100 protein-coding genes, 1 tRNA gene, 7 pseudogenes and 1 riboswitch are annotated in these 98,337 nt (G+C 49.0%); of the genes and pseudogenes, 67 read left to right on the plus strand and 41 right to left on the minus strand.

All coding sequences use genetic code 11. The features are described from left to right. Positions 1–231: 231 nt before the first annotated feature. Positions 232–357 (minus strand): hypothetical protein, encoded by a 126-nt coding sequence (locus tag IPL71_RS19800; protein ID WP_345324624.1) that lies wholly within the window; start codon positions 355–357, stop codon positions 232–234. Between the two features lie 764 nt (positions 358–1,121). Here IPL71_RS19800 and IPL71_RS19805 point away from each other — a divergent pair. From IPL71_RS19805 to IPL71_RS19815, 3 genes are all read left to right on the plus strand, one after another. Further along, positions 1,122–1,505, plus strand: a complete 384-nt coding sequence (locus IPL71_RS19805) for a hypothetical protein (RefSeq protein WP_345324625.1) — start codon at positions 1,122–1,124, stop codon at positions 1,503–1,505. Between the two features lie 12 nt (positions 1,506–1,517). After that, positions 1,518–3,371: a TolB family protein gene (locus IPL71_RS19810; protein WP_345324626.1), complete on the plus strand. Its 1,854-nt coding sequence runs from the start codon at positions 1,518–1,520 to the stop codon at positions 3,369–3,371. A 609-nt stretch (positions 3,372–3,980) separates the two neighbouring features. Next, a complete protein-coding gene (locus tag IPL71_RS19815; protein ID WP_345324627.1) occupies positions 3,981–5,045 on the plus strand; it encodes a M23 family metallopeptidase in 1,065 nt (354 codons plus the stop codon). 65 nt (positions 5,046–5,110) lie between these two features. Here IPL71_RS19815 and IPL71_RS19820 read toward each other — a convergent pair whose 3' ends face one another. Continuing rightward, a complete protein-coding gene (locus tag IPL71_RS19820; protein WP_345324628.1) occupies positions 5,111–6,934 on the minus strand; it encodes a phosphoenolpyruvate carboxykinase (GTP) in 1,824 nt (607 codons plus the stop codon). A 353-nt stretch (positions 6,935–7,287) separates the two neighbouring features. Here IPL71_RS19820 and recA point away from each other — a divergent pair, with 353 nt between their 5' ends. The 3 genes from recA (at position 7,288) to IPL71_RS19835 (ending at position 9,360) form a co-directional block, all read left to right on the plus strand. Beyond that, positions 7,288–8,406, plus strand: coding sequence for a recombinase RecA (gene recA, locus IPL71_RS19825; protein ID WP_345324630.1), 1,119 nt, complete (start codon positions 7,288–7,290; stop codon positions 8,404–8,406). Between the two features lie 111 nt (positions 8,407–8,517). Further along, entirely contained in the window at positions 8,518–9,003 is a 486-nt protein-coding gene (locus IPL71_RS19830; protein WP_345324631.1) for an NBR1-Ig-like domain-containing protein, read from the plus strand. A 45-nt stretch (positions 9,004–9,048) separates the two neighbouring features. Then, positions 9,049–9,360, plus strand: coding sequence for a hypothetical protein (locus tag IPL71_RS19835; RefSeq protein WP_345324633.1), 312 nt, complete (start codon positions 9,049–9,051; stop codon positions 9,358–9,360). 68 nt (positions 9,361–9,428) lie between these two features. Here the strand turns inward: IPL71_RS19835 and IPL71_RS19840 are convergent, their stop codons facing one another. Then, positions 9,429–9,920 carry a CoA-binding protein gene (locus IPL71_RS19840; RefSeq protein ID WP_345324634.1) on the minus strand — a complete coding sequence of 164 codons (492 nt, stop codon included), beginning with the start codon at positions 9,918–9,920 and terminating at the stop codon, positions 9,429–9,431. A gap of 184 nt (positions 9,921–10,104) precedes the next feature. On the opposite strand from IPL71_RS19840, the gene IPL71_RS19845 reads away from it, so the two are divergent. Together IPL71_RS19845 and IPL71_RS19850 are read left to right on the plus strand one after the other, a co-directional pair. Then, the gene (locus IPL71_RS19845) at positions 10,105–11,205 is read left to right on the plus strand and encodes a hypothetical protein (RefSeq protein ID WP_345324635.1); all 1,101 of its coding nucleotides are present in this window, start codon (positions 10,105–10,107) and stop codon (positions 11,203–11,205) included. After that, positions 11,180–11,719 carry a hypothetical protein gene (locus IPL71_RS19850; RefSeq protein ID WP_345324637.1) on the plus strand — a complete coding sequence of 180 codons (540 nt, stop codon included), beginning with the start codon at positions 11,180–11,182 and terminating at the stop codon, positions 11,717–11,719. The genes IPL71_RS19845 and IPL71_RS19850 overlap by 26 nt, the downstream gene beginning before the upstream one ends. Positions 11,720–12,181: 462 nt before the next feature. Here IPL71_RS19850 and malZ read toward each other — a convergent pair whose 3' ends face one another. Next, a complete protein-coding gene (gene malZ, locus IPL71_RS19855) occupies positions 12,182–14,071 on the minus strand; it encodes a maltodextrin glucosidase (RefSeq protein ID WP_345324639.1) in 1,890 nt (629 codons plus the stop codon). Positions 14,072–14,287: 216 nt separating this feature from the next. Here malZ and IPL71_RS19860 point away from each other — a divergent pair, with 216 nt between their 5' ends. Then, positions 14,288–15,904 carry a peptide chain release factor 3 gene (locus IPL71_RS19860; RefSeq protein WP_345324641.1) on the plus strand — a complete coding sequence of 539 codons (1,617 nt, stop codon included), beginning with the start codon at positions 14,288–14,290 and terminating at the stop codon, positions 15,902–15,904. Positions 15,905–15,968: 64 nt separating this feature from the next. Here IPL71_RS19860 and IPL71_RS19865 read toward each other — a convergent pair whose 3' ends face one another. Beyond that, complete coding sequence (locus IPL71_RS19865; protein WP_345324643.1) at positions 15,969–16,970, minus strand: TolB family protein; 1,002 nt, start codon at positions 16,968–16,970, stop codon at positions 15,969–15,971. Positions 16,971–17,105: 135 nt separating this feature from the next. Next, a riboswitch (cyclic di-GMP riboswitch) is annotated at positions 17,106–17,197 on the plus strand. A 140-nt stretch (positions 17,198–17,337) separates the two neighbouring features. On the opposite strand from IPL71_RS19865, the gene IPL71_RS19870 reads away from it, so the two are divergent. The 8 genes and pseudogenes from IPL71_RS19870 (at position 17,338) to IPL71_RS19905 (ending at position 26,471) form a co-directional block, all read left to right on the plus strand. After that, on the plus strand, positions 17,338–17,478 hold the full coding sequence (locus tag IPL71_RS19870) for a hypothetical protein (RefSeq protein WP_345324645.1): 141 nt from the start codon (positions 17,338–17,340) through the stop codon (positions 17,476–17,478). Then, entirely contained in the window at positions 17,475–17,735 is a 261-nt protein-coding gene (locus tag IPL71_RS19875; protein ID WP_345324647.1) for a hypothetical protein, read from the plus strand. The genes IPL71_RS19870 and IPL71_RS19875 overlap by 4 nt, the downstream gene beginning before the upstream one ends. A gap of 112 nt (positions 17,736–17,847) precedes the next feature. Beyond that, on the plus strand, positions 17,848–19,683 hold the full coding sequence (locus tag IPL71_RS19880) for a signal peptidase I (RefSeq protein WP_345324649.1): 1,836 nt from the start codon (positions 17,848–17,850) through the stop codon (positions 19,681–19,683). 367 nt (positions 19,684–20,050) lie between these two features. Further along, entirely contained in the window at positions 20,051–21,913 is a 1,863-nt protein-coding gene (gene htpG / locus IPL71_RS19885; RefSeq protein ID WP_345324650.1) for a molecular chaperone HtpG, read from the plus strand. Between the two features lie 153 nt (positions 21,914–22,066). Continuing rightward, on the plus strand, positions 22,067–22,690 hold the full coding sequence (locus IPL71_RS19890; protein WP_345324652.1) for a class I SAM-dependent methyltransferase: 624 nt from the start codon (positions 22,067–22,069) through the stop codon (positions 22,688–22,690). Between the two features lie 340 nt (positions 22,691–23,030). Continuing rightward, positions 23,031–23,399 (plus strand): Na-translocating system protein MpsC family protein, encoded by a 369-nt coding sequence (locus IPL71_RS19895; RefSeq protein ID WP_345324653.1) that lies wholly within the window; start codon positions 23,031–23,033, stop codon positions 23,397–23,399. Between the two features lie 131 nt (positions 23,400–23,530). Continuing rightward, on the plus strand, positions 23,531–23,779 hold the full coding sequence (locus IPL71_RS19900) for a hypothetical protein (RefSeq protein WP_345324655.1): 249 nt from the start codon (positions 23,531–23,533) through the stop codon (positions 23,777–23,779). A gap of 4 nt (positions 23,780–23,783) precedes the next feature. Further along, positions 23,784–26,471 (plus strand): annotated as a pseudogene (locus IPL71_RS19905) (cation-translocating P-type ATPase). 90 nt (positions 26,472–26,561) lie between these two features. On the opposite strand, the gene IPL71_RS19910 reads toward IPL71_RS19905, so the two are convergent. The 5 genes from IPL71_RS19910 to IPL71_RS19930 form a co-directional block, all read right to left on the minus strand. Then, positions 26,562–26,936, minus strand: a complete 375-nt coding sequence (locus IPL71_RS19910; RefSeq protein WP_345324656.1) for an HsmA family protein — start codon at positions 26,934–26,936, stop codon at positions 26,562–26,564. A gap of 91 nt (positions 26,937–27,027) precedes the next feature. Further along, positions 27,028–27,276 carry a hypothetical protein gene (locus IPL71_RS19915; protein WP_345324658.1) on the minus strand — a complete coding sequence of 83 codons (249 nt, stop codon included), beginning with the start codon at positions 27,274–27,276 and terminating at the stop codon, positions 27,028–27,030. Positions 27,277–27,296: 20 nt separating this feature from the next. Next, a complete protein-coding gene (locus IPL71_RS19920; protein ID WP_345324659.1) occupies positions 27,297–27,611 on the minus strand; it encodes a hypothetical protein in 315 nt (104 codons plus the stop codon). A 493-nt stretch (positions 27,612–28,104) separates the two neighbouring features. Then, a complete protein-coding gene (locus IPL71_RS19925) occupies positions 28,105–28,470 on the minus strand; it encodes a hypothetical protein (RefSeq protein ID WP_345324660.1) in 366 nt (121 codons plus the stop codon). Between the two features lie 13 nt (positions 28,471–28,483). Continuing rightward, the gene (locus tag IPL71_RS19930) at positions 28,484–28,747 is read right to left on the minus strand and encodes an endonuclease domain-containing protein (RefSeq protein ID WP_345324662.1); all 264 of its coding nucleotides are present in this window, start codon (positions 28,745–28,747) and stop codon (positions 28,484–28,486) included. Positions 28,748–28,995: 248 nt separating this feature from the next. Between IPL71_RS19930 and IPL71_RS19935 the strand changes: the two genes are divergently transcribed. From IPL71_RS19935 to IPL71_RS19940, 3 genes are all read left to right on the plus strand, one after another. After that, entirely contained in the window at positions 28,996–29,490 is a 495-nt protein-coding gene (locus tag IPL71_RS19935) for a lamin tail domain-containing protein (RefSeq protein ID WP_345324664.1), read from the plus strand. Positions 29,491–29,723: 233 nt separating this feature from the next. Further along, positions 29,724–29,894: a double zinc ribbon domain-containing protein gene (locus IPL71_RS26160; RefSeq protein WP_514130827.1), complete on the plus strand. Its 171-nt coding sequence runs from the start codon at positions 29,724–29,726 to the stop codon at positions 29,892–29,894. 158 nt (positions 29,895–30,052) lie between these two features. Continuing rightward, on the plus strand, positions 30,053–30,253 hold the full coding sequence (locus IPL71_RS19940; RefSeq protein WP_514130823.1) for an amphi-Trp domain-containing protein: 201 nt from the start codon (positions 30,053–30,055) through the stop codon (positions 30,251–30,253). Positions 30,254–30,549: 296 nt separating this feature from the next. Here the strand turns inward: IPL71_RS19940 and IPL71_RS19945 are convergent, their stop codons facing one another. The 5 genes and pseudogenes from IPL71_RS19945 to IPL71_RS19965 form a co-directional block, all read right to left on the minus strand. Next, positions 30,550–30,885 carry a hypothetical protein gene (locus IPL71_RS19945; RefSeq protein ID WP_345324666.1) on the minus strand — a complete coding sequence of 112 codons (336 nt, stop codon included), beginning with the start codon at positions 30,883–30,885 and terminating at the stop codon, positions 30,550–30,552. 30 nt (positions 30,886–30,915) lie between these two features. Beyond that, positions 30,916–31,470: a DUF4435 domain-containing protein gene (locus IPL71_RS19950; protein WP_345324668.1), complete on the minus strand. Its 555-nt coding sequence runs from the start codon at positions 31,468–31,470 to the stop codon at positions 30,916–30,918. Positions 31,471–31,578: 108 nt separating this feature from the next. After that, positions 31,579–32,868, minus strand: a complete 1,290-nt coding sequence (locus IPL71_RS19955; RefSeq protein WP_345324670.1) for an ATP-binding cassette domain-containing protein — start codon at positions 32,866–32,868, stop codon at positions 31,579–31,581. Positions 32,869–33,056: 188 nt separating this feature from the next. Then, positions 33,057–34,611, minus strand: a pseudogene (locus tag IPL71_RS19960) (acyl-CoA mutase large subunit family protein). Positions 34,612–35,118: 507 nt separating this feature from the next. Further along, positions 35,119–35,536: pseudogene (locus tag IPL71_RS19965) on the minus strand (GxxExxY protein). Between the two features lie 205 nt (positions 35,537–35,741). On the opposite strand from IPL71_RS19965, the gene IPL71_RS19970 reads away from it, so the two are divergent. From IPL71_RS19970 to IPL71_RS20060, 19 genes are all read left to right on the plus strand, one after another. Beyond that, positions 35,742–36,062, plus strand: coding sequence for a hypothetical protein (locus IPL71_RS19970; protein WP_345324672.1), 321 nt, complete (start codon positions 35,742–35,744; stop codon positions 36,060–36,062). 129 nt (positions 36,063–36,191) lie between these two features. Then, on the plus strand, positions 36,192–37,832 hold the full coding sequence (locus tag IPL71_RS19975) for a hypothetical protein (RefSeq protein WP_345324673.1): 1,641 nt from the start codon (positions 36,192–36,194) through the stop codon (positions 37,830–37,832). Between the two features lie 41 nt (positions 37,833–37,873). Then, positions 37,874–38,407, plus strand: a complete 534-nt coding sequence (locus IPL71_RS19980; protein ID WP_345324675.1) for an REP-associated tyrosine transposase — start codon at positions 37,874–37,876, stop codon at positions 38,405–38,407. Between the two features lie 16 nt (positions 38,408–38,423). Continuing rightward, positions 38,424–39,803: a PqqD family peptide modification chaperone gene (locus tag IPL71_RS19985; RefSeq protein ID WP_345324676.1), complete on the plus strand. Its 1,380-nt coding sequence runs from the start codon at positions 38,424–38,426 to the stop codon at positions 39,801–39,803. A gap of 223 nt (positions 39,804–40,026) precedes the next feature. After that, positions 40,027–40,293 (plus strand): hypothetical protein, encoded by a 267-nt coding sequence (locus IPL71_RS19990; protein ID WP_345324678.1) that lies wholly within the window; start codon positions 40,027–40,029, stop codon positions 40,291–40,293. A 141-nt stretch (positions 40,294–40,434) separates the two neighbouring features. Next, entirely contained in the window at positions 40,435–41,442 is a 1,008-nt protein-coding gene (locus IPL71_RS19995; RefSeq protein WP_345324679.1) for a hypothetical protein, read from the plus strand. A 9-nt stretch (positions 41,443–41,451) separates the two neighbouring features. Beyond that, positions 41,452–42,099 carry a hypothetical protein gene (locus tag IPL71_RS20000; RefSeq protein ID WP_345324680.1) on the plus strand — a complete coding sequence of 216 codons (648 nt, stop codon included), beginning with the start codon at positions 41,452–41,454 and terminating at the stop codon, positions 42,097–42,099. A 27-nt stretch (positions 42,100–42,126) separates the two neighbouring features. After that, a complete protein-coding gene (locus IPL71_RS20005; RefSeq protein ID WP_345324682.1) occupies positions 42,127–42,591 on the plus strand; it encodes a hypothetical protein in 465 nt (154 codons plus the stop codon). Beyond that, positions 42,588–43,139: a protein-tyrosine phosphatase family protein gene (locus IPL71_RS20010; RefSeq protein ID WP_345324684.1), complete on the plus strand. Its 552-nt coding sequence runs from the start codon at positions 42,588–42,590 to the stop codon at positions 43,137–43,139. Before IPL71_RS20005 ends, IPL71_RS20010 begins: the two co-directional genes overlap by 4 nt. 88 nt (positions 43,140–43,227) lie before the next feature. After that, the gene (locus IPL71_RS20015) at positions 43,228–43,998 is read left to right on the plus strand and encodes a hypothetical protein (protein ID WP_345324686.1); all 771 of its coding nucleotides are present in this window, start codon (positions 43,228–43,230) and stop codon (positions 43,996–43,998) included. Beyond that, positions 43,931–44,290, plus strand: a complete 360-nt coding sequence (locus IPL71_RS20020; protein WP_345324687.1) for a hypothetical protein — start codon at positions 43,931–43,933, stop codon at positions 44,288–44,290. The genes IPL71_RS20015 and IPL71_RS20020 overlap by 68 nt, the downstream gene beginning before the upstream one ends. A gap of 143 nt (positions 44,291–44,433) precedes the next feature. Beyond that, a complete protein-coding gene (locus IPL71_RS20025) occupies positions 44,434–44,778 on the plus strand; it encodes a hypothetical protein (RefSeq protein ID WP_345324688.1) in 345 nt (114 codons plus the stop codon). A gap of 307 nt (positions 44,779–45,085) precedes the next feature. Continuing rightward, positions 45,086–45,367, plus strand: a complete 282-nt coding sequence (locus IPL71_RS20030; RefSeq protein WP_345324690.1) for a hypothetical protein — start codon at positions 45,086–45,088, stop codon at positions 45,365–45,367. 5 nt (positions 45,368–45,372) lie between these two features. After that, positions 45,373–46,092 (plus strand): class I SAM-dependent methyltransferase, encoded by a 720-nt coding sequence (locus IPL71_RS20035; protein ID WP_345324692.1) that lies wholly within the window; start codon positions 45,373–45,375, stop codon positions 46,090–46,092. 58 nt (positions 46,093–46,150) lie between these two features. After that, entirely contained in the window at positions 46,151–46,576 is a 426-nt protein-coding gene (gene lepB / locus IPL71_RS20040; RefSeq protein WP_345324694.1) for a signal peptidase I, read from the plus strand. Continuing rightward, positions 46,521–46,754 carry a signal peptidase I gene (gene lepB / locus IPL71_RS20045; protein WP_345324696.1) on the plus strand — a complete coding sequence of 78 codons (234 nt, stop codon included), beginning with the start codon at positions 46,521–46,523 and terminating at the stop codon, positions 46,752–46,754. Before lepB (IPL71_RS20040) ends, lepB (IPL71_RS20045) begins: the two co-directional genes overlap by 56 nt. 9 nt (positions 46,755–46,763) lie before the next feature. Beyond that, positions 46,764–47,066 carry a YgiT-type zinc finger protein gene (locus IPL71_RS20050; protein WP_345324698.1) on the plus strand — a complete coding sequence of 101 codons (303 nt, stop codon included), beginning with the start codon at positions 46,764–46,766 and terminating at the stop codon, positions 47,064–47,066. A 15-nt stretch (positions 47,067–47,081) separates the two neighbouring features. Then, a complete protein-coding gene (locus IPL71_RS20055) occupies positions 47,082–47,630 on the plus strand; it encodes a hypothetical protein (protein ID WP_345324700.1) in 549 nt (182 codons plus the stop codon). A gap of 157 nt (positions 47,631–47,787) precedes the next feature. Continuing rightward, positions 47,788–47,860 (plus strand) — tRNA-Glu (locus IPL71_RS20060). 110 nt (positions 47,861–47,970) lie between these two features. Here the strand turns inward: IPL71_RS20060 and IPL71_RS20065 are convergent. The 4 genes and pseudogenes from IPL71_RS20065 to IPL71_RS20075 form a co-directional block, all read right to left on the minus strand. Then, on the minus strand, positions 47,971–48,432 hold the full coding sequence (locus IPL71_RS20065) for a hypothetical protein (RefSeq protein ID WP_345324702.1): 462 nt from the start codon (positions 48,430–48,432) through the stop codon (positions 47,971–47,973). Next, positions 48,429–48,905 carry a membrane dipeptidase gene (locus IPL71_RS20070; protein ID WP_514130824.1) on the minus strand — a complete coding sequence of 159 codons (477 nt, stop codon included), beginning with the start codon at positions 48,903–48,905 and terminating at the stop codon, positions 48,429–48,431. Before IPL71_RS20070 ends, IPL71_RS20065 begins: the two co-directional genes overlap by 4 nt. Positions 48,906–48,955: 50 nt before the next feature. After that, positions 48,956–49,522: pseudogene (locus IPL71_RS26165) on the minus strand (membrane dipeptidase); the annotation flags it as partial. Between the two features lie 44 nt (positions 49,523–49,566). Continuing rightward, a complete protein-coding gene (locus tag IPL71_RS20075) occupies positions 49,567–50,826 on the minus strand; it encodes a 30S ribosomal protein S1 (RefSeq protein ID WP_345324704.1) in 1,260 nt (419 codons plus the stop codon). 152 nt (positions 50,827–50,978) lie between these two features. Here IPL71_RS20075 and IPL71_RS20080 point away from each other — a divergent pair, with 152 nt between their 5' ends. Continuing rightward, positions 50,979–52,079 (plus strand): magnesium chelatase ATPase subunit I, encoded by a 1,101-nt coding sequence (locus tag IPL71_RS20080; protein WP_345324706.1) that lies wholly within the window; start codon positions 50,979–50,981, stop codon positions 52,077–52,079. A gap of 50 nt (positions 52,080–52,129) precedes the next feature. Next, the gene (locus tag IPL71_RS20085) at positions 52,130–53,041 is read left to right on the plus strand and encodes a vWA domain-containing protein (protein WP_345324708.1); all 912 of its coding nucleotides are present in this window, start codon (positions 52,130–52,132) and stop codon (positions 53,039–53,041) included. Positions 53,042–53,210: 169 nt separating this feature from the next. Here the strand turns inward: IPL71_RS20085 and IPL71_RS20090 are convergent, their stop codons facing one another. Then, positions 53,211–54,632, minus strand: a complete 1,422-nt coding sequence (locus IPL71_RS20090) for an NAD(P)/FAD-dependent oxidoreductase (protein ID WP_345324709.1) — start codon at positions 54,630–54,632, stop codon at positions 53,211–53,213. Between the two features lie 223 nt (positions 54,633–54,855). Here IPL71_RS20090 and IPL71_RS20095 point away from each other — a divergent pair, with 223 nt between their 5' ends. Both IPL71_RS20095 and IPL71_RS20100 read left to right on the plus strand, forming a co-directional pair. Beyond that, complete coding sequence (locus tag IPL71_RS20095; protein ID WP_345324711.1) at positions 54,856–55,764, plus strand: hypothetical protein; 909 nt, start codon at positions 54,856–54,858, stop codon at positions 55,762–55,764. A 73-nt stretch (positions 55,765–55,837) separates the two neighbouring features. Next, positions 55,838–56,530, plus strand: coding sequence for a lytic transglycosylase domain-containing protein (locus tag IPL71_RS20100; protein WP_345324713.1), 693 nt, complete (start codon positions 55,838–55,840; stop codon positions 56,528–56,530). Positions 56,531–56,587: 57 nt separating this feature from the next. On the opposite strand, the gene IPL71_RS20105 is transcribed toward IPL71_RS20100, so the two are convergent. Together IPL71_RS20105 and IPL71_RS20110 are read right to left on the minus strand one after the other, a co-directional pair. Next, positions 56,588–57,913, minus strand: a complete 1,326-nt coding sequence (locus IPL71_RS20105; RefSeq protein ID WP_345324715.1) for a sensor histidine kinase — start codon at positions 57,911–57,913, stop codon at positions 56,588–56,590. 116 nt (positions 57,914–58,029) lie between these two features. Then, entirely contained in the window at positions 58,030–58,707 is a 678-nt protein-coding gene (locus IPL71_RS20110) for a response regulator transcription factor (protein ID WP_345324717.1), read from the minus strand. Positions 58,708–58,776: 69 nt separating this feature from the next. Here IPL71_RS20110 and IPL71_RS20115 point away from each other — a divergent pair, with 69 nt between their 5' ends. The 3 genes from IPL71_RS20115 (at position 58,777) to IPL71_RS20125 (ending at position 61,600) form a co-directional block, all read left to right on the plus strand. Continuing rightward, positions 58,777–59,433, plus strand: a complete 657-nt coding sequence (locus IPL71_RS20115; protein ID WP_345324719.1) for a sugar transferase — start codon at positions 58,777–58,779, stop codon at positions 59,431–59,433. 308 nt (positions 59,434–59,741) lie between these two features. Continuing rightward, positions 59,742–61,010 (plus strand): serine--tRNA ligase, encoded by a 1,269-nt coding sequence (serS, locus tag IPL71_RS20120; RefSeq protein WP_345324720.1) that lies wholly within the window; start codon positions 59,742–59,744, stop codon positions 61,008–61,010. Between the two features lie 74 nt (positions 61,011–61,084). Beyond that, positions 61,085–61,600, plus strand: coding sequence for a DUF456 family protein (locus IPL71_RS20125; protein ID WP_345324722.1), 516 nt, complete (start codon positions 61,085–61,087; stop codon positions 61,598–61,600). Between the two features lie 63 nt (positions 61,601–61,663). On the opposite strand, the gene IPL71_RS20130 is transcribed toward IPL71_RS20125, so the two are convergent. The 5 genes from IPL71_RS20130 to IPL71_RS20150 are packed head-to-tail and all read right to left on the minus strand — an operon-like array spanning position 61,664 to position 66,076. Further along, positions 61,664–62,665: a M42 family metallopeptidase gene (locus IPL71_RS20130; RefSeq protein WP_345324724.1), complete on the minus strand. Its 1,002-nt coding sequence runs from the start codon at positions 62,663–62,665 to the stop codon at positions 61,664–61,666. Between the two features lie 3 nt (positions 62,666–62,668). Beyond that, the gene (locus tag IPL71_RS20135; protein ID WP_345324726.1) at positions 62,669–63,391 is read right to left on the minus strand and encodes a Type 1 glutamine amidotransferase-like domain-containing protein; all 723 of its coding nucleotides are present in this window, start codon (positions 63,389–63,391) and stop codon (positions 62,669–62,671) included. Between the two features lie 3 nt (positions 63,392–63,394). Continuing rightward, positions 63,395–64,447 carry a M42 family metallopeptidase gene (locus IPL71_RS20140; RefSeq protein ID WP_345324728.1) on the minus strand — a complete coding sequence of 351 codons (1,053 nt, stop codon included), beginning with the start codon at positions 64,445–64,447 and terminating at the stop codon, positions 63,395–63,397. 5 nt (positions 64,448–64,452) lie between these two features. Beyond that, entirely contained in the window at positions 64,453–65,523 is a 1,071-nt protein-coding gene (locus tag IPL71_RS20145) for a M20/M25/M40 family metallo-hydrolase (protein WP_345324730.1), read from the minus strand. Positions 65,524–65,581: 58 nt separating this feature from the next. Then, complete coding sequence (locus tag IPL71_RS20150) at positions 65,582–66,076, minus strand: hypothetical protein (protein ID WP_345324732.1); 495 nt, start codon at positions 66,074–66,076, stop codon at positions 65,582–65,584. A gap of 85 nt (positions 66,077–66,161) precedes the next feature. Here IPL71_RS20150 and IPL71_RS20155 point away from each other — a divergent pair, with 85 nt between their 5' ends. The 9 genes and pseudogenes from IPL71_RS20155 to IPL71_RS20195 all read left to right on the plus strand — a co-directional run bounded on the left by IPL71_RS20155 (position 66,162) and on the right by IPL71_RS20195 (position 73,877). Then, positions 66,162–66,494 (plus strand): AAA family ATPase, encoded by a 333-nt coding sequence (locus IPL71_RS20155; protein ID WP_345324734.1) that lies wholly within the window; start codon positions 66,162–66,164, stop codon positions 66,492–66,494. Then, positions 66,484–68,775: an SbcC/MukB-like Walker B domain-containing protein gene (locus IPL71_RS20160; RefSeq protein WP_345324736.1), complete on the plus strand. Its 2,292-nt coding sequence runs from the start codon at positions 66,484–66,486 to the stop codon at positions 68,773–68,775. Before IPL71_RS20155 ends, IPL71_RS20160 begins: the two co-directional genes overlap by 11 nt. A 74-nt stretch (positions 68,776–68,849) precedes the next feature. Then, the gene (locus IPL71_RS20165; RefSeq protein WP_345324738.1) at positions 68,850–70,025 is read left to right on the plus strand and encodes a glycosyltransferase; all 1,176 of its coding nucleotides are present in this window, start codon (positions 68,850–68,852) and stop codon (positions 70,023–70,025) included. 77 nt (positions 70,026–70,102) lie between these two features. Then, positions 70,103–70,669: a DeoR family transcriptional regulator gene (locus IPL71_RS20170; RefSeq protein ID WP_345324740.1), complete on the plus strand. Its 567-nt coding sequence runs from the start codon at positions 70,103–70,105 to the stop codon at positions 70,667–70,669. Positions 70,670–70,704: 35 nt separating this feature from the next. Beyond that, positions 70,705–71,229 carry a copper chaperone PCu(A)C gene (locus IPL71_RS20175; protein WP_345324743.1) on the plus strand — a complete coding sequence of 175 codons (525 nt, stop codon included), beginning with the start codon at positions 70,705–70,707 and terminating at the stop codon, positions 71,227–71,229. A gap of 260 nt (positions 71,230–71,489) precedes the next feature. Further along, positions 71,490–71,978, plus strand: coding sequence for a cytochrome c nitrite reductase small subunit (nrfH, locus tag IPL71_RS20180; RefSeq protein WP_345324745.1), 489 nt, complete (start codon positions 71,490–71,492; stop codon positions 71,976–71,978). Between the two features lie 14 nt (positions 71,979–71,992). Then, positions 71,993–72,184, plus strand: a complete 192-nt coding sequence (locus IPL71_RS20185) for a hypothetical protein (RefSeq protein ID WP_345324747.1) — start codon at positions 71,993–71,995, stop codon at positions 72,182–72,184. Continuing rightward, positions 72,184–73,322: pseudogene (locus IPL71_RS20190) on the plus strand (ammonia-forming cytochrome c nitrite reductase subunit c552). Before IPL71_RS20185 ends, IPL71_RS20190 begins: the two are co-directional and overlap by 1 nt. A 102-nt stretch (positions 73,323–73,424) precedes the next feature. Further along, positions 73,425–73,877, plus strand: coding sequence for a DUF6174 domain-containing protein (locus IPL71_RS20195; protein ID WP_345324748.1), 453 nt, complete (start codon positions 73,425–73,427; stop codon positions 73,875–73,877). 50 nt (positions 73,878–73,927) lie between these two features. On the opposite strand, the gene IPL71_RS20200 is transcribed toward IPL71_RS20195, so the two are convergent. The 3 genes from IPL71_RS20200 to IPL71_RS20210 all read right to left on the minus strand — a co-directional run bounded on the left by IPL71_RS20200 (position 73,928) and on the right by IPL71_RS20210 (position 76,086). Continuing rightward, positions 73,928–74,605 carry a Crp/Fnr family transcriptional regulator gene (locus IPL71_RS20200; RefSeq protein WP_345324750.1) on the minus strand — a complete coding sequence of 226 codons (678 nt, stop codon included), beginning with the start codon at positions 74,603–74,605 and terminating at the stop codon, positions 73,928–73,930. A 9-nt stretch (positions 74,606–74,614) separates the two neighbouring features. After that, complete coding sequence (locus IPL71_RS20205; protein ID WP_345324752.1) at positions 74,615–75,124, minus strand: phosphoribosyltransferase; 510 nt, start codon at positions 75,122–75,124, stop codon at positions 74,615–74,617. A gap of 65 nt (positions 75,125–75,189) precedes the next feature. Further along, positions 75,190–76,086, minus strand: coding sequence for a hypothetical protein (locus IPL71_RS20210; RefSeq protein ID WP_345324754.1), 897 nt, complete (start codon positions 76,084–76,086; stop codon positions 75,190–75,192). A 339-nt stretch (positions 76,087–76,425) separates the two neighbouring features. On the opposite strand from IPL71_RS20210, the pseudogene IPL71_RS20215 reads away from it, so the two are divergent. The 12 genes and pseudogenes from IPL71_RS20215 to IPL71_RS20270 form a co-directional block, all read left to right on the plus strand. Next, positions 76,426–76,968: pseudogene (locus IPL71_RS20215) on the plus strand (DNA-3-methyladenine glycosylase); the annotation flags it as partial. A gap of 10 nt (positions 76,969–76,978) precedes the next feature. Next, complete coding sequence (locus tag IPL71_RS20220; RefSeq protein WP_345324756.1) at positions 76,979–77,776, plus strand: enoyl-ACP reductase FabI; 798 nt, start codon at positions 76,979–76,981, stop codon at positions 77,774–77,776. Between the two features lie 95 nt (positions 77,777–77,871). Then, a complete protein-coding gene (locus IPL71_RS20225) occupies positions 77,872–78,396 on the plus strand; it encodes a bactofilin family protein (protein WP_345324758.1) in 525 nt (174 codons plus the stop codon). A gap of 85 nt (positions 78,397–78,481) precedes the next feature. Continuing rightward, positions 78,482–78,835, plus strand: a complete 354-nt coding sequence (locus IPL71_RS20230; RefSeq protein ID WP_345324760.1) for a hypothetical protein — start codon at positions 78,482–78,484, stop codon at positions 78,833–78,835. Beyond that, complete coding sequence (locus IPL71_RS20235) at positions 78,745–79,683, plus strand: proline--tRNA ligase (RefSeq protein ID WP_345324787.1); 939 nt, start codon at positions 78,745–78,747, stop codon at positions 79,681–79,683. The genes IPL71_RS20230 and IPL71_RS20235 overlap by 91 nt, the downstream gene beginning before the upstream one ends. 2 nt (positions 79,684–79,685) lie before the next feature. Then, the gene (locus IPL71_RS20240; protein WP_345324762.1) at positions 79,686–79,961 is read left to right on the plus strand and encodes a hypothetical protein; all 276 of its coding nucleotides are present in this window, start codon (positions 79,686–79,688) and stop codon (positions 79,959–79,961) included. A 171-nt stretch (positions 79,962–80,132) separates the two neighbouring features. Continuing rightward, the gene (locus IPL71_RS20245) at positions 80,133–81,296 is read left to right on the plus strand and encodes a DegT/DnrJ/EryC1/StrS family aminotransferase (protein ID WP_345324764.1); all 1,164 of its coding nucleotides are present in this window, start codon (positions 80,133–80,135) and stop codon (positions 81,294–81,296) included. 106 nt (positions 81,297–81,402) lie between these two features. Next, the gene (locus tag IPL71_RS20250) at positions 81,403–82,353 is read left to right on the plus strand and encodes a PH domain-containing protein (protein WP_345324766.1); all 951 of its coding nucleotides are present in this window, start codon (positions 81,403–81,405) and stop codon (positions 82,351–82,353) included. Beyond that, the gene (locus IPL71_RS20255) at positions 82,284–83,003 is read left to right on the plus strand and encodes a DUF92 domain-containing protein (RefSeq protein WP_345324768.1); all 720 of its coding nucleotides are present in this window, start codon (positions 82,284–82,286) and stop codon (positions 83,001–83,003) included. Before IPL71_RS20250 ends, IPL71_RS20255 begins: the two co-directional genes overlap by 70 nt. Before the next feature lie 267 nt (positions 83,004–83,270). Beyond that, on the plus strand, positions 83,271–84,062 hold the full coding sequence (locus IPL71_RS20260; RefSeq protein WP_345324770.1) for an NAD-dependent epimerase/dehydratase family protein: 792 nt from the start codon (positions 83,271–83,273) through the stop codon (positions 84,060–84,062). Beyond that, on the plus strand, positions 84,044–84,235 hold the full coding sequence (locus IPL71_RS20265; RefSeq protein ID WP_345324772.1) for a hypothetical protein: 192 nt from the start codon (positions 84,044–84,046) through the stop codon (positions 84,233–84,235). The genes IPL71_RS20260 and IPL71_RS20265 overlap by 19 nt, the downstream gene beginning before the upstream one ends. Before the next feature lie 149 nt (positions 84,236–84,384). Beyond that, positions 84,385–85,383: an aldo/keto reductase gene (locus tag IPL71_RS20270; protein ID WP_345324774.1), complete on the plus strand. Its 999-nt coding sequence runs from the start codon at positions 84,385–84,387 to the stop codon at positions 85,381–85,383. 96 nt (positions 85,384–85,479) lie between these two features. On the opposite strand, the gene IPL71_RS20275 is transcribed toward IPL71_RS20270, so the two are convergent. From IPL71_RS20275 to IPL71_RS20320, 11 genes and pseudogenes are all read right to left on the minus strand, one after another. After that, positions 85,480–87,174 carry a nucleoside kinase gene (locus IPL71_RS20275; protein WP_345324776.1) on the minus strand — a complete coding sequence of 565 codons (1,695 nt, stop codon included), beginning with the start codon at positions 87,172–87,174 and terminating at the stop codon, positions 85,480–85,482. A 32-nt stretch (positions 87,175–87,206) separates the two neighbouring features. Beyond that, positions 87,207–88,319, minus strand: a complete 1,113-nt coding sequence (locus IPL71_RS20280) for a ketopantoate reductase family protein (RefSeq protein WP_345324777.1) — start codon at positions 88,317–88,319, stop codon at positions 87,207–87,209. A 120-nt stretch (positions 88,320–88,439) separates the two neighbouring features. After that, complete coding sequence (locus IPL71_RS20285) at positions 88,440–89,084, minus strand: histidine phosphatase family protein (protein WP_345324779.1); 645 nt, start codon at positions 89,082–89,084, stop codon at positions 88,440–88,442. Then, positions 89,077–90,027, minus strand: coding sequence for a glycosyltransferase family 2 protein (locus IPL71_RS20290; RefSeq protein ID WP_345324788.1), 951 nt, complete (start codon positions 90,025–90,027; stop codon positions 89,077–89,079). Before IPL71_RS20290 ends, IPL71_RS20285 begins: the two co-directional genes overlap by 8 nt. A 97-nt stretch (positions 90,028–90,124) precedes the next feature. Beyond that, positions 90,125–91,270: a dTDP-4-amino-4,6-dideoxygalactose transaminase gene (rffA, locus tag IPL71_RS20295; protein ID WP_345324781.1), complete on the minus strand. Its 1,146-nt coding sequence runs from the start codon at positions 91,268–91,270 to the stop codon at positions 90,125–90,127. A gap of 2 nt (positions 91,271–91,272) precedes the next feature. Beyond that, complete coding sequence (locus tag IPL71_RS20300) at positions 91,273–91,899, minus strand: class I SAM-dependent methyltransferase (RefSeq protein ID WP_345324783.1); 627 nt, start codon at positions 91,897–91,899, stop codon at positions 91,273–91,275. Between the two features lie 9 nt (positions 91,900–91,908). Continuing rightward, positions 91,909–93,498 carry a WbqC family protein gene (locus IPL71_RS20305; RefSeq protein WP_345324785.1) on the minus strand — a complete coding sequence of 530 codons (1,590 nt, stop codon included), beginning with the start codon at positions 93,496–93,498 and terminating at the stop codon, positions 91,909–91,911. Between the two features lie 36 nt (positions 93,499–93,534). After that, positions 93,535–95,049: a glycerol-3-phosphate dehydrogenase/oxidase gene (locus IPL71_RS20310; protein WP_345324790.1), complete on the minus strand. Its 1,515-nt coding sequence runs from the start codon at positions 95,047–95,049 to the stop codon at positions 93,535–93,537. Positions 95,050–95,476: 427 nt separating this feature from the next. After that, positions 95,477–96,993, minus strand: a pseudogene (gene glpK / locus IPL71_RS20315) (glycerol kinase GlpK). A 248-nt stretch (positions 96,994–97,241) separates the two neighbouring features. Continuing rightward, on the minus strand, positions 97,242–97,496 hold the full coding sequence (locus IPL71_RS26170) for a hypothetical protein (protein WP_514130825.1): 255 nt from the start codon (positions 97,494–97,496) through the stop codon (positions 97,242–97,244). Continuing rightward, on the minus strand, positions 97,468–98,337 hold an 870-nt coding region (locus IPL71_RS20320), incomplete at its 5' end, for a peroxidase family protein (protein ID WP_514130826.1). The genes IPL71_RS26170 and IPL71_RS20320, both read right to left, overlap by 29 nt.

Consider the following 98,337-nt stretch of genomic DNA (forward strand, 5'->3'; position numbering starts at 1 on the left):
TTGGAAACATATTGCCATAAACGTACAAAAATCCCGAGAAAGACTGTAGCAACCACTGCCCAACGCTGCCAAACCAGATTACGAATATCCATAATTTATCCCGATAAAAAATTTATGCTTGACTTGCAAGTCTCACAATATCCTGAGTCACAACTCTCGAATTCATAATGAAAGTATGCAGCACAGAAACAGTTTGTAAAGGAACCCCCGTCAAAATAGTCTCCTTCACCGTCAACAGGCCATCATTAAAATTCTCTCCAAAGGCGAATACCGTCCGCGCGGACCTGCGATGCCGGCGTAGATTTTGGTCGGCACATCGGGCAGAGGCAGAGATTGCATAAAGCGTTCATTGGTCAACACCCTCCCACATCTCCCATAAAGAGTTTAATCAAACGTTGATGCGCAAAAATGCGAGCCGCACCACACACCTGAGTTGGAGGTGCGAGAAAGAAACAGGCTTTCGGCTTGTACAACAAATCCGGTAAAACGGCGCGCGTCAAAACCGTCCCCAGAGAATGCCCCACGATAATATAATCGTTTACCTGAACGCGTTTCTCAATGAATTTTTTATACCGCCGGATACATTCATCCCATCTTTCAAAGGTAACAGAATAGCCAAAAAGATGAGGCCGTATATTCGACCTCCACAACCGCGCCGCCAACAAAGACACGCCGCCGGCGTACGTCCCATCCATGAATAAGGATCGCATCCACCCACACACCTCCTGCAACACATCAACACAACGTCTTCGCAAAAACAGGATCGATCGCCCATTCTATTCAAGACAAATTTTGATATTGGTCAAAACATAAATAATGTGCTCAAATGCCAAAAATACTTTAACACGAATGGCGCGAATTCCACGAATATTTTGGTTTTCGCGTCATTCGTGTCATTCGAGAAATTCGCGTTTAGGTTCATCTCTTCAACTTACCATTACTAATTTTTTTACCGTGTAACCAACATGGTACCAATTTTTGCAGTAAGAATAGTTGGTTGTACATTCGAGAAACACAAGCCAGATTTTCAAATTATAACCTTCTCCAAAACTAATGAAACTGTAATCCAAAACTTATCCCTCGCAAAGGCCCTCAACTTCTTTTATGGTTATAATACCCAAATGGACTTTTTCCTCCCCGAAGACAATCTCACCCGCGCTGTTCCCGAAGAAACAAAGATCAGCTCGCTTTCCGCCCAGCCATATCCCGATGGCCGCCGCCTGCGCGTCAACATCGAAATCACCCCCTTCCAACAACGCCCCTACATCGAAGTCATCCTTCACGACTCAACCGGCAGCGAGATCGCATCCACCAGCATCGTTGAACCCATGAGCTGGAAACTCGAATTCACCATGCACATCCGCGGCCAACTCAACAACCCCTACGCACTTCACGCCCGATTGTATTATCCCGAAGGACCATCCAAAGAACCGCTTATTTTTTCTTTTGATGTAGAACCGCCTTCGGCGACCGCATCTGACTCACCCGAAGCTGATCCCGCTTAATTGACATCCTTCATGCCTTCGCATATTGCCACCTCCCCCGCGAAAATATTATTTGCATTCACCATTACCAGCCTCCTGCTCTTTGGCTGTTCCCAATCTTTGGAAGCAACGCCTCCACCAGCAGCAATCACCACAGAAACACCCATTGCCACAAACACACCAGATACCATCCGCTATAGCGGCGAAGGCAATCTCATCTTCCTATCCATCGAAGAAAATGGGCACGCCCATCTCTTTGTCCAAAGCAACCGTCCTCAGGATCTGCCTCTCACCCGCATCACCAACGGCGAATGGAACGACATCGCCCCCGCCCTCAGCCCCGACCGCACACAACTCGCCTTCGCCTCAGACCGCAACGGCGGGTACTGGGATCTCTTCACCATGAACCTGCAAAGCGGAGATGTAACCCAGATCACCAACACCCCCGAATACGACTCCGCCCCCTCATGGTCACCCGATGGACAGTGGCTCGTCTTTGAAACCTACACAAACGAAAATCTTGAGATTTCCGTTGTCTCCGTCAATGACCGCACCCAACCCATCATCCCAGTCACGCAAGACTCTGCGTCAGATCACTCTCCCGTTTGGGCACCCGATGGCCGGCACATCGCCTTCATCTCCTTGCGCGGCGGCGAAAGTGACGATGTCTGGCTCGCCGATCTCGATCTGACCGGCGAGGACCGATACCAAAATTTAAGCAACACACCTTTTGCATCTGAAAACCATCCCGTCTGGAATTATGACGGCTCGCAATTATTATGGGCATCCATCTCTCAAACCGTCGGCTTTAGCGGACTGTATATCTGGGAAGCCAACGACCCCAACCGCACCGCCCGCTGGATCGGCGACGGCACCTGGGGCGCATGGAATGAAACTGCCGAACAGATCATCGCCATCACCAGCGGACCCAATCAACAATATATTTCATCGTATGATGTCCGCGGAAATTTATTGCTGCCGCCCACCCCCCTGCATGGCCGTGTGCGCGGCCTCGCCTGGGGACTTGCGCAAATCCCCACCCCCTTTCCAAACTCATTTAATCAGGCTGCAATCTTTACACCTGCAGCATTATGGTCACCGATCATCACCCCTGGCGCTGAAGTACCCAATCAACGCTGGTATGTTGTCGCATTGGATGATGTGCAGGCTCCCTTCCCGCAATTGCATGACCTGATCGATGATTCATTCAACGCGCTGCGTGACCGCATCATCCTTGAAACAGGCTGGGATGTGCTTGCAAGCATCGAAAACGCCTTCGTGCCGCTTACCACCAACCTCGAACCCGGCCTCGAAGAAGACTGGCTCTATACAGGCCGCGCTTTCGCCATCAACACCTTGATGACCGATGCCGGCTGGATGGTCGTCTTGCGTGAAGATGTTGGCGCACAAACCTATTGGCGCATCTATGTCCGCGCCAACACACAGGACGGTTCATTCGGCGAACCGATCCACAATGCACCCTGGAATTTAAGCGCACGCTACGAGCTTGATCCGCGTACCTATGAACAGGGTGGAAAATACGCACCGGTGCCTGCTGGTTACTGGGTCGATATCACTGCTCTCGCAGCAGCCTATAACTGGGAGCGTTTACCCGCGCTTCCCAATTGGCGCACTTATTACGCCGGCAGCCGCTTCACTGAATTCACACTCACCAACGGCCTGACCTGGTACGCAGCCATGCAGGAGCTATATCCAGCTGAAGCGCTTATCACGCCAACCCGCGTCCTACCGCCTACATTAACTCCAACACAGACTCCTTCGATCACTCCCACACCACGCCCTTCACGCACGCCGCGCCCAACCAGTACACCATCTTCGACGCGCACACCGTCTGTAACCCCAACCCCCTCCCCCCCCCAACATTAACCCCAACCCCGCCCACCATCATCCCGTAACCTGCTGCATAATGACTTCGCGATGATGAATTCAATATAATAATTCATCACAATAATTCGATACAATAATTCGCCACAATAATCTCTCTACAATAATTTCCCTATAATAATTTCACTCCTTCGGAGTTTCATACAGTTTTTATATGTGTTTATCAGCAGACAATCTTCTCTTAATAAGCGGATGTTATCCAGCAAACAATCCCGAAGGGACGGCAAGATTGTAGAAAACAAGAAAGCATCCAACGTAACCCCAAAGGTGTGTTGACGGTTCGTCTTATCGCTCACCGTGTCGAAACAGATAACATGATTTTAGAAAAAAAAACGTATTCGCCAAACCCGAAGGTGTCAGGGTTGTAGAAAATAAGAAAGCATCCGACACAACCCCAAAGGGGTGTGATGATTATAGAAATAAAAAAACGCATCCCAAATCCCGAAGGGGTGATATGGAATTAATGAACATAATCTAAAATAACAAGACACAAATTTTAAAAGCCGGTACAAACCTTTAAGAAACGATTTCTAACAATCACGCAAAACCTATCTGCCAAAAATTATCGTGCGTAAGGCAAACGAACAAACCATGAAACTCAAACGAACACTCCCCGCTTTATTATTGATCGTGATCCTCTCTGCCTGCGGACAAGAAATAGCACCGGCCAACCCAACGCCAGTAGTGGCCGAAGCGGCAGACCAGCTTCCGGTCCAGATGGATGCGGAAATTACTCCGTCACCGATGCCGTTTCAATTCGTCCTCCCCGCTCCGGGCGCAGAACCTATCTCGGGCTGGCGTCCGCCCCTGTATCCCATTCCATGGGCCTTATCACCCTATGATCATTTTTATTTTGCGCGCCCCATCGCCGCAGATCAGGTCAACTGGCCGATCCCTGATTATCGCTATGGCGGCATTTTCTTTGCGCCAAATATTGTGCATACCGGCGTAGACATTCCCACTCCCGAAGGCACGCCGATCATGGCCGCCGGCCCGGGGACTGTGGTCTGGGCGGGCTGGGGGTTATTTACAGAATCACCTTTAAATAAAGAAGACCCCTATGGTTTGGCAGTTGCCATTCGTCATGATTTTAGCTACAACAATCAACAGCTTTATACGGTTTATGCCCATATGAGCGAAGTGATCGCAATGGTCAGCCAACATGTTGAAACGGGCGAATTGATCGGGCTGGTCGGCTCAACCGGCGCAACGACCGGGCCACATGTACATTTTGAAGTGCGCTTCCCAACCAACTCATTTCAAAATACAGTCAATCCTGAGTTATGGATCTCGCCGCCGCAGGGCTGGGGCGTATTGGTGGGACGTGTGACTGACACAAAAGATAAAACTTTACAGCAAGTGGAAGTCACCGTCCGCTCGGAAGAAACAGATGAATCAAATATTGTCAAAAGTTACGGCGGCGGCGGAGCGATCAACGCGGACCCATACTACAATGAAAATCTTGTCCTCGGTGATTTGGCCGCGGGCATTTATAAAATTTCGCTTAAATATGATGGTAAAACCCGCCAAACATGGGTTGAGATTTTCCCCGGCCAGGTGACTTACTTTACATTTCAAGGTGATAATGGCTTTGGCACCGAACGCCCAGCTACGCCGAAACTTGATTCTTTACCCAAACTGACTCCCACTCCTTGAGATAAAAATAAAAGGCTTGCAAAGAAATTTTCCTTGCAAGCCTTTTATTTTTTATTCAGCGAAGTTTATGCTTGAGGGGCAAAGCCCAATCCGCTTTCAAATTTTGCACGGATGGCGGTCAATTCCAACGGAAGCTTGTCCTGCATTTTTTCAAACAATTGATCATGCTGTTGGAGTTCAGCCTGCCAATGCATTGGGTCAATGCTGACCAGGTCCTCAAAATGTTCGTTGAGAAAATGATCCATGCCTTCCCATGTTAGGTCTGCGTAGGCAGGAATCCACCCAAGCGGGCTTGGCACCGCCGCCGCGCGCCCGTTGACGCGTTCCACGATCCACTGTAATACGCGCATATTTTCGCCATAACCCGGCCAGAGGAAAACGCCGTCTCCATTGGTGCGGAACCAGTTCACCCCGAAGATGGGTATCGGGCTCGCAAGTGTTTGACCAAAATCGAGCCAATGTTGGAAGTAATCAGCCATATGATAACCACAGAAAGGCAGCATGGCAAACGGGTCACGGCGAACCAATCCGAGTGCACCGCTGGCAGCAGCTGTTGTCTCTGAGCCCATGGTAGCGGCTAGATAAACGCCATGTTTCCAATCACTGGATTGGAAAACAAGCGGGATGGTATTGCTGCGGCGTCCACCAAAGATAAAGGCTTTGACCGGCACACCACGCGGATTTTCCCAATCCGGGTCAATCGACGGGCACTGACTGGCCGGTGCTGTGAAACGTGCATTCGGATGGGCAGCTTTGCGGCCGCAGTCGGGCGTCCAGTGTTGGCCGGTCCAATCGATTAATTCAGCTGGAGGAGTCTTGGTCATTCCTTCCCACCAGACATCTCCATCGGGGGTCAGGGCTACGTTTGTAAAAATCGTATTCTTGTTACTTGCGGTCATCGCATTGGGATTTGTCTTTTCAGACGTCCCCGGCGCGACACCAAAATAACCGTTCTCAGGATTGATGGCGTAAAGCTGTCCATCTGAACCGGCTTTGAGCCAGGCAATATCATCGCCAACCGTTGTGACTTTCCAACCCTTAAAAGCCACCGGCGGAATCAACATGGCAAGGTTGGTCTTTCCGCAGGCGCTCGGAAAAGCCGCCGCAAGGTAAGTCTTTTCACCTACTGGTGATTCTATTCCGAGGATCAGCATATGCTCGGCCAACCAGCCTTCGTCACGCGCCATTTTGGATGCAATGCGCAAAGCCGGACATTTTTTGCCTAACAGAGCATTTCCACCATAGCCGCTGCCATAAGACCAGATGGCGCGCGTTTCAGGAAAATGCACGATATATTTTTGCTCTTTATTGCAAGGCCACGCCACGTCCTTTTGACCCGGCTCCAGCGGCGCTCCAACCGAATGCAGGCATGGCACAAACTCCCCATCCCCCAGCACATCCCACACCGCGGCGCCCATGCGCGTCATGATGCGCATGTTGACGGCGACGTAAGGCGAATCACTCAATTCAATACCGATCTGGGCAATGTCAGAACCAAGCGGCCCCATGCTAAATGGGATCACATACATGGTACGGCCGCGCATTGACCCCTCAAATAGTTTTTGCAGCGTCCCTTTCATTTCAAGCGGATCAACCCAGTTGTTAGTGGGGCCGGCATCCTCGGGCTTGACACTACAAATGAAAGTACGGTCTTCCACACGCGCCACATCGCCCTGATCAGAGCGGGCCAGGTAACTATTTGGGCGTTTGCTTTCATTGAGTTTGATAAAAGTACCGTTGCTGACAAGCAAGCTGCACAAATGATCATACTCAGCCTGGGAACCATCACACCAATGGACTTGTTCGGGTTTGCACAGCGCGGCAACTTCTTCGATCCATGCGCGAACTTTTGAATTTGTGACATATGCGGGAAAACGAATAGCGTTCATGATTTATTGATCCTTAATCCATGCCAGTATGTGTTTTGTATGTGCAAAATTTCACAACTAAATTCTGAGGATTATACTGGGTAACGGGTAATTACCCTATAAAAAAACCATTACCCATTTGGGTAATCTTTTTAACCTGACTCAACAAATGAAATCGCGTAAATTGATTTTGGAGTCCATCAACTTGCTGATGGCATTTCCATATTAAAAAAATGGTACGCTATTATGCTCTTGACGCACTGAACATCTGTGCTATACTCTCGCAACACATAACTTTATTAAACCTTTGTGACCTTCATATCCTTTGTGTTTAATATCCTTCAACCTTTACACTTATATTGGAGAACTAAACCATGGCAAGAAAATCATCCCGCACCACAGAAACACCCGCACAAACTCAAAACATCGATAACGCCAAACGCGCCGTTTTGGACAAGGCCGTTGGCGATATTTTAAAACGCTATGGTGACGGTTCCATCATGCGCCTTGGCGAAGCCCATGGCATGGTGACTGAGGTCATCCCCACCGGCTCACTCTCACTCGATATTGCGCTCGGCGTCGGCGGTATTCCACGCGGACGTGTGATCGAAATCTACGGTCCTGAATCTTCCGGTAAGACCACACTCTGCCAACACATTGTGGCAGAAGCACAACGCCTGGGCGGAACCGCTGCCTTCATTGATATGGAACATGCACTCGACCCAAGCTATGCGGCCAAAGTCGGCGTGGATATTGATAACCTGCTGGTCTCCCAACCAGACACCGGCGAACAAGCACTCGAAATCGCAGAGACTCTCGTCCGCTCCGGTGCAGTGGATGTGGTCGTCGTTGACTCAGTTGCCGCGCTCGTACCCCGCTCCGAAATTGAAGGCGACATGGGCGATGCCACCATGGGTGTGCAAGCCCGTCTCATGTCTCAGGCGCTGCGCAAACTTTCCGGCGCGATCAACCAGACCAAGACATCGGTCATTTTCACAAATCAACTTCGCCAGAAGATCGGCGTGATGTTTGGTAATCCTGAAACCACCACTGGTGGTCAGGCCCTTAAATTCTATGCATCGGTTCGTTTGGACGTGCGCCGTATCCAAGCCATCAAAGTTGGCGAAGAAGTCATCGGCAATCGCACCCGTGTCAAAGTGGTTAAGAACAAACTCGCGGCGCCTTTCCGTACCGCTGAATTTGACATCATGTTCAACGAAGGCATCTCGAAATCAGGTGACGTGCTTGATCTCGCCACCAAATTTGAAGTCCTCACCAAACGCGGCGCCTTCTTCTCTTATGGCGATATCCGCATCGGCCAGGGACGTGAGAACGCCAAAGAATATCTGCGCGGCAATCTCGACATGATGAACGAGATCGAAGGCATCATCCGCCAGAAAGCACTTAGCGGCGAGATCGCTCTTCCGCTCGATATGGGCAATGAAGGCGGCAACGCCATGGATGCCGGCGCAGCAGTCGAAGAAGAATTGTAAGTCACACGCTCAGATCATATTTAGACTTCGGAAGTCTTTCTTGTGGAACTCCAACCAGGGGATCTCGAAAAAGACTTCCGAAGTCTTTTTACTTTATGGTTTAATAAGGGTATGCTTCGTATCCGTATCATGCTCCGCCCATACCTGCTCGTTGTTCTATTAACATTGACCTTCGCTTCAGCTTGTGCGCCGCAAATCACCCCTACCCCATTCCGCCCGCCGACAAAACCTGCGGCCACGCAGATCCTTTCCACCACCACACCCATCCCCGCGCTTTACACGCCCGTTCCCACATCCACGGCTACAGCCACACCCACCGAAGGCCCATGCAGTAACAACCTTGAATTTTTACAGGATGTCACCATTCCAGATGGGACTTTCATCTCATTCGGCGCATCCATAGACAAGCAATGGCTGGTCAATAACAACGGCACCTGTGACTGGGATTCCACCTATCGCTTGAAATGGATCGGCGGCGATCCGCTCGGTGCAGCGCAGGAACAGATCCTCTACCCGGCACGGGCGGGTACACAAGTCACATTGCGCATTGTCTTCACCGCTCCCACAGCGGAGGGCAGATGGAAGCGCGTTTGGTGATCCCATCTTTATGAAGATCGTCGTATCCCAATAGGAATCCTCAATATGACCACTCAAACTCAATTTCCGCTTGTCTTTAAAAAACTAAAATCCATCCTTGAGCCATATTCATCAAAACTAATGACCAAAATAGACACAGCAGATGGATTCTCATTGGATGGTGCGCACAGCGCAAAGTGGGAAAAGGAACTTTTCTTTGGCGCGGCGCAAATAAAAAAGAATTACGTTTCTTTTCATCTGATGCCGGTTTACATGTACCCCGACCTGCTTAAGAATATTTCGCCTGAATTAAAAAAGCACATGCAGGGAAAATCATGCTTCAATTTTCAAAGAGATCGAAACATCCCTGTTCGATGAATTGTCTCAACTCACCAAACAGGGATTTGAACGTTTTATAAAAGAAGAGTATTCCTGAACTGACGGACTCAGCTTACCCGCATAAATCCAAACAGACTCCACAGTCCTCGCATAAATTTGTGACCGCCATCCGGGTCTAAGAATTGATTCGGGCACGAACCGGGGATCACCTCGATACCGTTTGCCTTGCACATCTCCACCGCTGATTGTGAAACGCTGGTCATGCTCTGCGCGAGACCGGGCTTGGTGCCCATCATGCAATGCATCCAGACATGCTTGATGCCCAGATCCACGCATTGCTGCACGATCTCTTCCGTTACTTTGGGGTTGGTCAACATAAAGACCGCATCCGGTTTTTCAGGAATGGACTTCAGGTCGGGATAGCACGGCGCGCCATCGTAGGTGGAAATACGCGGATTCACCGCATATACCTGATAGCCTGCATCCTTGAATTTTTTATAATTCAAATTACAGCCGGTCTCACGTTTATCCGACACTCCAACGACAGCGATCTTCTTCTGCGCCAGAAACCCCTTCACCAGTTCATCAATTTTTTTCATACAAGCTCTCCCATATCACATATTCTTTTTGGCACTTTGCTGGAAACCACTTCAACATACGTCCCAACGCACTTTTTGGTTCTGATTTACAGTATACAAAGAGCAATATCCAAAATATAGATGATGAAAATCACCCTGTTCAAAATCGCATACTGAGACCGAATGGAAATGGTATCATTGCCGCATGACCCCGACCCAAAAACGTATCTTCGCCATTCTGATCTTTATCAGCGCCGCCTATTTCGCTGTTTTTATCTTCCCCAACAACACCGGCGCAAAAGACCAGATGATGATCTCGCTCTTCGAGCCGGATGAGTTCGCACAGTATCCCGTTGTGCAAAACATGCTCACCGCCGGTGAGACATTCAAACAAACCGTTTACAACTTCATCACCTACGGACATTATTATTACGGCTCGCCTTTTTACTTTTCAAGCGCCCTGCTCCTGCTGCCGGTCAAACTCACCGACAGTCTGCGCGCATCGTCCCAGCTTAATATGCTCCTCCTGCGTCAGTTCATCAGCGTTTTACCCATGCTCGGTGCGCTCCTGCTTCTGACCTACACCCAAACCAAATTCAAATCCGCGGCCAAATCCATCGGCTTGTTTATTTTTCTGCTTTCGGTTTCCGCCGTTGTTGAAAATAATCTCTGGTGGCATGTGGATAGTCTTGCGGTCTTTTTTGTAGCCCTGACTTTATTCTTCCTCGACCGGGATGATCAGCGCTTCGGCATTAACTTTGCCCTCGCCGCCGCATCCACCGGACTGGCAACTGGCACCAAGGTAATCGGCCTCTTCTTCGTTTTGACCATTCCCACCTACCTGTTGATCGGGGTGCTCTCCAAAAAATTAACCTGGCGCAGCGCAGTTTTACAGGGCGTCTTATTCGTCGGCATCATGGCCGCGGCCATCGTCATCTCCAATCCATTTTTGCTGCTCTCGAGTCAGAGAGATCAAATGATCCTGACTCTCTCACGTCAATCCGGCTCCATGTCTGAAGGCTGGACTCTGGCTTATGATGTCGGCCCGGCTTCGTGGTTGAATATCATCACAAGACTATATGGTCAGTTGATCTTCATCACGCTGGCATTCATCGCCCTCGCCCTCGGCATCTGGCGCGGAGAAAATCGCACCCGTCATTTAATGATCGCGACCTGGGCCTTTCCGCTCGGGTTGTATGTTTTGTTTACGATCGCGATCAAACCCACCCATTTCTTTCTGCCTATTCTGCTCCCGGTTTACAGCAGTTTGATCGTCTTGTTTGAAGTTTCCGCCTTTCACCGATAAAAAATCGCGCACCCCCGTCTCCCTGCTTCTGGGCGGACTCGCACTTGTGATCATTGCCTATCAATTTGCGATCTACATTAACAAGGATGTGGAACTCTATCGCGAAGTGTTGACACGCGAAGAACATGAAGAGTCACTGGTCTTTTACAGCACCATCGAAAAAGACTACCTGCCCCTCATTCAAACAGATCAACAATTAACCATCTTCCGCGATGTGCGCATGTACTTCCCCGATAACGACAAGTGGAATGTCCGCACGTATTGGAACAGCAAATACAGCACCATCGAAAAGCTCAAACCCGATATCATCATCCTCTGGTCACAGCGCATTCTTGATTACACACAGGAAGGCGCCCTCGAAAGCGCCGTGGACCCGGTCGCATTTCAAGATACCTACACCTTCTTCGTCGATGCTGATAAAGACCAGATCCGCGGTTATCAGCTGGTCTATCGCGACGGCGAAGGATTAATGTTCGTCAGCGACGCAGTCTACGAGCAATACTTCCAAAAATAAAAAAATAATACTAGCCACCTGACTTTTTTTTGGACGCCCGCGAAGCAATCTGCGTCCTGTTTTAAAACTGTCGGGTGGTCAGGTCGATTATAGGTATGGTTTTATAGGATATGGGTGGATGTCCATTCTCTATCAATCCCGAAGGGATGAAATGATTGTAGCAAAAAACATATTGAAAACCAAACCCCGAAGGGGTGTCATGGATTTTTTCGATCTCTGACACCCCTTCGGGGTTGAATGCTGCGGTATCTATTTCCTATAATCATTTGACCCTTTCAGGGTCATAAGATTGGGTTATGAAACATGGTGACAAATTCACTTTACATGGTCGATTACCAGCCACCTGACCCTTTGTTTTTTTGGACGCCTGCAAAGTGATCTGCGTCCTGTTTTAAAACTGTCGGGTGGCTAGAACTAATACATGCACAGAGAAAAAACGACAAACTCTGTGCCTATATTATTTCATACGGTTTGCCAAATTTGCACACCCGCAGACAACTCAGGCAAAGGCAAATTTCCATTCATGACAGTACTGGTCTGGCCTGTAAATAATTCCTGAAAAATGGTTCCATTCGAAATTGCGCCGTGTTCAACAGAGAGTAAACCTGCCGGATGCGCGGCGGGTCCGCGGTTGCCAATGACGATGATCTGTTCTTCGTCCGTATCACGCAGATAGGCCAGTAGATTTTCTTCAGCCAGTAAAACCTGAAAACCGCCATCGATCAATGCCGGAGATGTTCGGCGCAATTTGATCAATGTTTGATAAAAAGCTCGCAGACTCGCATCCCATTGGGTGGAATCCCAGATCATGCAATTCCGTGCCTCAAGCGCATCCCTGCCGGTCATGCCGATCTCATCACCGTAATAAATACAAGGCACGCCCAAGTAGGTCAAAAGAAAGGCAACCGCCAGACGGTTACGCGCCTGGTCATGATCAAGAACATTAATGAAGCGCGGTGTATCGTGCGAGCCCAGCAGATTAAATTGCTGCCTTGCGATCACCCACGGAATGGCGGCGCGGCTGGCCTGCCATGAATCCACCAATGCCTGAGTAGACCATGTCACTTTTGATTTCACATTGCGCGGCTCGGCATGCTGATTCACCTCAAAGCAATTGAGCCAGTATCCGATCGGATTTGCAAACCCAAAATAATTCATGCTTGCATCCAGACGATCCCCTTGCAATTGCTGGCTGCTGTCAAAGAAATTTTCGCCCAACAAATACGCCGATGGATTCTCTTCCTTCACAGCCTGCCGAATCCCTGCCCACACTTCCGCTTCCAGTTGATCTTTGCCATGCCGGGCAAGCATATTTGCAACATCCACCCGCCAGCCATCCACGGCATAAGGCGCTTTTAGCCAATAACGAAAAATTGCGTTCGGCCCCGCATAAACTGTATCGCGCAGATTTTGACTGCGATAATTTAACTTGGGCAGGCTGCGCACACCCAACCATGATTCGTATTCATCGGGGTGTTGATGGAAGTTGAAATAATCTGCGGTCGGCGCATTGGGATCCTGTAATGCAGACTTAAACCACGGATGTTCCACGCCGCAATGATTGGGAACAATGTCAACGATGAAGCGCATCCCCCGTTCCGCAGTGGCAAGCCGCAGGGAGGTCAGAGCCGAATCACCGCCCAGATGCGGGTCCACGTTGTAATAATCCACGACATCATAGCGATGATTACTATAAGCCGTAAATATCGGGTTGAAGTAAATGGCATTCACGCCGAGGTCGGTTAGATAATCAAGGCGTTGTTCAACGCCGGGCAAATCACCGCCATAAAATTCGACCATAGCCTCCGGCCAGCCGCTCTGTTTTTCTCCCCATCCCAGTGACCTGGACTGTAACCCTTGATACTCAAATTCACCGTTGTGGACATTACTCGCAGGGTCACCATCCCAAAACCGGTCGGGAAATATCTGATAAAAGACGCTGTCGCGTACCCAAACAGGCGCGGCATAATCTGCCAGCAGACGGAAGTCTTCCGCATCAGTCGGTACGTGGCGATGCAATCCGCTTCCGTTGTACCACCAGATCCCATCTTTGGTGAAGAGCAGGAAACGATAAGAGGTCAACGGCATACTCAAGCGGAGTTTTGCCTGCCACCAATTACACGCGGATGAATTCCCTGAATTCTCGATCTGCATCTCGGCAAAAAATTGTTCTCCATCAGGACAGGTGCGCAACAGAATGCGCTCAATGGGCGCATCTACTGCGGCGCGCAGCCGGATCGTAACTTCATCTCCCAAATGCAAATCTGTATCTGCGGAGGAAAGTACGTAGCGTTTGGAACCATCGTGATGAATTGATAAAAGATGGGCGGAAAGTGAGGTTGAGGATGTCATGCCGCCTATTCTATCAAAAGCGCGTCCATGAATAAACGAGCTTCTGGCGCGGTTATGAGATAATCATCACAGACACAAGGCTTAATGTTCTGTCTGGTTTCAACTGGCACAAAAATAGTAAGGTAAAATAATCCGCTTTCCCAAAGCCAATATTCTGCGGAGAATACTTTGTAGTTTTTCCCCGCTTACATGAAAAGAACGATCAAGAGGATTTCCGTGGACGAAATATCAGTACCCAACCAACCCAGCTCAAATACAAGCCTCGAACAGGAGACGTCCATCCGCCGGACGTTTGCGATCATTTCGCATCCGGATGCAGGCAAAACCACATTAACCGAAAAGCTGCTGCTCTATGGCAATGCCATTGAACTGGCTGGCAATGTGCGCGCCAAGCGCAATCAACGCAGCACTACCTCAGACTGGATGGCGATGGAGCGCGAGCGCGGTATTTCCATCACCTCCACCATCCTGCAATTTCCATATAAAGGTCATGTCATTAATCTGCTGGACACTCCCGGCCATCAGGATTTTTCTGAAGATACCTACCGCACCCTTTCCGCCGTGGACAGCGCCGTGATGGTACTTGATGCCGCGAAAGGCATTGAGCCGCAAACACGAAAATTGTTTGAAGTCTGCCATAAGCACAACATCCCGATCTTTACCTTCATCAACAAAATGGATCGCCCCGCCCGCCCGCCGCTCGAACTGCTGGACGAGATCGAATCCATTCTGGGCATGGAACCTGTCCCGATGAATTGGCCGATCGGTGATGGTCCGCAGTTTCGCGGAGTCTATGACCGCTACTCGAAGGGAGTCTATCTCTACGAGCGCACGGCACGCAACGAAACCATGGCCATCGAAGAATTTGTGCCGATCAGCGAAATCCACAATACAACGCACATCTCTGAAAATGAACAAAAACGCATCGATGATGACATTCAACTTTTGGATGGCCTCGGCATTACCTTTGAAGTTGAACGCCTGCGCAAGATGGAACAGACTCCTGTATTCTTCGGCAGCGCGTTGACCAACTTTGGCGTGCGTTTGTTCTTAAACGCCTTCGTTAAATTTGCTCCTCCGCCGCAGCCCTATTTAAGCGATGAAGAATTGATCTCGCCCAACCGCCCCGAGTTCTCAGGCTATGTCTTCAAGATACAGGCCAACATGAATCCCAAGCACCGTGACAGCGTGGCGTTTTTGCGGGTTTGCTCGGGCCGCTTCGAGCGCGGACTTGTCACCACGCATGCCCAAAGCGGCGGCACTGTGCGTTTGATGCGCCCCTATAAACTTTTTGCGAATGAGCGTGAGATCGTGGATGAAGCCTTCCCCGGCGATGTGGTGGGCATTCCAAACAATGGAACGCTTGGCATAGGAGACACACTGTATGCCGGTTCTCCAGTCCGCTTTGCGGCGATGCCGCACTTTCAGCCTGAGCATTTTGCCTTGTTGAAAAACACAGACTTAAATAAACAAAAGCAGTTTACAAAAGGATTACAGCAGCTTGAAAGCGAAGGCGGCGTGCAGGTTTTTTACAACGCGAATGCCTTCAAGCGCGAGCCAATTCTGGCGGTGGTGGGACAACTGCAATTCGATGTGGTGCAGGCCAGATTGGAAATGGAATACAACGTTCCAACTGTGATCGAACGCCTGCCGCATGTTTTTGCGCGCTGGGTCGAAGGGACGGAAGAAGCCTTCAAGAATCTGCCTTCGCGCACAGAGGTAATGCTCGCCCGCGATTCTGAGAATCGCATGGTCGCCTTGTTTAGTTCCGCTTTTCATTTGAAGTATTACACTGAAAAACACCCCGAAGTGACATTTAAAGAAATGGGTTGATCTGCTTCGATAAATACAATCAAAGAGACCAGAGACGTACAAGTCTCTGGTCTCTTTTTATATCTCACGGCCCCCATCTGGGTTGATAGTCACAATATTCGTTGTTGGTCAGGCGACGCAAGTCTGTGCCGTCCACGCGCATGATGTAGATCTCACAGCCGTGGACTTCGTACCGGTCAAAGTAGGAAGTGAAAGCCACCCACTGACCATCAGGTGAAAAGGACGGCCCTTGCGAATTGCCGCCTGCCGGTGAAATTTGACGTTGTTCAGAGCCATCGGGATTCATGGCGAATAGTTCACGCATCCACGGTTTGCCGGAATACGTGACAATCAAATTTAAAGGTGACCAGTCACTTCGTCCGCGCAGATCGGGCAATTGACTGACCTGACGCAGGCCGGTGCCGTCTGTGTTGATAATGAATAATTGGGTCAGGTTATCAACAACGGATGCAAATAAAATTTGTTTTCCATCGGGCGACCAGGTTGGGTCAATGGCTCTATCGGGAGAAACTTCTCGCGGATTATCGCCATCACGATCAATGAGCCATGTTGTGGGTCTTTCGGGGTCAATATAAAAACGGGTTAATACAATCGTTGTGCCATCGGGCGATATTTCAGGTGCGTTCAGATCGCCCAAGGCAAAAGTTAATTGTTTAATTTCGTTTGTGGAAAAATTCAACTCGTAAATTTCGTAGTGTTTGGTTTGTTCATTATAAGCAGAATAGACAACACTTTGCCCATCGGGTGAAATGGACGGATAAAAATGACGAATAGTATCTTCAGAGGTCAGGCGGCGATAATCTGTCCCATTGGCATTGACAACGCAGATCTGTTCGCTGGAAACATCTTTGAATAATTGACAGGTAAAAGCGATCTTACCCGTTGGTTCAGTTAATGCAGCAGGTGCTGGCGCAGCAGCCGTGGCAGTCGGAGAAACCGACAGCGGCGTACTGGCTTGTAGTGTGGCTGGCAGGTTGAGGGCGGGGGGTGAAGCGGGCGCAGGTAAATTACAGGCCGCCACAAAAATCATCGATCCGATAAAAATAAGAATATATTTATTCATCATCCATCCCGGTTAAGTAGATTAAGCATTCTACACCATCCCATTATCAACTTGCATATCTGCAATGCAAAACGTTGCTGTAATCATCCTGCAAGGTATTCTATTCATATTGGTGCTATAGTAATAAATATAAACGACATCCGATAAAGGCAAACCTGGTGAAAACCAGCGACGCAAAGCCACGGGTCTACCGTCACTCATCAAGTGACCACGATCGCCAGGCCGCCGAAGATCACAAAATTACTTGTGTTTATTCGGCCTGGCTTATCACAAGTCAGGCTTTTTTTATCAGGATGGCTGATATACCTTGATCGTTCCTGTTTTACAAGCGCAGACCCAATGAAAAACGAGTCTGCAAAAGGAGAAAGCCATGTTCCGCAATTTCAAAGTTTTACTAACCGTTATGGTTATCGTCATCGTTTCAGCAAGCGCCTATGCCTTCGCTGCGCAAAATACAGTAGCAGACAGCGCCGCCGGTTACAAGGCGAATGTGATCCCGGTTACACAGTGACCAACATCGCGTATGAGCTGGATGCAACCGACCCGACTCTGGTGGATGCAATCACGTTTGCAGTCGCGCCAAGCAGCGGGACCGTAGTTGCCGCGACTGTTAAAGTGCAGACCGCCACTTCCGGCTCATGGACCACCTGCACACTCGTCGCCGGTACCGCCCCATCCATGACCGCCACCTGCACGTTTACAGATCTTGAACTCATCGACCTGACCGCGTTGAATATTGTGGCCAGCAGCAGCGCCGACGCCCCGTAAGAACTGCGAATCAACAAAATCTTAATTGCTTCACCTTAAAGGCAGGGACTGGTCTATGCCAGTCCCTGTTTTTCAAAAAATCAAGCACTCATTCAAACTCTGTCCATCCCGTATGAAACACGCTCAACGCCGACCTTCCATTTTCTCAAACCTGACCCTGATCTTTGGATTGATAATTATTTGGGCCGCCTTCGCGCCCTCCAAACTTGGCGGACAAACCTCGTATGTGATGGTCAATGGCATCAGCATGGAGCCGCGCTATCATACCGGCGATCTGGTTATCATCCGCAAAGCACAGACTTACAAAATCGGGGATGTGGTCACATATCACGATGCCGAAATGGGCGCGTATGTCATTCACCGCATCATTGGCACCGATCAGGGACAGTTTGTGATCAAGGGCGATAATAATTCATGGATCGATGCCTATCAGCCCACCCAGAATGAGATCATCGGCAAACAATGGATCTATGTGCCGGGGGCGGGACGGGTAACGCAATGGTTCCGAAAACCGATCAATCTGTCACTTGCTGTCTTTTTGCTGGGAGGTGTTTTTATGACCCGTGTGATCGCCAAGCCGCCAAAAAATCAAAAGGGAACAAACCGCCCGCCGATTAATTTTGGCGGAATGCTCGAACCCGCATCATATTTGATGGGATTTTTATTTATCGGATTCCTCGGCTTGTCCATTTTCTCCTTCTCACGGCCAGCCACCCGCACCGCAGATACCATTCCCTATCAACAGGATGGAGAATACACCTATTCTGCAACCGGAACACCCGGAGTCTACGACACAGAGATGGTACGCACAGGTGAGCCTGTCTTTCCCAAATTCGCCTGTTTCCTTAATATCGGACTCGCCTATAACATTTCAGGAAATCAACTTCAAAACGTCAGCGGGAACAGCCAGATATTCGCGCGCATCATGGATGAACCAAGCGGCTGGCAGCGCACAATTCCACTACTTTCACAAACAGCATTTACCGGCAGTTCCAACTTCAACATGGCAACCCTCGACCTTTGTGAACTGGAAGCGTTGGTAAATCTGGTTGAACAGGAAACCGGCTTACGCACAAACACCTACACAGTTGAGATCGTTACAAATATCGTATTCACCGCCACCTCCGCAGGCCAGGCCATCGCGGGCACATTTGACCCAACACTGGCCTTCAAGTATGACAAAGTACATTTTTATCCTGCCAACACAAATGCAGAGATCAACTCCATGCACATCACAAAAGAAGGTCTTGCAGGAAGCGCGGATATGCAAGCCAACACCCTCTCGTTTTTGGGATGGGAAGCCACCGTTAATTTCATTCGCATGTCTTCCCTGATCGGGCTGGGAATTTCGCTCAGCGGCCTGATCCTGATCGGACTGTTCATTTTTAAGACAGCCCGTCAAAGCACAGATGCGTTGATCCATTTACGCCACGGGTCGCTGATGGTGGATATTTACGAAAAAGATCTGCAACCCACAGCAACCACCATTGATGTCACCAGCATGAATGACCTCGCGAAAATTGCCGAACAGCAGGGAAGCATGATCCTGCACATGACCCGTAATTTTCTGCATTACTATCTGGTTCAAAACAACGGCATCACCTATCGCTACGTGATCAGCACCGGGAAAAAGGGAATCACAGAAACCGACGAGCAGCCCGAACCCATCGCCGCCGCTGCAGAAAACAAACAACCTGCTGAAAAATCCGCCCGCGCACAAACACCAAAACACCGAATGACGATCCAAAAAAAGAACAACGGAAAACCCAAGTCTGCTCAAAACAAAACACCGCAGCCCGCGATCGTGGAGCAGGAATGGCAGATCGCCGAAGAAACGCCCGAATACATCATTCACACAGGCGCGATTGGATTTGTCATGCCGGAGACGGAAATATTAAAAAAAAATCGGACGATAAAAATAACCCGCGCATCGACTCTTAATCTGTAAACTGGTCAGCTCCATCAACATTCCCAAACTGACAGATTCCACCGCCGCAAAATATCACGCACCCATAACCAAATGCAGGGGTAGACATCCCTGCTTGCAAAATCCACAGGGCGGATTTCAGGTCATATCAGCAAAAAATCACATCTGTATTCCAATCATCGATTCATCCGGCTTGCCGTTATACTTGACTATAAATTTCAACGGCAGACAATCAATGAGTCGGGATATACAATTCATTGATCTTTGAAAAAACCCAACCCGCTGATATTTTTCTTACGAAACTCTTACCGCCAGATCAACATTCAAGATTTAAAATCCCGTCCGAAAACACCATCGGAATCATTCCATTTTCCCGCAGGAGATCCTCATGACAGACACAGCTCATTCACCCGAACAATTTTCTTTCAAAGCAGAGACCAAGCAGCTGCTTAATATTTTGATCCATTCGTTGTATAAAGACCGCGAGGTTTTTCTGCGTGAGTTGCTCTCGAATGCATCTGATGCGCTTAACCGTCTGCGCTTTGAGATGGTGACCAATCACAACGTGCTCGACTCCGCCGCAGAGTTGAATATCCGCATCACAGTGGATAAAGATGCGCGCACGCTGGTTATTCAAGATACAGGCATCGGCCTGACGCACGATGAAATGATCGAGAATCTCGGTACGATCGCTCAATCTGGTGCGCGCAAATTTTTGGATGCGACCAAGGATCAGAAAACAGACTTTGCCCAGTTGATCGGTCAATTTGGCGTGGGATTCTATTCGGTGTTCATGGTGGCGGAATGGGTACGGGTCACGTCACATTCATTTGATCCGCAGGCTGAAGCGGTGAGTTGGTACGCCACAGGTGATGATACCTATCAGATCGAAAAAGCAGAGATGAGCGAAAGAGGGACGCGCATCGAGATCAAACTCAAAGAGGATGCGGCTGAATTCGCCGAGGAACATCGCGTTAAGAACATCATCCACAAGCATTCAGATTACATCGGCTTCCCGATCTATGTGGGCGAAAGCAAGGACGCGGTCAACAAACAGACTTCGCTCTGGCGCACCTCCAAACAGGAAGTGAGCGCGGAACAGTATCAGGAGTTTTACCGCCAGACCACTCTGGATTTTGAAGAACCGCTGACTCACATTCACATCGCCACTGATGCGCCGGTGCAGTTGTACGCGTTGTTGTACATTCCGGGCAAAGCCGAACGCGGCATGTTCTCTTCCAGAAAAGAAGATGGATTGAAGTTATACACGCGCAATATTTTGATCGATGAATATAACAAAGACCTGCTGCCCGAATATTTGCGCTTCGTGCAGGGCGTGGTCGATTCGGAAGATCTGCCGTTGAATGTTTCGCGAGAAACTGTTCAGTCAAGTGGATTGATGCCGAAGCTGAAAAAGGTACTTACAAATCAGGTCATTCGAGAGTTGGAAAATATCGCGAAGAACAATACCGAAAAATATAACGCCTTCTGGCAGGAGTTCGGTTTGTATTTGAAACAGGGCATCGCCGCCAACCCGATGGAGACGGATACCATTAATCCGCTGCTGCGCTTCAAGACGAATTTGAATCCCGAAGCGTGGTCATCACTTGAAGATTATGTTTCACGTCTCAAGGAAGGCCAAACGGAAATCTTCTATATCATTGGTGAAGATCCGAAGTCTGTGCTGCGCAGTCCGCATTTGGAATATTTCCATTCACAAGGCACCGAAGTGCTGCTGCTGACCGATCCGCTGGATTCGTTTATGCTGATGGGTTTGCGCAAATATAAAGAGTTTGAATTAAAGAATGTAGCGCAGGCCGATGTGGATACAAGCAAGAAATCACAAGACGAGCCCGAAGCCGAAAAGATCGCCGATGAAGATTTCAACACACTGATCGAACGCTTCAAAGAAGTGCTCGGTGAAAATGTGGCCGATGTGCGCGCCAGCACCCGCCTTTCGCAATCGGTGTCACGTCTCACTGACCCTGACGGAACGATGAACCCTGAGTTGCAGCGGGTGTATAAATATCTCGGCAAGGAATATGAAATTCCCAAGAAGGTCCTGGAGTTGAACCCGTCACATCCGATGTTGAAGAAACTGCTCAAACTTGAATCCGGCTCCGAGCTGCAAAACGTGATCATCGAGCAGATATTCGATAGCGCGCTGCTGGTCGAAGGCCTACACCCCGACCCATCGAGCATCGCCGCGCGCGTACAACAGATCATGGAAGCGGCGCTCGCCAATCAGTGATTTACATGACATGCAAATGGAGTCGTCCGCTTTTGCGGGCGGCTCCATTTTTTATATGGAAAATCCACCTGATAAACAGAGATGAACAGAGATAAATAATGATTTAATATATCCGTTTATCTCTGATTAAAAACAGGTAGAGGAAACATTAACATGGATATTCAAAACGCATACAACGAATGGTCTGGAATCTACGACTCGAATACAAATCTGACCCGTGATCTCGATCAGGATATAACCCGCAGCCTGCTCGCCAACCTGCAAGTGGACTCTACCCTGGAGCTGGGATGCGGCACCGGCAAGAATACGGTCTTCCTTGCGCAGATCAGCGGGCAAGTCCATGCGCTGGATTTTTCATCAGGCATGATCGAGAAGGCCAAAGAAAAAGTGCAGACTGATAACGTCAAGTTCTCCGTTGCAGACCTGACTCAGCGCTGGCCTTGTGACGATCAATCTTATGATCTTATTTCCTGTAATCTGGTGCTTGAGCATATTCAACAACTCCCCCACATTTTCTCTGAGGCGGCGCGTGTACTCAAAGTAAAAGGCATCTTTCTGATCAATGAACTGCATCCGTTTAAGCAATACAAGGGAACCAAAGCCAAATTTGAACGGGGCGAGGAAATTATCGAAGTGGATGCCTTTGTGCATCACATCTCAGATTTCACCAATGCCGCATCAAACAGTGGATTAAAACTGCTGAAGTTAAATGAATACTGGCATGCGGATGATGAGAACAAACCGCCGCGCATTGTGTCGTTTCTTTTCGAGAAGTAAACTCCCCATCGATGGAGATCAAAAATCTTACAGCATTGTAATTGACTCACACCCGCTTATACTGTACACTGTAATTACTCCGATGGGGAGTAGCCGCCCAACTTTTTTGGGACGAGCAGTCGTCATGACGGAAAGAAATTTCCCGGCTGCCTGATTGAAAACGCAAGACCATCGCTTTCTATAGCGCTGGTCTTTTTTTATTTTCTAAATGGAGGCATTGTGAAAACCCAGTTTGTGTTCTTTTTGCTCGATCTTCTGCTGGTTTCGGCGTATCTTTTGGCGTTGATCCAACAACATATTTCCAGGACCTTCGCCAAAGTTGGAAATCGTTGACCATTCCATGAAAACGAAAACACGCGGCGAAGCGGAGGCAGAGATCACCCAGGCGGTTGTCAAGTTCGAGAAGGAATATCTCGGGCATGGGCCGCTCGATGCCCGGACCTTCTTTGTCAACGATATGGTGTTGATCCGTTTGCGCGGTGTACTCACGGCAGGCGATCGTAAACTGGCTGAAACCCGCGAAGGACAGGCCTTGCTTAAAGAAACGCGCCGCCATCTGTTTGAATCGTCCATTCCTATATTCGAGGAAATGATCGTACAGGTCATCGGCTGCAAGTTGATCAGTCTGCACACAGATCTAAGTTCCAAGACAGGCGAGCGTATTATTGTTATAACCACCGACAAGAATCTGGAATCACTTTACCGGTAAACAATTTAATCCGGAAGACAAGGCGAAGCGCAGGCTTTTTCACAAGGCAGGCGAGTCGCAAAGTAGGCCGGCATTTCTCCCGCAGCATGGGAGGAGTGCCGGTATTTTTAATCTACGAAAAGGAGATTCCCATGTCCACTCACTCGACACACCCTGTTCTTCGAAGGTTCTGGAAGCCCGTTGCCATCACCGGCGCAGGCGGTACGGCAGTTGCCATCTGGTTCGAGGAAATTTTGATATTCGGCCAGGACATCCTTGCATTGATCTTTCTGCCTATTATGGCAGGCGTGATCTATTTGCTGGATATTTTCATTTTCAAATCCCGCCTGCCACGGCGTGAAGATATGGAAACCCCAATTGATAAAGGAGCAAAAAAATAATCTTATGCAAACGAAACTCTGGCACACCCAAACCATTGATGAAGCTTTTACACAACTTAACAGCCAACCGATTGGGTTGAGCGCTGCCGAAGCGGAGACGCGGCTGCAGGAATACGGCCTGAACGAATTGGTAGCCGCACACCGTGTTTCGCCGTGGGAAATTTTACTGGAACAGTTCAAGAATGTACTTATCCTGATCCTGCTTGGTGCAACAGCGATCTCGCTTTTCCTTGGGCATGGCGTGGAATCCATTGTCATTGCTGTCATCGTGTTGTTTGCGGTGTGATTGGGATTTGTGCAGGAATACCGCGCCGAGCGTGCGATTGAAGCGCTGCGCCAGATGGCGGCTCCCACAGCTACTGTTTTGCGCAACGGTCTGGAGATAAAGATCCCGGCGAAGGAACTGGTACCGGGCGATGTGATCATTCTGCATACGGGTGACCGTGTTCCGGCGGATGCGCGCCTGCTGGAGTCGATCAACTTGCAGGTGGAGGAAGCGGCGCTCACAGGTGAGTCGGTGCCTGTGGAAAAGCATGTCCGCGCGCTGGGAGATGAAGACCTATCCGTAGGCGACCGCAAGAATATGGTCTATGCCGGAACAGCGGTCACATACGGGCGCGGACTGGCTTTGGTGGCTGCGACCGCCATGCAGACCGAGTTCGGCAAGATCGCGCAATTGCTGCAAACTGTTGAAACCGGTAAAACTCCGCTGCAACAAAATTTGGACAAAGTGGGCTCGGTGTTGGCGCGTGCGGCTTTGGTGGTCGTGGCGATCATCGTTGCGGTGGGATTATTCCGCGGGCAGCCGTTCATTGAAATGCTGATCTTTGGCATTGCGCTGGCGGTGGCAGTTGTGCCGGAAGCCTTGCCCGCTGTGGTGACGATTTCACTGGCGATCGGTGTGCAGAAGATGGTGAAGCGCAACGCTCTTATCCGACGACTGCCCGCTGTTGAGACGCTTGGCAGCACCTCTGTCATTTGCTCGGACAAAACCGGCACATTGACCAAAGATGAGATGACCGTGCGCCGGATCTTTTCGGGCGGACAGATGTTCAAGGTTTCGGGAGCGGGATATGCCCCGGAGGGAGTCTTCTCCGTCGATGGCGGAACAGCTGTCCCCCCGACTGAGGCGCTTAATCTGATGTTGACCGCCGCCACTCTCGCGTCTGATACTCATCTTATTAATGGGGAAAATGATTCGGGAAATTTTTGGGATATTAAAGGCGATCCGACCGAAGGAGCTTTGATCGTGGCTGCGGCAAAAGCCGGGCTGCAAAAGGAAGCGCTTGACGCCGATTTTCCACGGGTACATGAAATCCCATTCACATCTGAGACAAAACGCATGACCACGCTGCACACTGTCAACGATGGATTGACGGCCTATGCCAAAGGCGCGCCGGAAGTGATCATTGACAGTTGTGATTTTGTGTTGACCGACAACGGAGTTGGTCCGCTGGATGCCGAAGGGAAAACACATATCCTGGAACAGGCCGAGGTAATGGCTGGCGAGGCGCTGCGTGTTTTGGCGATCTCCACAAAGACAAATACCTCGCTTGAACATTCGGAAACCAGCATGACCTTTTTAGGGTTGGCAGGCATGATCGATCCGCCGCGGCTTGAAGCAAAGGCTGCGATTGCGTTATGCACAGACGCGGGAATCCGCCCGGTGATGATCACTGGTGACCATCCTGTAACGGCGCAGGCTGTAGCGCGTGAGTTGGGACTGCTGTATAACGGCGGACGTGTGGTGACTGGCGCGGAACTGGAGGATATGTCTGATGAGCAGTTCCAGCGCGAGGTGGAGAATATCAGTGTATACGCGCGGGTGTCGCCAGCGCATAAATTGCGGGTTGTGACTGCCTGGCAGGAGCGTGGACATATTGTGGCGATGACGGGTGACGGCGTGAACGATGCGCCGGCGCTCAAGAAAGCGGATATCGGCATTGCGATGGGAATCACCGGCACGGATGTGACGAAGGAAGCCGCCGCCATGACGTTGACCGATGATAACTTCGCTTCGATCGTGGCCGCAGTGGAAGAGGGACGCGGTGTATTTGGCAACATCAAAAAATATTTGATGTATCTGATCTCTTCGAACATCGGGGAGATCGGGTTGATGGCCGGGTCGGCGTTGATGGGACTGCCCCTGCCTTTGACTGCGGTTCAAATTTTGTACGTCAACCTGGCTACGGATGGGTTGCCCGCTCTGGCGCTTTCGGTAGACCCGCCTGAAAAAGATTTGATGAAGCGCAAGCCACGCGATCCGCGCACGGGGATTTTCACACGCCCCGTGGTGACCTTGATGGTCTTGGGCGGACTGTGGTCAACGATGATCAATCTGGGGCTGTTTACCTGGGCGCTAAACTCAGGCCGCGGACAGGAAGAAGCGATGACGATGACCTTTGTGTCGCTGGTGCTGATCCAATTCTTCAAGGCTTATAACTTCCGTTCAGACCGTCATTCGGTGTTGAACAAGCCGTTCGAGAACAGATGGTTGAATCTGGCGGTGGGTTGGGAAATGGTGCTGCTGGTGTTAATTATTTACGTTCCGTTCTTACACGAAGCCTTCAGCACCTACGCTTTACCGCTGATGGATTGGTTGATCGTCATTGTTTTATCTGTGACGATCGTGCCGGTATTGGAAATTGCAAAGTGGTTTGAACGAAGGGGCTGGTTTGGAGTAGTGGACTAAACACGATGAAATAAAAACACACCTCGAAAAAATAATTTCGAGGTGTGTTTTTTTATAGAAAAGCTGAACGCAGATGAACGTTAGACAGTATTACTTCGCTGCTTCCAACATTCTGAATATCATTGGGCTGAGGTAGGGGATGAGCCAGATGAACCAGACAGCAATGCTGAACCTGTGAAAGTTGGCGATCATCTTTTCGTTTTTTCGCACAAGCACAAAGGTCGCCCAGATCGCGTGGACAAACATCAGCACAATGGCGAGCACGCCTGAAAATCCATGAACATCGTAGCTCATACCGCCTACGAAATCGAACATGAGGCCGGTGCCCCAGGTGTCGCAGATCAATCCAAACCAAAAGAAGACGGTGTGCCAGGCTTTAAGCCTGCCTTGAATTCGTTCGCTCCACACGCCAATTGAATAGAAGATCAGGGCTAAATTGATAACGATCACAGCAGTGGAATTCATTAGGGGTTCCCTCCAAAAGGTTTCAGAACATTTCCATCTTGAATATGATGCAGATCAAAACAGACAGTCAGCCTGCTTTTGGAAAATACGATCACTCAATTTTTCCGGCGAAGCGGGTATCTGCGATTAGGCCGATCAACAGCCCGAGGAAAGTGAAAAAAAATTTGAAGGCCAATATTCGGGACGAGAAATCCCAGGGCTTTTGCCAGACCCATAGTTGATCAGCATCTGTCAGCGCGAGTGAGACCACCCAGGGAGTGCCCGCAGACTTGGATGTGCTGCCCGGTGTATTTTCAGCGAACACAGTGGACGTGAGACAGGTCTTGATCTTGCGAAACAACGGGTAGACAAAGTAATCGTTCAGACATTGACCCTCACCTGCCGTAGTGGTGTCGCTTGGGCGACGGCGGGAACCTCATCCACCTGTTCCCAGCAGGGATCAGTCCCCAGGCATGGGTAGAGGATATGATACGTGTTCTTATCCGCGGCCATGACCCAGAACTCATTGCCATACGGCTGCATGCCAAGCACCTGTTCCACAGGTTGGGGAAAATAATCCACGGGCTTCCAAAAGCTGTTTCCGCCCATGAACCAGAAATTACTCAACAGAAAACCGGCCAGTGAGCCAAAAATAATATAGCTTAAAAGTATAAAAAGTCTTTTCTTTGAATTCATACCATTCCAAAACCCCTTGGCCCGCGCTTGCCTTGATCGTGCTGATTTTATAGTTAACAGGCTGTCATTTACCAGCCCGACGACAAGTATTTTATCCTAAAGCCTCCTCTCCCGCTTGATATAGGATGGCCTAGGATGCGATAGGATCGGTTATAGGACCGATAAAGGAGGACTATAGGGAAAAACGCGAATGCAGCTTTTACAGATTTGGGGCGAATTTTACCTGGACCCACTTCCCGCAAAGCGAAGCTCGCCTAAGACTCCTTCCATGGCTATTCCAAGGTCAGAAAACCTTTAACGATTTCCGAAAAGGCAAATATACGAATAATTTTTGGAAATTCGGCGCTTTTCCAAGCACGTCATAAAAGTTAATGCTCGTCAATCTACGTGAGAAAGCCATGACTCTTTCAAAATTCCACCTGCCAATTCCAAAAGCAGGACAGACTTTAAAACAAAAACCGCACGCTTATCACCTGCGTTTTTTATAGCTCTTCTAATGCTTCCCTCTTCTACCGCCTGAAAAACCCAGGATGACAAACACGACCGCCACTCCAAGCAGGAAACCAAGATTGTAAAGCGGCCCGGTATTGAAGACATCGTACATCTGTATTTCGGGACTAAAAAACGAGATGAACAGAGTCACAGGGGAAATGATCCCATGCCAGAGTCCGGTAAGAAGACCGGAGACAACCCGGCCTTCCGCCGGCTTATTAAGCTCAGGGTTGGGACCCGGGAGAGTAAACTCTATCTGAGTATCAGATTTACCAAGTTCCGCACTCGAATCCTTCGAGCCGGTGGTACAAGCTGTCAGCGTAACAAGTAGTAGTGCAAATATAATAAAAACATTTTTTTTCTTCATCTTCTTTACCTCTTTAAGCCGTTCCATTCCAAAAGCGGACTACTCTATAGCCGACAGATTCCAGATAGCGGGTGCGTTCTGCATCGTATTGCTGTTGCTGTGGTTCAAGGTGGTGACTGCCATCCAGTTCGATGATGAGTTTCTTTTTGATGGAGACGAAGTCAACAATATAATTGCCGATGGCGTGCTGTCTGCGAAAATTTATGCCGTTTAGTTGATCGCCGCGTAAATATGACCAGAGCTTTTTCTCTGCGGGAGTGAGTTCTTTGCAGTTCAATTGCGAACTATTCTGTCCCATTTGGGGGAAGTGCCCGCAGGGCGGAGGGGGCCACAAATTCTTAACCTACTCTAATCGAATGACGCAATTTATGCTTTAGAATGTCTTTACTCCGATGGGGAGTAGCGCCCGAATTTTTCGGGAAGAACAGCCGTCAAGACGGAAAGAGATTTCCCGGCTGTTTGAAAGAAAACGCAAGACCATCGCCTTCCTGGCGGTGGTCTTTTTTTATTTTTAAAGGAGAAAAAATGCCAGAACGAACTTCACAGGTTGTCCGTATGGGACAGTTGAAAGGGGCAAAAATAAAGATCAAGGAAGTTAAGAATGACGGCTTGCATGAATACGTTGCCATCGTTAACCGCGGAACGGTGACTCAGCCAATGTCTGGCTGGGTACTCGCCAGCCTGCGTGGACAGGCGTTTTATCCATTTGCAGACGATCTGATATTGGAGCCTGAGATGATCGTAAAAATTCAGAGCGGACAGTTGGAGCCGAAAGCAGCACAGGCAGAACAGGGCGCTTTGAAAAAATTATTGTGGACCATCGGTCAGGTTTGGAATAACCACAGCGATACTGCAATTTTGTTTGACGCAAACGGTGTGGAAGTTGACCGGCTTTCCTATCCGTACGAGCGTGTGATGGGAAGCAGTGCCAACCGTCGAAAAATTTTGATCGCGGGTGATGGCGGATTTGAAATTGTCAACGATTCGATGTCCCGCTCCAAAAAGGTAACGCGGAAATAAAACAGCGCGTGGACAAAAGCATTTAGAACAGGAGATCACTCAAATTGGACTTTCTAGAAGAGTTGTTTGAAATTGGCAAGCGCAAATATCAAAAAAGCGGCGGGGTCTTTCATGACAAAGACCATAAAGATGACGACCACGATGACGACGATGATGACAAGCGCCGTCAATATCCAATCAGGTCGTATCCCCAGCCACCTGCCTATCGCCCGCAGGTGACTTCAAACCCTGTGGTGTTTTTATCGAATATCGTTTGCCGCAGGTGTTCCACGCAGACTGTTCAGGGCGCAAAGTTTTGTCATAGCTGCGGAACAACCATCGAGCGGATTCTGAAGTGTGACAGTTGCGGTTCGAAATTGCCCCTCAATGAATCGCTCTGCACTCAATGTGGATATGGAAATTAATTAACGTCAATAATGGACAAGGAATACCCACCGCAGCCCGCAGGGTAATAAGACGCAGAGTTCACACACCTGCCCTGGCGGGCGGTGCCAGGGAGATTTAAGAGAGGTTTTCTCGGCGCTCTCTGCGACTCTGCGGTTAGAAATAAAGGAGTTTACAAATGGCAGCACAAAAGAAAAAACGCAAACGTGACATTGAGAAGAACTACCCCGTAAAACAGTTTGTCAAAAAACTGCGGCGTCTAGCGGACTGTATCGAGCAGGGACAGAAGTTTCAGATCCAAGTGGCAGGCGAGCGGATTTCCATCCCCGCTGCTGCGATCATCAACATTGAACATGAGCGCCTCCTCGGAAGAAATTGAGTTCCAGCTTACGTGGCCGCTTGAAAAAGAAGGTAAAAAAGTAAGTTATATAGGAAAATAAGTTAATTGAGTCTGGTGCAAAACTCAGCCCCCACCCGTCCCCCCAAATGGGACAAGCTATATATGGTTAATATAAAAAGCTTTTCTGTCCCATTTGGGGGAGGTTCCCGCTAGGGCGGAGGGGGCCTCTCCGGCCATTCCTGCTGCTTGTCCTATCTCCACATTCCTCAACATACATAACGCCTAATTTATTTTTACTAAACACACAAAGAAATCATATAGATCTAAGTGCTAAATTAATTTATATTTTCTTTTAGAAAAACCCTTAACGATTCTGGCATTTTTGTTCTCGGTCCCAAAATTTCAATCGCATTTTCTTCGCCAATTTGTGTTCTCATTTTTAAGCTTTCACCTTTAGAGAGTTGCTTACGAATAACTTCATAAAGCTGATTGATAAATTTTACAAAAAACCATAACTCAAATTTACCACGAGTATATTGTTTAGGTTCGCTTGACGAAATCTCCTTATATAAAGCCTTTATATCTTTCTTGAAGCTACTCGGTGTAGAAGCTGAGCACACCTTTTCTATATATGCCTGTAATTTGTCTTTTTCAACCCCTTCAAAACACATCTGATTGTTAGTAGAACCTATTTTGACATGTTAATATTTTGCAAAACGGGTCTTCCCCCATTCCGTTTTAACGTAAATAATCCAAGACGACAAAAAAAGAGACCAATCGTAAAATCTCACCAACTCTTGCTGGAATTGCTTTTCAACTTTCGCATAAGGGAATGTTACATTTGTAAAATTGAATATCTCCTCCCAAACGCGCAAAAGCATCTCATTAGACACAATGTAATTCTCTATTGAATAATAGTCTGTTACATGGATTTTAGGAGATGCAGGAAATGTTTCTCCTAAATAATTTGAAAAATCTTTGTCAACAAAGAATATAACTATTATATTGTCTCTTCCAGATTCCACTACCTTTTCGTAAGTCTTATATACTTCTTCTTTATTTCCACACTTGTATGCTTTAAGATGTTTACCCTCTTTAATATACTGTGCTATAAAACCTTTGTAAAAAGAGAAATCATCATGCCCTTCAAAAAACGCATGGACGTCTTCAGGATAGTCAGGAAAGTTTTTAATGAATTCTTGAAACGCAGTCGCCGCACTTTCTCTTGAGTATCTTAATTCATCGACGAATGACATTGCGATTCTCCACAAACTCTTCGAGCGAATGTGTATACCTGTCAAGTTCGTTTTCAAATATAAAAGGCGAATGCGTCACTGCAATCAAACCTGTACACTTACCTGAGTTCAATATGTCAGGCAAAAATCGACGTTGCCAAGGAACCGACAATGACAATTCTGGTTCATCCATAACAACAAAAAACCATTTTGCCCAGAGAAATATATGTGAGAGAAAAGCGATACTATTTGCTTTTCTCCTGACGAAAGCATTTTCATTTCTATTTCTTGCACTAGATTCTTTGATGAACTTTGTTGTATTTGTATTCGATATTCAAGATCATCATAAATCATCGTTTTGTTAGATACAGATAAATATTGATTGCATAGCTCAACAAAATCTCTGATATCTTTTTCGACACTGTGTTGCGCCTGGTATAAATTGATAAGAAGTGTAGAAAAATGCACCGCCACTTTGTCGTCATCTGTAATTTCCCCACTCTTTTTTATTTTAGCAATAATAGCACGCAGCTTTTTCTTTACATTCTCTGTAAGAATATCCTTGGGTATACGCCGCAAAATAGCGTCAATAGTAGGACGCTCGTCAGGTGGGGCTGAACTATCTAAAACTGTTTCTTCAATCTGCTTAAGAGAGGAAAGCAAATCGGTTGACTTAAAAGCACCTTCTATAACATCGTTTAGATAACTACCTGCTAATGCACTAAACCCATTACGGACATTATCTTTTACTTGTACCATACGATCTTGAATAGACTTTTCGACATCAGCCATGCCAAACTCAACAAGCTCTGTATAACCTGTGCGTTTTATTCGACGTGATAACCGATCCTTAATTCTTTCAGTCATCTCTGTACCTATTTCCGGGAAAATAGACTGCAAATCTTGTTCAATTCTTCTATACGTTGGAAGGTATAAAATTTGAGCTTCAAAAGCTTTTGCTATTATTTCATCTATCTTGTGAATCTTTTCCGACTGAGAATCTGAATATTGAATAGACTCCATTAATAGCGAGTAAGGAATTCCCATCTCTCTCGCAGTCAATATGGCTTTTTCTTTATTATTTATTAGCTCATCAACCGAAACATCCTTCAATAAAATATCAATATCTCTTCGCATTCGAGGAGAAAATCTTCGAAACACTGTAGGGTCTATTCTAGCAATATCCTCTCGTTCAACAACTATTTCCTCGCCATCCAACGTTACAATAATTTTTTTGAAATCAAAACCTGTCATTCGGTGCCACTGGCGAGTAATAAAGAAGTAAATAAAATTGGCAACAGTACTTTTCCCAGTACCGTTTTCTCCAACAATAACCAACTTATTATCTTTAATTTTGACGTTGATGTTTTTGGAGTTATGAAGTGCTTCGATTTTAAAATTAGTTATTATTCCGCTCATTTGGTCTCCAAGTGTTTTAGCTGAAGGAATATTGATTGCTATTTACAATTGTAATCTAAACCAGTTTTGTAAATCCCCCCTAAAACCCTTCCGCCCTCGCTTCGCGGGGCACCTCCCCCAAATGGGACAGAAAACTTCTCATGTTAACCATGTGTAACATGTCCCATTTGGGGGAGGCTGGGAGGGGGTTAAAATCCCTGCGCCACGTACTCACCCCACACACCTCTCAGCGTATTGCAGATCTCACCGAGCGTGATGTCATTCTCCACACATTCAATGAACAACGGCATCAAATTGTCAGTGCCTTTGGCCGCGTCCACCAACTTCCCTAATAACTCATCAACTCGTTCCTTATTTCTCGTCTCTCGTAACTTCCTCAACTTCTCACGCTGTCCCAACTCAATCGACGGGTCAACCTGCAAACGTTCCAATGTAAGAACTTCATCCACGTTGAATTGATTGACGCCCACCACGACCTGCTCTTTGCGTTCGATCTCCTGCTGCGCGGCGTAGGCGGCGTTTTGAATTTCGTTTTGCATAAATCCGCGCTCAATGGATTGCAGCGCGCCGCCCATCTCGTCGATCTTGGCGATGTAATCGAGCGCGCCTTTTTCGATCTCGTCGGTCAGATGTTCGATCAGATACGAACCCGCCAGCGGATCAATTGAGTCCGCCACGCCTGATTCGTAGGCGATGATCTGCTGGGTACGCAGCGCCACACGCACCGATTTCTCGGTCGGCAGCCAGAGGGCTTCGTCCATGCTGTGGCGCGCCGCGCGGAACTTGGCCACTTCTTCCAAGCAGGTTGTTGTGCGCGTTGAAGAAGAACGAGAGCTGCCCCGCAAAATCGTCCATGTTCAAACCCGCCGCGAGAGCCGCCTCTACATACGCGATACCATCCGCCAGCGTGAAGGCCACTTCCTGCACAGCGGTCGAGCCTGCTTCGCGGATGTGATAGCCCGAGATCGAGATCGTGTTCCAATACGGAACTTCTTTTGCACAGAATGAAAAGATATCGGTGATGAGTCGCATCGAAGGCGCAGGCGGGAAAATATATGTTCCGCGCGCCACGTACTCTTTGAGAATATCGTTCTGGATCGTACCGCGCAGTTGGCGCATGTCCGCACCCTGACGCTTCGCCACCGCAATATACATCGCCAGCAAAACACCTGCGGGCGCATTGATCGTCATGGATGTTGAAACTTTATCAAGCGGAATTTGATCGTACAACTGCATCATGTCGTGGATGGAAGAAATGGACACGCCCACCTTCCCGACCTCTCCCTGCGCGATCGGATCATCCGCATCATACCCAATTTGAGTTGGGAGGTCGAAAGCGACACTCAGCCCCGTTTGGCCTTGCGCTAACAAATAGCGATAACGCTTATTGGATTCCTCCGCCGTCGAAAACCCCGCATACTGACGCATCGTCCAAAAACGCGAACGATACATCGTCGGCTGCACCCCGCGCGTATATGGATACTCCCCGGGGAAACCTAATTTATCAAGATAAGCATCTTGCATGCTGACATCGTGCCCGTAGGGTAGCGGAGGGACAGCGCTCTCCTGTCCCGTAGTCGAAGCACCCGAAGCCGAAGCGCCCGTATCGAAACCAGGCAATGCCAGTCGCGGCACCTCAAGTCCCGACGAATATTCAAAACGTTCCTTGCGCTCCTTGAATTTCTCCAAAGACTTCTTAAGCGCATTTTCTTTCCATTTGTTGTATTGATCATTGAGAGTCATTGTTTTGTGCCTCTATAGTCATAGATTTTTGGACGCTGATGAACGCAGAAAACGCAGATTTTATTTTTTGGTTCAACAAGATCAGCATTCCACTTCGCGCTTGTTTTTTAAATCAGCGGAAATCAGCGTTCATCTGCGTCCCGATTATCTTTTGTTTTGTTATGCTCAATCTGTTTTTATATTGATGGTTGATTGTCGTCTTTAATACCTTATGCGAAAAAAAATTGGACGCTGATGAACGCAGAAAACGCAGATTTTTCTTTTTGTTCAGTGCAATCAGCGTTCATCTGCGTCCTGATTGTCTTTTGTTTTGTTCCGGGCAGATGCCAGCTCATTTGCTGCACTGGTTTGAAAGATCGTATCCAAAAGCTTTTTCTTTTTATCAGCGCAATCAGCGTTCATCTGCGTCCTGATTGTCTTTTGTTTTGTTCCGGGCAGATCCAGCTCATTTGCTGCACTGGTTTTTAAAGATCGTATCCAAAAGCTTTTTTCTTTTTATCAGCGCAATCAGCGTTCATCTGCGTCCTGATTGTCTTTTGTTTTGTTCTGGGCAACCAACCACTCTTTGCGCGCATTGTCGAAAGACCGTCTTTTTGTTTCGGGTTTCGGTCCAAAATTAAGTAACAAACCGACTTCGTAAGAGGTTGCTTTTAGATAGTTCAAGAGTTGTGCTTCGTGCTCGTCAATCAAACTCTTTACAGCTTTTATTTCCAAGATCACCAAATCATTGACAACCAAATCCGCATAATACTCCCCAATCTGTTCACCTGCATAATACACCTTGATCGGGAATTCCTTTTTTGTAAACATTCTCAAGAAAGCCATAACCCAACGCAGAATACACTGCATAAAAAGCACCAATGATCTGTTCTGTTAATTCTGAGTGTTTATAAAGTCCTGAACTGTATATAGGCTTCTTATCCACAAATTCCTCCAAATCAATAAATCAGCGACCCGCTTCGCGTCCATCCTCTTGATCCTTCGTGGTTAATTGAATTTGCATCAAGTATAAAGCCAATACTCCGCCTTCGGAATTGGACAAATACAGGAAGATTAATAGACGAAAGTCACATGTCTTAATGAGACAAGAATGCTAAACTTTCTTCATATCATAAAGGAGTCTCATCAATATGGGCAATAAAACCTTATTGTATATCGGAGCGGGGATATTACTTCTGATCGGCATTTGTCTCTTTGGATACGGCATCTTAAGCGTTATCGGTTCCACCGCCTCACCGGATAAAGCATCGTGGCTTGGTTTCGGCATTGTCTTTGCGTTGGTCGGCGCGGTTTTCCTCGGGGCCGGGATTCTGCTCATCGTGCGGAATCAGGCCAGGGGCGGGGCAGGAAGCGGAGATAACGTCACATACAAGATCGATCTCCCATCCCAGACAAAGATCGAAGAAATGAAATGCCGCAGCTGCGGGGCAGTCTCAAAGCGGACAATGTAAAAATGATCGCAGGCGCGCCCACCGTGGAATGTCCATTTTGCGGCACCACCTATCAAGTTAACTGAAGAACCCCGGTGGTAAACGCGTTCAGTATTGGAGGTTGTATGAAAAAATTTTCTGATCGCATTCGTGATCTTGCTAACGGTGGGGACCACAGTAAATGTTTCTGCGCAAGACCTGCCCTATCTGTTTCGTGTGAACAAGGAAACTGTCAACGTCTACTGGAATTCAGATGGCACACAAAGTCTCGACTACACATGGTCATTCACCAATCAGGCAAACTCGCATCCAATCGACTTTGTAGATGTGGGCATGCCCAACTATAACTTTCAAGAAAATACGATCAAAGCTGATGTAGATGGCGTGCCTGTTTCAATTTCAACCAGTGACTATCAGGGAAACGGCTCCGGCTTTGCAATCGTAATGGGAAATAAAACCATCCCGGCAGGCGGCACGGGCACAGTCCATGTCTATGTCGGCACGATCACAAATGTGCTCTACCCCGATGACGAAGATGAAACTTACACCAGCGCCACCTTTGCACCAAGCTGGTTCGGCTCGCAATATGTGGAAGGCACCACCGATTTCACCATGACCTTTCATCTGCCGCCGAACATGAAAGAAGAAGAACCCCGCTGGCATGCAGCGCCCAACGGATTCCCATCCGAACCGCAATCGGTCTACGATGCAGAGAACCGCGTCACCTACACCTGGTATGCCCCGGCCGCCAGCGCATCAGATTACTACTTATTCGGCTCCTCCTTTCCGCGCAGCTATGTCCCCGCCGATAGTATTTATGTTGTTCCTCCCAAGCCTTTGATCAGTGAAGATACGATCTTTACTTTACTCTGCGGTGGTTTCTTCGCTTTTATATTCATCGTCATTCCCGCCATCACTGCCATTGCAGGACGGCGGCGCAAAATGCAATACATGCCGCCCAGAGTCGCCATCGAAGGTCACGGCATCAAGCGCGGATTAACCGCCGTCGAAACCGCCATCTTAATGGAACAACCGCTTGATAAGGTCATGACCATGATCCTCTTTGGCACGCTCAAGAAGAACGCCGCCGAAGTGGTCACCCGCGATCCGCTGGAGATCAAATCTGCATCTCCAATTCCCGATGGTCTGCATGAATATGAATTGGGCTTTCTGAGAGCCTTCAACGAAACCGACAAAAAAACACGTCAGGGCATGTTACAGCAAATGATGGTTGCGCTCGTTAAGCAAGTCTCCGAAAAAATGAAGGGCTTCAGCCGCAAGGAAACCCTCGACTATTACAAAGCCATCATGGAAAAAGCCTGGGCACAGATCGAAGCCGCCGACACTCCCGAAGTCAAAAGCCAGAAACTGGATGAAACTCTCGAGTGGACCATGCTCGACAAAGATTACGATGACCGCACGCGCCGCATCGGTCCCGTATTTGCCCCGCTCTGGTGGGGACGTTACAACCCGACTTACGCCCCGCGTCCCACCCAAACTGCCAGCGGACTCCCAACCGCCAAGCCGAGTCAGCCCTCGGGCAGTGGCCGCTCCGCGTTACCCGGCGCCGACTTCGCCGCACAGATGGTCACCGGCGTACAGACCTTCTCGCAAAAAGTCGTTGGCAACGTCAACACCTTCACTGAAAGAGTCACCGGCGCAACCAACCCGCCCCCCAAACCCACCTCAAGCGGACGAAGCGGCGGGCGCGGCAGCGGCGGCGGACGTTCCTGTGCCTGCGCTTGTGCCTGTGCGGGCTGCGCCTGTGCCTGTGCCGGCGGCGGAAGATAGACCGGAATCCAACGTCCCCAGACGTTGGGTTCAAGAACAGCATGGAAAACAATATCTTTACAAAAGCGCCTCACAACCCGCCGCATTTATTTTTGCCCAATACGCTTTACATGCTAACTGCCTCCACATATCAGCATCAATACATCATGCAAGCACCAGACCGCAAGCAGCAATGGATCGAAGCGTTTCTGAAATCGGCGGAGATATATAACTGGAAAATCATTGCATGGGTTGTCTTAAGCACACACTATCATGCAATTGTTCAGTCACCGGAAAATGCAAAAACGCTCTCAAAGTTTATTGGCAGTTATCATAAATATACGGCGCGTCTCTGGAACCAGGAAGATAAACAAAGCAGCCGAAAAGTCTGGTGGAACTATTGGGACACCTGTCTTCTCTCGGAATATGAATACTACAACAGACTGCGATATGTGTTTTGGAACCCTGTAAAACACGGGTTGGTAAACAACCCTGAAGATTATTTATTTAGCAGCTATAAAGATTTTCTTATGGAATGGCAAGTGGATTTTAACTTTACAAATTTAGATGAGGTAAACGATGTCCCTGAATTTTAATACGTTGAAAAACAGTATGCAAAATCTTCTATCTCTCGGAAAGCCGGCTCAAAGTCTGGCTCAAAGTCTGGGGACTTTGGACTCCGGGCGTCTTTATCATTATGTCCGCGAAAACGAACACGAGAAATCACGCATCCACTTAAGATTGGATGAAGACGGCACCGGCACATTGATCGTCAACGCCAACAGCATCATGCACTTAAATCCAACCGCCGCATTGATGGCATGGATGATCCTTGAAAGAAAGACTCAAGAGGAAAGTATTCAAATCCTTTCCAAAAAATATAACGCGCCCAAAGCACAGTTAAAAGATGATCTTTCAAGCTTCCTCTTTCAATTCGAAGAAATGATCCGCCCGGATGGTGCCTGCGCCATTCACGATCTCGACCTCGAAATGAACATGCCCTTCAGCGCCCGTCCATCCGCGCCCTACCGCATGGACCTGGCCGTCACCTATCGCTGCAACAACGACTGTGCGCATTGCTACAACGCCCGCGAAAGAAACTTCCCCGAGCTCACCACCAACCAGTGGAAAAAAATTCTCGATCAACTCTGGGACCTCGGTGTGCCGCACATCGTCTTCACCGGCGGAGAAGCCACGCTCAGAAACGATCTACCAGAGCTGATTCAACACGCAGAAAAGAATGGCCAGATCACAGGGCTGAATACGAACGCGCGCCGCCTGATCGATATGGATTACGTCAAGCAGCTGGTCGATGCCGGCCTCGACCATGTCCAGATCACCGTCGAATCCTGCGTGCCTGAAATTCACGATGAAATGATGCGGGCCAAAGGCGCCTTCAAACAAACCATCACCGGCCTCAACAACGTCCTCGCCACAAAACTTTATGTGATGACCAACACCACCATGCTGCGCACCAACATCCACACCATTCCCGCCACATTGGATTTTCTTGCCGACAACGGAGTCCCCACCATCGGGCTCAACGCCCTCATCCTCTCGGGTCAAGGCCTGACCGTTGTAACGGGCCTGCACGAAATTGAATTGCAGCCCATCCTCGACATTGCCACCCAAAAAACCGCCGCCCGTGGACAAAAGCTGATCTGGTACACACCCACCCAATATTGTCAGTTTGACCCCACCGCCCACAACCTCGGCGTAAAAGGCTGCACCGCCGCGCTGTACAGCATGTGCATTGAATCCAATGGAAATGTGCTGCCCTGCCAATCGTATTATCATCCGCTCGGCAACATGCTCACCGACTCGTGGGACTCGATCTGGAATCACAAACTATCCACGCAACTGCGTGAAAGACAGAACCTGCCCTTCAAATGTGAAACCTGTTCACTCGTAGCCGAATGCGGCGGCGGATGCCCATTACAATTCGAAAACCACCGCGAAGAATTCGGCGTCAACCTGCCAGTACTAGGCTAAGAGAACATTTAAGTAAACTGCTTTGAATTGACCCAAACTAGCCCAACACTAAGCGCCAGTGGGTTTGATTTCGCGTCCGAGAAAAATCCGGGCAATTTTCGAATTCGTGGCAAAGGTTTTGGCATTTTGAGTACATTAGCATGACATTCGACGTCTGACCTTCGACTTTCGACTTTTTTTCATCCTTCATCCTTTATAATTCATAATTCATCCCCGGAGCCCCATGCCCGAACACGAATGGATCAAAGAATTTCCCGCCGCCATCACCGTCTGTGACACAGAAGGCATCATCCTTGAAATGAACGACAAAGCCGCCAAAACTTTTGAAAAAGACGGCGGATATAAATTAGTCGGCTCGAACATGCTCGATTGTCATCCCGACCCCGCACGCGAAAAAGACCGAAAGGCTGCTGGCCGCACAAATCAAAAATGTATACACCATCGAAAAGAACGGAGTCAAAAAACTCATCTATCAATCTCCGTGGTATAAAGAGGGTACCTATGCCGGCTTCGTGGAACTCTCTCTAGAAATTCCACTAGGAATGCCGCACTTCATCCGCCCTGGTTAATATTTTCACTTTGCACTTCTTCACGCAAATCGTCTGCAATTCATCCTTCCCTCCTCACCCCCATGGAAATCTGCTACCTGCTCGCCTTCCCCGACTCAGACGACGGCACCGCCGCACCGCCCGAACAATTCAAAGGGATGGTTAAAGATGCGCCTTACTTCCAACCGACCGACATTGACCTGGTCACACTCGGCGAGGAAACCATCATAATTGAGGGCTATGCTGTCTCGGCTGTCCGTCAACGGTTCGATGACCGTGTACAAATGATCGAATGTCATTTTGATCTGGTTGACCCGTTTGCAAGCTCTGTTTTGAAAGATCGCACAAAAATACAAAGTGCCTTGCAAACCCGCTACATTCCTGAAAGCATCCGTCAAAGCGGATTATATGAAGAGTACAGCATTCTGCTCGTACAAAACGCAAAACCCACGCCCAATAAGTGGCTCGAAAAAAACGCGGTTGCCCTCGCCACCTTCATCCGCTCACAAAAAGACACCCTGGATACGGCAGAGATCGAAGAAATTCTCATGTCGCGCACGCACTACTCATCGAAGGAAGTAACCGTTGTCGATTGGGAAGGCGCGGTCATCATCGCCCCCAACGCCGATTACCAATCAGATATCGCCCTGCTCAAGATCGGCAACTATCAACTCATCCGCTACCGCATGCTCGATAAATCCATCGAAGACATGCTCGATAGGATCAGCGAAACTTTTTTCCAGAACAAAAAACGTCCACGGCCCACACGCGGCATGATTCGCCAGATCGCCGAACATAAACTCGAAATGATGCTCAGCTTCGAGCGTGCCGAACAAAATATGCTCCTGATCGGCGATTGGTACACAGCCGATCTATATGAAGCCATTCACGACCAGTTCTATTTAAAAGACTGGAAGGAAAACGTAAAAAGCAAACTTGACAGCCTTGAAAGCATCGTTCAAACCATCCGGGATAATTTTTCACTCTCACTCGAAAGCGTCTGGGCGCGGGTCGAAATGTTCGCCTGGATGCTCATGCTCATTGGCTACCTATACCTAACCTTTGTAGATCTCGGTCTGATAACAAGATAGGAGAATCACATGAACATCCTTAATCGCATCACTGATCGTTTTTCAAAAGTTCAACCACTGCCCGCCGGCACATATCACATACAAGCCACGGAAGATGAAAAACCCTATCGACTGCATCTGCGTCTCCGCGCCGATGGATCAGGTCTGCTCATCCTCAACGCCTCCACTGTTCTGCAGCTCAACCCCACCGCCGCCGAATATGCCTTTCACTTCATCAAAGGCACAAATCCCGAAGAAGCCGCGGCACAGGTTTCCAAACGCTATCGCGTGGATCAGAAAATCGCACTGGCGGATTTTTCCAACTTCACCGACCAGATCCACACCCTGATCTCCACGCCCGATCTGGACCCCGCATCTTTTCTTAACTTTGAGCGGGTCCAGCCTCATTCGGCAGATTCCACGCTGCGGCTGGATTGCGCCCTCACCTACCGCCTGCCCGAACACACCAGCGCCGAACACGCCCCTGTCAAAAGAGTGGAGCGTGAACTCAACACCGAAGAATGGCAAACCATCATGGATAAAGCCTGGCAGGCCGGCATTCCGCACATCATCTTCACCGGCGGCGAACCCACCCTGCGCGAAGACCTTCCGCAATTGATCGCCCACGCCGAAAAGAACGGTCAAGTCTGCGGCTTATCACAGACGGCATCAAATTGATCGATAGAGAATTATTTTGAGACCCTATTGCAAACCGGTCTCGATCACATCATGCTTATCCTGCAGTCCAACGAACCTGAATCATGGAAAGCCATAAAAACCATTGCCCCGCAGGATATCTTCCTGACCGTGCATTTCACGCTTACAAAAGAAAATTTAAACGAAGCCCAAAACATCCTGCAAAAAGTGGCTCACCTCGCTGTCGAAAATATATCTCTCAGCGCATCTGACAGTGACCTGCTTGATGAACTGCTTGAATTACAGGAAACCGCAAGCTCCCTGCGCCTCACCATCCGCTGGGATTTGCCAGTGCCCTACTCAGCTTCCAACCCCGTCGCCTACGAAACCCAGGATGACGAAGTCCCATCAGGCGCAGGCAAAACCTGGATGTATCTTGAACCCGATGGCGACGTACTCCCCGCTCAGGGTGAAGCAGATAAAATCATGGGGAATTTCTTAAAAGATGAATGGGAAACGATCGTAAATAAATGAAAAAACTTCCCATTATCGAATCTTATTGGGTTGAAGAAAACCGCTTTCTCGCAGGAGAATACCCCGGCAGTTATCATCCCGAAAGCATGCGTCGCCGCATGGACGCATTTCTTGAAGCGGGCGTCACCGCCTTTATTGACCTCACCCAGCCACACGAACTTGTTCCCTACGAAGGTCTCCTCAAGGAACAGGCGAAAATCCATGAGATCGAAACTTCCTACCATCGCTTTGCCATTCGCGACCACGGCACTCCATCCTCTGAAATGATGACTTCCATTCTCAATACAATAGATGAAACCATCAATAATGGCGGTTGTATCTATATTCACTGCTGGGGCGGTGTGGGGCGCACAGGCACTGTGGTCGGCTGTTACCTTGTGCGGCATGGCAGTACAAACGAGCAGGCGCTGGAAATGGTCAACAAATTATATAAAACCAGACCCGATAATCCTTATCTCTCACGTTCACCTGAAACCGAAGGACAAATTCAATTTATTCTAAACTGGTGGGAAGAGCCTCAAAATAATAAAAAGTTTTGTGAGGGATAAATCCGCTGGAACCTTACAAAATTAGTGTATTTGAAACCCTATTTGTTATATGTTATCCTTGCTGTCAATCCTAAAAGGGGATAAAAAAATGAAACTAAGAGTGAATCAATCCATTTTTATATCTACGGTGCTGATCTTTTTTAGCAGCTTGGCTTGCAATGCGGCTGCGAATTTCAATGCGACTCCCACGCCCACCATCCCCCCGCCAACCAGCACACCCCTGCCGCCCACAGCAACCCTGGTTCCGCCCACGGCTACATCCACACCGGTTGTTGTTTGCAGTGAGGTGCTATCCAATATCTTTGATGTTGTGCGCCCAAATGGAGATGTTGCTGATGAACTGCGCGGAAAACCTGACGGCGAAGATAATAAAAACTTCTATGCACTGACAATTTACCGGGTGAACTATGAAAAGATCGTCCTGGAAAGCAATGAACCCGCGCCTGAAGAACTGGTCAAATTTCAGGAACAACAGGATGTTCATCAGAAAATATGGGATTTTTACACCGCTCTCTTTTCCAAAGAACATAGAACCATGATCGGCAATTTCACCATTATTACAGACGGCAAAAATGAAATTCTTGCTGCGGTGAGACAAACAGACGACAACCCGAATAAATGGATCCTTGAAGTGGATATTGCCGACGTAACCAATTCCAGGGAATTAACCTACACATTGATCCATGAATTCGCGCACCTTTTAACGCTCAATTCAAAACAGGTCACCCCAAGTCATGCCGTATTTGATAACCCCGGCGATCAGCAGGTTTTTGCACATGAAGAATTACGCTGTGACCAATATTTTCTACGAGAGGGTTGTAGTCAAGCCCAATTCCTATATCAACGCCTTTTACAATGAATTTTGGGCGGATATTTACGGCGAATGGGAAGATACCGGTTCCAGTAATATTGAACAACGTTACGACAACCTGAATGCGTTCTATCATAAATATCAGGATAGATTCGTCACAGATTACGCTGTAGTCAACCCCGTCGAAGATATCGCCGAGTCTTTTTCGTTTTTCATCCTCTCCCCGGAGCCAACAGGCGAAACGATTTCCGAAAAGAAAATCTTGTTCTTCTACAAATTCGCCGAGCTTGTGAAGTTGCGTGATGAAATTCGAAAACAAATTTGCTCGCTAAATCCATAAAACAAAATTCTCCATCGTACATTCACCTGTTCTTTCCACAAAGAACACAGCAACGGCAGGGTTTCCTAATTTCTTTGCGCTTTGCGGATTAAGATCGGTGTTTGTATGATAAAGAAAATCAATAAATAGAAGAGGGCACAAACATGAACAGAAAGAAACAACTTACAAGCTTTGTCATCCTGAATATTTTGATCCTTGCCTGTCAGGCAGGAGGATTGATGGCAACTCCAACACCCCCTGCACCAACATCTACAACAACACCCACATCAACTCCAACCATGACCCTCACCCCCACTGCCACAGCGTTTGTGCCAGAGCAGGACAGCCCAACCACATTCAAAGCCGGCGGCTTCGTAATGTCGGCAATTAGCGGGTACGAGAAGGAAATAACTACATATCAGGCATTTCTTAGCAATCCCGATGAAAGCATCACCATTTTGTACAAGCTGACCCGAAACCAAACGGGAAAACCCCATCTCTGTTCTTAAATCCTATATGGGATTTTTCAAAGAAGCGATCAATGATTTTAGTAAGGGTGAAAGCAGGATATTGTCATTGATTCAGCAGAAGGAATCGTTCAGGATTTTTTTGGAACAGTAGATGAAGAACCCCTGCATGGGCGGGTTGTTGTTGTCTTTCCGGAAGATTCCAAGATCCTGACCATCGTAGTGCGAAGTATTGGCGAAGGCAAATGGGAAAGCGAAGGTGAAATTGCCTACACAGCCATAATCGAAAAAATCACCTTTTTCAAACTTGAGATATCAGCCGCATGTCCCATCTCAACCAATCGCGGATATGGGTTCGATAAGAAGCAGCCCGATACAGATCGGCGGAGGCGAATCAAACGGTTCTGATCGCGAAGAGGAATATTTGAGCGCCCTTTTGGGGCCGCATGCCGAAATCGTTGGTTTCTATCGATCTGATTCCATTGAAATTGACGGCGTGATCCTTGATGAATATGTCGTGAGTTATAAAACCATGTACTTCACCATTTATATGGATGTTTACAATTATAATGAACCAAAAATCCCATTTGGTTTCAATTGTTCCACGGCCTCTCCTTTACTACCAGATTAATATCAATGAACTGGCACACGCGCTACCTTCAGCAAGCCGCATGGACTCGCGATCTGAGAAATTATCTTTTTGATCAGGCGGGATTAAAAACCGCGCAGCATGTGCTTGAAGTGGGATGTGGAACCGGAGCGATTCTGTGCGACCTCACCACACCCGCAGCGCGTCACGGCCTGGACATTGAACCTGCCGCGCTTGACGAGTACAGGATCCACGCTTCGGCAGTTTCGCTGACGCGCGGCGACGGGCATCACCTGCCATACCCGGATAAATATTTTGATATTACCTATTGCCATTATCTACTGCTATGGGTGCATGATCCATTGCAGGTTGTGCGTGAAATGGCGCGTGTCAGTCATTGCGTGTTAGCATTGGCCGAACCAGATTACAGTCAACGGGTGGATGAGCCTTTTGCGCTCAAACCACTCGGCAGATGGCAGACAGAATCATTACGCAGACAGGGAGCAAACCCATTCTTTGGGGCAGGGCTGGCAGAGACTTTTTATCAGGCAGGGATCAACCTGATCGAGACTGGACCAATTCAAGGTCAGGTGGTGATGCGTTCTGCCGAAGATTGGGAAAATGAATGGGCGGTGTTGAAATCTGATCTGGAAGGAATCGCTTCAGGTGAGGAAATCCAAAAAATGCAGGTTTTGGATGAAATTGCCCGTAAGAACGGTGAACGCACCCTGCATGTGCCCACCTATTTTGCATGGGGTAAGACTTAAGATACAGTGGACTTCGGAAAAATGGAAGTATAATTTCGTTCAAGTTATGGAGGCACGTTTGGAAACTTTACAACAGGAAGGACAAGCCGAGGAACCGCAAGTTCCTGCTCCTGTTCCTTCGGAAGAAAAAATGAATTGGGGGCGGTTTGCGCTTGATATTATTGAAACTCTTGTATTGGCAGTTATTCTGTTTTTAGGAATCAATGCAGTTTCAGCGCGGGTTCGGGTGGATGGTTTTAGTATGCGCCCCACGCTTGAAGATGGAGAGTTTGTACTGGTTAGCAAATTAAATTATCAATTTGGCGAGGTGGAACGCGGCGATATTATTGTGTTCCATTTCCCGATGGATCCCGAGCAGGAATTGATTAAACGTGTGATCGGTTTACCCGGCGATCATATTCGTGTGGGGGAAGGCGCTGTTTCTGTAAATGGGCAGGTCTTTAAACGAACCCTATATCGCGGCTGCTCCCGCCTATCAGGGTGAATGGGATGTGCCCGAAGGTCATTTGTTTGTGCTGGGTGATAACCGTAATGATTCTTCTGATTCACATTCATGGGGACTTCTGCCTGCCGAGAATGTGGTGGGCAAAGCGGTTGTGATCTACTGGCCGCCGCCTTTTTGGAAAGTGATCAAGCATACGGAATTATTGGCTGTGCAATAAGGATTAATGATGAGTGAAAACGAAAATCTTCCAACAGAACCTTTTCCGTGCAATGAATGTCACGCGGGCATTTTACAAGCGCGCCATGTGACTTACTTTACCTGGCTCGGCAATGAGTTGGTTACCGTGCCGCATTTTCCGGCATGGATCTGTGATGTGTGCGGCAAACGTGAATATGATGAAAAGGCGATCTCCTGGCTTAATATGATTCTGGATCCGAATGCCGGAAAGCCAACAACCAATCGACGACGCACCCGCCTCTTCCCCGCCCTCAAACTGGTGTCTCCCGCCCCATTCTGGACTCTTAGCTGAAAGAGGAAGCTTTCCATGACCCTTGATACTTCTCCGCGTACCTATCGTTTTCTACCTGCCGATATTTTAACATCGGGATATCGTGTGGTCGGCAAGATCATGATTGCAAGCCACGGGGCCATGGGAATGTTAAATGACTCTACGCATTCTGCGATGGAGATCAACGATGCGCGTATGGCACGCCTGCACATGCCGACAAAACTTGTCGATCATTTTGAGCTTGTGCGCATGATGAAAAGACAAGTCCATGCGGTTTGTATGGCGCGCCGCGAAGACCTCGGTCCGCAGGCACTTGTGCGCGGCGGGTATACAAATGTAGTGGAATACCCGGTACGCATTGCAACCAGTATGTTTGAAGTGGAAGGCACCATGGAATTGCCAGGGCGCTTCGATTTCACCTCGATCATGACGGATGGCTCACGCAATTTTCTACCTGTTTTCAATGCCACGCTGACCGCGATCCTTATTCCAGCTTTGCGTGTTGAAAGTGCGGGTATTTTGGTCAACCGTAATCTTGTGGATCTCATGGCTCTGCTTAATCAAAGAGTGAAACCGGAAAATTAGCCGTAACGCGCAGCGCTTTTTGAGAAAATCTGCTGCAAATTCATTTTTTCTTTGCAACCTTAACAGCAAAAATCACTTTGCGAAAGCTGTGAAATTAGTACCTAAATTGCTTGACTGTCACAATGGGGAATGATAGAATTCGCCCGCTCTTAAAAAAGCCCCCATCGTCTAGAGGCCTAGGACGCGGCCCTTTCAAGGCCACGACCGGGGTTCGAATCCCCGTGGGGGCACTCCCCTAAAAGACCTGCTCAAGCAGGTCTTTTTTTATCTTTTGATAAGTAAAAATAGAAAATCGCCTGAATGGCGATTTTCTATTTTTACAAATGACGCTTGAAAAGAGTTACTTTTGAATTTTATGGAAGCGATAGGGGATCAAAAGCAGGAACCCGATGGCAATAATTCCCTGACCGATCAATACCCCTGAAGCTTGCCATGGCCCAAAATAAGGGACATTTGGAAAGGACTGTGAGCCCATTCCAAAAATATCGGCCAGTCCTGCAAAAACGGTAACAACATATCCCGTCCAAACCAGCCTGGAGCCGATATCAGACATGATCGTACGTTCATACCCCCACCACAAGGCATGCAAACTGATGTATCCGCCTAGACAAATTAATGCAAGTCCAAAAAGAAAGACGGCAATTTGCACAAACCCAACAACCGGGCTGCGATCCCAGCCAAACCAGGCCGGTTTCGCTCCAATCGCGAAGATAAATAATCCCAGAAAACCAACTGCAAGCCCTACAAGGATGCGTGGGGTATCTGAGCGGGTTACAGGTTCGGTAAATTGATCTGTATTCATGAGGCAGGCAAATCCCTTTGTAAGCGCGCAAGCCAGTTACCGCCAAGAATGTTTGCGATGTCGGCTTCGGAGTAACCGCGCGTCTGTAACAAGGATACCAGATTTTGCAGATCAGCAACTGTGTCAATTTCCGGCGGAATGGATTGCAAACCAAAGCCACCATCCAAATCTGAGCCGATGCCGGCGTGAAGCGCATCGCCGGCGATCTGGCAAATGTGATCAATATGGTCAGCGACATACCGCAACGGGACTTCCGCTCGATCATTTTTTCCGACCACCCAACCCACTTTGAGGTAGCCATTATAGGGAACGACACCCACCACCCCATCGCGTTCAATAATTCCTTCGATGATGCGGTCTGAGAAGTGACGGTTTGAATTCGAATTTGGCATGAGTGACAGGCAATTACCATGCGTGCCGACAACAGGTCCACGATAAATATCAAGCGCTTCCACTGCGGATTCTTCATCCATGTGGCTGAGATCGAGGTGAAATTATGCTCGGCCATCGCTGATAAAAGTTTACGTCCATCAGCCGTGAGCGGACCGGGTTCATTCCAGCCGCCGCAATAGCGAGTGCCGACCCAGGCCGGGCCGATCAGGCGCACGCCAAGTTCGTACCATTCTTCGAGTTCAGAAAGAGAGCGGATGCACTCAGCGCCTTCCATTAACACAACCATGCCCACGGGATGTCCACTGTCTGGGCTGGGAGATTTCCAATGGTCGAGGATCAGGTTCAGGTCGCGGGAAGATGCGATGAGTCGAAATTTATCAGGCGCAGAATCGGTCATCCGATGATAGGTCATCAATTGTTCACGATAAAGCGCGTGGGCTTCGTCAAATGTTTTATAGACTTGGGATTTGTTTTCGCTGGTGCTCCAACGCGCGGGCGTGGCATAGATCGTTGAAAATATAACTGCAACCTGTCCGCGTTGATAATCGGGCCAGCCGAGAGTGGTGTCTTCGTTGTGTAGAACGGCCTGGCTGCCAACTTCCAGCCGGCGGGTTTCAGCGGCGGAGCGAGTGTAATCGCGTCCGTATTTGTGCATGTTCCAGGCGATATCTGCGTGAGCGTCAACAATTAGCGGCATAGGGATTATTGAAGAGCGCACCTTTCGGTGCGCTCTTGATTATTTTATTCTGATTTGGGTTCTTCGGTTGATGAACTTTCTTCGTCCGGCTGAGTTTCTTCACCCTGCTCACCAAATTCCTGTGTGAGCATTTTGAAATCTTTGTCGGCGAAAGCGGCTGAGTCCACTTTGCGGAGGCTGAGGCCTACGCGATGCTGTTCGCCATCGATGCGGATGACGCGCAGGGTCTTGGTCTCGCCTTCCTTGAGGACTTCCTTCGGATGCTCAACACGGTTCTCACTTAACTCGGAGATGTGGATGAGACCTTCGATATCGCCTTCAAGACGGGCAAAGGCGCCGAACTTGGTCAGGCGGGTAATCACACCTTCCACAAGCTGACCAACGCTGAACTTCTCAACGCGATTCTTCCAGGGATCATCCTGTAAGGCGCGCATGGAAAGGCCGATGCGTTTCTTTTCGCGGTCAATGTTGATGACTTTGACTTTGACTTCCTGCCCGACTTCAAGAATTTCCTTGGGATGTGTGAGACGATCCCATGAAAGCTCGGAAAGGTGGACAAGGCCGTCAGCGCCGTTGATATTGACGAAAGCGCCAAATTCAGCGAGGCTGGTAACGCGGCCGGTATAGATCTTGCCTTCTTCGAGTTCGCCGATAACGCGATCTTTCATGGAGGCGCGGGATTCATTATTCGTGGCGCGTTCGGTAAGGATCAGACGGCGGCGTTCGCGGTCAACTTCGATGATACGAACGGAGATCGGCTGACCAACCATTTTTTGCCAGCGCTGTTCCGGTGTATCACCAGAGGACTGTGCGCGGCGACCGGCACTGATCTGAGAGGATGGCACAAAGCCACGCAGATTACCAACGGCAACGATCAAACCGCCTTTATTAAACCCAATGATCTTTGTGTCCATCACGGTTTCTTCGGTGATCATCTTCTCAACATTTTCCCAGGACATTTCCTCCTGAGCGCGCTTGAATGACAAAACAACATTGCCATTTTGATCCTCAGGGTTGAGAACGAAGACATTAACTTCCTGTCCTACCTTGAGTTCGGCGCGTTCTTCAGCTGTGAGTTGTTCCAACTCACGGCCAGCAACGACGCCTTCAGACTTTGCGCCGATGCTAATGAGAATCTGATTTGAACCAATACTGGCGATCATACCTTTGCGGATCTCACCTACTTGAGGCAGTTCCACACTTAAAGATTCTGATGCAAGCAAAGACTCCATTGTTTGATTGTTGGGTTGTTCTCCCTGGGGATTTGCGGCCCCTTGCCCATTTTGGGCTTCATGTTCATCCATCACTCGTGGCTCCAATTATTGCTGAAATATATAGATTGGATTATACAAGTGAATGATAAACTTGACAACCCTGCTACATCCCATTTCCATTTAACAATAACTCTTTCTTGAATACGAAAACATCCGTTATAATCACAGTTTGGAGTAAACAAATGCCCGCCATTTTCCCATTTACAGCCATCGTTGGACAAGAGCGCATGAAACGCGCACTCATTCTCAATGCCGTTGATACACGTATCGGCGGCGTATTGATTCGCGGTGAACGCGGCACTGCCAAATCCACTGCCGCCCGTTCTTTGGCCGCATTACTGCCGCACGTCAAGATCGTGCAGGATTGCCGCTTCGGATGCGACCCGGATAAATCTGCGACCTGGTGTACTGAATGTAAGGAACGCGCGCACGGAAACAAAGTACTTCCCACCGCCGAACGCGCGACCCCTTTTGTTAACCTTCCTGTTTCCGCCACCGAAGATCGCGTGGTCGGCACACTTGATATTGAAAAAGCCATTCAAAAAGGCGAACGTCATTTTGAACCCGGCGTACTGGCCTCTGCAAATCGCGGATTACTCTACATCGACGAAGTCAACCTGCTCGACGATCATGTGGTGGATATTCTTCTGGACTCTGCTGCCATGGGCGTCAACACAGTCGAACGCGAAGGGATTTCCTTTGCCCACCCGGCGCGCTTCATTCTCGTTGGGACGATGAATCCTGAAGAAGGAGATCTCCGCCCCCAATTGCTGGATCGCTTCGCGCTTTCTGTGGAGATTGTCGGCATCCGTGAGGCCCGTGAACGAGTGACCATCATGGAACGTAATCTTTCCTATGAAAGAGACGCCGATGCCTTCCGCGAGTTGTGGCTTGTCAAAGAACAGGAACTCTCCGAAAAGATCGCCCGTGGACGTGAACTCGTTGACCAAGTCACCCACACCAGCCGCGACCTGCTCTCCATCGCCGCGTTGACCTCATCGCTTAATGTGGATGGTCACCGCGCAGATCTGGTGATTCTCAAAGCCGCGCGTGCTGAAGCCGCTTTCGAAGGCCGCACTAAGATCAACGATCACGATATCGCGCTCGCCGCAGAATTGGCATTACCTCACCGTATTAAACGCACGCCTTTCCAACAAGCCGAGATGACCGCCGAACAGTTGCAGGAACGCATTGAGCAGCTCGCAGGTCAATCGGTGCCTGATGATTCTGAAAACGAATCCGAAAGCAAGCAGGACGGCGAAGGCGAGGAAAAAAAAACTTAAAACTCGAAGATGAGCAGCAGGAAGGTCCGCAGCAGGGAAATCCCGAACCCTTGCAACAGCAAGAAGTTTTCGCAAGTTCCAATGCGAACTGGTGGGATGGCGGACAAAAAGTAAAAGCAGGCGAGACCTTCCAGCCGCGCAAGCTCAACACCCCGCTCGATAAATTAACCCGTCAAAAGGCTGGCCGCCGTTCGCTCACCAAAACAGATCGAAAACACGGCCGCTACATTAAGTCCCGTCCAGCAGGCGATAATCTGACCGACATCGCTTTTGACGCCACCATCCGCGCTGCTGCGCCTTTCCAAAACCAACGCACAGAAGAACGCAAGAAATTAGCCTTCTCAATCAAGAGAAGTGACTTGATGCGCAAAGTGCGCGTGAAGCGTGTGGCGAATCTTGTTTTATTTCTCGTGGATGCTTCATGGTCGATGGCGGTTGCTGAGCGTATGAATGCAACGAAAGGCGCAATCCTCTCGCTGTTGACAGACGCCTATCAACGCCGCGACCGTGTGGGATTGATCGTCTTCCAGAAAGACCGCGCCACGCTAGTACTCTCCCCCACTAACTCAGTTCAACTCGCACAACGCGCCTTGATGGATATTCCCGTCGGCGGAAAGACTCCGCTTTCGGCAGGCTTGTTCATGGCGCACGATGTACTGACGCATGAGAAACATATTCATCCTGATATAGAGCCACTGCTCATCGTGTTAACTGACGGCGCAGGCAATGTATCCATTGGGACAATGCCCCCGCAGGAAGAAGGTTTCAAATTTGCAGAAATGATCGCCAACGAAAAGACGCGTTCCATCGTCATCAACATGGAACACGCAGCCTTCGATCAAGGCCTTGCGCAACAACTCGCCGATCATCTCGAAGCGCCGTGTTATTCACTCAGTGATTTGAAAGCAGAGAGTTTATATAATACGGTTGTTGGTGAAATGTCGAAGCCGGCGAAGAAGTGAGTGGTTAGTGAGAAGTGATGAGTAATAAGTAAAAAGGATTCTAGACTCTTGCGAGTTTGGAGTCCTTTTTTGTTTAACTTAGATCAAGCCTCAGACTTCGGAAGTCTGCATTCAGGCATCACAACCTTCAAGAACTTAAAAAGACTTCCGAAGTCTTTTATTACTGAACCTATGAATCAAACCCCAGCCCGAGTGCGTCCAAAATCTTTAGCCATAAATTTCTTTTGCCGCCGTTATCGTCGGCGCGATTCAGTGACCATCTTGTGAAATTAACAATCGGCGAGCGGAATGGTTCGGGCGGAAACGGGAACGGTTTTGATTTCACCATTTGTAATTCGGTGCGTTCGGTCTTTTTATTATCGAGCAGGTCCAACATCACTTGTGCGCCGAAGCGTGATGCGCCAACACCGAGGCCGGTATAGCCGAGCGCATACGCAACTTTGCCATGATAGGCTTTGCCCCAAAAGGCAGTATAACGTGAACAGGTATCAATGACTCCGCCCCAGGCATGCGTGAAGCGCAGCCCCGTCAGCTGGGGAAATGTTTGGAAGAAGTGGCCGGCCAAACGTTCGAATGATGCGGGGCAATTCTCCAGATGCGGCGCCACTTCATTATTCCGATAATATATGGCGTCGTATCCGCCCCATAGAATCCGTCCATCCGCTGTGGTGCGATAGTAGTGGAATTGATTACCGTAATCGCCGAGGCCTTCGCGCCCATGCCAGCCAATTGCGGCGCGCTGTTCTTTGGAAAGCGGCTCGGTCATTAAGACGTAATCATAAACCGGCACAACATAGAACGAGAGACGTTTTAGCAAAGGCGGAAAGGCGTTCGTAGCCAGTGCCACTTTTTTTGATTCGACTTGACCACGCGGAGTTTTGACAATCACCCGCTGCGCGTCACGCGTCTCTTCCATACCTGTAGCCTGCGTGCCCTCAAACAGGCAGACTCCCAGCTCAAGGCATGCTCTTCTTAAGCCCCAGACCAACTGCGCAGGGTTGACCATTGCCACAAAAGGATCATGAATCGCGGCCAGATAAGTGGGAGACTTAACCCGCGCACGGATCTGTTCCTGATCAAGAAATTGAATATGTTCGCCATATTGCGCGGATTCCTCTGCTTCTTCGCGCAGATCTTCAATTTGATATTCTTCGTTAGCGACGTTGATCTCGCCCGAACGAATGAAGTCGCAATCAATATTAAATTCTTTGATCGTGGCTTCAATGCAGTCCAGATTTTTATGCCCCAACTCAATAAGTTTCTTAAGTTCCTTCGGCCAGCGGTTCAAACCATTTTGAAAGGAATGTGTCAGCGACGATGCGACAAATCCCCCATTCCGTCCACTGGCGCCGATGCCCGTTTCGCCGGCTTCGAGCACAACCACATCACGCGCCGGGTCGGCTTGTTTCGCGAGCAACGCGGCCCACAGGCCTGTAAATCCGGCGCCGATCACAACCAGGTCAGCGCGGATATTTTCGGTCAATGCGGGAGCCGGCTCAGGCTTGTTCGGGTCATCCAACCAGAACGGCGTGAGCTTCACATCCGCAAGAGATTTGAGGGTCTCGGGGTGCGGAGTGTTTGAGAAAATCATGGGGTCTCCAGGTTTCGCGGCCTATGCCGCACTCTGGCAGCACAGGTTCATAGAATTTTTTGCAGACCTAGTGTAATGGCGAAGGCGGGAACGAGTCAAATCCATTCTTCCGAATAAGGCAAAGAAAACAATTGTACATCTCATAAAAATACGAGTTTTTTACCATTGACATATTAGAACAAACGTTCTATACTCGCGTAAATTACTCGACAAGGAGGTCGAAATGGCAAATTATCGTAATCCTCTTATAGATGGCTTGAAAACCCTCTGGTATAAACTCACTCATGACAAAAAATTTAATCGCGGCGCCACCTGGGGCATGATGATCATCGGCGCGCTGCTGGCCTTTGAAGTATTCAACTTTAGCACCACCCAGTTTGCCTTACACGATATGCTTGGCGATCTAAAATTTGCAGGAATGCGCTGGGCCACCATCCTCGCCATCGCCTTCTGTGGCATTGACTTCGCCGGCATCGCCCGCATCTTCACCCCTGAACAAGGCCGTGACGAACCCGCAGAAGTATATTACCTCTTCGGTGCGTGGCTTTTGGCAGCTGGTTTCAATGCCACCCTTACCTGGTGGGGTGTTTCAGTCGCAATTTCAAACAATGCAAACCTGCAATCCAGCGCCGTAATGAGCGCCGCAACCCTTACAAAAGTTGTACCAATTTTTATTGCGGCCATGGTTTGGCTTGTACGCCTGCTCATCATCGGCACTTTTTCACTGGCGGGCGATCGTCTCTTCACTACCGCCGCACAGCACCCAACTCAATATAAATCACAATATCAACAACCTCAGCAATCACAACAAACTCAACGACCCTACAGCGCGCCACAGCCTCAGCACTCATATAATGCGCCTCAACCGCGCACATCCACACCGAGCTATCAAACTCAAGCGGAACGCCCGGTCAACCAACCTGTAAATCAACCGGTTCTGCGCCCAGCTTCGCAAATCCCCCGCCCTGTAAATAAGATCAATACATCCAATGCGGGCACATTCAGACCTGCACCGAAGCCTGTTACCACCACTTCACAACAAAGTTCATTTATTCCACCTGAGCCTACTTATCACCCCGTTTCTTATAACGCACGCAGTTCAGAAGGCAGTGACCGTCATTTTGATGCGTAGTTTTCCAACAATTTAATAAAAATCATTCGAGCCGGGTCCTATAACAGTGACCCAGAATGGAGAAAATTAATACATGCCCCGCGCTCGCCCTGAAAAAGAATATTGGCAAACAGCCGCGACCCCGCAAGACCAAGGGAGCGGCTGTTTGTCTGGTTTTACGGTTGTACCGCTGACGGTAATCTTTATCAGCGTTTTACTTGCTTCACTCGCATGGAAGTCAAACCCGATCCCAACCAATCCTATTGCGGATTTGCCACCCGCCGCCTCAACCAGCATCTCCCCCATCTTTAGAATTGAAGTCCGTCATTGGGCTGACTCTATCTCAAAGTGGGCGGCCGCTTCACAACTGGACCCGAATCTGGTTGCCACCATTATGCAGATCGAATCCTGTGGAGATCCCCGCGCAAGATCAAGTGCCGGCGCCATGGGATTATTTCAAGTCATGCCGTTTCATTTTTACGCAGTCGATGATCCCTACAACCCAGATACCAACGCCGCCCGTGGACTCGCCTACCTCGCCAAGTCACTTGAAACCGGCGGCGGAAACGCACTGCTCGCCATGGCCGGCTACAACGGCGGCATCGGGCTTATTGGCCGCGCCGAATGGAACTGGCCTGCACAAACAAAAAGATATGTGCAATACGGAGTCCCCATCTACGAAGATGCCCGCAGTGGACAGACTTCCAGCGCAGCACTTGATGAATGGTATAAAAATTACGGGGTTAGTTTATGTCAACAGGCGCATCAACGATTAGGCCTACCATAAAGGGCGACCTGCTAAAAGCGGGTCGCCCTTTTAAAAGGACAGGGACAAGCCGTGTCCTTACTTGATGATGGATAACCAGATCACAAACGTTGTACCTTTCCCCTCTTTTGACTCAACCTTGATCTGTCCGCCGTGATGCTCTACGATCCAGTGTGCAATGGAAAGGCCGAGGCCAAATCCGCTGGTGGTGGAACGCGTGCGGGATTTCTCGGCACGATAGAAACGATCAAAGATATGCGGCAAATCTTCGGCCGGGATTCCCGGCCCGGTATCGCGGATAATAATTCGCGCCTGTTCACCAATTTTTGACATACTCAGAAAAACATCCCCGCCCTGTGGTGTATATTGAATCGCATTCGCAACCAGATTTAACAACACCTGCTTCAAACGATCACGATCACCATTCACCATTACCTGATCGATCTCATTCAGATGCACATGCACTTTACTGCCAGCCAACACGCACATCTCGGTAAAGACTTCAGTTAATAAAAGATCCAATTCAACCGGCTTTAAGACAAGAGTCAACTTGCCTGATTCGGCTTGAGCCAGCATCAACAATCCGCCAACGAGACGAGTGAGCCTGCCAGCTTCTTCATCAATACTGCCCAAAGATTCTTCGTCTGCTGCTTTCATGCGGCGAATCAAATCTACATTGCCTTTAATAACCGTCAACGGCGTGCGCAGTTCGTGGCTGACATCCGCAAGAAATCTTTGCTGTGACGTGAAAAGTGACTCCAAACGTTCCAGTGTTTGATTGAATGAAACGACAAGATCGCCCATTTCATCTTCAGTTTGTTCCTGATAGGGAATGCGCCGCGAAAGATCGTCGGCACGATTTATCTGGTCTACAGTTTCAGTGATGGCTTCCAGGTGAGAAAGCGCACGTCCCAGAATCACCCATGACCCCAGCCCGGCCAGTAACACCGCCACAACCGCGATTAACAACATAATCGAAAGCAGATTCGTGCGGGTTGCATCCACCACACTTAAACTTGCACCCACTTGTAAAGTTCCTATTATGCGCGCGCCAACAACAAGCGGCACGCTCAACACGCGCAGATGGGCTCCGTCAAGATAGGAATCTTCATAGATGGGCGAACCAACTTTCAGTCCGATCGGATCGAGGGATTTCGTCAATGTGCCAATGCTGGGAGAAGTCGCGATCAGTTTTTCATCCGGACCCCAAACTTGAACATAGGCGTTCGATGTCATATCCAATGGCGGCAGGCTGATCAAACTTAACTCCCCCATGGAGTTAACCTTGGTTACCTGCGTAATATCACGCACAACAACCGCGAGCATGGTATCCACCTGGTTAAGCAAAATCACATTAACAAGAATATACACAGCTGCGCCAAAGATAAGCAGAATGCCCCCCATGAACGTTGAATACAATAGGGTAAAGCGCAGGCGTAAGGACATGAGCAAAGTGTAATACGAAAAGTTTAAGATAACCTGAGAATAAAAAAGCGGCAGTAGAAACTGCCGCTTGCTTGTTACGGATTTTCGCGCATGACGTACCCCACACCGCGCACGGTATGGATCAAGCGGATCTCGCCCTCGCCTTCCAATTTCTGACGCAGATAACGAATGTACACTTCAAGCACGTTGCTCTCGCCGCCGAAATCATACCCCCACACGCGATCAAAAATTACTTCACGCGTCAACACTTGTTTCGGGTGGCGCAAAAACAACTCAAGTAATTCGTATTCCTTTGCAGTCAACGAAACCAGACGAGTGCCGCGTGATGCCTGACGAGAACTTGTATCAAGGGAAAGATCTGCAAATTTTAAGACCGGCACGCGCTCGGGCTGCGTACGACGAAGCAGCGCACGCACACGCGCCAGCAATTCATCCAGATTAAATGGCTTCACCATATAATCATCGGCGCCGGCATCCAAACCTTGAATGCGATCCTGCACCGTATCTTTTGCAGTCAACATCAAGATCGGAATCGAACCGCCCGTTCGTAAGCGGTGGCATACTTCCAAGCCATCCATGCCCGGCAGCATCCAATCTAAAACAACCAGATCGGGAGTATGGTCACGCGCGGCAATTAACCCCATACGGCCATCAAGCGCAGTATCCACGGTGTAGCCTTCATAAGCCAGACCGCGTTGCAATAACTTAAGAATTGCCTGATCATCTTCAATAATTAGGATTCGCTCATTCATAGCAATATCTCCTGCTTAAAATATACCATAAAGTATGGAGACTTCGGGAAGTCTGGTTATAATACATGCATGGCTTTTAGCAAACGCATCTTCGATCTTATCCTCGCGCTCCTCGCGCTTGTGATCCTTTCGCCTGTTCTTCTTGCCACTGCGATCCTCGTGCGCATCTTTATTGGGACTCCCATCCTCTTCAAACAACAGCGCCCCGGCTACAAGGGACGTCCCTTCCATATATATAAATTCCGCACGATGACGAACCGCATCACCCTTAACGGAGGCCTGCTCCCGGACGCCGAACGGCTCACACGCTTTGGGCGTTTTCTCCGCTCCCTCTCGCTCGATGAGTTGCCCGAACTCTTCAACATTCTGCGCGGCGAAATGAGCTTCGTTGGACCTCGCCCGCTGTTGATGGAATATCTTCCGCTGTATTCAGCAGAGCAGGCGCGCCGTCATGATGTGATGCCCGGGTTGACGGGCTGGGCGCAAGTCCACGGGCGGAATGCCATGACCTGGGACGATAAATTTAAGCACGATGTCTGGTATGTCGATCACTGGTCTTTCCTGCTCGATATCAAGATCATTCTGATGACAGCCGGAAAAGTAGTCACACGCGAAGGCGTGACCCAGGAAGGGCAGGCTACCACCGAATACTTTACAGGAAATAAAAAAAAATTTCATTTCTTGACACTCCTCATGGGGTGTAGAATAATTTCGCAATTACATTAAGACCAGCGCGAAGACAAGTAATCATGCCCCTGTTCAGAGAGTCGTCGGGTAGTGCGAGACGATCAGCCAAATGATGAAATCCCCTTCGCCCGTGTTATTCTCGCAGAGACTTAAGTCATAAGAGAATCGGGCTGCGCCCGTTATCGTGCAAGCCAAGATGCCCCCTCCCAACCTCCCCCATTTTTTCAAAATGGAGGAGGTGCTCCAAACGAGCGCTGGGGCGTGAAAGCAGGTGGCACCACGAGACGCCCCCTCGTCCTGCGAATGGACCGGGGGCGTATTCTATTAAATGCACTCGGAGGTGCAATATGTTGGATATCAATCTTATTCGTGAAAGCCCTGATATTGTCCGTAAGGCGTTGAAAGACCGCCAGATGGATGAATCCCCTGTGGATGCAATTCTACAGTTGGATGAAAAACGCCGCGGCCTGCTTGGTCAGGTGGAAGTGCTCAAAGCGGAGCGTAACACGGTCTCAAAGGAGATCGGGCAAATGAAAGAGGCAGCAGCCCGACAGTCGAAGATCGATGCGATGCGTGTGGTCGGAGATAAGATCGCAGAGTTCGATAAACTGGTCGCTGAAGTCGAATCCGAATTAAACGCATTAACCGCATCCATGCCAAATATTCCCGATGCGCGTGTTCCGTACGGAAAAGACGACAGCGAGAATGTGGTGATTAAGACCGTGGGCGAACCGCGCAAATTTGATTTCACCCCGAAGCCTCACTGGGACCTTGGCCCTGCGCTTGGTATTCTCGATTTTGAACGCGGCACAAAATTAACCGGCTCACGCTTTTATGTCTTGCAAGCCGCTGGCGCACGATTACAGCGCGCCTTGATCGCGTGGATGCTCGACCTGCATATCCGACAGGGATATCAGGAAGAATATTTACCGTTCATGGTGAAGACTGCGGTGGTGTATGGCGCGGGTCAATTGCCGAAATTTGCAGATAACTTATACAAAGATCACGAAGAAGATTATTATTTCGTACCGACTGCCGAAGTCCCGTTGACAGGTTTGCACATGGACGAGATTCTCGATGAAGCCGCGCTGCCAAAACTGTACACGGCCTACACGCCATGCTTCCGCCGCGAAAAGATGAGCGCGGGACGTGATGTGCGCGGCATCAAACGCGGACATCAATTCGATAAAGTTGAAATGTACACCTATTGCAAGCCAGAGGAATCAGAAGCCCAGCACGAGAAGATGGTCCGCGATGCAGAAGAGACTTGCGAACTGCTCGGCATTCCCTACCGTGTGAAGCGCTTATGCAGCGGCGATCTCGGTTTCGGCGCAGCGATCACTTACGACCTTGAATTGTGGGCGCCCGGCTGTGACGAATGGCTCGAAGTTTCATCGATCTCCAATGTGACCGATTTTCAGGCACGCCGTGCAAATATCAAATATCGTCCAGCGGATGGCGGCAAGGCAAAATTGTTACATACATTAAACGGCTCAGGGCTGGGACTTCCACGCACCTTGATCGCAGTCATGGAAAATTATCAGCAGGCCGATGGCTCGATCATTGTGCCCGAAGTTTTGCGCCCGTGGATGGGCGGAATTGACGTAATCAAATAGAGCATTCACCGTAGAAAACTTCGGAAGTCTTTTAAGATGCGACTTCCGAAGTTTATACCCGTATATGGAGTACTATGGCTGACTTTGAATTCTGGTTACAGGTAATGATCGAAACGCTGACCCTCTTTGTCCTGCTTGCAGGTTTGTTGGGATTGCTGATCCCCATCTTCCCGGGCCTGACGATCATGTGGTTGAGCACATTGTTTTATGCAATTGTGCAGGCCGCTCAAGGCAATATGACCTGGGTGGATTGGCTGCTCTTTGTGCTGATCACGCTCTTGATGATCGGCGGCAATATTATAGATAACATCATCATTGCCAAACATGTGCGCGATAAAAATGTGCCGTGGAGTTCGATCATCTGGGCCTTTGCGGCTGGTATTATTCTCAGCCTGTTCTTTACTCCCATTGCGGGTATGATCGCCTCACCTGTCGGATTGTATCTGGCGGAATGGTACAGATTGAAAGACAAGCCGCAAGCCTTCGCCAATACCAAGGCATGGATGACCGGTTGGGGTTGGTCACTCGCCGCAAGGTTTGGCATCGGCCTTGTGATGATCCTCTTTTGGGGATTGTGGGCCTGGTTGTAAGATATGAAAAACAAAAAGACCTGACATTCATCGTGTCAGGTCTTTTTATTTTCGATGCTGTAATTAAAAATTTACGGGTTTCTTCAACATCTCTGTCAGCAATTTCACTGAATTCTTTAGATCGTTGTAATCCACCATCTCAGAAGCCGAGTGGACATATCTCACCGGAATGGACAGCGCACCCGTCATGACACCGGCGCGTGTGATCTGGATCTCACGCGCATCCGTGCTGCCGACCAAAAGCACTTCACGTTGATATGGAAGTTTCGCCTTCTCTGCGGTTTGGATCATCCAATCCACCACACGCGGATCAGAGATCATGCCCACATCGCGGAATTTTACACACGGTCCCTTGCCGAGTTCCATAACCATCTTTAAGGAACTGGGAGTATCGCCAGTGGGAGTCACATCCACGGCGATGCCAATATCAGGATTAACACCAAAGGCGGCTGTCCCTGCGCCGCGTGTGCCAACTTCTTCCTGTGTGGTGAATACAAAATACAGATCATTGGGCGTGGATTTGATCGCCCGTAATGTTTCAATTAAGACGATCACGCCGGAACGGTCATCGAGGGATTTGGCAACGATGCGCTCCCCCATTTCAATATAGGAACGATCAAAGGCGGCTACATCGCCAACCTTCACTGGACAATTCTCTTTGCTGGTTGCGCCCACATCAATATACATCTTATTGATCGGGATCGTGTTATCCACCTGTTCGAGGCGGTCATACCCAACCACACCTGTCACCCCATTCAAAAAGCGGACTCGCGCCCCAAGCGTGTAACGGCCAAACGTCCCTCCGATATTGGTGAAACGTGCAAAGCCTTTTTTATCAATATGACTGACGATCACGCCGATCTCGTCCATGTGAGCGGCGAGCATGATCTTCTTCGGATTTTTTGCACCAGCCGCCGGCTTCTTGCGGACGATCAAATTCCCAAGCACATCCACGCTCATTTCATCAGCAAGTGATTTCACTTCTTTCATAATCACTTTACGGACGGCATCTTCATAACCCGAGGGGGCAAAAGTTTCTGTGAGTGTTTTCAATAATTGTTTCATTGTTTATTTTCCTAGAGAAAATTTTTCACCGGCGGCATAACTATGGTTTTCTTCTTTCGTGAACACGTGCGCTTTGGCCTTGCCAAATACAGTCCACTCTTCATTGAATTTTCCAATGATGGCCGTATCTTCATCCACGCCGATCATAACCTCACCATCTTTTAATCGATTGCGAAGTGCAGAGACGAGCGGTTTGCCAAATAATGGAATGGCATCAAAATGCGGCATGACAAAAGCAACAGGCACAATTCCAAATGCCGAAAAGGAACGCATGCCTAAGGTGCGGAAGTCAGGAATTTCCCTACCGAGGATCATCGCGCCCGCCGAGCAGCCCGCATATGTTGCACCGCGCGCCCATGCTTTTTCTGCAGCCTGCCACACCAGACTATCTTTCATGGTGCGATGCAGATAGCCCGGATCGCCGCCCGAGAAATAGATCAGGTCCGCATCTTCCACCACCGACGCATGATTCAGATCATTGGCTGATTCTGCGTCGATGACAGGAACAGCTTGAACGTCCGCTCCGAGGCGGGTGAAATGGTCAACGCCCATCTTTGACCAGCGCGACACGCTTGCGTCGCCTTCACGTCCGGCGGCGGTTGGCAAACAAACCACACGCGGCTTGCGTCCATCTTCTGCGCCACAATTGGCGAGCAGATAACGATCCACGTCATCCATAACGGAAAGATATTCTCCAGAACCTAATAAAGCAATTTGACCCTTCATGATTTACCTGCTGCCACTTAATAAAGCGGGCGTCATTTTCTTCAACGCAACATGCAATAAATTTAAAGTATTCTTCCAATCATCCACCCGTGAAACGCTGACCGGTGAATGGGTATAACGATGCGGCACAGAGACCGAGACCACGGGCACGCCGGCACGTGATTGCTGGATCGCGCCCGCATTCGTGCCGCCGCCACCCGGCTGACGGAATTGATATTGAATTTTTTCCTTCTCGGCCGTCTCTGCCAAAAAGCGCACCAAGCGCGGATCATCCAGCGTGGACGAGTTTGCCATATAAATTGCCGGACCAAAACCAAGCCTGGTGTTGTATGTGTAATTTTCACCGCCGTCATAATCAGGCAGATCACGCGCCGGTGTGGAATCAACGGCAATCGCCAGATCAGGTTCAAAATAATGAGCCGCAACCTTTGCGCCGCGCAAACCGATCTCTTCCTGCACGCTGAAAGATAAACATAACTCAATATTCTTTGGCGCATTCTTAAGCAACTCGATCAAGATCGCTATGCCGATACGATCATCAATGGCTTTGGACATGATGGACGGGCCGACTATTTTAAACTTTGTAGCAAAGGTGGCGCGGTCACCCACACTGGCTTTGCCTTCGGGGCCAAGGTCAATGCGCATGGCATCAGTTTCAATAGTGTGCTGACGTTCTTCAGCTGTCGTCAAATGAATCGGCTTCGCGCCGATCACACCCAATGCATGATCCTTGCCAACGATCACTTGCTTGCCCACCAGATGACGCGGGTCAATGCCGCCGACAACCTCAAAATTAAAGAAGCCTTCGCTATCATCGTTCACAATCATGAAACCGACTTCGTCCATATGTGCATCGAGCAGAACACGCAACGGTTTTTTGCCCGCGGATTTTTTCCGAACGAGCACGCTGCCAAGCGCATCCACTTTCACTTCGTCGGCGTAGGGTTTTACTTCTTCCAACACAATGCGGCGTACTTCGCCTTCGTCACCAGAGACAGACATTGCGTTGCATAATTTTTCGAGCAGTTTGATTTGTGGTGTGCCAATTGAGAGCATGTTGATTAATCCCAGGCGATCTTATTAATAAAATCTGCTTCAAGCGAAGCGACAAATTCAGCCAACAAACGCCCCGCGCGTTGAATATCTTTCAATGCCACCAACTCCACGGGTGTGTGCATGTATCTTTCAGGAATACTAATGACCATCGTCGGAATGCCCTCAGCGGTTAATTGCATGGCATCGGCATCGGTGGATGAATATTGCGGCATGGCTTCATCCTTTACAGGAATTTCAACACGCTCGGCAACTTCCTTGAATCGTTTATGCAAAAATGGATGCATACTTGGGCCAATGCCCAGCGTGACCCCTTTGCCGATCGGGAACGCGGAATAATCAGTTGAGCCGGTGCCTTTGCCAAAGGTCATATCGAGCGCAATCGCAATCGTCGGGCGGATCTGATAAGTGGATGTATACGCGCCCGCGAATGTTTCCTCTTCCTGAACAGATGCCAGCGCCCAAACATCCCAGGCGTGCGACTTGGCTTGCAGTTCTTCGAGACAGATCGTAAGCGCCGCGACTGATGCACGGTTATCCAATGTATGACCGCTCACGCATCCACCGGACATTTCAACTGGTTCTGTTCCGAAGGCCACTCTATCCCCGATGCAGACTTTCTTTGAGACTTCGTTTGGCGTGAAGCCTGTATCTACAAAAAGATATTGAAGTGCAACTGCGCCAGCACCTTTACCTTCAGGAAGTAAATTAGTGGGAGGCATGACAACGACGCCATATAATTCCTCCCCGCTCCCCGAAGCATGGACAATGACCGGTGTGCCCGGCAGGACTCGCGAATCCACGCCGCCGATATTTGTCACATATAAAAAGCCATCCACAATGCGGGAGACCATCAAACCGATGGCATCCATGTGGGTGGCGATCAAAACTGAGGGACGAGATGCTTTCCCGGAAACAGAACCAGTTTTCAGTCCATGAATTGAACCGAGTCTGCTTCGGCTGATCTCATCCACCAGTGGAGTCCACTTTTGTTCGATGAGAGTCGCAACAGGCGCTTCATGTCCAGAAAGGCCGGCGACAGAGATAATTGATTTTAGAAATGGCAGGATGTCACTCATGAGTAATATAGCCTAAAGTCTTTAATAAAAAAACCAGCCTTGCGGGCAAGTTTTTTAACTATCCACCGAACGGAGTTAACGTAGGAGTGGGCGTGCTGGATGGTGTTGGTGTGTTTGTGGCGGTCGGTGTTAATGTGGGCGTTAATGTAATGGTGGGAGTTAATGAAGGGGTGAAGGTGATGGTTGGAGTGAATGTAGGCGTAAATGTATTGGTGGCTGTGAATGTTGCTGTATCGGTGGCAGTGGATGTAAAAGTTGGCGTAACTGTATTTGGCTGAAAGAAAGTTAATGTAACTGTGGGCGTAGCGGTTTCAGACGGAGTGTTCGTAATCGATGGTGTGAGAATAACCGGAGTTCCGCTCATTGTGGGAGAAGGAAGCGTGCCGGTTGATGTGATCGTAAAAGTAAGTGTAATGGTGGGAGTGGCTGTAACGCGTGTATCGGGAGCAAGGGAAAGCGCAACAAAGCCGATGCAATAGCAGGGAATGGTGGCAAGGATGACCGCAAGAATGCTCATGCGGCGGCGTGTGTTGATCGAGTCAGATTGAAACATATTGGGTCGATTATAATCCATCATCACTTAAGACCTGACAGGTTTTGAAAACCTGCCGGCCTTGAACCCACAGGATACGCTTCATATGATTCCACGCCACCTTCGTATTTCAGGTTTTCTCTCTTATCGCGACCCCGTTGAGTTGGATTTCGACTCTTTTGACCTTGCCTGCATCTCCGGCCATAACGGCGCGGGGAAATCATCCCTGCTCGACGCGATGACCTGGGTTCTCTTCGGTGAAGCCCGTGGAAAAAGCACAGATGTTATTAATTTAAATCAGGATGTAAAAGCCGCAGAAGTTGCGTTGACTTTCGCTTACGAGGGCAATGTATTTCGTGTACAAAGAACTCTAACGCGCGGAAAGAGCACGGTGCTAGAGTTCCAGATTATGGACGATGGACGGGACCGTGGACGATGAAACGGTCGATGGTCAACCGTCTATGGTCCAACAATGGAAACCGCTGACCGAGAAAACGACTCGCGATACGCAAGCACGCATTGAGCAAACCCTGCGGCTGGATTACGATACTTTCATTAACGCCTCCTTCTTTCTGCAAGGCAAGGCGGATGAATTCACACAAAGAAAATCGAGCGAACGCAAGGCGGTATTAAGCACCATTCTCGGCCTTGAAATTTGGGATACCTACAAGGAACGCACCGCCGAAAAACGAAAGCAGATCGAAGGCGACGTGCAGGAAATTGATGGCCGCGTGGCTGAGATCGACTCAGAACTCGCCGAAGAGGATGCACGCAAGTCACGGCTGGCAGAACTTGAGAACACACTTAAACAATTATCGGCCACGCGTAACGTTCAGGAATCCGCACTGGAGAATATCAAAAAGAACGCGGCGTTAATTAACGAACAACGCAAACTGGCTGAGACACTATCTTCAACACTCGAACGCGCACACACCTCCCTTGCGGCTCATGAAACCCGCCTCGCGGAAAAAGAATCCGAGCGCAGCAATTACGCCGACCTGGTCAACCGCGCAAAGGAAATCGAATCTGCTTACAAGTCGTGGCAAAAAGTCCGCAAGGAATTGGAAGACCTTGAAAAAACAGCGCTGGAATTCCGCGAGCATGACAAAGAACGAGAACCATTGCGGGAGGAAATAGCGGTAGAAAAGGCTAAGCTGGAGCAGGAACAGAGTGCTTTGAGTGATCAGTGGACAGTGATTAGTGGTCAGTTATCAGTAATCAGTGAGTTGGAAGAAAAAGTTGCAGCGGCGCAAGCGTCCCTGCTTGAAGTGCAGGCGAAGGTTGAAGAACGCAATGAGTTAAGCAATCAGCAGACCGAAGCACGCGAGAAGAACGCGGCGCTGAAAGTGGAAAACGAATCCCTGCGCAAGGAAATGGACGAGATCAAGAAACGCATCGACTCGCTTGAAGAAACTCAAAACGACGCCGCCTGCCCCGTCTGCGGACAGGAATTAAGCGCGGCGCATCGCAAATCCACGCTGAAAGAGTTGAACAAGGAAGGCAAAGACAAAGGCGACCAGTTCCGTTCCAACAAAACCAAGTTAGAAGAAATCGAATTACAAATTACCAATTACCAATTACAAATTACCCAACTTGCTTCTGCTGAAAAAGACATGCTCATCCATTCAAACACTATTTCGCAACTCACCGAGCGGATCGAGAGTCTTAAGTCCGCTGAAAAGGAATGGGAGAAGACGGGCAAAAAACGTCTAGCAGAAGTCAGCAAGACATTGGCAAAAGAAACCTACGCAGCCGATGCGCGCAAGCAATTAACGAAACTCGACAAGGAACTTGCAAAGCTCGGCTACGATACTTTTGCGCATGATGAACTGCGCAAAAAGGAAATCGAGTTACGTGAGATCGAAAGCGATTATCACAATTTGGATTCTGCCCGTAAAGTGAGCAAACAAATTGAAGGCGAAATAGAAAGTTTGAAAGAAGAAAGAAAAAAGAAGAAAGAGGAAATTTCCGAGCAGGAGAAATCCTACGAAAAAATTGCACAGGCTCTGGCTGAGTCTGAAACGCTCTCGCCAGATGTAAACAAAGTGGAACGTGAATTGTTCGCTTTGCGTGAAGATGAAAACGAAACACGTTCACAGGTCGGCGCGGCACGCCAAAAAGTGGAAACGCTCACCACGCTTCGTTCGCGCAAAACAGAGTACTCCGGTCAGCGTGAAGAACTCAATCAGCAGATCGTACGTCACAAAACATTGGAACGCGCCTTTGGCAAAGACGGCGTACCCGCTTTGCTAATCGAACAAGCCCTGCCGCAGATTGAAGAGAAAGCAAACGACCTGCTGGACCAACTAAGCAACGATCAAATGTCGATCGGATTCGTGACACAAGAAAAATACAAGGATAAAAAACGCGATGACCTGAAAGAAACGCTTGACATCCAGATCAGCGATTCAGCCGGTCTGCGTGATTACGAAATGTACTCCGGCGGCGAAGCCTTCCGCGTTAACTTTGCCATCCGCCTTGCGCTCTCGGAAATTCTTTCACAACGCAAAGGCGCGCGCCTGCAAACCCTTGTTATTGATGAAGGCTTTGGCTCGCAGGATGCCCAGGGCCGTCAACGATTGATCGAAGCCATCAACCTTGTCAAACATGACTTCGCAAAAATCCTCATCATCACCCACCTCGACGAAATCAAAGATGCCTTCCCAAATCGCATCGAAGTTGAGAAGACGGAACGCGGATCAACTGTCACCGTTATATAAAAGAAAGTCGAAGGTCAAAGGTCAAAAGTCATTTTCTCGACCTTCGACTTTCGGCCTTTGACTCTTAAAAGCCCATGCCTTATCTCATCACATCCACCATCCTCTTTCTTGCCGCGCTCATCATCATTTACTGGATTCACAATCAGTATCATCTTGATATTATCGTCACGCCGGCTCCCCCGCCTGCCGCAAACGCGCCGCTTATTTCAATTTGTATCCCCGCCCGCAACGAAGAAAATAATATTCGCAACTGTGTCGAGTCTGCGCTGCGGCAGGATTATCCCAACATTGAAGTCGTTGTCTTGGATGATCGCTCCACTGATGCCACTCTGACTCAATTAAAAGAAATCGCGTCTGGTGACTCCCGTCTCCTCCCAATCAGCGGATCAGACCTACCCGAAGGCTGGGCCGGAAAACCTTATGCATTATTCCAGGCCTCGGCAGCCGCACATGGCGAGTGGTTATGCTTTGTAGACGCCGATACCTTCCTCACGCCACATGCGATTTCATCCTGTTATGCAAAAGCCCTCGAAACTAAAGCGGACATGTTCACCACGATGAATGAACAAGTGCTTGGCTCCTTCTGGGAAAAAGTTGTCATGCCGCTCGTGATGACTGCGCTCTCGGTCGGCTTCTCACCGCGCAAGGTCAACGACCCGGCCACCCGCGATGCCATCGCCAATGGACAATTCATCATGATTCGGCGGACAGTCTACGACTCCATCGGCGGACATGAAAAAGTAAAAGACCAGATCGTCGAAGATAAGGCCATCTCCGAACAAGTCAAATGGAACGGACATCGCCTAATCGTGGCCGACGGCATGAAAGTGATCCGCACACGCATGTACACCGACCTCCCTTCGATGTGGGAAGGCTGGACGAAGAACATCTACCTCGGCCTGCGCGACCACCCATCCATGTTAATGCTTGGCGCGTTTGGAGCAACCCTCTCATTGATCGCGGCCTTATTTCTTCCGCTCTGGCCCATACTTGGAATCAGCTGGTATTTCAATCAGGGAAATTGGCTGGCGATTGCTGTGATCCTTGAAGCGCTGATCGTTTGGGGCTCGTTAATTTATCTACGGGTAAAAGTGGCTCACAAGATGAACATTTCTGGCTGGTATGCGTTGACCACACCTCTGGGCGCAGGCGTATTTGCCGCCATGATGCTCACCTCAGCCTGGAAAGTGATCTCAGGTCAGGGAGTTACCTGGCGCGGCAGGAAATACCACCAAAATAAAAATAAGTGACAAATGTAACTTGACGACAACAACCTAAATTGTTATATTCCGTGAACTCTTGTTAAAGGTAACGAAATATAACAATTATGACGACATCCATAGACCGCGAAAAGAAAATCTTAGAATTGCTGCAAAAACAGGGGAGCGCCTCCATCCAGGAATTGGTGGGGGCTTTTGGCGTTTCAAACATGACCATCCATCGCGAGTTGAACAAGTTGGCAGATGCGGGAGTCATACAGAAAAAGCATGGCGGCGTTTCGCTGGTCACCAAATCCCCTACTGAAGACTCAAGCCAGTGTGCCATGTGTAACAAACCCATTTCAGCGCGGACAGTTTTTATTGTGCAGCTTGAGAATGGTGAGCAAAAACGCGCCTGCTGCGCCCATTGCGGATTAATGATCCAGGGGCAGTCCAAAGGCGCATTCCAATCCCTTACGGCTGATTATTTACACGGTCACATTATCAGCGCTAATCAGGCAATTTATATCCTCGGCAGCGACTTGATGATCTGTTGCGTGCCGAGTGTGTTGAGCTTTGGGTCACGGCAGGATGCTGAAAAATTTCAACGGGGTTTCAATGGCATATTAGCCACCATGGAAGAGACCATTCAACATATGCATAAAATGATGCACGCGCACCAACAAAGCGCGTGATTCAGAAATATTCAAAAAAAAGGAAGAGAAAAATTATGAAAAAAGTTTTGATGATGTTGGTTTTGGTGGGAACTCTGATTTTAAGCGCGTGTGGCGGCGGAATGGCCCAAACCGAAGATCACGACCATGCAGCGGGAACAGGCGTTGAAGTGCATGATGCCTGGGCACGCTCTGCCATGAAAGATGGCAATGGCGCCGCCTATATGCTCGTACATAATCCCCGCACTGAAGATGATGCCATCATAGGTGCCTCCTCTGATGCGGCCAATGTGGTGGAAATTCATTTGAGCCAGATGAAAGCCGATGGCACGATGGAAATGATCAAGCAGGAATCCATCGCCGTTCCTGCCGAAGGCGAAGTGGAACTCAAGCCCGGCAGTTATCATGTGATGCTGATCGGTCTCAAGCAGGATCTCAAAGCTGGCGACGAGATCACGGTCACATTGCACTTTACACACCATGAAGATATTACGTTGACTGTCCCTGTGATGGACGCCGAAAATATGGGCGGCTCCGGCATGGACGGACACAATATGATGGAAGCCACAACCACTCCTTAAGAATTTGCACTTTCGCCGGTGCATTCTCCTTTAACGTCCTGCTAATGAAGTAGCAGGACGTTATTTTTTTTGGCAGGTAATGTTCGAGCAAGAAAATGCCCATTGCAGCGAAACAGGTACGAGCGGGAACGAAACGGGGGTACATCCACAAAAAGATCTTTTAATCCAAAACTTATTTTCGACCTAAATCTGTGACAAAAGTTACAGATTGTTTCCCCTGGCTGCCTTATATTAATCTTAATCTTATCCAAGGAGAGCCAATGTCAAAACTTCCATTCACTATTGCAATAGCAGCCGCGATCTTTGCGCTGGGATATTTTGCGTTTGTGACGGACGCCGCTTCGTATGGAGGCAGCGCTCCTGAAACATGCGCAAATTGCCACGTGATGGATTCTCAATATGAGAACTGGTATCACGGTGCGCATGAAGGGTTTGCCCAATGCACCGATTGTCATTTGCCGCACGATAATTTTGCGGTGTATTACGCAGAGAAGGGAAGGCAGGGCGCGAAAGATGTTTTTGCTTTTGTGACGGGGGATATTCCCGTGCAGATTCGCGCGAGTGAAAAAACAAAAGAGATCATTCAGGCCAATTGTGTTCACTGTCATGAAAGCGCCGCCGAAACAGTGGTGATGGGCGCGCAGCCGTTTGACCGTTATTGCTGGGACTGTCATCGGGATGTGGCGCATGGTACGCGCGGCGCAGCAAATATCCCTTATCAAGACTCGACACTTGATCCAATTAAATAAAGGAGAATGCATCAATGAAAAATTACACCAATCTAATTTTGACAGGGCTTGTGATCGTTCTGGCTGCGGTGCTTGTAGGAGTTCTAACGTATGTAAAGAATCAACCTGCTGAAGAGCGCGCCGTGCAGCCACTGGTTGAGATCGCGCCGATGGAACCTGATTCAACCAAATGGGCGGTTAACTTTCCCAACCAATATGATTCTTAATGAAGACCAAAACCAATAACGTAGATACCGTCTACGGTGGTTCTTCGCAATTCTCATGGCTGGAGCGTGATCCGCGTCAGGTGATTTTGTTTGCCGGGTATCCATTCAGCAAGGATTACAACGATGACCGCGGACATATCAACATGCTTGAAGATGTGCGCGCAACCAAGCGTTTGAATTTAGATGACTCAGATCCCAAACATACACCCGCCACCTGCTATTCCTGCAAATCTTCTGATAACCCGGGTCTGTGGGCTGAGCTGGGCATGGAAGCCTACGACAAGATGTCATTCAATGAAATGACACCAAACATCAACAATACCATTGGCTGTGCCAACTGCCACGAAGCCGAAACCATGCGTTTGATCGTGACCAATCCCGCACTTAAAGAAGCCTTTGAACGTCAGGGCAAGGATTGGGAAACTTTCTCACGTCAGGAAATGCGGACCGTGGTCTGCGCGAATTGCCATGTTGAATATTATTTCAAGGGCGATGGCAAATATCTCACCTTCCCGTGGGACAATGGCACAACCGTTGTGGAAATCTCTCTTATTATGAAGAAGCGGGTTTCAAAGATTGGGTGTATCCAGAAACTGAAACCCCCATGCTTAAGGCACAGCATCCTGAATATGAATTCTTCACCGCGGGTTCCACGCACTACAACGCGGGTGTTTCCTGCGCAGATTGTCACATGCCATACACAAGCGACGGCGCCACAAAATACTCTTCACACGATGTGCATAGTCCACTGTTTAATGCTGAACAATCTTGTGGTCAATGCCATGCGGATACAGAGTTTGTCGTTGAACGTGTGAACACCATTCAGGAACAGGTTGCCACCACCAAGATCGATACAGAAGATGCGATCATTGATGCGGTCAACGCCATCAAGGCCGCTGTCGCAGCTGGCAACGCCGACCCTGCCTTGCTGGATGAAGCTCGCAAATTTCATCGTGAAGCGCAGTATATGTGGGACATCGTCTCTGCTGAAAACAGCACCGGCTTCCACAATCCTGAATACGCATTAAAGACTCTAGCTGATGCCACCAACCGCGCGCGACAGGCACAAATGCTCGCGGCACAATCCATCGGCGACACTTCCCTGCTTGCTACAGATACCTACTATCCTGCGCCATAAGATTTCATTACAATCAAAATCCCCGTCAGCAATGATGGGGATTTTTGTTTTTTGGGAACAAACCAAGATATAGCCGCGTCAATATGAGAAGAGGTAAAAACCATGAAAAAACTAATCCTGCTCACACTTATTGTTATTCTCACCGCCTGTTCGATCAACCCGCCCGCTTCCGAAATTCAAACAAATAAAACCAAATGGGAAAATGCAAAGATCGCACATTATCGTTATAACCTGTCCATTAGCTGCTTTTGCGCATTTATGGACGACATGCCATTGAGTATTGAAGTGGAAAATGGCGCACTTATTTCCATCACCGCCAAAAACGGGACGATCGTTGACTCAAGCAGCGCCTTCTACGAAATGTACCTTCCCCACTCGACGATAGACCGCATCTTTCTTAATCTGGAAGCTGATCTTGCAGGAAAAGCAGATGAGGTGGCTGTGACCTACGACCCGGCCTACGGCTACCCAACCAGCATCAGCGTTGACCGCATCAAGGAAGCCGTGGACGATGAAGTCTCATACTTCATCACCAATTTTGAAATAATCAAGTAAACAAAAAGCGGACTGTTGAAAATTCAACAGTCCGCTTTTTGTTTTAATACTCACTCCAGCCATTGGGAAAATATTTCTTTATCTGCGATCTGAATTTTTCTGTCTTCTATCTTAATCGCGCCGCTGCGTTCCATTTCCTTTAGAGAACGCGCCACTACTTCCCTTACCGTACCCAGCCGCGCCGCAAGCTGTTCCTGAGTCCAATGGGATGTGGATTTTTCCTCAGACATTTCCGCGATCAGACGCGCCAGGCGATGTGTCACTTGATAGAACGCCATCTCGCTAACCTTGTGAACCATACCGCGCAGCATCCTGCCAAAATTCCCCAATACTTTTTGTGCAAATATAGGATGTGTCATAACAAGCGTATGTAATTTTTCGCTATTGATCACCCACGCCTGACAAATCTCCAAAGCCTCTACATTGACGGGATTCGCTCCCCCATCAAAAGCGGGGACTTCGGCAAAAGTATCCCCTTCCTGCAAAATGCGGACAATATATTGCCGTCCCTGCGGCGAGACGCGAAATATCTTGGCACTGCCTGACTCCAGAATATATAAACCATCACACGGGTCGCCCTCCCAAAGAAGCACGGTACCGCGTGGATATTCCCGAAGAGACATAAACTCTGTGATTTCCACCAACATCGTCTGAGGCAGATCATCAAAATATTCATTACCGAGCAATACTTTGATCTTTTCCTTCGTGCCTGTTTCAATTAATTTCATGGAAAATTTCTATAACTCACCCGCCAGTACCTGATCTGTACCGCGATTGATCTCCCATGGGTAGACAATGCGGGCATCGGTCACCGCCGCATAATAATCAGGGCGCACACTTCCAAACAAATTACGATATGGATTGAAATGTAAAACACAGGTTTCAGAGAATCCACCTGCAGCAGAGACACGGTTCTTCACCGCAGTGATCGTTCGCCCGGAACCCCAAACATCGTCCACGATCAGGGTTGGACGTCCGCGCAATTTATCTTCAGCAGGGAATTGAATAAACTCAGGCCAGACCATCAGATTGGATTTTTCCGTTTTGGATTGCGCGGGGAAGTCCACGGCAGCGGTTAGGATATGCGTAATATCCATGGCTTCAGCCAACATTCCGCCCGGAATAATACCGCCACGTGTGATTAACACCATCGCGGTGAATTCACGGCGGAACTGGGGCAGAAGATAATCAATTAACTTATCCACTTCTTGCCAGGTGATCATTTCACGGCGAGGTTCAGGTTGCATATTTATATACTCTTTCATCTTTCGTCTTTCTTCCATTAAAAAGAAGAAAGACGAAAGAAATTAAATTACGCCAATACCGCCGCCAGAGGAGCAGGAGCCATCACCGGCACGGAACTTCCCTCAGCCTTGGCTATTTCCACGTCACGCGCCCAGATATACAGGCAGGTGTGATACGCGGTGCTGGTGTAGGAGCTGAACAAACTTGCAACCATCACAAAGGTGAAGAAGATTAATGCGCCAGTGGCAATTCCCACAATTGAAATGACAGTATTTCCATTGGAGATGAACGCTAAACCGCCGCCAATCGCAAAGGCGATCACAAGTCCGATCACACCAAATACGAAGCCGATCAGCCCGGTCACCCAGCGTACGCCAACGGTGCTGATACCGATCAACAACAGATTTTCCTTGGTGATCTTTACGATACGGGCCAGTCCATCCTTAAGATTAAGATCATCAATCACCATAGCCGGCAAAACCAGCAGAGCGGCTTCGGTCCATAAGGCTTCAACCACACGCATGGCAGAACGTAAGATGCCTGCCAATACATTATTTTTTCTATTCCCCTGAGTCATGTTGCGCAGCACACCCACCAAAGTGGAAACTGCCGCCAGGGTGAGAATATCAAAAAAGTCACGGCGCACAATATGCCAGGCTTCACTCATACGTCCATCGCCTCTGGTCAGGTATCCATAGATCAAATGAATGGTCATCGCAGAGAAAACATAAGTCACCACAAATTGAACGAACATTAGAATGGCGCTCAAAATTCCCATAATAATGTTTCCAATCTGGCTGCCACCAAATGCAAAAGCAACGATAAGAATAGGAATAATTCCGATCACTGAAATGATCATCCCAACGATCAGTGCATAGATCGATGGCTTAAGCAGATCCTTATCCTTAAAAGCCATACTCCATGCCTGTTTCAGAAAGGCCCAACCACGTGAAAAACTCTGCATAACATACTCTCCTCTTTATAATGATGAGTTGATTATAGCAAAAATAAAGAAAGATGAAAGAGCAAAGAGAAAGCCATAGAATGCATTATGGATCAGGTCTCCCCGCTTGAAATCATGACGATGTCCAATCTTTTGAGACATTTCTGCCCATATTTTTGTTTGAAAAGTTATCTCTGACATTTCGACCTCATTGGAGTGTATAATTTTGCTGCTTAACTTCAATATCAAAATGCTAAAACTTGGCGGCACAAAAAGAATCGCCAATTAAATATCTTAAAAAAATCTCCGTGTGCTCTGTGATCTCCGTATTAAATCTCTTAACCCTCTCCCGCCTCATTCTACAATCGCCCCACGTTGACCGTTGCTCGTGAATTGCTCGGTGCGCGTTTGGTGCGGATTCAGGATGGTGTGAAACTGGTCGGCTTGATCTCTGAGACCGAGGCGTATTTTGGTTTTGATGATCTCGCCAGTCACGCAAAGGCTGGGCGGACAATTCGCACAGACCCGATGTTTGGTGCGCCGGGACATGCTTATGTATATTTCACTTACGGCAATCATTGGATGTTAAATGCGGTGACAGAGCAGGAGGGATTTCCAGCGGCGGTTTTGATCCGTGCGATTCAGCCAATTGAGGGAATTGAGGTTATGATGGAGAGGCGCGGCGGGCGCGATACGCTCGGCCCCGGAAAGCTGACGCAGGCACTGGGAATCACCAAAAGCGAGAATTATGCCGATTTGACAGAGGCAAGCTCCAGCTTAAGAATCGAAGCGGGGATTTTCATCCCCCAAAAAAGCGTGACGATTGGCCCCCGTGTGGGTTTAAATAAAACACCAGAGCCTTGGTTATCCAAGCCCTGGCGTTTTTTAGTCAAAAATTATTGAGGAGAGTAACATGGGATTGTTGGAAGGTAAGAACGCACTTATTTTTGGTCTTGCAAATGATAAATCGATCGCGTGGGGCATTACACAGGCATTCAAGCGCGAAGGCGCGAATATTGGCATCAGCTATGCTGGTGAGGTTTTGGAGCGCCGTGTAAAACCGCTCGCCGAGCAGGTGGAATGCAAATGGGTCGAAGAATGTGACGTGACCAGCGACGAGGCGATTGCCGCTGTCGTTGAAAAAGCCACGAAGCATTTCGGAAAGATCGATATTCTGGTTCATTCAGTTGCATTTGCAGGGCGCGATGAATTGAGCCGTCCGTTTCATGAAACCAGCCGCGAAGGTTTTAAGAATGCATTGGAGATCAGCGCATTCTCACTCGTAGCATTAACACATGCATTTCTGCCGATCATGAATCCGGGCGCATCTGTTATGTGCCTTACTTATTTCGGTTCGGTAAAAGTTGTGCCCTTCTATAACGTAATGGGCGTGGCGAAAGCCGCGTTGGAGGCATCCACCCGTTATCTGGCATATGATCTTGGTCCGCAAAAGATTCGCGTCAACGCGATCTCAGCGGGACCCATCCGCACATTGGCGGCGGCGGGCGTGGGCGGCTTCCGCGATATGTATAAGCATTTTGCAGATATTGCTCCCATGCGCGAAAATGTGACCATCGAAGATGTGGGCAACTCGGCTGTCTTCCTGGCTTCTGACATGTCCACGCATATCACGGGCGAAGTCTTATATGTAGACTCTGGCTTCAACACTGTTGGGGTTCAGATCAGTGAGAAAGATGTGAAGGGCGAGTAAAGATCAGAAATTAGGAATTAGATAATTAGGAAGGGCGGGTTGCATTTTAGTGCAATACTCGCCCTTTTTGTTTTCTACGGTAAAATTGCCTTCATATGTTTAAACGTAACACCACCCCCACTGAAACCCCACAACCTGTACAAGCCGTCGAGCGCATTACTTCTGTACTTGGCTCAGGCGTGATCTGGCATGGCTCTATCAACGGCTCAGGCGGCGTCCGCATTGAAGGTGCGTTCGAAGGCGACATCGCCATGCGCGGTATGCTCGTCGTTGGCGAAACGGGGCGCGTCACCTGCCAAAACGTGCGCGCCAACACCGTCATCGTGGCGGGCGCGGTGCGCGGCAACATCACCACCCAAAAACTCGAAATCCGCGCCTCAGGCCGTGTTTGGGGAGACGTAGTCACCACCGCATTCGTGACCGAAGAAGGCGCCTTCCTGCGCGGCCAAATTCGGATGGAAGAAACGGTCGAGCTGGACCTGGAACCTGCTCCTGAATCGACACCTTCAGAGGCCGCCCAGGCAGAGTCCATCGCGCAAACGCCGATCGTTGTCCCAGACCCCACGCCGGCCATCGACGCAACGCAGAAGATCATGCGAAAGAAGAAAAGCGAACCGTAAGGGCGACCCTTTGCGAAGCAGGTCGTCCTTTTTATACATGCCCGAAAACCGGATAGGGACAAGCCCTATCCCTACGTGAAATAATATGAAATATCAAAACCTCCACATCCAAACTCAACGTGAATTCCCAAACAACGCGCGGACTCAAGGCTTCGGCTGGCTGGTCCGCGCGGGGTATTTGACTCGTGAAAATGAAATCCTGCCACTCGGCAAACAACTTATTGAACGATTACAAAATCTATCAACCAATCCTTCTTTCCTCTTTCATCTTTCCTTATCCCTCTTCCACAACGAACATGAAACCTACTTTCCACTTTCCACCGGCCCTACAGAAATTATCCACTGCGAATCCTTAAATACACAGAACGCCTCGAACTTGCCCAATTCAAGAAAACAGTTTTCTCGCAGGAAGAACAGCTTCCCGTTGAAAAGGTATTAACACCCGATTGCAACACCATTGAGTGGCTCGCAAATTTCCTGAATATTCCCAAAGAGAAAACTGCAAAAGCCTTAATGTTTACCCGCCCATCAGACAATCAGTTTATCTTCGTCGTCGTGCGCGGAGATATGACTCTGAGCGAAGCAAAACTCAAGCACGCAGTTGGTGAAGTCCGCATGGCAACAGCGGATGAAATTACAAATGCCGGAGCCGCCGCAGGATACGCATCACCTATCGGTTTGAACGCGGAACGTGCACTCATCGTCGTGGATGACCTCGTCGCACAATCACCTAATCTCGCAGCAGGCGCAAACGAGACAGGCTATCATCTGCTCAACACCAACAGCGGACGGGACTATTCCCCCGCAATCATCGCGGATTTAATCCAAGCAAAAGCGGGCGATGAATGCGCCAACTGCGGCAATCCACTTTCTGCTTTCTCTGCCCTTGAATTGGCTACACGCTCCGAATTTAATTACGAAAATATTCTGCTCGCCCTCGCCGAGACCCATCACGACGACAAGGGATTAATCTTCCCAAAGTCCGCTGGGCCGTTTGATGTATATCTTATGCATCTTACCGGCAAGCAATTGGACACCCGCGCAAAAGCCGAAGAGCTTTATAGTGAACTGCAAAACTCAGGATTCACCGTCCTGTTCGATGACCGTGATGAACGCGCCGGTGTCAAATTCAACGACGCCGATTTGATTGGCTGCACCGTCCGCATTACGGTTGGGGAAAAAGCGCTTCAAAATGGAATGGTAGAATTGAAACCGCGCAAGGAAAAAGATAATCAATCTGTTCTGCTCGCAGATTTGATTTCGCATTTGAAGAAAATTCTCGAATAACTGTGCAAAAATTCTCCCCCACCCTGTTTCAGATCATCTCCATAGATTACCTCGCACAAAACTTTTTTGTGATGATCTTCGGCGGCTGGGTAATCTACTTCATAGATGCAGTTTTTGAAGGAGAGTTTACACGCTTCCTTGTCATCTTTGCTGTAATTCTCACCGCGCTCGGATTGCTGACTTTCTTTTGGAGATACAGGCTTATCACTTTTACCTTCCTCAACGGAGTTGAAATTGAAGGAAAATCTCCAAAGTGGAACTCATCGCAAAAGACTTAATCCTCCATTACGAGTACAATTTCCACAGACAGAATTATCAATACCGCAATCGTGTAAAGAGCAACGGCCGCACGCGAACCTTGAAACCGGGGCAGCCGGTAAAACTGCTGGCATACGAGAAAACTCCGCACGTTGCTTTTATAAAAAATATCTATCTGGAAACCCTATAAAATGACTCAACCTAAAGTTCCCATGTCGTCCCCTGACCTGAATGACGCAGACCGTCAGGCTGTGATCAACGTCATCAACACGCCCATCTTAAGCATGGGTAAATACACCACCGATTTCGAGAAAACCTTCTGCGACCTGACCGGTGCGAAGCACGCCATCTCTGTCAACTCTGGCACGGCGGGACTTCACTTGTGCGTCCGCGCGGCGGGGATCGGTGCAGGGGATCTGGTCATCACCACGCCATTTTCGTTTGTGGCTTCATCGAATGCATTGTTATTTGAAAACGCGATTCCCGTCTTTGTAGATATTGACCCGAAGACCGGAAACATCAATCCTGAGTTAGTAGCCGATGCAGCGAAGAATATTGAAAAATATTTACCTCGTAAATCGAAAATCGAAAATCGAAAATTAAAAGCCATCTTACCCGTGGATGTATTTGGTCAACCCGCGGATATGGATGCAATTAATGCAGTTGCAAAAGAACATGGATTAGCCGTCATTGAAGATTCATGTGAAGCATTAGGTGCAACTTATAAAGGCAAACAGGCCGGCACCCTCGGTGACTTTGGTGTATTTGCGTTTTATCCCAACAAACAGATCACAACCGGTGAAGGCGGAGTCATTATCACCAATGACGATAAAGCCGCGCACTTCATGCGTGCCTTGCGCAATCAGGGACGTGCGCCCGGCGACACCTGGCTGCAACACACCCATCTCGGTTACAACTATCGTATTGACGAAATGTCTGCGGCAATGGGAGCTTCGCAAATGTCAAGGCTGGATGAAATCCTCTCGAAACGGGAGCGGGTAGCGGCGTGGTATGAAGCGAGACTATCTGACGTTGCGGGAGTCGAAATCCCATTCATTGAATCCTTCACGACGCGCACATCCTGGTTCGTGTATGTCATCCGCTTTGATAAAAAGATCGACCGTGATGAAATGGCAAAGAGACTCGACGCGCGCGGAATTCCCGTGCGCCCATACTTTTTACCGATCCATTTACAGCCATACATGGTTGAAAAATTTGGCGGACGCGAAGGTGATTTCCCTGTGACCGAAGACCTCGGCAAACGCGGACTCGCGATCCCATTCAGCGGCGTGATGACCGAAGAGCAGGTTGAGCTGGTCTGCAACATCATTCGCGAAGAAGTGATGAAAAGCTAAATGCAATTCATCCTTCATCCTTCATCTTTCATCTTTTCCGCATGAACATCGGACACTTCCCCCACCCAAAAGACGCGGCCTGATCATTCACGGCGTGGTCATTTTTGTGTTAACGATCATTGCCATTGTTGGGTTTGTTAACCTTACACGCTCGGAAGTGGGTCCGCAATTTTTGATCTCACTTTTGATCGCGCTGGCTTCTTTCGCGCCAATTCCATTTTTTGTGTATCGCGCATATTCATTATTAAACGCAGACTATCATCTTGACCGCGACAGCCTTGCCATCAAATGGGGCTTGCGTATCGAAGATATTCCGCTGAGTGACATTGAATTCATCCGCTCATCAGAAGATCTGACAACGCCGCTCGCATTGCCATCGCTGCCCATTCCAGGCGGATTGCTCGGTATGCGCCGTCACCCCGATCTTGGCGCGGTTGAATTTCTCGCATCAGACTCAAAAAAACTTTTACTCGTTGCAACTGCAAAACGCGTCTTTGTGATCTCACCTGAAAATCCATCAGGCCTGACTCAATCTTTTGCGCGCGCAACTGAGTTGGGAAGTTTATCGCCCGTTGAATCAAAATCTGTTTATCCATCGTTTGTAGTCACACAAGCCTGGGGAAGTGGAGTGGCGCGTTATCTTTGGTTAACCACACTCTTCCTCAACCTGGGTTTGTTTATTTGGGCCAGCCTCATCATTCCATCCACACCGATCGTGGCACTGGGTCCGCAATTTGTAGGCAGCGCGCTTGAAACCGTCCCATCATCACAACTTATTATTTTTCCCGTCGCAAGTCTTTTGCTTTCCGTGGCAGGTTGGATCGCAGGCTTATATTTTTATCGCTGGGAAAAACAACGTGTACTGGCCTTCATCGTTTGGGGCTCAAGCATGTTGATGAGTTTATTGTTTTGCTCGCAGTGCTATTCATTATCACAACTCCAGTATAAAGACGTTAAACGCGTAACGTTAAACGTCTCAGGTCTCACATGCAACTACTCCTCGGTTTCCTTCTCGCAATTCTCATCGCATATCTCGCCTATCGCGCACACAGCTTAAACAAAAGCGGAGCCATCGCCGCCACGGTCACAGGCACGATCATCTTCGGCATTGGCGGCTGGCAATGGGCAATTTTATTGCTCACATTTTTTATCACCTCCTCCGCATTAAGCCGCGCCTTCAAAAAACGCAAACAAGGTCTCGACGAAAAATTTTCGAAAGGCCACGAGCGTGACGCAGGTCAGGTCTTCGGCAACGGCGGAATTGCAACCGCATTCGCCGCGCTTCATTTTTTCTTTCCCAACGAACTCTGGCCCTGGCTCGGTTTCGCCGCCGCGCTGGCCGCAGTCAACGCCGATACATGGGCCACCGAACTCGGCGTGCTGAATCCGAATCCGCCGCGCATGATCACCAACTTAAGAAAAGTTGTGGAAAAAGGCACCTCAGGCGGAATCTCATTAACCGGCACCCTCGCATCCCTAATAGGCTCCGCCTTAATCGCATTTCTCGCATCACTCTTAACTGATAACTGGTCAATCTTCCCATTGATCACTTTCTCAGGGTTGGCTGGCTCGCTCTTTGACTCACTCCTCGGCGGAACAGTCCAAGCCATGTACTACTGCCCCACCGACAAAAGAAACCGAGAAACATCCGCTCCACACCTGCGGCACACAGACCGTCCACATCCGCGGCTGGAAGTGGCTCGATAACGACCTGGTCAATTTTTCATGCGGCGCGTTTGGGGTCGTAGTGGCGTTAATTACAGGCGTGCTATAATCACATCACCTATAGAATTGCAGTGCAAAACCATTGAAACAACAGAAGGTATTCAACGAGGTAGACCAAAAAATTTTCAACCTGAGGCCAGATATTTACAAGCCCGTTTGAATACGAAGTATAAAACTCCCATTACAAGACAGAATTTTGAGCTATTCAGATACTCTAAGACTTGCTTTAATAAACAAAGGATTATATAAATGCCCACCACAAAACCCATCCTCGTCACCGGCGCCAGCGGATTTGTCGCGCTGCACACCATTATTCAACTTTTGCAACAGGGCTACAAAGTCCGCGCTACATTGCGCACACTCTCACGCGAAGCCGAAGTCCGCGAGACAATCAGCAAACATGTTGATATAAATGACAACCTCGAGATCATCACCACAGACCTAATGCAAGACACTGGCTGGGATGAAGCAATGAAAGATGTCGATTATGTTTTGCATATTGCATCGCCCTTTCCGCTATTTGAACCGCAACATGAAGACGAGTTGATCATCCCTGCTGTGCAAGGGACTTTGCGCGTCTTACGCGCGGCGCATAAAGCCAATATTAAACGCGTGGTACAGGTTTCATCTGTTGCGGCAGTGACCGCGGGACATGTTGGCGAAAACCGCACCTTCACCGAGGATGATTGGTCCAAGGTTGAAAATAATATCGGCGCATATCAAAAAAGCAAAACCCTCGCCGAACGCGCCGCATGGGAATTTATTAACGGAGCGGAAAACACAAACAAAATGGAGATGGTCGCCATCAACCCGCCCATCATCCTTGGCCCCGTGCCAAACAAAGACTTCCCCACCTCGGCCGAAGTGGTGCGTACTTTTATGCTTGGTCAGGTTCCCGGAGTTGGGCGCATCAAAATGGACGTTGTGGATGTGCGCGATGTTGCTTCTGCGATCATCCTTGCGATGAACACTCCTGAAGCGGCAGGCAATCGATTCCTTGGGGATATAAAATTCCGCGTATTTTGTTTCCCACCTTTTTAATTAAACTCCTCGCACTCTTTGATAAAAAGATCGCGCTCGTTGCGCCCAGTCTCGGCTGGGATTATGATCTTTCCAACGAAAAAGCAAAGCGCATCCTCAAATGGACTCCGCGCTCTGTTGAGGAAGCTATTCTCTCAATGGCGAAGAGCCTGATCGAACAAGGCTTTGTATAACAATCAATTACACCCCGAGCAGAGTAGCGAATGCTCTTTGAGGAACGAAGCCAAGGTGTATATATTTTTACTTTAACCCGTCCTTCGGCTTCGCCGCAAAAACATGCGGCTCCGCTCAGGATGCAGACAATAAATATTTTGGAGCAACTATGAATTATCTACCGAATGAATCACGTTATCAATCCATGCGCTACAACCGCTCAGGCCGCAGCGGACTTAAACTTCCGGCTGTGTCACTTGGCCTGTGGCATAACTTTGGCGGAGTGGATACATTCAGCAACAGCCGCGCGATGGTCTTACGCGCTTTCGATCTCGGCATCACACATCTGGATCTGGCGAATAATTACGGTCCACCTCCCGGGTCGGCTGAGGAAACCTTTGGGCAGATCATGGCAAAGGACTTAATGCCTTATCGTGATGAACTTATCATTTCATCGAAAGCAGGCTACACCATGTGGGACGGCCCGTATGGAGATTGGGGCTCACGCAAATATCTGGTTTCCAGCCTCGATCAAAGTCTCAAGCGCATGGGGCTGCAATACGTGGACATTTTTTATCATCACCGCCCTGATCCTCAAACTCCGCTCGAGGAAACCATGCAGGCGCTGGATTACATTGTCCGCAGTGGACGGGCGCTATATGCAGGTATTTCAAATTACCCGGCGGATAAAGCCCGTGAAGCCGCAAAGATGTTACGTCAACTGGGAACGCCGTGCATTATCCATCAGCCCGCTTACAGCATGTTCAATCGCTGGGTGGAAGATGGTCTGCTCGCTGCGTTGAAAGAAGAAGGCGTTGGCTGCATTGCATTCTCCCCTCTCGCTCAGGGATTACTGACCGATAAATACCTTGGCGGCGGAATTCCCGAAGGGTCACGTGCTTCCAAAGCGCATGGCTTTCTCAAGCCTGCAAATATTACAGATGATAAATTAGCGAAAGTTCAAAAGCTAAACGAACTGGCAAAATCACGCGAGCAGACTTTGGCTCAAATGGCTTTGGCCTGGGTTCTGCGCCATGAAAATATGACTTCGGTTTTGATCGGTGCGAGCAAAGTGTCACAAATTGACGATGCTGTTGGAACTCTAAAACATCTCGATTTCACTTCGTCAGAATTGGAACAGATCGAGACCATATGTAGGCAAAGATAAAGCCAAAGCTAAGACACTAGCTTGTTTAGAAAACAAGCCGTGTTTAAACCAGACTGTTTTCTATTACTTCGCACTTTTCCTTACGCTTTACTTTATTTACCCGCGCCAGATCTTGAAATCCTTCAAATTTGAACCACCCAAAAACTCACGGACAATTGAATTGGCAGGGATCAGACTCACATCCAATGGCAGGAACCATTCGAGGAAGGCCAGTAATCTACGGGCTTCGATATATTCCGGGGTGCGGTGTGATACCTGACGCAGCAAAGGTTCAGCCAGCGCTTTCAGCGCGGACAGTTCATACACCAGCGCAGAGTTGAACATCACATCCGCGTTTTCCTGATACGGGAAGATATGCCGCTTCTCGCCGCGACGGACAGACTCCCAACGGCTGATGGTCTGCGCAGCGGAATATCCACGCTCACGCGCGTCACGCACAATGCGCCGGATGAGTCTTGTATCTGTGGTGGAGACTCTGTTGTGGCGGTCCAGGTTTATCTGTGTCAGGGCGGAGACATACACTCGAAATGCTGAATCAGCTAAACGGTTAGGAATGAGGCGGGGATTTAATCCATGAATGCCTTCGAGGATGAGCGGCTGTCCATCTTTCAATTGGATGAGATCACCCGCTTCTCTCATCCCGGTCTTGAAATTGAAATGCGGCAATTGGACTTTATCTCCGTTGAGAAGTTTTTCTATATCCTCTGCAAGACGGGCGATGTCCAACGCTTCGATGGTTTCAAAATCCGGTTGACCATTTTCATCAAGCGGGGTTTTATCGCGATCAATAAAATAATGATCAAGTTCAAGTGGAAATGGTGACACGCCCCGCGCGAGCAATTGAATTGCAAGGCGGCGCGATGAAGTTGTTTTCCCCGAAGAGGAAGGCCCCGCGATCAGAATGATGCGGGATTTTTTCAGCGCGATCTGTTGTGCAATATCTGCAACGTTTTGTTCGTGCAGCGCTTCAGAGACCAGCACGATCTCATCTGTGCGGCCTGCTTGAATGGCATCGCTTAATGCGCCCGCGCTATCAATGTTGAGTGTTCCAAGCCAATCGCCATACTGTCGAAATGCGCTGAGCAGTTTTGGGTAATCGCCCATCGGCTCCAGTGTGGTGGGCGAATGACGGCGCGGAAACTGCATCAGAAAAGCGCCGTTGATTCGCCTGAGGTCAAACCATTTTAAATAACCGGTGGATGGAACCATGTAACCGTGCATGTAATCCATCTGACCGAGAATGCTATACATGGTGAGATAGTCCTTCTGGCGATGCGCGAGCAGGCGCAGCTTATCTCCATAACCACGTTTTTTGAAATACTCCATCGCTTCCTGAATGGGGATTTCCTTGCGGATGAAGAGATGGTCTTCTTCGATCAACTTGCGCATGTGTGCTTTGAGCAGCTCAAGCTCTTTTTCTGAAAGCATCGTACGCCCAGTGACCTGACAATAAAAACCGCCTGATGAAACTGAGTGATCAATATTAAGCAATCCATCGGGGAATAATTCGGTAAAGGAGGTTTCGAGCAGAAAGACCAGGGAGCGCCGATAAATACGCGCGCCATCCGCCGTATCCATGGTGACAGGCTGACAGTGAGACTCGATCTCGATCGGGAAACTTAATTCGTGAATTTCATTGTTGATGATCGCAGCCACGATGGGCGCAGGAAAATCATCTTTAACTTTTTTCAGGAACTCCCCCACTTGTGTGCCACGCGGACCAGTTAACACGCGGCCATCAGGAAGGTGAAGTTCTACTTCGATTCCGGGTTGTGTAATTTTTATGGACATGTTTTTTTGAGTCAAAGGTTGAAGGTCGAAAGTCAGGAAGACTTTTGGCTTTCGACTTTTGACAATAATTTCTCAGGTTGATTGGCGTATTCTTCGAGCGGAATTTCTTTGTTGGTCAACGCCATAAGTGTATCGGTCAACACTTCATTGACGGGTGTTGGAATGCCGCGTGCTTTTCCTTCGCGGACTACTGCGCCGTGTAAATATTGCACTTCACTTTGACCGCGTCCTCGCGAATTGTACAGGTCAATGTGGAAGGAAGGCATCTTTGCACCGCGTCCGCTGCCTGCGGCACGGGACAGGAATGGCTTGGAAAGCCAGAGCGGCATTTTTGTAGCGAAGGCCAGCAACTTAACGGGAGTGCCGGGCAGATCGTACACATCAAGGTTTTGCGCCTTCATCACAGCCAGACATTCGCTGAGCATTTCAATTTCAAGTTTATATAATTTTTTATTGGCGAATACTTCGGCGGCGGTCATGTTGAGAATTGCAGAAGTGGGATTGGAAACGAGATTGGTCAACATCTTCGACCACTTCATGCTGTGTGGCTCGGGATATAAACGACAGTTAAGATATGCATCATCCATTGCAACGACAAGTCTTTCAGAGAGCGGATGTCCGGCTGCTATGCCCATGCCGCGCAATTTTTCGAGGATGATATCTCCCGCACCGCGCCGTCCGATGGCTGTCGTCACTGTGCCGTAGATAACCTTATCCGGACCAAGAGCCTGCGCAATGGCCTGTTCATTTTCCACGCCATTGGAGAGGCAAAGCAGCGGCGGAAGTTTCTCAGCAAAGGGCTTCATGCCTTCGAGCGCAGAAATCGTATCAAAAGATTTCAAAGCAAAGAGCGCCACGTCAAATGGACCAAACTTCAAGGCTTCTTCAAGCGACGGCTCAATTCGAAAAGAACGCGGCTCGAGCAGATAGGCATCTTTTGTCTTTCGTCTTTCGTCTTTCGTGAGATCGAGGCGTAATCCATGCTCACGCAATTCGCTGACCATCTTTGGCTGCTCTACAAAGACAACATTATGACCTGCAAGAATAAGCGAGCCGCCAAAGTATGTGCCGATGGCGCCTGCGCCGAAGATCAGGATATTTAATTTATCTGCCGTTTTTAAATTCGATATGGGTGATGATTGCAAAGTTGCCTCAAGGGAAAGGATGAAGGATGAATTACAAAGGCTGAATTATGAATTATGAAGGATGAATAAAACCTTTCTCCCAAAAAGTATAGGTATCCATTTTTCTAGACTTATTTACGCCTAATCTGTGTTCTTCCAGTGTGAATGGTCGTTCAATCTGTCAATCGTCCAGCGGTGTTGATGGGGAAAATATTTTAGTTGGGCAAAAGCCGTATTCCCAAAGCGGAAACTTGCGCCAGCCTTGTTCGCCTGCGGAGCTACGCCCAAAACTGCATGCATTACTTGATTCAATAAGCCGCCGTGAGAAACGATCAAATATCTGGCGGGTTCGCGACGAAGCAATCCATGCAAAGCCTGACCGGCACGCAGGAATAATTCCCAATCGCCTTCGCCTTTACCGCCTACAAAATCATAAGGTGTGGTGAAGATCGGCTGCGGGAATTTTTGGCGCGCTTCGGTGGGAGTCAACCCGGCGTATTCGCCGTTGTCGCGCTCCATCCAAACCGGATCGATCTCAAGAGTCAAACTCAATTCCTGCGCGATGATCTCGGCGGTTTCCCGCGCACGCAACAGCGGACTCGCAATCACAAGGTCAAATTTTGCAGAGTCTACTTTCCATCTTTCAGCCAGCGCGCGCGCCTGTGCGCGGCCGGTATCTGTCAGCGGAAAATCCGCCTGTCCCTGCCAGCGTGATTCAGCATTGCCTACCGATTCGCCGTGACGCAGCAAAGTAATATGAAAGGGTTGCGGCTTGATCTCAATCATCTTGTTTCTTCCCCTTTATTAAATAAACCGGACGACCTTTGACTTCTTGAAAAATATAACCAACATACACGCCGATGAAACCCAGCAGGATCATGATGATTCCACTGGCGATCAACATGATCGCCATCAACGAACTCCAACCATCAACAATGCGTTCTGTATTTCCGGTGAGCCACAAACTGGCGACCCAGATCATTTGCGCAGCAGCCAAAATTAAAAATGCCAGCCCCGAGCTTAATCCAATATATAACGGCGCGAGTGAAAAAGAGAAGACCGCATCCGATGCCAGGCGGATCATTTTGCCGAGTGAATATTTTGATTTCCCGGCCAGGCGCTCAGGCTCACGATACGGCAGAATAACACTGGCATATCCCATCCACGAGATCATGCCGCGCAAAAAGCGGTGATACTCATGCATTGAGCGCAAGCCATTCAACGCATCACGCGAGAGCGCGCGAAAATCCGCGGCGCCCTGCATGATCTGGGTTCCGCTAATGACATTGATCAGACGATAAAAAATATTGGAGGTGACTTTCTTAAAAGTCGCGGCGCCGCCTTCATCAATGCGCTGGGTTTGCACAATGTCATAACCCTGCTGAATCAAATTCAACATTTGCGCGATCATCTCCGGCGGATGTTGACCATCACCGTCCATCGTGATCACCACGTCGCCGGTGGCCGCGTCCATGCCGGCTGTCAGCGCGGCCTGATGCCCAAAGTTGCGGCTGAGTTGGAGCAGGGAAATGCCCGGGTCACCATCTGCTATTTTTCGGAGCGTATCCGTTGTCCCGTCGCTTGATCCGTCGTCTACATAGATGAATCGAAAATCATAGGGCAGCGCATCCACCACAGCACGAAGATGCGCGTGGGTGCGTTCCACAAGTTCCGCTTCATTGAAAATGGGAATGACAATATCGACCTGAAGTTTTTGAGTTTTTACGATTGGCTAATTTATGACATTAAAAAGATTTTACCCAGAGCCCATCAAATCCGGACCTCGCGCCTGATTCGCGACAAAAGGCCTTTTTTGCCGCTCTGACTTAAGTAAAACTAAAATCAAGAATCGCGTCGATGACCTGTTCCTGCTCGCTGCCGGTCAGCGCATTATGAAAAGGCAGACGCACCAGACGGTCGCTGATGTTTTCTGTGATCGGGCAGTCACCCGCTGTATAGCCAAAGCCCTGCCCCATAGCAGAAAGATGCAGCGGCAGATAATGGAAGACGCTATAAATTCCGCGCTCACGCAGATACATAATAAATTTCTGACGCAGATCAAGATCTGGCAGCAGCATGTAAAACATGTGATAGGCCTGCTCACAATCAGCAGGGACATGCGGCATCTGCACGCCATTTTTCTCAGTCCACTCTTTCAACGCGGACTGATACATCTGCCAAATATTTTTGCGGTGACTTTGAATCTTCTCACGCTGTTCAAATTGCGCAAATAAAAATGCCGCGAGAATATCAGAAGGAAGATAGGACGAACCAATATCAACCCAGGTGTATTTATCCACCTGGCCACGGAAGAAGCGTGAGCGGTTGGTGCCCTTCTCGCGGATAATCTCTGCGCGTTCAGCAAGGACAGGATCATTAATGAGCAGTGCACCGCCCTCGCCGCCGCTGGTGAAATTTTTGGTTTCGTGAAAACTTTGCGAAGCCATCGAGCCAAATGTGCCGAGGAATTTACCTTTGTATTTTCCGAACAAACCATGCGCATTATCTTCGACCACCGCGATATTATGCTGATTTGCAATCGCCATGATCGCATCCATTTCACAGCCTACGCCGGCATAATGCACAGGGACAATGGCCTTCGTGCGCGGAGTGAGCGCCGCTTCGAGTTTGGATTCGTCGAGATTCAATGTATCAGGCCGCACATCCACAAAGACCGGTTTTGCGCCGCGCAATACAAAGGCGTTCACCGTGGAGACAAAAGTAAAATCAGGGATGATAACTTCATCACCGGGAACAATGTCCAAAAGAATGGCAGACATTTCCAGCGCGTGCGTGCAGGATGTGGTCAGCAGGGCTTTGTTTACGCCAAGTTCGCTCTCCAAAAATGTGTGACACTTTTTGGTGAAGTCACCATCGCCGGAAATATGCCCCGACTCAATGGCCTGACGGATGTATTCATATTCGTTGCCCAGCGGAACGGGACGGTTAAAGTCAACGCGCAGTTTTTGCATGGTTAATCTTTGCGGACAATAATGGTGAAATCGTACAGACGGTAATCATGCAGCAACGCGACATTTTTTGCAAAGTTGCGTTTGCAATAATCAAAGAAGAAAAGCGGATCGCCGTAATACAGATCGGGGCGCATTCTATCGGCATCTGAATATTTGGTGAGCATATTAAAGGCCATGCCTTGCGTGGCGTGATCGTCCATCTTGTGCAGGCTGTCCACGACGATCTTTGTCCATGCTTCGTTGTCGGTATCAAGTTTCATGTTGAAGGTGCCGCTGACCACTGCGTAATCTACAAGGGGCACTTCGGTAATTTCACTCGTAAACCAGCAATCAGGGTTGTTGGGATGAGTCTCACGGCCTTTAACGACCATCGGCTCGGCAATGTCATACCCGACATAATGCAATTGATGACCGAGACGTAGCAGGTAATCGTACATGCCGCCATATCCGCTGCCGAAATCAAGCACGGAATATTTTCTACTGGCGTCAATGACCTTGGTCAACTGAAAGAAACGCGCTTCCTGTGATTCAACAGAGTTATAGTCCACGCCGCGATGGGTGGTGCCATGTGCTTCAAGTTTTTCAATGAAATAATTTTTTACCTTGCTTAGATCATCTGCGTTTGTCATGGAGTTTCCTTAAGAAATACTTTTCAGTGTGTCATCGCCCAGCATGAACATCGTGTCAAAGATCGTCACATATGGATCATAAGGCGGATACAACTGCGGATACTCGGGGTAATGATATTCGATATAAGACAAGTCTATGCCGGCGGCATCAAATTTATCCTGCTCAATGTAATCGCGGGCGGAAGGTCCGCTCAGGTAGTGGGTTGCGCCAACATGCTGAAGAATTTGGATCAGGCGGCCGGTCTTTTGTCCTTCGATGCCGGCAATCTCTGAAGAACGCATAAAGCGCGTGCGGTCAATGCCGATCTTGCGCGCGATCTCAATCGTTAACCAGATCGTAAAATCTGCCAGGAACTCGTCATGCCGCTCGTAGGCAGAATCAAGCAACGGTGCGAAAGATGCGAAGTGCGGAGTCTTTGCATAGGCAAAAGTCAACGCTTTGAGATGATTCTTCGCCCAGGGCTTGCTCCAATCAATCCGCACGTCCTTGATCGCAATGCCTTCCGTCACCCCTTTGCTGTGGACGGGAATGGTCAGCCATTGTTTGCCCTGCGCGGTCTTGATCTGATTGCGGTTGCGCCAGCCGTGTTTGTCGTATTGCACGTCATCGTAAAAAATAAAAAGGTCCGCTTTTTGGATCTGGTCAAACACGCCGCGCCACGGAATGTAGGAAGGTTGAAGGATCACAACATTCATTCGTTTTTGCGCCCGCACTTTCCTGAATGACATAAGATGGACGGTCCATGCTGCGATCAAAAATACGCGCCAGATATTCGCCGAAGATGCCAAGTGTGAACATTTGCGTGCCGCTAAATAAAGCAATGATCGAAGCCAAAATGGAAAGCCCGGCAAACTGCCAAGCGCGAGATACACATACAATACATACACAAAAACGCCGAACCCGAAGAGAGTCATAAAGAAGCCGACAAAACTTGCGAGGCGCAAAGGCAGTGTGCTGTAACCGGTGAGGATCAACAACGCGGCTTTTACCAAAGTTGTAAATCTATAATTTGAACTTTCAGCCGGAGCAATATCCACGGGCACGGATGTGAAGCGGGTTGTGCCCCATGAAAGTAAAACATCGATCGTCAGCGTGGGGCTTTGAAAATTAACAAAGGCATCGCGCAAGTCTGTGCGAAACAAACGAAAAGCCGAAATATTTTTTACAGAAGGAATGCCCATCACGTTCGCCAAAATTAATTTGATGTTGCTGGTGAGCAAATTCCGCACGAATCCCTGCGGCAATTTTTTCGGCGCGCCATACACCACATCAAAACCTTCATTCAACTTCGCAAGCAAAATCGAAATCTCTTCAGGCGGGTGCTGCAAATCCTGATCCATGGTCACAATCAATTCATATTGCGCGGCACGCACACCGCACAGCGTGGCATTGTGCTGACCATAATTGCGCATTAAACGAATCCCACGCGCAAAATCATATTTGCGCGTGAGCTTTTGGATCACATCCCAACTGTTGTCGGGACTGCCATCATTTACAAGGATGACTTCATAGGAATCAAAAAGTTTTGGCAAAGCCTGAGACAGGCGTTCAAGCAGCGGATCGAGAGTTTTCTCGCCGCGATAAACTGGTACAACCACGGAGCATTTCATACGGGCAGGATTTTACCATGCGCATCAAAGCCTAACCCCGTGCCTGTCACTCAACAAACGGAGAGTGCGCTCCACCTCGGCATTTTTCTGCTCATTCCCCCACCCGAGTGACTCGCCCAAAATATTGGCAAATTCAAAAATACGATCACGTGTTAAACGTCCCAGCATGGCGAGCATGGTGCGGCGCAGCACAAGATCATCCAGATGAATAATTTTTTCATACTGCGCGAGGAACATGATCTCACGCCGTGTAAACTCAGGCGCGGACTTAAGCGGCTCATCAGCAGCGCGATTCATAAACGTAGCCACCGCTTCGGTGCGTGAACCATAGCGCAGATACAAGACCTGCAATCTTTCCTTGTCCAGTCCAGTCCACGCGGCGAAACCATCGATCTGACGTTTCTGCTCCTCTGCATTTGTGGAGAATCCGCGTCCGCCGCCGATGGGCAGGTCACGGGTGGTTTTCTGGCGCGGCTTGCCAAGGAAGTCCAGCACCTTATCAGTCACCTGCTCCGAAAACGCGCGGAAGGAAGTCCACTTGCCGCCTACGAGGGAATAGACCGGGAAGTGCAGGTTGGTCCAGTCACCGCTCAAGACTTCGATGTGATGGTCACGGCTATATTGCCCCGTGGTCTTCGCCCCGCTGCTCCCCAGCGGACGTACGCCCGTGAAGCGGAAAACGATCTGCTCCGGCGTCACCTTGATGGACGGGAAGACACGTTCCACGAGACCGAGGAAATATTCAATTTCTTCATCGGTACAACGCGCTTCATCTGGGTTTTCGATCTTAATATCCGAAGTCCCGATCAAGACACGGTCATGCAGCGGGAAGATCAAAACGATGCGCCCGTCTTTATTCTCAAAGAAAAATTCACTGCCCCCAATCGCGGCGCGCAATTCAGGATTATCCACAACGATGTGCGAACCCTTCGTGCCGCCCACATAACGAGTGGACAATCCCAGGTTGTAATTCGCAAAATCGATCCACGGGCCAGCCGCATTGATGACGATATCCGGGGTCACTTCGTAGGTTTCGTCCGTCAGTTCATCACGCAGAACAATCGAATCCTGTCCGCCGCCCACCATGCTGACATAGTTCAACGCGCGCGCGTTGGGATTATCCGCTTCGGCATCCAACACCAATTCAAGCGCCAGCCGTTCGGGGTTGGAGATCAAACCGTCATAATAGGTTGCTGTATTTGCAATATCAGGATTCAGTTGATTCCAGCGTTTCAATGATTCAGCACGCGAGAAAAATTTATGGCGCGGCACGGTGCGCGTCTTACCGGTATAGGCATCGTACATCATCAAACCAAGTTTAATGATGACAGAACCGCGCTCCGAAGGTTTATCGAGCCAGCCCATGAATTTCAATGGGGCATTGAACAATCCCGAAAAATATTTAAACATCGGAACCGTCGTCGGCAGCGGACTGACAATATGCGGTGCGTTCTGGATCATGAGATTACGTTCCTGCACCGCTTCACGCACCAGACGAAATTCTCCGTTCTCAAGGTAACGGATACCGCCATGCGCCAGATCACGGAACGAGGATGCCGCGCATGATCAGCACGAACTTTGGGTTAAAGAATTTCGTTCGATTCATAGTTTTATCAACCGCGAATACATCCATTTTGTCTTCCGATTTGACACGCCGCCAGATCAGCCCAAAATTTAAAGGAACTGCATGCCAGTCAATAATGAATAGCCTGGGCTGAACTAAATCGAGAAACCGATGATTTTTCATCACGGAAGCTTCGTATTCGAGTTTTCTTTATATGAGATAGGAAACAATTTCAGAATTTCGTAGTTTCATTTTTTTAATGGTTGAACGTTGAGCGAGACGTTTGACGTTCAGCCCCTATAATGGCAAAGATATTATAAAGTAATTCAGCCAATGATTCCTCCTAAAGCTGAAGTTTCTACAAACCAAATCCGCGATAATTCGTGCAATCCGCGGCAAAAATCATTCAACCCAGCCAAAGGTACGTGTTACAGCCTTCTTCCAACCTGAGTATAAACCCTCTCGCAGTTTCGCATCCAACTTCGGAGTCCACTCTTTATCCTTGCCCCAATTGGCACGCAGCTCATCGTAATCCTTCCAGAAGCCAACGGCGAGACCAGCGGCATAGGCGGCGCCCAGAGCAGTTGTCTCCGCCACTTTGGGACGTACCACTGGCACATTGAGAATATCCGATTGAAATTGCATCAGCAATTCATTGAACACCATGCCGCCATCCACTTTGAGCGCGGTCAACTTGACGCCTGAGTCTGCTTCCATTGCATCCAGCACTTCGCAGGTTTGATACGCTGTCGCTTCCAGAGCGGCTCTGGCAATATGACCTTTATTAACATAGCGCGTCATGCCCAAAATTGCGCCGCGCGCATCATATTTCCAATACGGAGCATACAACCCCGAAAACGCAGGGACAAAATAAATGCCGCCGCTATCTTCCACCGTCGCAGCCAGGGTTTCAACATCAGAGGATTTCTCAATGATCCCAAGATTATCCCGCAGCCATTGGACCAATGCCCCCGCGATCGCAATCGAACCTTCCAAAGCATAGACAGCTTTTTGATTTCCAATTTTATAACCAAGCGTAGTCAACAATCCGGCTTTTGAGGGTACAGGAGATTCGCCTGTATTCATCAACATAAAACAACCCGTGCCGTATGTATTCTTCGCTTCTCCCGCGCTGTAACAAGTCTGTCCAAATAACGCTGCCTGTTGATCTCCCAAATCCCCCGCCACCGGCATCCCCCGTAGGGACAGGTCTTGTACCTGTCCGCCCCCAACCTGACCATACACCTCCGAAGAGGATTTGATCTCAGGCAGCATCGCGCGTGGAATACCCATCAATTGCAAAATCTCATCATCCCAATCGAGCGTATTCAAATTCATCAACAACGTGCGTGAGGCATTTTCGTCACATCGGTGACATGCACACCAGTTAAATTCCAAATGATCCATGAGTCGATCGTGCCAAACACCACCTCCCCACTTTCAGCTTTGGCGCGCACACCATCCACATTATCCAAAATCCACTTGATCTTTGGGCCTGAAAAATACGTCGCAAGCGGCAGACCCGTCTTTGCACGCAAACGATCCTGTCCACCTTCTTTTGCCAACTCATTACAAATAATATCCGTACGTGTATCCTGCCAGACGATCGTGTTATACACCGGCTTCCCCGTAGATTTGTCCCACACCACAGCCGTCTCACGCTGATTGGTGATCCCGATCGCCGCGATCTCACTGTCCACCGTCAACTGACCACTGTCAACTGCTTTTCTCAGCGCCCCCGCCATCACTTCCTGCACACGCGTCCAAATCTCCAACGCGTCATGCTCCACCCAACCCGGCTTCGGAAAAATTTGCTGATGTTCCTTTTGATCCACAGCAACCACATTTCCGGCATGGTCAAAAATCATAAAGCGAGTACTGGTTGTACCTTGATCGATCGCAGCGACATATTTTGGCATGATGTTTTTTCCTTGTGTTAATTGTAAAACAAAAAAGTGCTATTCAACATATACCGCTCAAAAAATCCCCGCCAAAAATGGCGGGGATTTTTTATTATCTTTAAACGGAATAGAGCGCTGAATTGGGTGTAATCATCAGCGCCTTCAAAAGGTTAGTCGAGGTCAAAACGGTCAAGGTTCATCACCTTGTTCCAGGCTGCGACAAAGTCACGCACAAACTTTTCCTTGTTGTCGTCTTGTGCGTAGACCTAAACCAGAGCGCGCAGCTGCGAGTTTGAACCGAAGACCAAATCCACTCGAGAGCCAGTCCACTTTACATCGCCGGTCTTGCGGTCATGGGCATGGAAGGTGTCGGCGGCTTCCGAAGCAGGGTGCCAGACAACACCCATGTCAACCAGATTGACAAAGAAATCGTTGGTGAGCTTGCCAGCCTGTTTGGTGAACACACCATGCTGCGCCCCGCCGATGTTGGTGTCAAGCACACGCAAGCCACCGAGGAGCACGGTCATTTCCGGGAGCGCTGAGGGTCAGCTGCTGCGCCTTGTCCACCAGCATTTCTTCAGCGGAGATAGTGAAGGTTGTTTTCTGGTAATTGCGGAAGCCGTCCGCTTCGGGTTCAAGCACGGCAAACGATTCCAGATCAGTCTGATCTTGTGAAGCGTCTGTACGGCCCGGAGTGAAAGGAACTTCCACTGCGTGACCAGCGGCATTGGCCGCCGCTTCAACTGCGGCACAACCGCCCAATACAATTAAATCAGCCAGAGAAACTTTCTTGCCATCAGACTGGGCGCTATTGAACTCTTTGCAGATACGCTCCAGAGTCTTAAAGCACCTTCGCCAGCTGCACAGGCTGATTGGCTTCAATCTCTTTTGCGGCGACAAGCGAATTCGCGCACCATTAGCACCACCGCGCTTATCAGAACCGCGGAAGGTGGAAGCCGAAGCCCAGGCGGTGGAGATCAATTCTGAGACCGACAAGCCTGAAGCTAAAATTTTCGTCTTGAGTTCGGCGATGTCCTTGGAGTCGATCAGGAGATGATCTACAGCAGGGAGCGGGTCTTGCCAGATCAAATCTTCGGCAGGGACTTCCGGCCCGAGGTAGCGGACTTTGGGACCCATATCGCGGTGGGTCAGTTTGAACCAGGCCCGGGCGAACGCGTCTGCGAAGGCTTTGGGGTCCTTGTGGAAGCGGCGCGCGATGGGCTCATAGATTGGGTCAAAGCGTAACGACAAGTCGGCGGTGGTCATCATCGGCGGGTGCTTCTTCGATGGGTCATGTGCATCGGGAATCATGTGTTCGGGTTTGCAGTTTTTCACCTGCCACTGTTGCGCGCCAGCCGGGCT

It is taken from the genome of Candidatus Villigracilis proximus, assembly GCF_016717045.1.
Taxonomy (GTDB): Bacteria; Chloroflexota; Anaerolineae; order Anaerolineales; family Villigracilaceae; genus Villigracilis; species Villigracilis proximus.

Excerpts from the sequence above, each read along its gene's own strand:
- htpG (WP_345324650.1), top strand. The coding sequence starts at position 20,051 with ATGACAGACACAGCTCATTCACCCGAACAATTTTCTTTCAAAGCAGAG.
- IPL71_RS19990 (WP_345324678.1), top strand. The coding sequence starts at position 40,027 with ATGCCCGAACACGAATGGATCAAAGAATTTCCCGCCGCCATCACCGTC.
- IPL71_RS20100 (WP_345324713.1), top strand. The coding sequence starts at position 55,838 with ATGCCCCGCGCTCGCCCTGAAAAAGAATATTGGCAAACAGCCGCGACC.
- IPL71_RS19945 (WP_345324666.1), bottom strand. The coding sequence starts at position 30,885 with ATGTGTTTTGAAGGGGTTGAAAAAGACAAATTACAGGCATATATAGAA.
- IPL71_RS19845 (WP_345324635.1), top strand. The coding sequence starts at position 10,105 with ATGACCCCGACCCAAAAACGTATCTTCGCCATTCTGATCTTTATCAGC.
- IPL71_RS20195 (WP_345324748.1), top strand. The coding sequence starts at position 73,425 with ATGAAAAAACTAATCCTGCTCACACTTATTGTTATTCTCACCGCCTGT.
- IPL71_RS20185 (WP_345324747.1), top strand. The coding sequence starts at position 71,993 with ATGAAAAATTACACCAATCTAATTTTGACAGGGCTTGTGATCGTTCTG.
- IPL71_RS19865 (WP_345324643.1), bottom strand. The coding sequence starts at position 16,970 with ATGATGAATAAATATATTCTTATTTTTATCGGATCGATGATTTTTGTG.
- recA (WP_345324630.1), top strand. The coding sequence starts at position 7,288 with ATGGCAAGAAAATCATCCCGCACCACAGAAACACCCGCACAAACTCAA.
- malZ (WP_345324639.1), bottom strand. The coding sequence starts at position 14,071 with ATGACATCCTCAACCTCACTTTCCGCCCATCTTTTATCAATTCATCAC.
- nrfH (WP_345324745.1), top strand. The coding sequence starts at position 71,490 with ATGTCAAAACTTCCATTCACTATTGCAATAGCAGCCGCGATCTTTGCG.
- IPL71_RS19995 (WP_345324679.1), top strand. The coding sequence starts at position 40,435 with ATGGAAATCTGCTACCTGCTCGCCTTCCCCGACTCAGACGACGGCACC.
- IPL71_RS20030 (WP_345324690.1), top strand. The coding sequence starts at position 45,086 with ATGGGTTCGATAAGAAGCAGCCCGATACAGATCGGCGGAGGCGAATCA.
- IPL71_RS20000 (WP_345324680.1), top strand. The coding sequence starts at position 41,452 with ATGAACATCCTTAATCGCATCACTGATCGTTTTTCAAAAGTTCAACCA.
- IPL71_RS20255 (WP_345324768.1), top strand. The coding sequence starts at position 82,284 with ATGCAACTACTCCTCGGTTTCCTTCTCGCAATTCTCATCGCATATCTC.
- IPL71_RS20015 (WP_345324686.1), top strand. The coding sequence starts at position 43,228 with ATGAAACTAAGAGTGAATCAATCCATTTTTATATCTACGGTGCTGATC.
- IPL71_RS19890 (WP_345324652.1), top strand. The coding sequence starts at position 22,067 with ATGGATATTCAAAACGCATACAACGAATGGTCTGGAATCTACGACTCG.
- IPL71_RS20165 (WP_345324738.1), top strand. The coding sequence starts at position 68,850 with ATGCCTTATCTCATCACATCCACCATCCTCTTTCTTGCCGCGCTCATC.
- IPL71_RS19900 (WP_345324655.1), top strand. The coding sequence starts at position 23,531 with ATGTCCACTCACTCGACACACCCTGTTCTTCGAAGGTTCTGGAAGCCC.
- IPL71_RS19955 (WP_345324670.1), bottom strand. The coding sequence starts at position 32,868 with ATGAGCGGAATAATAACTAATTTTAAAATCGAAGCACTTCATAACTCC.
- IPL71_RS19920 (WP_345324659.1), bottom strand. The coding sequence starts at position 27,611 with ATGAATTCAAAGAAAAGACTTTTTATACTTTTAAGCTATATTATTTTT.
- IPL71_RS19970 (WP_345324672.1), top strand. The coding sequence starts at position 35,742 with ATGGGCAATAAAACCTTATTGTATATCGGAGCGGGGATATTACTTCTG.
- IPL71_RS20260 (WP_345324770.1), top strand. The coding sequence starts at position 83,271 with ATGCCCACCACAAAACCCATCCTCGTCACCGGCGCCAGCGGATTTGTC.
- IPL71_RS19895 (WP_345324653.1), top strand. The coding sequence starts at position 23,031 with ATGAAAACGAAAACACGCGGCGAAGCGGAGGCAGAGATCACCCAGGCG.
- IPL71_RS19925 (WP_345324660.1), bottom strand. The coding sequence starts at position 28,470 with ATGAAGAAAAAAAATGTTTTTATTATATTTGCACTACTACTTGTTACG.
- IPL71_RS20115 (WP_345324719.1), top strand. The coding sequence starts at position 58,777 with ATGGCTTTTAGCAAACGCATCTTCGATCTTATCCTCGCGCTCCTCGCG.
- IPL71_RS20080 (WP_345324706.1), top strand. The coding sequence starts at position 50,979 with ATGCCCGCCATTTTCCCATTTACAGCCATCGTTGGACAAGAGCGCATG.
- IPL71_RS20205 (WP_345324752.1), bottom strand. The coding sequence starts at position 75,124 with ATGCAACCTGAACCTCGCCGTGAAATGATCACCTGGCAAGAAGTGGAT.
- IPL71_RS19840 (WP_345324634.1), bottom strand. The coding sequence starts at position 9,920 with ATGAAAAAAATTGATGAACTGGTGAAGGGGTTTCTGGCGCAGAAGAAG.
- IPL71_RS20275 (WP_345324776.1), bottom strand. The coding sequence starts at position 87,174 with ATGTCCATAAAAATTACACAACCCGGAATCGAAGTAGAACTTCACCTT.
- IPL71_RS20245 (WP_345324764.1), top strand. The coding sequence starts at position 80,133 with ATGACTCAACCTAAAGTTCCCATGTCGTCCCCTGACCTGAATGACGCA.
- IPL71_RS19880 (WP_345324649.1), top strand. The coding sequence starts at position 17,848 with ATGAAACACGCTCAACGCCGACCTTCCATTTTCTCAAACCTGACCCTG.
- IPL71_RS20010 (WP_345324684.1), top strand. The coding sequence starts at position 42,588 with ATGAAAAAACTTCCCATTATCGAATCTTATTGGGTTGAAGAAAACCGC.
- IPL71_RS19805 (WP_345324625.1), top strand. The coding sequence starts at position 1,122 with ATGGACTTTTTCCTCCCCGAAGACAATCTCACCCGCGCTGTTCCCGAA.
- IPL71_RS20285 (WP_345324779.1), bottom strand. The coding sequence starts at position 89,084 with ATGATTGAGATCAAGCCGCAACCCTTTCATATTACTTTGCTGCGTCAC.
- IPL71_RS20300 (WP_345324783.1), bottom strand. The coding sequence starts at position 91,899 with ATGACAAACGCAGATGATCTAAGCAAGGTAAAAAATTATTTCATTGAA.
- IPL71_RS20075 (WP_345324704.1), bottom strand. The coding sequence starts at position 50,826 with ATGGATGAACATGAAGCCCAAAATGGGCAAGGGGCCGCAAATCCCCAG.
- IPL71_RS19910 (WP_345324656.1), bottom strand. The coding sequence starts at position 26,936 with ATGAATTCCACTGCTGTGATCGTTATCAATTTAGCCCTGATCTTCTAT.
- IPL71_RS20135 (WP_345324726.1), bottom strand. The coding sequence starts at position 63,391 with ATGAAGGGTCAAATTGCTTTATTAGGTTCTGGAGAATATCTTTCCGTT.
- IPL71_RS20090 (WP_345324709.1), bottom strand. The coding sequence starts at position 54,632 with ATGATTTTCTCAAACACTCCGCACCCCGAGACCCTCAAATCTCTTGCG.
- IPL71_RS20220 (WP_345324756.1), top strand. The coding sequence starts at position 76,979 with ATGGGATTGTTGGAAGGTAAGAACGCACTTATTTTTGGTCTTGCAAAT.
- IPL71_RS20175 (WP_345324743.1), top strand. The coding sequence starts at position 70,705 with ATGAAAAAAGTTTTGATGATGTTGGTTTTGGTGGGAACTCTGATTTTA.
- IPL71_RS20210 (WP_345324754.1), bottom strand. The coding sequence starts at position 76,086 with ATGCAGAGTTTTTCACGTGGTTGGGCCTTTCTGAAACAGGCATGGAGT.
- IPL71_RS20130 (WP_345324724.1), bottom strand. The coding sequence starts at position 62,665 with ATGAAACAATTATTGAAAACACTCACAGAAACTTTTGCCCCCTCGGGT.
- IPL71_RS20065 (WP_345324702.1), bottom strand. The coding sequence starts at position 48,432 with ATGAATACAGATCAATTTACCGAACCTGTAACCCGCTCAGATACCCCA.
- IPL71_RS20070 (WP_514130824.1), bottom strand. The coding sequence starts at position 48,905 with ATGGATGAAGAATCCGCAGTGGAAGCGCTTGATATTTATCGTGGACCT.
- IPL71_RS20145 (WP_345324730.1), bottom strand. The coding sequence starts at position 65,523 with ATGAGTGACATCCTGCCATTTCTAAAATCAATTATCTCTGTCGCCGGC.
- IPL71_RS19985 (WP_345324676.1), top strand. The coding sequence starts at position 38,424 with ATGCAAAATCTTCTATCTCTCGGAAAGCCGGCTCAAAGTCTGGCTCAA.
- IPL71_RS20230 (WP_345324760.1), top strand. The coding sequence starts at position 78,482 with ATGAAATATCAAAACCTCCACATCCAAACTCAACGTGAATTCCCAAAC.
- IPL71_RS20225 (WP_345324758.1), top strand. The coding sequence starts at position 77,872 with ATGTTTAAACGTAACACCACCCCCACTGAAACCCCACAACCTGTACAA.
- IPL71_RS19820 (WP_345324628.1), bottom strand. The coding sequence starts at position 6,934 with ATGAACGCTATTCGTTTTCCCGCATATGTCACAAATTCAAAAGTTCGC.
- IPL71_RS19815 (WP_345324627.1), top strand. The coding sequence starts at position 3,981 with ATGAAACTCAAACGAACACTCCCCGCTTTATTATTGATCGTGATCCTC.
- IPL71_RS20025 (WP_345324688.1), top strand. The coding sequence starts at position 44,434 with ATGAACAGAAAGAAACAACTTACAAGCTTTGTCATCCTGAATATTTTG.
- IPL71_RS20170 (WP_345324740.1), top strand. The coding sequence starts at position 70,103 with ATGACGACATCCATAGACCGCGAAAAGAAAATCTTAGAATTGCTGCAA.
- IPL71_RS20200 (WP_345324750.1), bottom strand. The coding sequence starts at position 74,605 with ATGAAATTAATTGAAACAGGCACGAAGGAAAAGATCAAAGTATTGCTC.
- IPL71_RS20095 (WP_345324711.1), top strand. The coding sequence starts at position 54,856 with ATGGCAAATTATCGTAATCCTCTTATAGATGGCTTGAAAACCCTCTGG.
- IPL71_RS20110 (WP_345324717.1), bottom strand. The coding sequence starts at position 58,707 with ATGAATGAGCGAATCCTAATTATTGAAGATGATCAGGCAATTCTTAAG.
- IPL71_RS20270 (WP_345324774.1), top strand. The coding sequence starts at position 84,385 with ATGAATTATCTACCGAATGAATCACGTTATCAATCCATGCGCTACAAC.
- IPL71_RS20105 (WP_345324715.1), bottom strand. The coding sequence starts at position 57,913 with ATGGGGGGCATTCTGCTTATCTTTGGCGCAGCTGTGTATATTCTTGTT.
- IPL71_RS19870 (WP_345324645.1), top strand. The coding sequence starts at position 17,338 with ATGTTCCGCAATTTCAAAGTTTTACTAACCGTTATGGTTATCGTCATC.
- IPL71_RS19935 (WP_345324664.1), top strand. The coding sequence starts at position 28,996 with ATGCCAGAACGAACTTCACAGGTTGTCCGTATGGGACAGTTGAAAGGG.
- serS (WP_345324720.1), top strand. The coding sequence starts at position 59,742 with ATGTTGGATATCAATCTTATTCGTGAAAGCCCTGATATTGTCCGTAAG.
- IPL71_RS20055 (WP_345324700.1), top strand. The coding sequence starts at position 47,082 with ATGACCCTTGATACTTCTCCGCGTACCTATCGTTTTCTACCTGCCGAT.
- lepB (WP_345324696.1), top strand. The coding sequence starts at position 46,521 with ATGGGCAGGTCTTTAAACGAACCCTATATCGCGGCTGCTCCCGCCTAT.
- IPL71_RS19940 (WP_514130823.1), top strand. The coding sequence starts at position 30,053 with ATGGCAGCACAAAAGAAAAAACGCAAACGTGACATTGAGAAGAACTAC.
- IPL71_RS19980 (WP_345324675.1), top strand. The coding sequence starts at position 37,874 with ATGGAAAACAATATCTTTACAAAAGCGCCTCACAACCCGCCGCATTTA.
- IPL71_RS20035 (WP_345324692.1), top strand. The coding sequence starts at position 45,373 with ATGAACTGGCACACGCGCTACCTTCAGCAAGCCGCATGGACTCGCGAT.
- IPL71_RS20155 (WP_345324734.1), top strand. The coding sequence starts at position 66,162 with ATGATTCCACGCCACCTTCGTATTTCAGGTTTTCTCTCTTATCGCGAC.
- rffA (WP_345324781.1), bottom strand. The coding sequence starts at position 91,270 with ATGCAAAAACTGCGCGTTGACTTTAACCGTCCCGTTCCGCTGGGCAAC.
- IPL71_RS19830 (WP_345324631.1), top strand. The coding sequence starts at position 8,518 with ATGCTTCGTATCCGTATCATGCTCCGCCCATACCTGCTCGTTGTTCTA.
- IPL71_RS19810 (WP_345324626.1), top strand. The coding sequence starts at position 1,518 with ATGCCTTCGCATATTGCCACCTCCCCCGCGAAAATATTATTTGCATTC.
- IPL71_RS20150 (WP_345324732.1), bottom strand. The coding sequence starts at position 66,076 with ATGTTTCAATCTGACTCGATCAACACACGCCGCCGCATGAGCATTCTT.
- IPL71_RS20050 (WP_345324698.1), top strand. The coding sequence starts at position 46,764 with ATGAGTGAAAACGAAAATCTTCCAACAGAACCTTTTCCGTGCAATGAA.
- IPL71_RS20125 (WP_345324722.1), top strand. The coding sequence starts at position 61,085 with ATGGCTGACTTTGAATTCTGGTTACAGGTAATGATCGAAACGCTGACC.
- IPL71_RS20140 (WP_345324728.1), bottom strand. The coding sequence starts at position 64,447 with ATGCTCTCAATTGGCACACCACAAATCAAACTGCTCGAAAAATTATGC.
- IPL71_RS19835 (WP_345324633.1), top strand. The coding sequence starts at position 9,049 with ATGACCACTCAAACTCAATTTCCGCTTGTCTTTAAAAAACTAAAATCC.
- IPL71_RS19950 (WP_345324668.1), bottom strand. The coding sequence starts at position 31,470 with ATGTCATTCGTCGATGAATTAAGATACTCAAGAGAAAGTGCGGCGACT.